This window comes from Brumimicrobium oceani (genome assembly GCF_003143775.1).
Lineage (GTDB): Bacteria > Bacteroidota > Bacteroidia > Flavobacteriales_D > Crocinitomicaceae > Brumimicrobium > Brumimicrobium oceani.
This window is the reverse complement of record NZ_QFRJ01000006.1, coordinates 1-115,343: the sequence shown is the minus strand read 5'-3', so window position 1 is coordinate 115,343 and position 115,343 is coordinate 1. Positions and strand designations below refer to the sequence as shown.

Annotated in this window: 83 protein-coding genes, 1 tRNA gene, 1 pseudogene and 1 riboswitch (1 of these 86 running past the window's edge); of the genes and pseudogenes, 41 read left to right on the top strand and 44 right to left on the bottom strand. The window is 35.2% G+C overall.

The features are described 5' to 3' along the window. Nucleotides 1–851, bottom strand: partial view of an aminopeptidase P family protein gene (locus tag DIT68_RS09310; protein WP_109359526.1) — the 5' portion only. Its footprint begins 442 nt before the window's first position; only the first 851 of its 1,293 coding nucleotides appear in the window; its start codon is at nt 849–851; its stop codon lies beyond the left edge, outside the window. Nucleotides 852–1,180: 329 nt separating this feature from the next. On the opposite strand from DIT68_RS09310, the gene DIT68_RS09305 reads away from it, so the two are divergent. Further along, a complete protein-coding gene (locus DIT68_RS09305) occupies nt 1,181–1,498 on the top strand; it encodes a hypothetical protein (RefSeq protein WP_109359525.1) in 318 nt (105 codons plus the stop codon). Nucleotides 1,499–1,552: 54 nt separating this feature from the next. Here the strand turns inward: DIT68_RS09305 and DIT68_RS09300 are convergent, their stop codons facing one another. Then, on the bottom strand, nt 1,553–2,998 hold the full coding sequence (locus DIT68_RS09300) for an oligosaccharide flippase family protein (RefSeq protein WP_109359524.1): 1,446 nt from the start codon (nt 2,996–2,998) through the stop codon (nt 1,553–1,555). Nucleotides 2,999–3,228: 230 nt separating this feature from the next. On the opposite strand from DIT68_RS09300, the gene DIT68_RS09295 reads away from it, so the two are divergent. After that, nucleotides 3,229–4,605 (top strand): aldehyde dehydrogenase, encoded by a 1,377-nt coding sequence (locus tag DIT68_RS09295; protein ID WP_109359523.1) that lies wholly within the window; start codon nt 3,229–3,231, stop codon nt 4,603–4,605. Nucleotides 4,606–4,880: 275 nt separating this feature from the next. Here DIT68_RS09295 and DIT68_RS09290 read toward each other — a convergent pair whose 3' ends face one another. From DIT68_RS09290 to DIT68_RS09265, 6 genes are all read right to left on the bottom strand, one after another. After that, complete coding sequence (locus DIT68_RS09290; protein WP_109359522.1) at nt 4,881–5,288, bottom strand: PaaI family thioesterase; 408 nt, start codon at nt 5,286–5,288, stop codon at nt 4,881–4,883. Between the two features lie 17 nt (nt 5,289–5,305). Further along, nucleotides 5,306–5,788: a hypothetical protein gene (locus DIT68_RS09285; RefSeq protein WP_109359521.1), complete on the bottom strand. Its 483-nt coding sequence runs from the start codon at nt 5,786–5,788 to the stop codon at nt 5,306–5,308. Nucleotides 5,789–5,804: 16 nt separating this feature from the next. Then, on the bottom strand, nt 5,805–6,644 hold the full coding sequence (gene nadC / locus DIT68_RS09280) for a carboxylating nicotinate-nucleotide diphosphorylase (RefSeq protein ID WP_109359520.1): 840 nt from the start codon (nt 6,642–6,644) through the stop codon (nt 5,805–5,807). 44 nt (nt 6,645–6,688) lie between these two features. After that, nucleotides 6,689–7,519 carry a hypothetical protein gene (locus DIT68_RS09275; protein ID WP_109359519.1) on the bottom strand — a complete coding sequence of 277 codons (831 nt, stop codon included), beginning with the start codon at nt 7,517–7,519 and terminating at the stop codon, nt 6,689–6,691. 22 nt (nt 7,520–7,541) lie between these two features. After that, on the bottom strand, nt 7,542–9,719 hold the full coding sequence (locus DIT68_RS09270; protein WP_109359518.1) for a hypothetical protein: 2,178 nt from the start codon (nt 9,717–9,719) through the stop codon (nt 7,542–7,544). Between the two features lie 80 nt (nt 9,720–9,799). Then, nucleotides 9,800–10,384: a ribonuclease HII gene (locus tag DIT68_RS09265; RefSeq protein ID WP_109359517.1), complete on the bottom strand. Its 585-nt coding sequence runs from the start codon at nt 10,382–10,384 to the stop codon at nt 9,800–9,802. 184 nt (nt 10,385–10,568) lie between these two features. Between DIT68_RS09265 and DIT68_RS09255 the strand changes: the two genes are divergently transcribed. Further along, complete coding sequence (locus DIT68_RS09255; RefSeq protein ID WP_109359515.1) at nt 10,569–10,931, top strand: hypothetical protein; 363 nt, start codon at nt 10,569–10,571, stop codon at nt 10,929–10,931. A 166-nt stretch (nt 10,932–11,097) separates the two neighbouring features. On the opposite strand, the gene DIT68_RS09250 is transcribed toward DIT68_RS09255, so the two are convergent. The 3 genes from DIT68_RS09250 to DIT68_RS09240 are packed head-to-tail and all read right to left on the bottom strand — an operon-like array spanning nt 11,098 to nt 15,016. Then, on the bottom strand, nt 11,098–13,119 hold the full coding sequence (locus DIT68_RS09250; protein ID WP_109359514.1) for a thioredoxin domain-containing protein: 2,022 nt from the start codon (nt 13,117–13,119) through the stop codon (nt 11,098–11,100). A 23-nt stretch (nt 13,120–13,142) separates the two neighbouring features. Next, nucleotides 13,143–13,625 carry an NDR1/HIN1-like protein gene (locus DIT68_RS09245; RefSeq protein ID WP_109359513.1) on the bottom strand — a complete coding sequence of 161 codons (483 nt, stop codon included), beginning with the start codon at nt 13,623–13,625 and terminating at the stop codon, nt 13,143–13,145. Then, a complete protein-coding gene (locus DIT68_RS09240; protein WP_109359512.1) occupies nt 13,625–15,016 on the bottom strand; it encodes a dipeptidase in 1,392 nt (463 codons plus the stop codon). Before DIT68_RS09240 ends, DIT68_RS09245 begins: the two co-directional genes overlap by 1 nt. 465 nt (nt 15,017–15,481) lie before the next feature. Here DIT68_RS09240 and DIT68_RS09235 point away from each other — a divergent pair, with 465 nt between their 5' ends. Next, nucleotides 15,482–17,728 carry a choice-of-anchor L domain-containing protein gene (locus tag DIT68_RS09235; RefSeq protein WP_109359511.1) on the top strand — a complete coding sequence of 749 codons (2,247 nt, stop codon included), beginning with the start codon at nt 15,482–15,484 and terminating at the stop codon, nt 17,726–17,728. A 605-nt stretch (nt 17,729–18,333) separates the two neighbouring features. Here the strand turns inward: DIT68_RS09235 and gpmI are convergent. Genes gpmI through DIT68_RS09220 form a run of 3 tightly spaced genes read right to left on the bottom strand, consistent with a single transcriptional unit; the run spans nt 18,334 to nt 22,648 of the window. Continuing rightward, a complete protein-coding gene (gene gpmI / locus DIT68_RS09230; RefSeq protein ID WP_109359510.1) occupies nt 18,334–19,854 on the bottom strand; it encodes a 2,3-bisphosphoglycerate-independent phosphoglycerate mutase in 1,521 nt (506 codons plus the stop codon). Further along, a complete protein-coding gene (locus DIT68_RS09225; protein WP_109359509.1) occupies nt 19,841–20,737 on the bottom strand; it encodes a sensor histidine kinase in 897 nt (298 codons plus the stop codon). The genes gpmI and DIT68_RS09225 overlap by 14 nt, the downstream gene beginning before the upstream one ends. A 9-nt stretch (nt 20,738–20,746) precedes the next feature. Continuing rightward, a complete protein-coding gene (locus DIT68_RS09220; RefSeq protein WP_109359508.1) occupies nt 20,747–22,648 on the bottom strand; it encodes an amidophosphoribosyltransferase in 1,902 nt (633 codons plus the stop codon). 189 nt (nt 22,649–22,837) lie between these two features. Here DIT68_RS09220 and DIT68_RS16640 point away from each other — a divergent pair, with 189 nt between their 5' ends. From DIT68_RS16640 to DIT68_RS09200, 4 genes are all read left to right on the top strand, one after another. Continuing rightward, nucleotides 22,838–26,719, top strand: coding sequence for a DUF7948 domain-containing protein (locus DIT68_RS16640; protein WP_304529282.1), 3,882 nt, complete (start codon nt 22,838–22,840; stop codon nt 26,717–26,719). Nucleotides 26,720–26,834: 115 nt separating this feature from the next. Next, nucleotides 26,835–28,025, top strand: a complete 1,191-nt coding sequence (gene kbl, locus DIT68_RS09210) for a glycine C-acetyltransferase (protein WP_109359506.1) — start codon at nt 26,835–26,837, stop codon at nt 28,023–28,025. Between the two features lie 267 nt (nt 28,026–28,292). Beyond that, nucleotides 28,293–29,642, top strand: coding sequence for a sensor histidine kinase (locus tag DIT68_RS09205; RefSeq protein WP_109359505.1), 1,350 nt, complete (start codon nt 28,293–28,295; stop codon nt 29,640–29,642). Nucleotides 29,643–29,647: 5 nt separating this feature from the next. Then, the gene (locus DIT68_RS09200; RefSeq protein WP_109359607.1) at nt 29,648–30,343 is read left to right on the top strand and encodes a response regulator transcription factor; all 696 of its coding nucleotides are present in this window, start codon (nt 29,648–29,650) and stop codon (nt 30,341–30,343) included. Between the two features lie 12 nt (nt 30,344–30,355). Here DIT68_RS09200 and DIT68_RS09195 read toward each other — a convergent pair whose 3' ends face one another. From DIT68_RS09195 to DIT68_RS09160, 8 genes are all read right to left on the bottom strand, one after another. Next, a complete protein-coding gene (locus tag DIT68_RS09195) occupies nt 30,356–31,954 on the bottom strand; it encodes a helix-turn-helix domain-containing protein (protein WP_109359504.1) in 1,599 nt (532 codons plus the stop codon). A gap of 105 nt (nt 31,955–32,059) precedes the next feature. After that, complete coding sequence (locus tag DIT68_RS09190; protein ID WP_109359503.1) at nt 32,060–33,628, bottom strand: helix-turn-helix domain-containing protein; 1,569 nt, start codon at nt 33,626–33,628, stop codon at nt 32,060–32,062. A gap of 383 nt (nt 33,629–34,011) precedes the next feature. Continuing rightward, entirely contained in the window at nt 34,012–34,533 is a 522-nt protein-coding gene (locus tag DIT68_RS09185; RefSeq protein ID WP_109359502.1) for a DUF1573 domain-containing protein, read from the bottom strand. A 5-nt stretch (nt 34,534–34,538) separates the two neighbouring features. After that, a complete protein-coding gene (locus tag DIT68_RS09180) occupies nt 34,539–36,638 on the bottom strand; it encodes a DUF4838 domain-containing protein (RefSeq protein WP_158276156.1) in 2,100 nt (699 codons plus the stop codon). A gap of 28 nt (nt 36,639–36,666) precedes the next feature. Continuing rightward, a complete protein-coding gene (locus tag DIT68_RS09175) occupies nt 36,667–39,468 on the bottom strand; it encodes a tetratricopeptide repeat protein (RefSeq protein WP_233244181.1) in 2,802 nt (933 codons plus the stop codon). A gap of 29 nt (nt 39,469–39,497) precedes the next feature. Continuing rightward, nucleotides 39,498–40,949 (bottom strand): glycosyltransferase family 2 protein, encoded by a 1,452-nt coding sequence (locus tag DIT68_RS09170; protein ID WP_109359499.1) that lies wholly within the window; start codon nt 40,947–40,949, stop codon nt 39,498–39,500. A gap of 31 nt (nt 40,950–40,980) precedes the next feature. Next, the gene (locus tag DIT68_RS09165; RefSeq protein WP_233244180.1) at nt 40,981–42,006 is read right to left on the bottom strand and encodes a HEAT repeat domain-containing protein; all 1,026 of its coding nucleotides are present in this window, start codon (nt 42,004–42,006) and stop codon (nt 40,981–40,983) included. 216 nt (nt 42,007–42,222) lie between these two features. Then, a complete protein-coding gene (locus DIT68_RS09160; RefSeq protein ID WP_109359498.1) occupies nt 42,223–42,588 on the bottom strand; it encodes a hypothetical protein in 366 nt (121 codons plus the stop codon). 781 nt (nt 42,589–43,369) lie between these two features. On the opposite strand from DIT68_RS09160, the gene DIT68_RS09155 reads away from it, so the two are divergent. The 4 genes from DIT68_RS09155 (at nt 43,370) to DIT68_RS09140 (ending at nt 49,514) form a co-directional block, all read left to right on the top strand. After that, nucleotides 43,370–43,443, top strand: a tRNA-Arg gene (locus tag DIT68_RS09155). 576 nt (nt 43,444–44,019) lie between these two features. After that, a complete protein-coding gene (locus tag DIT68_RS09150) occupies nt 44,020–46,515 on the top strand; it encodes a hypothetical protein (protein ID WP_199223401.1) in 2,496 nt (831 codons plus the stop codon). A 10-nt stretch (nt 46,516–46,525) separates the two neighbouring features. After that, nucleotides 46,526–48,280, top strand: a complete 1,755-nt coding sequence (locus tag DIT68_RS09145) for an AAA family ATPase (RefSeq protein WP_146194174.1) — start codon at nt 46,526–46,528, stop codon at nt 48,278–48,280. Further along, nucleotides 48,264–49,514 (top strand): HNH endonuclease, encoded by a 1,251-nt coding sequence (locus tag DIT68_RS09140; RefSeq protein WP_109359496.1) that lies wholly within the window; start codon nt 48,264–48,266, stop codon nt 49,512–49,514. Before DIT68_RS09145 ends, DIT68_RS09140 begins: the two co-directional genes overlap by 17 nt. Before the next feature lie 77 nt (nt 49,515–49,591). Here the strand turns inward: DIT68_RS09140 and DIT68_RS09135 are convergent, their stop codons facing one another. The 3 genes from DIT68_RS09135 to DIT68_RS09125 are packed head-to-tail and all read right to left on the bottom strand — an operon-like array spanning nt 49,592 to nt 54,801. Beyond that, nucleotides 49,592–50,734 (bottom strand): phosphoadenosine phosphosulfate reductase family protein, encoded by a 1,143-nt coding sequence (locus DIT68_RS09135; RefSeq protein ID WP_109359495.1) that lies wholly within the window; start codon nt 50,732–50,734, stop codon nt 49,592–49,594. Then, nucleotides 50,727–53,951 carry a hypothetical protein gene (locus DIT68_RS09130; RefSeq protein WP_109359494.1) on the bottom strand — a complete coding sequence of 1,075 codons (3,225 nt, stop codon included), beginning with the start codon at nt 53,949–53,951 and terminating at the stop codon, nt 50,727–50,729. The genes DIT68_RS09135 and DIT68_RS09130 overlap by 8 nt, the downstream gene beginning before the upstream one ends. Beyond that, entirely contained in the window at nt 53,941–54,801 is an 861-nt protein-coding gene (locus DIT68_RS09125) for a DUF4007 family protein (RefSeq protein WP_109359493.1), read from the bottom strand. Before DIT68_RS09125 ends, DIT68_RS09130 begins: the two co-directional genes overlap by 11 nt. Nucleotides 54,802–55,217: 416 nt before the next feature. Between DIT68_RS09125 and DIT68_RS09120 the strand changes: the two genes are divergently transcribed. After that, nucleotides 55,218–56,633, top strand: coding sequence for a hypothetical protein (locus DIT68_RS09120; protein ID WP_109359492.1), 1,416 nt, complete (start codon nt 55,218–55,220; stop codon nt 56,631–56,633). A gap of 139 nt (nt 56,634–56,772) precedes the next feature. On the opposite strand, the gene DIT68_RS09115 is transcribed toward DIT68_RS09120, so the two are convergent. The 6 genes from DIT68_RS09115 to guaB all read right to left on the bottom strand — a co-directional run bounded on the left by DIT68_RS09115 (nt 56,773) and on the right by guaB (nt 66,179). Continuing rightward, nucleotides 56,773–59,418 carry a TonB-dependent receptor gene (locus tag DIT68_RS09115; RefSeq protein ID WP_109359491.1) on the bottom strand — a complete coding sequence of 882 codons (2,646 nt, stop codon included), beginning with the start codon at nt 59,416–59,418 and terminating at the stop codon, nt 56,773–56,775. 63 nt (nt 59,419–59,481) lie between these two features. Continuing rightward, on the bottom strand, nt 59,482–60,435 hold the full coding sequence (locus tag DIT68_RS09110; RefSeq protein ID WP_109359490.1) for an AAA family ATPase: 954 nt from the start codon (nt 60,433–60,435) through the stop codon (nt 59,482–59,484). Between the two features lie 21 nt (nt 60,436–60,456). Further along, a complete protein-coding gene (locus DIT68_RS09105) occupies nt 60,457–61,830 on the bottom strand; it encodes a peptidylprolyl isomerase (RefSeq protein ID WP_109359489.1) in 1,374 nt (457 codons plus the stop codon). Next, nucleotides 61,796–62,653, bottom strand: a complete 858-nt coding sequence (locus tag DIT68_RS09100; protein WP_109359488.1) for a hypothetical protein — start codon at nt 62,651–62,653, stop codon at nt 61,796–61,798. The genes DIT68_RS09105 and DIT68_RS09100 overlap by 35 nt, the downstream gene beginning before the upstream one ends. Next, nucleotides 62,646–64,613, bottom strand: coding sequence for a peptidylprolyl isomerase (locus tag DIT68_RS09095; protein WP_109359487.1), 1,968 nt, complete (start codon nt 64,611–64,613; stop codon nt 62,646–62,648). Before DIT68_RS09095 ends, DIT68_RS09100 begins: the two co-directional genes overlap by 8 nt. 93 nt (nt 64,614–64,706) lie before the next feature. Next, nucleotides 64,707–66,179 (bottom strand): IMP dehydrogenase, encoded by a 1,473-nt coding sequence (gene guaB / locus DIT68_RS09090; protein WP_109359486.1) that lies wholly within the window; start codon nt 66,177–66,179, stop codon nt 64,707–64,709. 140 nt (nt 66,180–66,319) lie between these two features. On the opposite strand from guaB, the gene DIT68_RS09085 reads away from it, so the two are divergent. The 6 genes from DIT68_RS09085 (at nt 66,320) to DIT68_RS09060 (ending at nt 75,838) form a co-directional block, all read left to right on the top strand. Beyond that, nucleotides 66,320–68,251, top strand: coding sequence for a Na+/H+ antiporter NhaC family protein (locus DIT68_RS09085; protein WP_109359485.1), 1,932 nt, complete (start codon nt 66,320–66,322; stop codon nt 68,249–68,251). Between the two features lie 737 nt (nt 68,252–68,988). Next, nucleotides 68,989–70,992 (top strand): alpha-ketoacid dehydrogenase subunit alpha/beta, encoded by a 2,004-nt coding sequence (locus tag DIT68_RS09080; protein WP_109359484.1) that lies wholly within the window; start codon nt 68,989–68,991, stop codon nt 70,990–70,992. 9 nt (nt 70,993–71,001) lie between these two features. Continuing rightward, nucleotides 71,002–72,399 (top strand): MFS transporter, encoded by a 1,398-nt coding sequence (locus DIT68_RS09075; protein ID WP_109359483.1) that lies wholly within the window; start codon nt 71,002–71,004, stop codon nt 72,397–72,399. A gap of 647 nt (nt 72,400–73,046) precedes the next feature. After that, the gene (locus DIT68_RS09070) at nt 73,047–74,255 is read left to right on the top strand and encodes a glycosyltransferase (RefSeq protein WP_317133896.1); all 1,209 of its coding nucleotides are present in this window, start codon (nt 73,047–73,049) and stop codon (nt 74,253–74,255) included. A gap of 100 nt (nt 74,256–74,355) precedes the next feature. Next, nucleotides 74,356–74,775: a DUF3010 family protein gene (locus DIT68_RS09065; RefSeq protein ID WP_109359481.1), complete on the top strand. Its 420-nt coding sequence runs from the start codon at nt 74,356–74,358 to the stop codon at nt 74,773–74,775. Between the two features lie 352 nt (nt 74,776–75,127). Next, nucleotides 75,128–75,838: an AAA family ATPase gene (locus tag DIT68_RS09060; RefSeq protein ID WP_109359480.1), complete on the top strand. Its 711-nt coding sequence runs from the start codon at nt 75,128–75,130 to the stop codon at nt 75,836–75,838. Between the two features lie 480 nt (nt 75,839–76,318). Here the strand turns inward: DIT68_RS09060 and DIT68_RS09055 are convergent, their stop codons facing one another. Beyond that, complete coding sequence (locus DIT68_RS09055; RefSeq protein WP_109359479.1) at nt 76,319–77,035, bottom strand: head GIN domain-containing protein; 717 nt, start codon at nt 77,033–77,035, stop codon at nt 76,319–76,321. An 80-nt stretch (nt 77,036–77,115) separates the two neighbouring features. Between DIT68_RS09055 and DIT68_RS09050 the strand changes: the two genes are divergently transcribed. From DIT68_RS09050 to DIT68_RS09020, 7 genes and pseudogenes are all read left to right on the top strand, one after another. Beyond that, a complete protein-coding gene (locus DIT68_RS09050; protein WP_146194173.1) occupies nt 77,116–77,916 on the top strand; it encodes a DUF6567 family protein in 801 nt (266 codons plus the stop codon). Between the two features lie 434 nt (nt 77,917–78,350). Then, complete coding sequence (locus tag DIT68_RS09045; RefSeq protein ID WP_233244179.1) at nt 78,351–79,202, top strand: DsbA family oxidoreductase; 852 nt, start codon at nt 78,351–78,353, stop codon at nt 79,200–79,202. Between the two features lie 344 nt (nt 79,203–79,546). Continuing rightward, nucleotides 79,547–79,777 (top strand): annotated as a pseudogene (locus DIT68_RS16555) (VF530 family protein); the annotation flags it as partial. Nucleotides 79,778–80,017: 240 nt separating this feature from the next. Next, nucleotides 80,018–80,836, top strand: coding sequence for an AraC family transcriptional regulator (locus DIT68_RS09035; RefSeq protein WP_109359476.1), 819 nt, complete (start codon nt 80,018–80,020; stop codon nt 80,834–80,836). A gap of 87 nt (nt 80,837–80,923) precedes the next feature. Continuing rightward, nucleotides 80,924–82,033: a chromate efflux transporter gene (chrA, locus tag DIT68_RS09030; RefSeq protein ID WP_109359475.1), complete on the top strand. Its 1,110-nt coding sequence runs from the start codon at nt 80,924–80,926 to the stop codon at nt 82,031–82,033. 94 nt (nt 82,034–82,127) lie between these two features. Then, nucleotides 82,128–83,210, top strand: a complete 1,083-nt coding sequence (locus DIT68_RS09025) for an NADH:flavin oxidoreductase (RefSeq protein ID WP_109359474.1) — start codon at nt 82,128–82,130, stop codon at nt 83,208–83,210. Nucleotides 83,211–83,316: 106 nt separating this feature from the next. Next, nucleotides 83,317–83,892: a DJ-1/PfpI family protein gene (locus DIT68_RS09020; RefSeq protein ID WP_109359473.1), complete on the top strand. Its 576-nt coding sequence runs from the start codon at nt 83,317–83,319 to the stop codon at nt 83,890–83,892. Between the two features lie 268 nt (nt 83,893–84,160). Here the strand turns inward: DIT68_RS09020 and rocD are convergent, their stop codons facing one another. Both rocD and yaaA read right to left on the bottom strand, forming a co-directional pair. Then, nucleotides 84,161–85,444, bottom strand: coding sequence for an ornithine--oxo-acid transaminase (gene rocD, locus DIT68_RS09015; RefSeq protein ID WP_109359472.1), 1,284 nt, complete (start codon nt 85,442–85,444; stop codon nt 84,161–84,163). Nucleotides 85,445–85,942: 498 nt separating this feature from the next. Further along, nucleotides 85,943–86,707, bottom strand: a complete 765-nt coding sequence (yaaA, locus tag DIT68_RS09010) for a peroxide stress protein YaaA (protein WP_109359471.1) — start codon at nt 86,705–86,707, stop codon at nt 85,943–85,945. Between the two features lie 484 nt (nt 86,708–87,191). Here yaaA and DIT68_RS09005 point away from each other — a divergent pair, with 484 nt between their 5' ends. The 5 genes from DIT68_RS09005 (at nt 87,192) to DIT68_RS08985 (ending at nt 91,754) form a co-directional block, all read left to right on the top strand. Then, nucleotides 87,192–87,764 carry a nucleotide exchange factor GrpE gene (locus tag DIT68_RS09005; RefSeq protein WP_109359470.1) on the top strand — a complete coding sequence of 191 codons (573 nt, stop codon included), beginning with the start codon at nt 87,192–87,194 and terminating at the stop codon, nt 87,762–87,764. Nucleotides 87,765–87,772: 8 nt separating this feature from the next. Continuing rightward, on the top strand, nt 87,773–88,900 hold the full coding sequence (gene dnaJ, locus DIT68_RS09000) for a molecular chaperone DnaJ (RefSeq protein ID WP_109359469.1): 1,128 nt from the start codon (nt 87,773–87,775) through the stop codon (nt 88,898–88,900). A gap of 353 nt (nt 88,901–89,253) precedes the next feature. Further along, nucleotides 89,254–89,727, top strand: a complete 474-nt coding sequence (locus DIT68_RS08995) for a nucleoside deaminase (RefSeq protein WP_109359468.1) — start codon at nt 89,254–89,256, stop codon at nt 89,725–89,727. Nucleotides 89,728–89,946: 219 nt separating this feature from the next. After that, nucleotides 89,947–91,227 (top strand): Glu/Leu/Phe/Val family dehydrogenase, encoded by a 1,281-nt coding sequence (locus DIT68_RS08990; RefSeq protein ID WP_233244178.1) that lies wholly within the window; start codon nt 89,947–89,949, stop codon nt 91,225–91,227. A gap of 23 nt (nt 91,228–91,250) precedes the next feature. Next, nucleotides 91,251–91,754 carry a hypothetical protein gene (locus DIT68_RS08985; RefSeq protein ID WP_109359467.1) on the top strand — a complete coding sequence of 168 codons (504 nt, stop codon included), beginning with the start codon at nt 91,251–91,253 and terminating at the stop codon, nt 91,752–91,754. A 421-nt stretch (nt 91,755–92,175) separates the two neighbouring features. Here DIT68_RS08985 and DIT68_RS08980 read toward each other — a convergent pair whose 3' ends face one another. Next, nucleotides 92,176–92,457 carry a septum formation initiator family protein gene (locus tag DIT68_RS08980; RefSeq protein ID WP_146194172.1) on the bottom strand — a complete coding sequence of 94 codons (282 nt, stop codon included), beginning with the start codon at nt 92,455–92,457 and terminating at the stop codon, nt 92,176–92,178. A 139-nt stretch (nt 92,458–92,596) separates the two neighbouring features. Continuing rightward, entirely contained in the window at nt 92,597–94,225 is a 1,629-nt protein-coding gene (gene pruA, locus DIT68_RS08975; RefSeq protein WP_109359465.1) for an L-glutamate gamma-semialdehyde dehydrogenase, read from the bottom strand. Between the two features lie 209 nt (nt 94,226–94,434). Here pruA and DIT68_RS08970 point away from each other — a divergent pair, with 209 nt between their 5' ends. Beyond that, the gene (locus DIT68_RS08970; protein ID WP_109359464.1) at nt 94,435–95,712 is read left to right on the top strand and encodes a tetratricopeptide repeat protein; all 1,278 of its coding nucleotides are present in this window, start codon (nt 94,435–94,437) and stop codon (nt 95,710–95,712) included. Nucleotides 95,713–96,381: 669 nt separating this feature from the next. Beyond that, nucleotides 96,382–96,915, top strand: coding sequence for a peptide-methionine (S)-S-oxide reductase MsrA (msrA, locus tag DIT68_RS08965; protein ID WP_109359602.1), 534 nt, complete (start codon nt 96,382–96,384; stop codon nt 96,913–96,915). A 179-nt stretch (nt 96,916–97,094) separates the two neighbouring features. Here msrA and DIT68_RS08960 read toward each other — a convergent pair whose 3' ends face one another. Next, the gene (locus DIT68_RS08960) at nt 97,095–97,646 is read right to left on the bottom strand and encodes a CPBP family intramembrane glutamic endopeptidase (protein WP_109359463.1); all 552 of its coding nucleotides are present in this window, start codon (nt 97,644–97,646) and stop codon (nt 97,095–97,097) included. Nucleotides 97,647–97,681: 35 nt separating this feature from the next. On the opposite strand from DIT68_RS08960, the gene DIT68_RS08955 reads away from it, so the two are divergent. After that, the gene (locus DIT68_RS08955; RefSeq protein WP_109359462.1) at nt 97,682–98,980 is read left to right on the top strand and encodes a mechanosensitive ion channel family protein; all 1,299 of its coding nucleotides are present in this window, start codon (nt 97,682–97,684) and stop codon (nt 98,978–98,980) included. Between the two features lie 66 nt (nt 98,981–99,046). On the opposite strand, the gene DIT68_RS08950 is transcribed toward DIT68_RS08955, so the two are convergent. The 6 genes from DIT68_RS08950 to DIT68_RS08925 all read right to left on the bottom strand — a co-directional run bounded on the left by DIT68_RS08950 (nt 99,047) and on the right by DIT68_RS08925 (nt 107,300). Beyond that, nucleotides 99,047–101,089, bottom strand: a complete 2,043-nt coding sequence (locus DIT68_RS08950; protein ID WP_158276155.1) for an OmpA family protein — start codon at nt 101,087–101,089, stop codon at nt 99,047–99,049. Between the two features lie 370 nt (nt 101,090–101,459). Further along, the gene (locus DIT68_RS08945; RefSeq protein ID WP_109359460.1) at nt 101,460–102,446 is read right to left on the bottom strand and encodes a T9SS type A sorting domain-containing protein; all 987 of its coding nucleotides are present in this window, start codon (nt 102,444–102,446) and stop codon (nt 101,460–101,462) included. Next, nucleotides 102,439–103,491: a YncE family protein gene (locus DIT68_RS08940; protein ID WP_109359459.1), complete on the bottom strand. Its 1,053-nt coding sequence runs from the start codon at nt 103,489–103,491 to the stop codon at nt 102,439–102,441. The genes DIT68_RS08945 and DIT68_RS08940 overlap by 8 nt, the downstream gene beginning before the upstream one ends. Further along, on the bottom strand, nt 103,478–105,400 hold the full coding sequence (locus DIT68_RS08935) for a TonB-dependent receptor (protein WP_158276154.1): 1,923 nt from the start codon (nt 105,398–105,400) through the stop codon (nt 103,478–103,480). Before DIT68_RS08935 ends, DIT68_RS08940 begins: the two co-directional genes overlap by 14 nt. A 64-nt stretch (nt 105,401–105,464) precedes the next feature. Further along, on the bottom strand, nt 105,465–106,430 hold the full coding sequence (locus tag DIT68_RS08930; protein ID WP_109359457.1) for a T9SS type A sorting domain-containing protein: 966 nt from the start codon (nt 106,428–106,430) through the stop codon (nt 105,465–105,467). Between the two features lie 130 nt (nt 106,431–106,560). Then, nucleotides 106,561–106,754: riboswitch (cobalamin riboswitch) on the bottom strand. Between the two features lie 105 nt (nt 106,755–106,859). Continuing rightward, nucleotides 106,860–107,300, bottom strand: coding sequence for a hypothetical protein (locus DIT68_RS08925; protein WP_146194170.1), 441 nt, complete (start codon nt 107,298–107,300; stop codon nt 106,860–106,862). Between the two features lie 518 nt (nt 107,301–107,818). Between DIT68_RS08925 and DIT68_RS08920 the strand changes: the two genes are divergently transcribed. From DIT68_RS08920 to DIT68_RS08890, 7 genes are all read left to right on the top strand, one after another. Further along, nucleotides 107,819–108,931: an ABC transporter substrate-binding protein gene (locus DIT68_RS08920; protein ID WP_158276153.1), complete on the top strand. Its 1,113-nt coding sequence runs from the start codon at nt 107,819–107,821 to the stop codon at nt 108,929–108,931. Between the two features lie 84 nt (nt 108,932–109,015). Further along, nucleotides 109,016–110,005: a FecCD family ABC transporter permease gene (locus tag DIT68_RS08915; protein ID WP_158276152.1), complete on the top strand. Its 990-nt coding sequence runs from the start codon at nt 109,016–109,018 to the stop codon at nt 110,003–110,005. Continuing rightward, nucleotides 110,005–110,733 (top strand): ABC transporter ATP-binding protein, encoded by a 729-nt coding sequence (locus DIT68_RS08910; RefSeq protein ID WP_109359453.1) that lies wholly within the window; start codon nt 110,005–110,007, stop codon nt 110,731–110,733. Before DIT68_RS08915 ends, DIT68_RS08910 begins: the two co-directional genes overlap by 1 nt. Before the next feature lie 261 nt (nt 110,734–110,994). Further along, on the top strand, nt 110,995–111,582 hold the full coding sequence (locus DIT68_RS08905) for a nitroreductase family protein (RefSeq protein ID WP_109359452.1): 588 nt from the start codon (nt 110,995–110,997) through the stop codon (nt 111,580–111,582). Beyond that, nucleotides 111,567–111,968, top strand: a complete 402-nt coding sequence (locus DIT68_RS08900) for a hypothetical protein (protein WP_109359451.1) — start codon at nt 111,567–111,569, stop codon at nt 111,966–111,968. Before DIT68_RS08905 ends, DIT68_RS08900 begins: the two co-directional genes overlap by 16 nt. Continuing rightward, nucleotides 111,965–112,735, top strand: coding sequence for an outer membrane beta-barrel protein (locus DIT68_RS08895; RefSeq protein WP_109359450.1), 771 nt, complete (start codon nt 111,965–111,967; stop codon nt 112,733–112,735). The genes DIT68_RS08900 and DIT68_RS08895 overlap by 4 nt, the downstream gene beginning before the upstream one ends. A 159-nt stretch (nt 112,736–112,894) precedes the next feature. Beyond that, a complete protein-coding gene (locus DIT68_RS08890) occupies nt 112,895–113,602 on the top strand; it encodes an outer membrane beta-barrel protein (RefSeq protein WP_158276151.1) in 708 nt (235 codons plus the stop codon). Nucleotides 113,603–113,615: 13 nt separating this feature from the next. Here the strand turns inward: DIT68_RS08890 and mtaB are convergent, their stop codons facing one another. Then, on the bottom strand, nt 113,616–114,935 hold the full coding sequence (mtaB, locus tag DIT68_RS08885) for a tRNA (N(6)-L-threonylcarbamoyladenosine(37)-C(2))-methylthiotransferase MtaB (RefSeq protein ID WP_109359448.1): 1,320 nt from the start codon (nt 114,933–114,935) through the stop codon (nt 113,616–113,618). Nucleotides 114,936–115,343: the final 408 nt, after the last annotated feature.

Here is a 115,343-nt window from a genome sequence, read left to right as displayed (position 1 = left end):
CGACCGCTTACAGGAACAGAACGTGTTTGATCAGAAGCATAATTTGCATATTTGGCTCCAAAATCCATCAAAATTACGTCTCCATCTTTACACTCTTGGTTGTTTTCCACGTAATGTAAAACGCAGGCATTTTTACCAGAGGCAATAATTGGAGTGTATGCGAATCCGTTTGAGCGATTACGAATAAATTCGTGAATAATTTCAGCTTCTATTTCGTGTTCCCAAACTCCTGGCTCAATAAACTTTAAAACTCGTTTATATGCTTTTTCCGTGATGTCACACGCTTTTTGCATTAAGTCCAGCTCGATGTCTTCTTTTACACTTCTGATGCGGTGTAAAATTGGTGCACTTTTGTGAACCTGATGTGCTGGATATATTTTTTTGTACTTTTTAATGAATCGGTCTTCTCTTGTTTGCGTTTCCGTATTCGCTCTTAAATGCTCGTTGGTGTTGAAGTAAACTCCCTCAGCCTCTGCCATCATTTGCTTGAAAATCGTATCAAATTCTTGCAACCAATACACTGTTTTTACACCAGTACTTTCAAAAGCAGCTTCTTTTGTTAGTTTTTCACCTTCCCAAACTGCAATGTGGTCATTTGTTTCTTTCAAGAATAAAACCTCTCTGTGCTTTGGATCCGAAGCATCAGGAAATAAAACCAATATACTCTCTTCTTGGTCAACTCCAGATAAATAAAAAATATCTCTGTGTTGCTCAAATGGCATAGAACTGTCTGCACTAATTGGATAAATATCGTTGGAATTGAAAACCGCAACAGTGTTTTCTTTCATCTGCTGCATGAATTTAGTTCGGTTTCTTTCAAATAATCTTTTGTCTATTCTTTCGTATTTCATCGGTTTGTATTTTTCTGTTTTAAGCTAGAAAAACACCCTTTTTCTAGCGTTTGGGCAAGATAGGAATTCTATAGGTTTTTATAAAGCAATTAACGGGAATTTAATGATACGTTGAATGGAATTCGGAAAATGATTGATCGAAGTTGAATGTAGGGACGATTTGAAAATCGTCTGCTCTGTGGGATTCGAGCATTTGCAAATCGTCCTAAAGATTGGTGCAAATTGATATTTCTATAATTCCATAATCGACTCATTGAATTAAATTTTCACAACGTAAATAGATTACGTTCTTCCGTATTAGATTTGTACCGTAATTAAAAACAAAAGATATGAAAAGCGTATTTAACAAGATGACAATTCAGCATATACAAATCGAAGAGCGTACACAATTGGCTGAGGTAGAGGTTCAGTTTATTCAAGGAAAAATTCTTATTGAAACTGTTTTGATGTTAGGACCAACGGACTTAAATCAATTATTGGCAAAATTGAATGCAAAGGGACTTTCCTTATCATTAACAGAAGATTTTGAGTATTACCCAACGGAGGAAGGAATGTTGTACACTTTGAATTTTGAGAAAAAAGGATGGGATAATGTGGTAATAAATGAATTTACACCACTTCAACGCATTAAACAAATTAGAGCTTAATTTGACTTTATGAGATCACTTTTTAAATTAAAAAACAAACAGTTTTCTTTAAAGTTAATTACTGTTTTTTGATTTAACTAAATCTAAAAGGTCTTTAAAATGCAGTAGTTTTAATACAATCAATAAAGAAAATCCTACTCCTATAGTTGCCAGTAAACTCCACAGTTGATTGAAGTTTTGATGCAATAGGAATGCCGTTGGAACGTAAATCGCAATAAATACTGCGAGTCTTGAAACACTGTTCCAATGAATAGAAAATTTGAAAACCCGCATAACCAGAATTAACTGGAATAAAGCCGTTACGGACTGCGTAATTATCGTTGCAATTGCTGCACCTTGGGCTTCCATTCTAGGAATTAAGACTAGGTTTAACCCAACATTTAAAGCGACTCCAAAAATTGCCATTTGATTCAGCAGTCTTAAATTGTTGTTCGCGGTGAGTAAGGTTCCAAAAACATGCGAAAATGATAATGGAATAAAACTTAAAATTAACCAAAAGAATACCGAAGATGCGATTTCAATGTTGTTTGTGTATATCGTGGAAATCGTTAATTCTGAATTGATGGCTAAACCAAATCCCACTATAATAGAAACTCCAATTAAGAATTTCCCAGCTACTTGTAAAATGGGTTTCACAGGACTTTTTTCTCCTATGAGTCTTGCAAACATTGGTAGAAGCAATCCGGCAACCAAAAAAGCAAACATATTTACGGCGTCCAATAATCTAAATCCTTGGGCATAAATTCCCGCTTGTTCTTTACCGTTGGGTAGCATTCTTTCCAACATTACTGCATCCATTCTGGTGTACAGCATCATCAAAAGTATTAAAATAGCGAATGGTGTACTTTTCTTTAAAATGGCCATAGAAAGCACTTTATTGGCTTTAATTTTAATTTTCCCAATTTTGGATCTTGTTAAAATTACGCCTATAATAAATGTTGTTCCGTAGGCGAAAGTTTGGGCATAAATAAACCATTCGATTTGGAAACCTTGCTGAAACCAATATCCATAAATGAGAAACAGAGAAATGATGATGAGCAGTAATCGATCAAGAACTGAGAGTATGGCATCGAGTTTAAACAGGTGCAAACCCGCGAAATTACTTCGGAGGTAAAGAATAAGTCCTAAAAATATTTGATTGAGAATAAAGAAGCTCAATAAATACATTTCCCGATCAGAATAGCCCAAAATCAAAGCAAATCCGATGGAAATAACAGCGTAAAGAAGGCCTAGCATTATTTTTAAACCAAAAAAAGAACCGATGTACTTGGTTAATGTATTCGGATTCTGAGCGGTGTTTTTGGTGTTGTAATTCGTTACTCCAATGTCCAAAAACATATTGAGTAAAAACGAAAAGTTGAGTAAAGAAAAGTATAAACCGTAATCTTCTGCGCCCACAATATTCTGCACTTGCACATCAATACCAAAAATATAAAATGGCTTGATCAGCAGATTAAGCAGAATGATAAAAAATAGATTACTGAAAAATTTCTTTTGCATGAAAGACACCTTAGTATAAGGTCGTAAATATAATAAAAGGAATGGTTAAGCTAAGATGTTGGACGAGAAGTGAATTGTTCAACTTCTAATGTTGGTTCGTTATATCTATTAAGCGCCTGAGAATTTTCCAAAAGCTTTTAAAATCAAAAATGATTTATTTGCAATAAGTCACTATCCACAACAAATCATAATTCTGACTTGTTATTCAACTATAATTGATATTTTTAAGCATGGAAAAAGATGATTTAAAGGCACTCATAAAGGAACAAAATGTACTTTTTAATACCAATTCAACCAAAGAAATTGGCTATAGAGTTCAGAAATTAAAGAAATTAAAATCAATTTTAAAATCGAAGGAAGATGAATTGTATGAAGCAATTTATAAGGATTTTAAGAAATCAAAATTTGATACTTTTACTACTGAATTAGCACTTTTGTACACTGATATTGACGAAGCGGTTTCTAAAGTTCAAAAATGGTCGAAGCGAAAAAGGGTGGGAACCAATCTTCTAAATTTTCCGGCCAAAAGTTATATCTATCCAGAACCATTGGGAACATGTTTGGTGATTGGTGCTTGGAATTATCCAATTCAACTTTCTTTTGCCCCTGTAATTGCTGCCATTGCTGCAGGAAATACGGTTGTTTTAAAACCCAGTGAAATTCCTTCTGCGACCAGTAATAGTATTGCTGAAATTGTAAATTCTAATTTCGAGAAATCATTTTTCCACGTCGTAGAAGGTGGAGTGGAAGTGACCACAAATCTGCTCGAGTTAAAATGGGATAAAATATTTTTTACTGGAAGTGTAAATGTCGGTCGAATTGTTTACAAAGCGGCAGCTGAACATTTAACTCCCGTTACTCTTGAGTTGGGCGGGAAAAGTCCTGCTTTTGTTACTGCAAGTTGCAGTTTGGATGTCACCGTAAATAGAATTGTTTGGGGGAAATTCTTAAATGCTGGACAAACCTGTATTGCGCCAGATTATGTAATGGTAGAATCTTCAATTAAAGATAAATTCCTTCAAAAACTGAAAGAAAGAATTCTGGAAATGGACTTTTCGTTTAAAAACGATAATTATGTTCAAATCATTGACGATAAAAATTACCAACGTTTAAAGGGAATGATTTCGGAAGAAAAAATCTATTATTCTGGAGACTTTGATGTAACATCTCGCTATTTTCCACCAACGATAATGAGTGATGTAGACTTTTCAGACAAAATAATGGAAGAGGAAATCTTTGGTCCTATCTTACCTGTGCTGACTTTTGATAATTTATCTGAAGCAATAGGAGCAGTCAAAAAGCTAGCTAAACCGTTATCGTGCTATATTTTTACAGGAGAAAGTGCTGTAAAGACGCGCATTTTGGATGAAATTTCTTTTGGAGGTGGAGCAGTAAACGATGCTGTAATGCACATTGCAAATCCTAAGTTGCCATTTGGTGGAGTAGGGAATAGCGGAATGGGAAATTACCACGGAAAAGCCGGTTTCGATGCTTTTACTCATCAGAAAAGTGTCTTAGATAAAGCAACATGGCTGGATCCAAGTGTGAAATATCCGCCATATTCGATGAAGAAGTTGAAGATTGTCCGCTGGATTATGGGAGCATAATTTTGTTGGATATAAAATCCGCTTTCTGCGTTGCACGTGAATAAATAAACATTCCTTTACCAATCTTAGATGCCAAAACTGTAATTTTACCTTTATTCCCACCCCACCATCAAAACAAAAAAACATTGATCGAAGAGATAATGTAGGGACGATTTGTAAATCGTCCGTACTAGATCATCAAAGAGAGATCATTATCCGAAGAGATAATGTAAGGACGATTTACAAATCGCCCTTGTCATTATTAAAACACAATGTAATTCAAAAAATTCATTTTTTCACTCCCATTCCTTCTCGGAAACATGAACAATCCCTTTAAAAAGCGCAATTTTCTTTTCCTGTTGATTCGTAACTACAACTTGGTAAATTCCAATTGTTCTTCCGCGGTTCATTTCGGTGCAAATGGCAGTTAAAACGTCGCCGATTTTGGCTGGTCTTGTGTGAGAAATAGAAGTTTCAATGCTCACACATTGTTTTCCATGGGCATTGGCTGCAAAAGCGAGTGCTGAATCCGAAAGACTGTAAGAAATTCCACCGTGTGCAATGTTGAATCCATTGACCATTTCTGGTGCAACAACGGTTTTTAGTTTACAAAATCCGGGTTTTATCTCAAGCACTTCGATGTTCAGCCATTGAGAAAAGGCATCCTTTTCCATCATTTTTTGAACAATCGCTTTTGCTTCCATTGCTTTTTTATAAAATTCTAATCTCTAACGATAGCACGATTCATTAGCGCAATTAAAGCCACTCCAACGATAAATACGTGCGATGCTAAATCTTCTTCCATTACTTCACCTGTTTCGTCTTCGCCAGTAATTTCATGCAACAAGAAAGAAACCATCATAGGTTGATTACATAAACTTCCGATTAAATCCTCGTCATCGGTTTCCATGTATTCATCCAAAGTTTGAATGTATTCTTCTTGAAATTCGTCAATCATGGCTTCATCAATCTTGTTCATTTTTACACCTTGTAAGGCGAAAGCTTCAGAAAAGATGTTGAAGTAATAAATTAGATAATCTAATAAAGCGTCGTTTTCATATTCAACGGCAGAAGATAATATATAGCCTACAAAAGCTTCTTGTGCAAGTACATGTGCTTCTGATAATTTTTCTAAACTATCTTCGGTTAATCCGTCTATTTTTAGCGTTGCTTCGGTAATGTATTTCTCTGTAATTTGAGTCATTTCTATAATTGTAAATTTATTTTTCGTAAACTGCTTTTAAGCTTAAATCCATTGATTTTACTGAATGTGTAAGTGCTCCAGAGGAAATGAAGTTAATTCCTGTTTCTGCATATCCTACAATGTTTTCTTGGGTAATTCCTCCAGAAGCTTCCGTTTCTATGTGCGAAGGAATTTTCGCTAATACTTCTTTAATCTTTGCTGGAGTAAAATTGTCGAGCATTACTCTGTCTACATTTCCAATGGCCAAAACTTCATCGAGTTCTTGCTCATCGCGAACTTCAATTTCAATTTTTATATCCAGATTTTTTTCTTTGATGTATGCATTGGCTTTTGTAATCGCCGCTTCTATACCACCAGAGTAATCAATGTGATTATCTTTAATCATAATCATATCATACAAACCAAATCTGTGATTGTGACCACCGCCAATTTTCACGGCCCATTTTTCTATCGCTCTTATTCCCGGAGTAGTTTTTCTTGTGTCTAATAATTTTGCATCTGTGTGATCAATGCTGTCAGCAATTTTTCTGGTCTGCGTTGCAATGGCACTCATTCTCTGCATAAAGTTCAACACGATTCGCTCTGTGGCTAAAATAGATTGAGATTTCCCTTCAATTTCGAAAGCAATATCACCTATTTTTATTTTCTCACCATCGTTGATGAATTTCGTGATTTTTAAATCAGCATCGTAATAGTTGAAGATGCGTTCGGCCAATTCTATTCCAGCGAGAATTCCATCTTCTTTTACTAGTAATTTGGCTTTTCCTTTTGCGTTTGCGGGTACACAAGACAATGAGGTGTGGTCTCCATCTTGAATATCTTCTTCGAATGCGAATTTTATTATTTGATCAATCATTTTGTAAAATTAATGAGAATAATGGATTGCTTTCTAACTTCTGTCTACTCTTTCCAAGCAATATTGGTTAAAACGCGATATTCTGGCGTGTTATTTCCTCCTACAACCTCAAATGCGATTTCAACGGGTCTAAATTTATATTTGTCTAAATTTTCAAGTAAATCCTTTATGAATGGGGTCATTTCATCTACACGAACAGCCGTGGTGTAGCGTTCTTCTGTTTGTGGTTTTGCTTCACCCAAAAGCAAGAAGAGCTGATCCGTCTTTATTACGCTTATGAAATGCGGCTGAAATTCTTCCACACCAGAAAGGATTTTATTTACTTTCTTTAATGAATGGTGTTCGGCTCTAATGTTTTTCCATTGTACATCTTCAATTTCGTCATAACTGTCTGCATAACGAACCTGAGAAATCACAGGTTCTGCTGCGTTATAAATTGTTCTTTTTTCAGAGTAATTAGTGTTCAATGAGTCAATCCATTGATTAGATTCTTCTGAAAAAGCAATAAGTTTATTCTCGTCTAAATAGTAATGCCTTCTCCCTTCGGGTTGATAATTACCATCCACGAAGTGTTCCGTGATTTTCATTGGTAATCCATCTTCATTGAGGTAAGCCACTACTTGAGTGAATTCCGAACCGTTTTTGCTTTGTTTTTCCCAATACAAAGATTCAACTCGATTTTCGGGATCAATGCGCATATCTATTTCTTTCATTTTTTTTGCATTCGGGTATTCTTCCAAAAATGAGTGATTTTCTTCCGTTTCTTGAATTGTTTCAAGACTTTCACTTGAAGTATCTTGAACCTCTTTTTGATCGCAAGAGCCTATGATGGTTCCCAATAAAAGCGCGCTAAAAATAGTTATTGTTCTTTTCATTTCGATTTCAGTGTTTTAAGAATTATATTTTACTTTTAAAGCAAATGATGGATTTTGATATGATGGTATATGTATACAACGTTTTATCGTATTTGTTATACGCTGTAAAAGATTGATTTCGTCCTTCCTTTGGATATGCCTCTAATTCTTCGCCAGTTTTGTCGTAGGCATGAATTTTATTTTGAAGATAATCTAAAACGGTAACCAAAGACTTTTCATCTATATAAATAAAGCTTCCCACTTCGTTAAATGGCAACTGTTTACTGTAAATAATGTCATGATTGTGATTCATCACCTTAAAGTAATTGTCACTTGCAATTACAAGGTGCTGGTCATTAACATGGAAAAGTTTTCCTTCATCTAACATTTTTACGTCTTCATTTTTCCCGTCAGATTTTAAAAGCTGACTGTAAATTTTGCCCTCTTTTTCAAAGTAGGAAATCACTTTTCCTCTGTGCTTTATGGAGTGTTGAGCGCTGGTTTTTCCGAGTACAGAAGCTTTGGCAGGAGTTTCTAGGTAGCCCAGAAGTTCTTGTAAACCTGAATTAACTGCCCAAACACGCAGATTTCCTCTTATGTTTAAAGCATAAGGAGTGGAGATGATTGCTTCTTTTCCTAATTGAATAATGTTCAATTCCATCCCTGCGCTGTTCAGCATGATGATTTCCCCCTTTTCATTTCCAATTAAAAATCGTTTTGTTCCGTTCCAAACAAAATCGCTGATGTTTGAAGTTAATAGGTGCTCAGATTGATATGGGAATCCTCCAACGGTATTTCCATTCAAATCCAATAAGTGAATTTGTTTATCTGTCCTGATCAAGAATTGGTGTTTTTTATTGTCGAAAACATCAATTACTTGAACTTCTCCTTTAATGGGCGCTTTTAAATCTCCTTTCCAAATGGTTTTACCGTTTGGACTAATGAGTTCGTATTTTCCTGAACTGCTGTAACTCAAAACAGAAGTTCCTTTTCTTAAATGATCTGTGATAGGCGCTAAGTTGAAAGGCTCATGGTCAACCGAGGTAGACCAAGTAGTTTTATCTTGAACGCTTAATTGTTCGTTTGGTGGTTTCGTATTTACTTCAAATAAAAGCTGGTCTTTCCATGTTAAACTGGCTTTTTTATCTACAGAAATATCTCTCAAATTCACATGGGAAGGTAGGCCTCCAAAAAACTGTTCTTGTCTTTCTGGACTTAATGCCAGTGTTTTTCCGAGTTGATAGTCCACAAGTATTTTTCTTGCAGTACTTTTGGAATCTACGAATAAAACTTTGTCTTCAATCTCTATCACATAAATCCTGGAGTTTTTCTTTTTAGGGAAATCTTGCGTTAATTGAAAGCCGCTAAAAGAATGCATATCCTCCATAACCATTACAGAGTCTTCATTATTTGATTGTTCAATAAGGATTAAACTTGGCTTTTGTTGAGAGCGGTAATCACTAACGATAAGGTGTTGCCCTTCATAATCTATGCTTACAAACCCCTTGTCTACCCATAGATTCATTGGTCCATTTTTGAAAACAGAATCTGTTGAAGCGGCATAAAAACGTTCTTTGAAGAGGTAGGAAGAGCTGGTGTAAGGAATAACAGAAACAAACATGGGGATATCTTGAATAGCGTTTCCATAAATTGATCTTGGATCACTAGATCTGTACTCAAAAAAACCTTTGTTCAGATTATAGACATCTGTTCTTTTCCATTGGGTTTCTTCTTGGGTCCAGAAATTAGCTGATGCTTTTTTATCTCCTTCAATAAGAAAGTCGATTTTGTTTTTATCGCTTTCTTTTTGACAAGGCTGGTAATTTTGAGAAATCATTAAATGTCCAGCTTCGACTTTAAAATCTAAATTATTGAGCTTAAAAAAAGACTTTATGTGATCAATTTCTTCTGTTTTCCATTTGGTGTCTTTCTCAAAAATGACAATCGCACGATTTCCACTGGCATAAATTTTTGCATTGAGGTAAGCTAATTCTTCTAGATTGTTTAGGGACAGCGCCAAAGGATTTTTGTCTATGGCTGAAAAATAGTTTGCGTTTTTTGTTTCGCTGTATTTATGAATAAGCAATATAGATTCATCTTCTTCACAGAAAACTTGTTCTGGATGAATAGAATTATCGGTGTTTAACCACAGCTCATAGCTAGAATAGCCAATCCAGAGAACAGCACTTAAAACAATGCAAATAAGAAGGAAACGTTTCATTCGTCTATTTTTTTCAAAACTAAAGCTTAAAAATAAACATTCATCATGCTTTGACTATAATTATTAAAGATTTATTGTTTTTACTTTGTCTTTGTAAAAAGTGTAAACGATTTTCTGTGGTATTCCGTAACTCCGTGCTCTATCAGTGCTTGCTTATGTTCCTTTGTAGGGTAACCTTTATTTTTTTGCCAATTATAGACGGGTCTTTTCATGTGTAATTCCCTCATGAAATCATCACGAGCTTCTTTTGCTAGAATTGAAGCAGCCGCAATACTTTGGTATAAACTATCTCCTTTAATAATGCATTCATGCGCAATGTTAGGGTAGGGGGTGAATCGGTTGCCGTCTATGAGTAATAATTCTGGACGAACATTCAACGCGTCAATAGCTTGATGCATGGCCAGAAAACTGGCATTGAGAATGTTGATTTCGTCAATTTTTGCTTGGTCAATAAAAGATATCCCGTAAGCAATTGCCTTTTCTTTAATAATAGGAACAAGTTCTTGTCTTTTTTTCTCGCTGATTTGTTTGGAATCGTTGAGGGCTTTAATTCCATGTTTTTTTGGGAGAATTACTGCAGCTGCAACTACGGGGCCTGCTAGACAGCCTCTGCCAGCTTCGTCGCATCCAGCTTCTATTTTATCTGGTGAAAAAAAAGGATTCATTGATTTGAGTTTTTGCAAAAATGACTATTTTATTTGGCATAAGCTTTGTAAAGTAAGTGGAAACAGGATGTTCAGATACAAACATTCTTGTTTTTGAACTGATGAATAATAAAAAAAGACAAGTAATTTGTTGTAAAGGCAACTTTTTATTTGCAATTTTAGTCTTTATATTAAACATGGAACTATGAAAAAATTAATATTACTATTCGCCATAATGATTTTTACGGGAGTTGGATTCGCTCAAACAGCTTATGTTGAAGGGACTGCAGCGACGCTAAAGGAAAATCTGGATAAAAATTTTGTAACCTTTAAAATGCCAAGTGAAGTTACTTCCGAAGTGGTTGATAAATCTGCACAGTATTACACGGACTATTTTACAGTAGATTTTTCACCTGAAAGTAAGCTTGCAAAAATTAATATTTTGCCTCAGGCCGATCAGCCGCGAAGAGTAATTTCAAGATTTTTACTTTCTACTGGTGTGAGAACTGTAAACTTCGAAGGAAAAGATTTCACCATTATGGAGTTCTACGCCAATTACTTGGAATAAAATTCAAAACAATATTTATATCAAAGCTCACTTTAATAGGTGAGCTTTTTTTATGGTTTACTCTTAATATTTTTGACACTAAATTGTGATCACGAGACGTGATAACTGTTGGAGGCCTTAATCTTTACACTACAAATTATTTTCTTCAATCTTTAAATAGCAGTCATCAAATCCTAGCTTTTAGTTTTAAAACGGTCTCTTCTAAAGATTGAGTAGGTGCTTGGCAACTAAAATTCTCACATACGTAGATTGTACTTTCTTGGGTGAAAGATTTATCCTCCAAAAAAGGAATGTTCATTTCCTTTCCTCCTGCAAATAGCGCATTGGGAATGTAATAATTCCCTAATTCAAAACGTTTTTCGGTTGAATTTTCGCCAGTAATGGCTACTTCGTAAAATTTCTCGGTAAAGGACAAGGCCAACATTGCCCAATTGGAGTAGCCAGAACCATAAGCAGGCATTAAGTCATAGATGTTGGAAAGCATCTGTTGTGACATTTCCCTATATTTTGTCAGATGATTGAGCTTACTTAATCGAAATAAATTCCTTGCCATAATACTGTTTGATGCAGGAATTACATTGTCATTTACTTCTAGCTTTCTTGTGAGTAGGTCTGTGTCTTTATCAGTAAAAAAGAACATTTTTGATTGGTCATCAAAGAAATGTGCTATCGTGAAATCCATGATTTGATTCGCTTTTTCTATCCAAATGACTTCAAATGTAGCTTCGTATAATGCAATAAAAGTATCGATAACATTGGCGTAATCCTCTAGAAATCCATTTATTTTTGAAACACCATCTTTCCTTGTGCGAAACAATTGCCCTGTTTCTTCATTCATTTGGTGCTCCAAAATCCAGTTGGCGGTATTTTTTGCTTCTTGAATGTAAGTTTCGTTTTGCAAAGCCAAACCTGCGTCTACCAGTCCTTTTACAGTCATCGCATTCCACGCAGTCAGTTGTTTGTCGTCTAATCCCGGTCGAATTCGTTTATTTCTAGCTTTATTTAGTTTTTCGTGAACTTCTGAAATTTGTTTTTCAAAATCTTCAAGGTTGATCTTTTTCAATTCACACCATTCTTTTTTAGTGAAAGAACGCAAAAGAATATAAACTCCCTCTTCCCAATATCCTTTTGGGTTAATATTATAAAATTCAGCAAACCATTCAAAATCGTCACCTAAAATAGCTTTCAACTCTTCTTTTTTCCAAGTGTAGTACTTTCCTTCAATACCTTCTGAGTCGGCATCTAATGCAGAGTAGAAACCGTTATCAGAATGTCTCATTTCTCTCAATAACCAGGCGATCGTTTGGTCCAGAACATCTTTATAAAGCGCGTTGCCAGAATGTTGGTATGCTTTCGCGTATAAAGACAAGAGTTGACCATTGTCATAAAGCATTTTTTCGAAATGTGGAACTTTCCATAAATCATCAACAGAATAGCGCGAGAACCCTCCTCCTAATTGATCGTAAATTCCACCCAAGGCCATTTTTCTTATGGTTTTGTGCGCGTGATTAAGGATGGTTTTGTCATTTTTTATGACACCGTAATTTAAAAGGAATTCCCAATTATTTGGCATGGGAAATTTCGGTGCTCTGTTGTTTCCTCCTTCATCAAAATCAAAATTCTGCTTCCATTTTTGTACCAATTCTTCAAGGCGGGCAGGCTCAAATTCTTCTTTTGATTCAACCGCCTCAATCAACTCTGAATTGATCACTCCATCGGTTAATTGCTTCGCATACTCTAGAACTCGTTTTCTGTCTTTTTTGTAGGTACTCCAAAGTTGTTCAATAATGGACATCCACTGGTCTTTTTTGAAGTACGTTCCTCCGTATATAGGCCTTCCATCGGGCAGAGCAAAACAATTTAATGGCCAGCCACCCTGTTGGGTCATCAGCTGAACTGCATTCATGTAAATTTGATCAACATCTGGTCGCTCCTCTCTATCCACTTTTATACAAACGAGGTATTCATTCATCAACGCTGCAACCTCTTCGTTTTCGAAACTTTCGCGCTCCATGACATGACACCAATGACAAGCGGAATATCCAACGCTAATTAAGATTAGTTTGTTTTCGTTTTTTGCCTTTTCGAAAGCAACGTCACTCCATTCAACCCAATTTACAGGATTGTGAGCGTGTTGCAGTAAATAAGGACTACTGGAATTGATGAGTTCGTTGGTATGCTTTGCCATTTTAACTGTTTTAAAACTATTTTTTAAAAACCAAGTAATTGTCTAAAGTTGATATTTAAGTCGGATAGATTAACTTCTCTTGTTTGGTCGATTTGTTTTCTCACAGGAATTCCAAGTGCAGAAGCTTTTAATGTTCCTTCCATTCTCAGTTTTACTGTTCCGCCCATGGCTATTTTCATTAGCTTCATGAAAACTCCTTTTTCAAGTAGAATTTCGACGGGTACGTTGTCTAAAGTTGTGGTCTTTCTTTTCATCTTATACTTTTGAAGTAAAAAAGCTTGACCAACATATAAATCATTGAGGTACAAATTGAAGTCAGACTTTCGTACTTTCAAACTGTATCCATTCGGATTAAAAGCAGAAACATCCACATTAAATGAAACCTTTTCTCTATTGACTTCATCAATTTTGAAGTTGGAAACTCCTTTAAATTGTGGATTCTCCATGCAGCCCGTTGCGATAAATAAAATCGCAAACAGGGCTGAAATGAATTGTATACTTCTCATTATTTTTGGCTTAATTTCGTGAATTCTTCAAAAAAGTAAGGAATCGTCTCAATTCCCTTGTAGAAATTAAATAATCCATAATGCTCATTTGGCGAGTGAATAGCATCACTGTTTAATCCGAAGCCCATTAAAACTGTTTTCAATCCAAGTACTTGTTCAAATAGTGCTACAATTGGAATACTTCCTCCACTTCTTAATGGAACTGGTTTTTTACCGAATGTTTTTTCCATCGCATTGCTCGCTGCCATATATCCGTCTGAATCAATTGGCGTTACAGCGGGTAAACCTCCGTGATGTGGATTTACCTTTACGGTAACAGAATCTGGTGCAATGCTTTCAAAATAGTCTTTAAATTGAGCTGTAATTTCCTCTGGTTCTTGATGAGGGACCAAACGCATAGAAATTTTAGCAAACGCTTTTGAAGGAAGAACTGTTTTTGCTCCTTCTCCAATATAACCACCCCAAATTCCATTCACATCTAAAGTTGGTCGAATAGAAGCTCTTTCGCGTGTTGAATATCCTTCTTCACCTTGCACATTTTTAATGTCGATTGAAGATTTATACTCTTCCTCGTCATAAGGTGCTTTGGCCATTTCAGCTCTTTCTTCTTCAGAGATTACTTCCACTTTATCATAGAAACCTGGAATTGTAATTTTATGTTTATCGTCTTGTAGTTGCGAAATCATATCTGATAGCACATTGATTGGGTTAGCCACCGCTCCACCATATAGTCCAGAATGTAAATCGCGGTTTGGACCCGTAACCTCAACTTCAACGTAACTTAATCCTCGTAAACCCGTTGTTATTGATGGATTGTCATTGGAAATAATTCCAGTATCAGAGACCAGAATTATGTCTGCAGCAAGTCTCTCAGTATGTTCTTTAATAAACACACCCAAGTTTTCACTCCCTACTTCTTCTTCACCCTCGATCATGAATTTCACATTACATGGCAATTCTCCGCTTTTACTCATGGCTTCAAAAGCTTTGATATGCATGAAAACTTGTCCTTTATCATCACAAGCTCCACGTGCAAATATTGCTCCGTCTGGGTGAATATCTGTTTTTTTAATAACCGGTTCGAATGCAGGTGAATCCCATAATTCAATTGGGTCTGCTGGTTGCACATCATAATGTCCGTAAACCAAAACTGTGGGTAAGCTAGGGTCTATAATTTTTTCTCCATAGACAATAGGGTGTCCTGCAGTATCACAAACTTCCACTTTATCTGCTCCGGCTTCTGTTAGGTGTTGAGCCACCAATTCAGCTCCTTTTCTTACATCTCCATTGTGCGCAGGATCAGCAGATACTGATGGAATTCTTAAAAGTTCAAATAATTCGTCTAAAAATCGTTGTTGATTATTTTGTATAAAGTCTTGTGTCTTTTTCATGAATTTTCTTTTTTCGTAAAGTTATGAAATTATCACAATTTATGAGAAGCGAACTGCTTTAGATTCTGTCAAAGGCTAACGTTTCCAGTGTTTTTTTTGGCGTGCTTCCTTAAACATTGATGGTGCTATTGGTCTAATAAGTAGTTAAAACTATCCACTTTAGCGTGCTCAGCTTTAGGCTTCAAAAAAATCAGATAACAGACATTGGATAAAAGTGGAAAGTCAAATTCCTGAATGCTTAAGGGATTTTTTCTGGCCTGAGGCTTAGTTGTTTTTAATCTAAAGTGGTTTATTTGGAGGTGTTTTCGATCAACGATAATCCATGAAATAGAATCATTTCTCTTCTGGTAAGAACTGGTGAAGTTCGGGGGATTTCATTTTAAATCAATTTATTAAGTTGTTTTTTCGTTTTTGAGATTCCAATATAAGCAATATATTTTGGTCTCTTTTAAATAAAAGCTCAGCATGCTTAAGCAACTATTTTCTGCATATTTGCGTCTTTGCTATGAATATCCACATAAAGACATGACTATGAAGAAGCACATTCTACTTTTACTTTCGATTTTCCTTTTTCCTATTTCTGGATTAATTGCCCAACAGATGAATTTAATTCAGCCATCAATGACACCTCAACAGGCTGTTCAGGATGTCCTTTTGGGAGCGGGGATTAACGCTTTTAATATTACCTATAACGGTTCTGCAGCAAACGCAAATCAGGTGCAACAGGGTGTTAAGCGCTTTAACAATACTGACCCTAACTTTCCTATTTCAGGCGGGGTTTTGATGCATACTGAGGGAGCACCAGTAGTTACAGGGGATCCGGATTTAACCGTCATTGGAGGTAATATCACGAATGGTTCTATTATTGAATTCGATTTTGTTCCATCGGGAGATACACTTTCATTTAACTATATCTTTTCATCAATGGAGTATTCAGGTTTTACCTGTTCCAATTATAATGATGTATTCGGATTCTTTATTTCAGGTCCAGGAATCAATGGTCCTTTCTCTAATAATGCTGTGAATATTGCGACCATACCTGGATCTACTACTCCAGTGGGAATTAATTCCGTAAATTCAGGAAATAATGCAGATATTGGTGGGAATTGTTTTAACGCAAATCCAAACTGGGTGGCAGATGCTATTTATTTTACAACTTCTTATACTCCAATATATACTGCGGCGGGTCAACCAATGGCGGCTTACAACGGAAGTACAGTATTGTTGCCTGCTAATTCTAACTTGAGTTGTAATGATACATTCCATATTAAATTAGCAATTTCAAATGTATTTGACCAAGGTCTAAACTCAGGTGTTTTTTTAGAAGCGAATTCATTTTCTTCTAACATTGTAGATATTAGTATAGAAACGAATGCAGATTATTCAGATACCTTATTAATCGAAGGATGTATGGAGGCTACTGTTGCTTTTACGCGACCAATTAACCAAATTTCAGATTCTTTAATCATTGACATTCAAGTAGGCGGAACGGCAATTCCAGATGTAGATTACCCTATTTTTGCGCCAGGTGATTCACTCATATTTGTACCAGGACAAGATACCTTGATCGTTACAATTACTCCGTTTGCGGATGGATTAGTTGAGGGTCCAGAAAGTATAATTATTTCTGCGTATTCGGTCACCGTCTGTGGTGATACCGTTTATTCTTACGGAACGATTTGGATTGATGATGAGCCCGTCTCCACAACTATAGCTTCCGACACAACAACACTTTGTGCAAATGATAGTGTGCCGGTTTGGGCAACCACAGATAACGGATTTCCACCTTATACCTATAATTGGAGTAACGGAACAACAGGAGCTAATTCCTTTGCTTCCGCGACAACTAATGGACCAACGACTTATATTGTAACCGCTACGGATGATTGTGGATTTACGAGTTCAGACACCACAACCATTACATTGAATCAGACATTAAAAATAGATTCCTTAATCCAAAATCCTGCAGATTGTGGAGCAGAAAATGGATATGTAGTTGGATATGGTCACGTGCCAGGATATACGGGAACGCCTTTGTTTAAATGGACAGGCCCTGGAACAAACACCAATGATTTTACAAACGCATCGGTTTGGCCAAACAAGCCTTCAGGATGGTATTATTATTCTATTACCGACGATGTTTGTACAGTGATTGATAGTATATTTTTGGAGCAAGATCCGCCACCAAATGCAGATTTCGAAGCAAGTCCAGATTTTGGGTATGCGCCTCTTGATGTTACATTTATTAATAATTCAGATCCAGCAACAACTTATTATTGGGATTTCGGAAATGGACAAACTGCTGTTGTTAACAATACAGATGATCAGTACACAACTTACTTCGAGGAAGGCGTCTACACTGTGACTTTAATCACCGAGAAAGGAGAGTGTAGTGATGAAACTGCGCGTAATGTTGTTGTAACACTACCATTGGGTTATAACTTGCCAAACGTATTTACACCAAACGGTGATGGTCAAAATGACTTCTTCACAATGAATGTGGAAAATGCACAAAGCGTTGAGATTGTTATTGTAAATCGTTGGGGGAATGTTGTATTTGAAAGCACCGACTTAAACTTCCTTTGGAATGGTAAAGTGAATAATTCAGGAACAGAATGTGCTGATGGAACTTACTTTTATACATTTACGATTGTAGATCTATCAGGTCAAGAAAAGAAAGAACACGGTTTTGTTCAATTGGTGAATGACTAGAAATCATAAAATTTATATTACGAAAAAAGAGGAGTTATTGACTCCTCTTTTTTTGTTGAACACTATTAAGCTTGTCGTCCCTCGGAAAATAAAAAAAATTGGGTTACCAAGTTAGGTCGTTTATGGAAGGAGATTTTTCTGTGCTGTAATCCTAGCTAAGCCCACAGAGTGGGTGATATGTCAATAAAAAACGGCTTGCGTTTTTTATCAAGCCACAGGAGTGGTGACACAAACCAGAATTAATACTTTCATTAACCTATACTAGTTCTTTTTTTAGAAAAGAAAGGGTACTAATAACTTGACTTGTAACCATGTGTCGCCACTCCTGGCAATTATAAATTTCAAAACAAATTAATGATAAGTCGAATCCAAATAATTCATTTTTTTTTAAAACTTCTCAATTGGCTGAAAAAAAGCTTGACGGTGACGATAAGATTTTCTTCAAATAAACTTTAGCTAACGATTTATCTTGGTAACCCAATACTATAAAATACAGCTCATGTAGGTTACAGTTAAATACGTAGCAGAACTATTCATTTTTCAAAGGATTAAAATTGATTACCCACAGTATTTCATATACAGCCTATTTGTTTCTTACTGTTTATCTAACTCAATAAACATTTTCCTGTCATTTCAACAGGTTTTTCTATCCCCATTCTATTCAGTATTGTTGGTGCTACATCTGCAAGAATTCCACTTTTCAACGTTAAAGAATCATCTGTAACATACACTACGGGCACTGGATTTAGTGAATGAGCTGTATTGGGTGAACCATCAGGGTTAATTGCCATATCCGCATTCCCATGGTCTGCAATTACGATAAATTCGTATCCTTTAGTTTTCCCCGCATCAATCACATTTCCTAAACAATGGTCTACCGTTTCAACGGCTTTTATAATCGCCTCATAAACTCCAGTGTGTCCAACCATATCTGGATTTGCAAAGTTTAGGCAAAAGAAATCTGGTGATTCTTGAATGATGTCTGCGCTTATTTTTTGTGTTACTTCCAGAGCACTCATTTCTGGTTGTAAATCATAGGTAGCCACTTTAGGAGAGTTGACCAAGATTCTTTTTTCACCTTTAAAAGGCAGTTCTCTCCCGCCAGAAAAGAAAAATGTTACATGGGGGTATTTCTCTGTTTCTGCGATTCGAACTTGTGTTTTTGAATGCGATTCAAGAACTTCACCCAAGGTATTTTCTAAATTGTCCTTGTTAAAAATAACTTCTACATTTTGGAATGTATCATCATAGGAGGTCATTGTTAAAAGGTCTATGCTTAGCGGTTTCATTTCATAGCCTTCAATCGCTTTTTGATTGAGTACCGTAACAATTTCTCTTGGTCTATCTGTTCTGAAATTAAAACTAATCACCAAATCTCCTTCTTCAATTCTTGTGTTTTCATCTCCATGATTGATTACCGAAGGCGTGATGAATTCGTCTGTTATTTCTTCAGTATAACAGTGGTCAAAAACGTTTTCAACGGAATTGAAACGTTTTCCTTTCAATTGTGTCATCAAATTATAGGATTCTTCAACCCTTTCCCAGCGTTGATCTCTGTCCATGGCGTAATAACGACCAATAATGGAAGCTATTTTGATTGGGCTTTCAGCAATATGGTTTTCTAAATTTTCAAAAAATAGCTTTCCACTTTTAGGATCGCAATCTCTTCCATCTGTAAATCCGTGGATATATACTTTTTCTAATGCATGCTGATTGGCCATATCGCATAGTGCATGTAGATGTTGTTGTGAACTGTGCACCCCACCTTCAGAAACTAATCCAATAAAGTGAACTTTCTGATTAGTTTCTTTCGCTTTTTCAAAAGCTTTTGTTAATGTGTCTAATTTAAAAAAATCACCATCACGAATAGATTTATTGATGCGGGTGAGTTCTTGATAAACTATTCTTCCCGCGCCAATATTCAAATGCCCAACCTCAGAGTTTCCCATTTGTCCTTTAGGTAAACCAACTTGTTCGCCAAAAGTAGTGAGATGAGCGTTAGGATATTGTTTCAATAAATTATCCATAATTGGAGTATTAGCATTATAAATCGCGTCTGATTTACTTTTGTCTCCAATTCCCCAACCATCTAAAATTATTAATCCAACTTTCTTATTTTCTTTCATGTCTAGTGATTTTAAAATGCGCTCCTTCTGGTTTGTTAGGGAGGTAAACTATTGTATCTCCATGAAATTGAAGGAGGCTTTTTACGATATAGAGTCCTAATCCCGTCCCCTTTTGCGCTCTGGTTTCTTCGTTTCCGATGCGAACAAATTTGCTAAAAACCTCTCCGATATATTCAGGAGGAACTCCTTTTCCATCATCTTTTACACCCCAAGTGATCACATTCTTTTTTCTGTTTAAATAAACTTCAATTTTGGGTTGATCTCCTGCGTATTTTAAGGCGTTTTCTAGAAGGTTATGCAATACGGTTTCAATGATGAATAAATCAACTTTTGAGATGATGTTTTCCTCGATTGAAAGTTTTACGGGAATTCTGTTTTTGGCCCATTTTTGGACTATTTGGGTGATCTGCTCGCTCAAATTATACTCTTCAATGTTTAATTGTAGTCGGTGGTTTTCGATGCGCGTAGCCGTGAGGATATTTTCTATCATATCTTCTAAACGCTTGTTTTCTACAATGGCTTGATTTAGCATATCTTCCTGTTGTTCTCTTTCCAAGCTTTTTCTTTTTAACAAGGTTTGGAGGTACAGTTTGTTGGAAGTTAGTGGTGTTTTGAGTTCATGTGTTACCGAAAGTAGGAAGTTATTCTGACGCCTAGAAAGTTTCATCTCCTTTTGTATAGAGTTTCTAATTTTCCATAAGCCCAGCATAAGAATGAAGAAGAAAACTAATCCTTCTCCAATGATCATTATCATTCTCTTATTTGCTGAATCCTTCGTATTTATTTCTGAGGAAAGCTCTATGAGGTGGTAGCCCCACCAAACAAACTGCATGACTACATACACTCCTAGAATATAGAAAAATATAGCTGTTTGCTTCTTCATTTTAGTTTTCTAATAAGCGCGACCGCCAATTCCTTCGATGTAATTCATAAATGCTCTGTTGACTACCTTGTTTCCTCCAGGTGTTGGGTAATTTCCTGTAAAGTACCAATCACCTGTGTTGTCTGGGCAAGCCTTATGAAGATTTTCAATGGTTTGATAAACAATGACCACTTCAGACTTCATATCTACAGGTGTTAAAAGTTCTGCAATTTTGGCTGAGATTTCGTTGGCGGTAAACGGTTCGTAAATTTCTTTTACGTAGTTCTTAATTTGTTCTTTTGGATAATTTTGTTGCTCAACACATTTTTTGTAAACCTCGTCAATTATATAAGCTTTTCCTTTGTCTTTTAGGAGTTCAATAGCTGCTTCGAAAGCAATAAACTCACTCATTTTTGCCATGTCAATTCCATAACAATCAGGATAGCGAATTTGCGGTGCAGAGGAAACAACAACAATTCTCTTAGGTTCTAAACGATCTAAAATGCGAAGGATACTTTGTTTTAATGTTGTACCACGTACAATAGAATCATCGATTACCACTAAATTATCGACATTTCTCTTCACTGTTCCGTAGGTAATGTCATAAACGTGCGCAACCATATCGTCTCGCGCCTCCTCTTGGGTAATGAAAGTTCTTAGTTTGGCATCCTTAATCGCAATTTTTTCAAAGCGGGTTTTTCTAGTCAGGATTTTACTCAGATTTTCATCTGTCATATCACTTCCTAAAGCTTTGATGGCTTCCATTTTTTCCACATTCAAGAAATCCTCTAAGCCTTTCATCATTCCGTAAAATGACATTTCTGCCGTGTTTGGAATAAAAGAGAATACAGCATTATCAAGCTCATTGTCGATACTTTCAATTATCTGAGGAATTAAATATTGACCTAATAGTTTTCTCTCTTTATAAATGTCGTAGTCATTCCCTCTAGAGAAGTAAATTCTTTCAAAAGAACAGGCAGCTCTTTGTGTTGGTTCGTTAATTTTCACTTCGCTTAATTCACCAGATTTTTTGATGATTAATGCGTGTCCTGGTGTTAATTCTTTAATGTCGTCCTTCTTTAAATCGAAAGCTGTTTGAATAACAGGTCGCTCCGAGGCAACTACACATATCTCTTCATCTTCATACCAAAAAGCTGGACGAATTCCTGCTGGATCTCTCAAAACAAAAGCGTCTCCATGACCAAAAAGTCCTGACATGGTATATCCACCATCCCAATCTTCTGAGGCACGTTTCAATATGTTTTGAATATCTAAGTGCTCTGCAATTTTAGAAGTGATTTCTTTATTGTTGTATCCTTGTGTTTTGTATTGCTTAAAAAGGCCTTCGTTCTCAACATCCAAGAAATGTCCGATTTTTTCTAAAACCGTAACGGTATCCGACTTTTCTTTAGGATGCTGTCCCAAATTAGAAAGCACTTCAAACAATTCATCAACGTTTGTTAAATTGAAGTTACCTGCAACCACAAGGTTTCTTGTCATCCAATTATTTTGGCGTAAGAAGGGGTGACAACTTTCAATTCCATTTTTTCCTGAAGTTCCATAACGTAAATGCCCTAAGAATAATTCACCAGTAAAACCAACGTTTTTCTTTAAATAATCGATGTCCCTCAATAAATCGGGGTTTTGTTTTGAGATTTCTTCAAATCGACTATTAATGGTCGTAAAGATGTCCTGAATTGGTTTAGGATCAACAGATCTACTTCTTGAAATATAGCGTTCACCCGGTTTCATGTCTAGCTTAATATTGGCTAAACCAGCACCATCCTGACCGCGATTGTGTTGTTTTTCCATTAATAAATACATCTTGTTTAAGCCGTAAAAGGCTGTTCCGTATTTATCTACGTAGTATTCTAAAGGTTTTTTTAAACGAAGAAGTGCTATTCCGCACTCATGCTTGATTGCATCACTCATGGACTTGATATTTTTCTTCTACAAAAATAGTTTTATTATCTCTTTTAACCATATAAAAATGCGTGAGTGTTGTTTATTTACTCCTAAAAGCAACTAAAGTGTTTGGAGAAGAGTTTTATTATAGGTTGTGTTAAAGACATTTAGCCTTTAGAATTATATGGATAAAATTACATTTTGTATATTTGAATGATGGCACGATTTATTTCATTTTTACTGCTGGTTTTATGCTTTGTTCCAAGTATTCTTGGACAGAGTGGAGAAGCATGGTTTGAACCTAATCGAGGTCAGTGGGACAATCAAATACTTTATAAAGTAGCTTTACAAAAAGGAAATTTCTTTATTGAGAGAGATAAGTTTACCTATGCTTTAAGCAATATCGGAGAGCTCCATGATGCAGCTCATGGTGATAAAGATTTTGATTTGGTTAAGCTCCACACCATTCACAGCCATTTTATAAATTCATCTTGGAAAGGTAAGGTTGTAGAATCAGAAAACTCCAAATTTTATAAAAACTATTTCCTAGGAAAAGATACCTCTAAATGGAAGTCGAAAGTAGTTTCTTTTAAAATGCTTCGTTTTGTTGAGTTTTATCCGGGAATTGATATGCTTTTACAAATAGATTCCGACAACATCAAATATTCTTTTGAAGTTGCTCCAGGGATAGACCCTTCTATTATTCAAATTTTTCATGAAGGAATGGGAGCTTTGAACGTAGGGAAAAAAAGAGTTGAAATTCATTCGCGTTTTGGAGCAATAATCGAAGATGGGTTACACGTTTGGAGCGAATCAGAAGAAAATCCTCACCAAGAGGTAGAAGCTGAATTTAAGGTAAATCAAGATACGGTGAGCTACTATTTTCCTGATGCTTACGACACAACTGCCACCTTAATAATTGATCCCAGTTTGACCTTTTCTACATTCACTGGTTCAACAGCAGATAATTGGGGCTTTACAGCAGCTCCCGATTTAGATGCTAATTTATATGCTGGAGGAATTGTGTTTGGAACGGGGTATCCTACTTCAACTGGCGCTTATGATGCTAGTTTTAATGGAGGATTTGGCGCATTTCAAATTGACATGGGGATCAGTAAATTTTCTAGTGATGGAACAGCCTTAATTTACTCCACATATATTGGTGGCTCAGGAAATGAAACGCCTAATTCTATCGTAACCAATGACCAAGGTGAGCTCTATATCTTAGGAGGAACAACTTCTACAGATTTTCCAATTACTGGGAACGCTTACCAGTCAACGCACAATGGTGGAACGATGACTACACAAATTGCAATAACTTTTAACGGAACAGATATAGTCGTAGCCAAATTAAGTTCAGATGGATCAGCTTTGTTGGGAAGTACATTTTTAGGTGGTTCAGGGAATGATGGATTAAATGTAAGTAATTTGAATTATAACTATGGAGATGTATTTAGAGGAGAGATTATTTTGGACAACAATGGCGATGTTTTAATTACAAGTTCAACTCAATCCGCTGATTTTCCTATTTTTAATGGTTCAGACAATTCTTTGGGAGGAGCCCAAGACGCTATCGTAGCGAAGTTTAATCCAGCTTTGTCCAGTTTATATTGGTCTACTTATCTTGGGGGCTCCAATGATGAAGCGGGATATTCGATTCAGGTTTCATCTTCCAATAGTATTTATATCAGCGGAGGAACAAATTCAAGCAATTTTCCTGCAACTGGCGGACACCAATCAAGTTACCAAGGCGGATCTGCAGATGGATTTTTGGTTGAAATGAATGGTTTAAATTCAAACTTAGTAGGAGGAACATATATTGGAACAAACCTTTATGACCAATCCTTTTTTGTTCAACTGGATCAACTGGATCGTGTTTATGTTTTTGGACAAACTTCTGGACCTATGGTGATTAGTCCAGGGGTTTACAATAACGCCAATTCGGGTCAATTTATACGCCAATATAATACTGACTTATCCACTTTAAATTGGTCTACACGAGTAGGAGGAGGAAACAATACTGTAGAGATTTCACCGACTGCTTTTTTGGTCTCCAATTGTAATGAAATTTATTATACGGGGTGGGGAGGACAGGTTAACCAATCGGTGCAAGCTACAGGAAGTACTTCGCAAGGTTTCCCTACTACAGCAAATGCTTATCAAACCGTTACAAATGGCAATAACTTTTATATAGGAGTGCTATCTGAAAATGCCGCTGCACTCAATTACGGAACTTTTATGGGAGGAGTAGCCAGTAGTTCTAATCATGTAGATGGAGGCACGAGTAGATTCGATAAGCAAGGAAGAATTTATCATGCCGTATGTGCAGCTTGTCAAGGAAATCCGAATGGCTTTACAACAACACCAGGAGTATATTCAGAGACCAACAATAGTTCAAATTGTAATCTAGCAGCATGGAAATTTGATTTAGGTGCAATGTACTCTGCGATGTCTGGTCCGACAGGAACACAATGTTTGAATGATACAACTTTCTTCGATAATCAGTCTTTAAACGGAAACGAATTTTACTGGGATTTTGGCGATGGAAGTACAAGCACAGCAGTAAATCCGTTCCATGTTTATACATCACCAGGGATTTACGATGTAATGTTAGTAGTAAGCGACAACCAAGGTTGTTTCGATGCAGATACTAGTTTTTTAACAGTAGAAATAGGTGATTTTAATGGAGCTGTTGTTCAACCTACTGGAGAGATTTGTCCAGGTGATAGCTTTCCGTTGGAGGCCTCTGGAGGAGTAAATTACGAATGGTCGCCAGCCTTGTTTTTAGATGATCCAAATATTCCAAATCCAATTGCGACAATAGATTCGACCACAACCTTTACAGTAATTGTTTCTGATTCTTGTGGTGCAGATACTTTAACTGTAGTCTTAGAAACTTTTGAAACTACTGCTAGTTCTATAAGCAACCAGGAAATTTGTCAGGGAGATTCCGTTTACATTTGGGCTAGTGGAGGTGTTGATTATTTGTGGTCATCCTCCGATCTGACCTCTGTAATTGGTCCCTTAAATGATGATTCTTTATTGATCTCACCGAATATAGATGCATCTTATACTGTGGAAGTGATTACGGTTGACGGCTGCTCGGTTTCGGAAGAAGTTGAAGTTAGTGTTTTCTCAGGACCACCGCAACCTGAACTCAGAGATACAGCTTATGTGTGCGAAGGAGATAAAGCCTACTTATCCGTGAATTTTGCACCTGAGATTATTTGGTCTCCAAATATGGATATCAATACGACCACAGGTCAAAATGTTATTATTTCATCGCCGGTGGATCGGTGGTATTATGTAGACTTTACAAATCCTTGCGGAACGGTTCGGGACAGTGTTTTTATAAAAGTTATTGGGGTTAGTCCAATGGCAGGAAATGATACGATTGTTTGTTCAGGTCAACCTGTGAATCTTTGGGCCAGTGGAGGAGTCGCTTATGAGTGGGTTCCTTCATCGCTTGTGGATTCACCCAGCTCTTCTGTGACAATGGCTACACCAAATAACCCAACGATTTTCACTGTGTATATTACCGATAAATATGGTTGTGGTGCAAGTGCCACTGTTGAAATTGATCATTTTCCAACACCTTTTGTAAGTGCAAGTGCAGACTATTATGGTTTTGTAGGAGATGAGGTTGATTTAAGCGCTAGTAGCAATAATCCTGGAGGAAATTATGTTTGGTCTCCGCCACAGTTCTTGTCTTGCGTAGAGTGTAAAAGCACCACTGCTAAACCGGATCAGTCTATGACTTATACCGTTAACTTTACAGATGAAAACGGTTGTTTGGCAACAGATGAGGTGGAGATTATTTATGAGGGAATAATCTATGTTCCGAATTCTTTTACACCTGACGGAGATGGGATTAATGACAATTTCTTTGTGGAAGGAGGAAATATTAAAGAATTTCATCTTTTAATTTTCGACCGATGGGGAGAAGTTTTATTTGAAAGTTTCGATATGAATGCCGGTTGGAATGGGACCTATGGGAACAAGGTTTGTCAAGATGGTACTTACGTTTGGAAAATCGTTTATGAAGATTTAGAAAACAATAAAAAAGAATTGGTAGGGCATGTTAATTTGTTGAGGTAAAAAACTGTACCTTAAATAAACTTTATCATATCCCTTTTGTGATTTCAATTATCCATTATTTCCCACTCAATTATCCCTAAAATGTTTAGCTTTGTTAGAAACAAAAACAAAGCAGATGTACGGAAATTTAAAAGCTCATTTAGCAAAAGAATTAGAAGAAATAAAGGATGATGGCGTTTATAAAAGAGAGCGTATAATCATCACCCCACAAGGTTCAGCGGTAAAAGTGGATAATGGAGAAGAGGTTGTGATCATGTGTGCCAATAACTATTTAGGTTTGTCATCCCATCCGGATGTCGTTCAAGCATCCAAAGATACGCTAGATTCTCACGGTTTTGGAATGTCATCAGTACGTTTTATTTGTGGAACACAAGATATTCACAAGGATTTGGAACGTAAAATAGCAGATTTCTACGGAAAAGAGGATACCATTTTATACGCTGCAGCCTTTGATGCCAATGGTGGGCTTTTTGAGCCTTTGTTTGGAAAAGAAGATGCAATAATATCTGATGAATTAAATCATGCTTCTATTATTGATGGAGTGCGTTTGTGTAAAGCACAACGTTACCGCTACAAACACAGCGATATGGCCGACCTTGAAGAGCAATTGAAAAAAGCACAAGATCAGCGACACAGAATCATCGTTACAGATGGCGTGTTCTCTATGGATGGTGATTTTGCAAAAATGAATGAAATTTGTGATTTAGCAGATAAATATGATGCGCTTGTAATGAGTGATGAGTGTCACTCTGCTGGATTTATTGGAAAGACAGGACGTGGTGTTCCGGAATTCTACAACTGTATGGACAGAGTAGATATTATTACAGGAACCTTAGGAAAAGCTTTAGGTGGGGCAATGGGAGGTTATACTGTTGCAAACCAAGAAGTAATTGATATGTTACGTCAGCGTTCTCGTCCATATTTATTCTCAAATTCTCTAGCGCCAGCAATTGTTGGAGCGTCATTAAAAGTGTTTGATATTTTAAATTCTTCAACAGAATTAAGAGATACTTTAGAAGAAAATACTGCTTATTTCAAAAAAGCCATTCTGGAGGCTGGGTTTGACATTGTAAAAGGAGATTCTCCAATTGTTCCTATCATGTTGTATGATGCAGCTTTATCTCAAAAGTTTGCAGATCGACTATTAGATGAAGGAGTTTATGCTATTGGATTCTTCTATCCTGTAGTTCCTAAAGAAAAGGCAAGAATTCGTACTCAAATTTCTGCTGGACATACAAAAGCACAGCTAGACAAAGCAATTGCAGCCTTCATTAAAGTGGGGAAAGAATTAAAAGTTATTGATTAATAGTTTTATGCCTTCGCTGCCTTCGGACAGGTTCAGTCACCGAAGGCAACGAAGTCACTGAAGACATCTAAGAGCAATCCGTTGACTGAGCTTGTCGAAGGCAACATTCAGAGGTAGGCGGATTTCTTGATGCGTGAATTTAACTTTTGGAAAGAAAACACCTCTGTTAGTAAAATTCATAATTTTGATAGCAGAGGTTTCTTTTTTGATTTACGATTTAATCGGAGAATAGCACATTTTTAATACAAATCTCAGTATTTTTAGACCATGAATAGAAGGACCATTAATGCTGTTATAATAATCGGAGTTTTATCGATTATCAGTATTTTGATGGTACAAGTTTTTTGGATCAACAGAACCATCAAAGCCCAAAAAGACGCGGTAACAATTCAAGAGCGTCAAGACAGTTTAAATATTCGCCAATTTGAAGAGTCTGTTCGTGTTGCATTGAGGAATACAGTTGAAGAGATTGGTTCTCAGCATGTGGATAGCTCTTTCTTATATGGAGCTGTGAAACAGAAGAGTTCAAACTATTTTTTGGTGGACATCAACGAGGATTTACATCCCTATTACCTCGAGCAACTCCTAAAACGTACGTTTTATGAACACAATATTACACAAGATTTTCAATACGGAATTTATGATTGTTTCAACGACAGTATAGTTTATGGAAATTTAATACGTTTTTCAATTGATTCCTTATACGCACCTGTCTCTGATAGCGCTATTGGAGTAACTTCTCCAGAATTGTTATGGAAGAGAGATGGACATTATTTTACTGTTTTCTTCCCCGAATTATTATCACAACCCAGTAATGACTTAAATGTAGCCAGTTCTCCTTGGTTGTATGTAGCAATTATAGTTGGGGTGCTTCTTATTTTCTTTGCTTTCTCAGTCTCTGTAATCATCCGACAAAAGAGAATTTCTGAGGTGAAAGCTGATTTTGTAAATAACATGACTCACGAATTAAAAACACCTATTTCAACCATAGGTTTATCGAGTGAGATGTTAATGATGAATGATTTTACTCAGGAACCAGAGAAATTAAAAAGATATGCTGAGGTAATTTATAAGGAGAATAAACGTTTAGAAGAGCAGGTTGAGCGTGTATTAAACATGGCTAAATTGGATAGAAATAAGCTCGAATTGCGCTTGGAGCATGTAGATATGCATGAACTGATTGAGGAAACAGCAGACAATTACAGGTTCAACCAAACTTTTTCAGGGGGAGAAATAGAGTTGGATTTGACAGCGCAAGATTTCGTTGTAAACGTAGATTTAGTTCATATTACAAACGTAATTTTAAATCTTTTAGACAACGCGGTGAAATATTCTGAACAAGCTGCAAAAATTAAAGTAAGTTCAAAAAATAGAAGTAAAGGAATTGAAGTGAGCATAGAAGACAAGGGAATTGGAATTGAAAAAGAACAGTTAAAACAAGTGTTTGAAAAGTTTTATCGTGTTCCTACGGGAGATCGTCACGATGTGAAAGGATTCGGTTTAGGCTTGTACTATGTGAAATTAATTATAGATAAACATGGTGGTAAAATGAATGTGAAAAGTAGAGTAGGATACGGAAGTACCTTTTCTTTTTGGATTCCCACAATTACAAATTAAGAGATATGAAACCTAAGATATTATTAGTAGAAGACGACACAAATTTGGGATTTATAATTTCCGATCAGTTGAAAATGCAAGGCTATGAAGTCGCACTTTCGTCCGATGGAATGGAAGGTTTTAAGCGCTTTAATGAAGAGCATTTTGATATGTGTATTTTTGATGTCATGATGCCCAAAAAGGACGGCTTTAGCTTGGCCGAAGATGTTCGAAAAATTAATAAGAATATCCCTATTTTATTTCTTACTGCAAAAGCCATGACAGAAGATAAGGTTAAAGGGTTTAATGTTGGAGGAGATGATTATTTAACTAAACCGTTTAGCACCGAAGAACTAAAAGTTAGGGTGCGTGCCTTGATGAAGCGAGTTGATATACACATTGGGAAAGAAAACGAAAATGAAGTGCAGATTGGACATTTTGTTTTTGATATTTCTAATTTCACGCTAACTGGACCTGATTCTGAAAAAAAGCTCACAAAGAAAGAAGCACAAATTTTGAAAATCCTAGCTAAGTTTCAAAACCAAGTGGTCGCAAGGGAAATGGTGCTCAACGCTGTTTGGGGGAAAGATGATTATTTTGTAGGCCGAAGTTTGGATGTTTTTATAACTAAATTAAGAAAATATATTGCCAGCGATCCCACAGTTGTTATTGAAAATATTCATGGAATTGGATTTAAACTTAACCTTGAACAAAATAACTAAAAACACACGGTATTAAGCGGATTTATTATTGTTATCAGCCATTTCTTCTTTCACGAAATTAATAAAGGCAGAAGGGGTTGTTCCTGTAACTTTCTTGAAGTTTATTGAAAACCTGCTGTGCGAAGAAAACCCGCATTCTGAGGCCAAATAGCTTATCTTGTAATTTAGATATTGAGGATCTGTTTTAATGCAATTAACAATGTAATCGATTCTTAATTTATTGACATAGGATGCGAAGTCTGCGTCCAGTTTCTTTTTTATGACATAGGTCAGGTAACGTTGGTTAACGCCTACTTGAGAAGATAAATTAGTTAAAGAAATATTCTGATCCAAGTAGAATTGTTTTTCTTCCAGCTCCTTTAATGCATCAATAATACTCTTTTCTTTTTCCTTCGAGATGTAACTCTTCTTGCTTTCTGGTTCTAGTGTAATCTCTTTCCTTTCTTGTTGGAGGGGATTATTCATACTGTTGATATAGGCTTCAAACTTCTTTTTGTTTTGCTTTTTGTTGTATATGTACCAAGACAGTACCGCAGCGAGGAAAAAAGAAAGTAATGTTAAATAGAGTATGGTTTTTGACTTGCTTTTTACGTTTTTATCGGCAATTAATTGTTGGGCATAAAGAGAGCTAAGTAGCTTTTCTGCCACCTGCTCGCGGGACTCCTTGTCTTGATTTATCATGTAGAGGTATTCTTCATTGATTGTCATGAACTTTTCATTCGCTCCTAGTTCTTTATAGAATGCAGAAAGCGATTCGTAGACCTCTTGCTTTAGAGAGAAAAAATTGGTTTCATCTGCTATTTCTTTTGCTTGTAGAAAAAAATGTTCTGCTTTGTCATAGTTTTTGATTACCCTATTGGCTTGACCATATCCGTTGAAAATAGAGCCTTGCATCGTTGGATCCGCTCCATTTGATTTGTCATAGCTTTTTTGGGCTTGCTCCAGATAGTAAAAGGAAGAATCGATTTCGTTCAACGCTAAATAGTTTCTGAATATAATTCCGTTACTAATGACAGAATGATAGTTTTTATCAAAAAGTTTATTGGCAGATAATCGAGATAAGTAATCGAGTGATTTTCGGGCATGTTTAATCGATTCAAGATGCTTAGCCTTTTCAAAAAAAACATTGGCTTTCTCTTGTTCTAGATTGGCCTTAAACCTAAAACCTACATCTTTGTCTTCAATCTTTCCGCTTGCGAGGCTGGCTTTTTCCAGGTACTTTAAGGCTGACGTAAACAATTCAGATTCGCGATGTATAGATGAAATGTAGCCATAAATTCTTGTAAGAGAAATATAGTCCTCATTTTTTTGCGCTATTTTTTCAGCCGCTAAGAAAATGGGATAGGCCTCTTCGTTTAATCCATAGTAATTTAGAAATCCTGCCTTTAGAATCAGTGACCTTATCTTTTCTTGATCATTTTTAGAAATACTGTAAAGGAAGTCTACATTTTTAAGAGATTCTTCAGGTTCTGTTTGGGGAAGTTTTCTTGTTATGGATAAATACAAACTGTCATAGTTTGCTTTTTGAGATGTAACAGGAAAGACTATCGTGAAGGATAGTAGAAGGATCATTACGGATTTCATAAAGAATGAAATTCTATTAATGTGCATTGAATCTAAAAGTTATAGTTTTTGTTTGTAGCGAAATATAACATTCACTACTTGAGGTCAATTCAATTGATGCTCAATGCAAAACTACACAAATTATTTAGGAAATTAATTTATTTTTTCGTTTTCGTTCTTGACATAGGCAATGAAAGCCGAAGGAGTAGTACCTGTAACTTTCTTAAAGTTAATTGAAAACCTGCTGTGAGAAGCAAACCCACAAAGCTCTGCGAGGTAACTTATTTTATACATTAGAAATTTGGGGTCACTTTTTATGCAATCTACGATATAGTTTATTCTCAAGGCGTTAATATAGGATGAGAAATCGGATTTTTTGTGTGTTTTAATCACGTGGGTTAAATACCTTTGGTTGACACCTAATTTACCTGACAAAGTGCTTAGAGAGATATTCTCGTCTAAGTAAAAATTGGTTTTCTCAATTTCAAGTAACTTTTTAAGAATTTCAGTCTCTTTTTCTTCCGACATATAGCTTTTGCTCTTCGTTTCAGGAGCAGCAGTTGGCTTTTCTGGGCTCGGATCTTTTGCTTTGTTTTCGTAATTGTTTTTATTTTCAATATAGGCTAAAAACTTCTTTTTACTTTGCCTTTTGCTGTAAATATACCAGCCCAATAGAATGATCAATAGAAACACAGAGCTTGTTAATAGCGTAATTTTTTTTGAACTAGAACGCTGTTTAGTTATTGAGTTTTGTTCTTTTTCATAAAGACTTTCAATAAGTAAATTGGATATGCGTTTCTTTTCTTCTTGATCATCATTAATTAGTTTAAGGTATTGCTCATTGCTTTGAATGAACTTATCATGGTCTCCAGTTTTCTTGTAAAAGTTACTCAGCTTGAAGTAGGTCTCTTTCTTTAACTCAAAATAATTTGATTTTTCAGCAATACTCTTGGATTTGTGAAGGTAATCTTCGGCTAATTCTAAAGAGTCAATTTTTATATAGGCTTCGGCAAGCCCTGTATATATAAACCCTTTTTTGGGGCTGTTTGCCGCTTGTGCCTTTGTTAATTCATTCAGTGCCCTATTGAGGTAAAAGAAGGTGGAATCAATCTCATCAAGCAGTAAGTAAACTGTGCCTATTTGTCCGTAGTTAGAGGATAAATGAAAGGGGATATCAGCTGTTTCTCCTGCCAAGAGAAAATATTCATTCGATTGATTTATGTGCTTAATTGTTTTTAAGTAATTTTCTTTTTTGAGTTCGATTTGAGCTGATTCTTGCTCAATGCTGCCTCTAAATCGATTTTTTAGATTTTCATTTTCTATTTTTTCTATTGCCTCTTTGGTCTTTTTGAAATAAATCGTGGCTGCTGCATTAAGCTGCGACTCGCGATATATGGTCGCTATTAAACCATTTATTCTTGTTATAGAAACATAGTCTTTCTCGAGATGAGCAATACTATCTGTCTTAAATAAAATGTCTAAGGCCTCATTGTTTATACCATAAGTTCTTAGTAAGGCAGCTTTTAAAAGCAAAGACTTTAACTGTTCTGCTCTGTTTGTTGAAATGGAGGAAAGTTGCTCAACATTTTTTAGGGCTTGTTTTGGATCAGATGCAATTAATTCTTGAGCCGTAACTCTATAAATACTGTCATAGTATGGATTTTGAGCAATAGAGCGAAAACTGAAAAGGGTTAATAATAGTACGAAAATAGTTTTTATCATTCAGTTTATCTTGTTTTGTTAGACAGGCATCAAGCACTAAGATAGATATTATTTAAATGGATGCCACTTAAAGTTCAGAATAATCCCAATTTAATCCTTTACTAAAACCAGTGAGGTTAATTTGAATATGAGCTGCCAATCATTTTTCCATCCAAGAAAAGAAGGGCTCAGTTGGATGAGGGAGAACTCTTCGATACTGTATGTTCTCGAAATAATCATCAACTTTCCCAAATTAATACTATAAATTATCTCTTATTCTATGGAATGCAGTAACTGAGGTAACTCTTTTAGATTATTACAAATTATTTAAACCTTAAAAAATTTCAGAATTTCAGTTGATTAGATATAAAGCATAACTGGTAGGATTGCGCTTGTTCAAAATTCTAAAAATCTTCATCCATATAAAACCCTTTATTGTTTTCCTCTCCATCTACCATTCCTTCAAAGTCAACACCTGCTTTTTCTCGTTCTTCTTTGTGAAGTTCTTCATAATCCTTTGTGTAAAGCCCTTCAGGTACAACATTCACATCGAAAACAAGGGTTACTTTATCTTTGTCTTTTAAATTTCCATAAATATCTACATGGTGCTCCACGAAGCCAATGTTTTTATTGCTGTTGTAAATAAGATGTAACTTTCCCTCTTTTCCCGCAGGAATCGACCGAATTGAAGATTTTTTTGGCACAATACACCCACAAGTGATCAGCATGTCGTTGAGTACAAAAGGCTTTGATCCTGTGTTTCTAATTGTGAAAACGACATCTAAATCCTGACCTCTTAAAATCGGGTAATAGTGTCTTCCATTGTCAACAATCTCCAAGGTAGTGTTACTTTCAGAAAGGTCATCACAGCCACTCAAAGATACAATCAACACAATTGCAATAAGGATATTAATAAAACTGTTCATGAAAATTAATTTAATACGCGTACTTCGTCTATGGCGATTTTGCTATTGCTGAGTGATTTTCTAAAGAATAGAACTTTCACTTTATCTGTATTAGTTAAGTCTAAAGTTAAATTAAATTCTACAGACTCCAAAGCAGATGAGCTATCAAAATTGTTAATTGTTTTAAGGAGTATGTCCTTGGACCATATTTCAATCTTCTCTGGTGGATAAAAACCGTGTCTTTCATTATTTAGAAAACGAAATTTCATCTTTTTTGTACCACTTATTTTGTTTGTTGGGAATTCTATTTTTAGGTCTTTACTGCTAATATACCAACCTTGATGATAGTCTTTTGAATAGCCAGGTAAACCATTGTTTAGTTTTTTTGAATTTTCAAATTCTGAATCTGGTGCAGATAAAATTGTGATTTTTTCCTGTATAATTTCGTTTTCAAGCTTCTGATTGATGATTTCGTTTTTCCAAAAATCAATATACTGTTGTATTTCGCCATGGGCTTCCTTATACTTATTCAAATCAGAATAGCGTGATGAATTGTTTAGTATTTCAATTGTTTGGTTTATTGCGGGATTTAATTTTAATTCAAATTCATCAATAGTCATGCACCCATTTTTTCCTGTAACTTGGTGATAGGCGATTTGTAATTTGGTATAGGATAGAGCGGTGTATAACATTAAAAGTCTTTCCTTTTCTGCTCCCGTTGTTTGTCGTAAAACTTTCTCTAGCGCGTTGTAAAACTCTAAAAAAGCCTCTGTATCCAAATAGGTATTTGTTATTTCATCGAAGCCTCCATATAAATTATAGCTTTGGTTTTTTAGGGCAAAACTTTTTTCTAATGACAAATAGTAATTACTTAAAAGTTGGTGGTTCTTTGGGTAATATTTCTGAAAGAAGCTCGTACACAGTTGATCTATATCAGCATTTGTATTTTTTAATAGGGCACCAGAAACAAAGGATTTTAAATCTCCAAATGTGGAGTAGTCATATCCACTAGCGTTAAGAAATACTCCTTTTACTTCTTGACTTTTATAAAACTGAAGTTGTTTTTGCAAACTGTACAATACGGGAATAGGAGTGAGGTAGTCATCGAAGTTTGCCGAGTAATCCCAAACGTAAATATTAGGTGTAATGTCTCGCCAGGCTTTTAGTTCCTCAACAAATTTTGCGGTTTTCGCTTGCTTTAAATTTAATTCTACACCCTTTTTTAAGAGTATTGTACTTAAAAAAGCTCCAGTATTTTCTCTCAGTGTATCCTTCGGAATTGCTTTTGTGGAATTGTAAGAAGAGGTGAAAAACTGGTGTTTTGGGAATCTAGCCGCCATTTTTTGAATGAAATAAGTGACTGCTGGTGTTGCGTTGTTTTTTGTATTGCCTAATTTTTTACATTCTTCGCACAGGCAAACCAGATTATTATCTCTTGGCATAATCATGAAGTGGTATGCTTTTTCATCACCATTCCCGAAATAGTTTAAAATATATTGTGTTAGGTGTTCTAACAACACAGGCGAACTAAAAGAAAATTGTTCTTTCACACGTTTTTCATCTATAAGAGCAAATATTGTAGAATCATTTATTTCACCAATCACCTTCTTGATGTTATGCCCCCAAATTCCCCAATCAAGATCTACATTGTTGTTTCCTAAAATGAGTGCATTACCTGGGATAAGGTTGTTTGAATAATGGGGGTCTCTATAGTCAAAATCAAAATTTTCACATTGAGTGATGAATTTGATTGTTGATGGAGGTAAGTCGATCGTGCTAAATCTGTTGTCAGTTTTGCCTATTTCTTCTATTAGTTGATGAATCATCCATATTCCATCGGCTTTTTTTCTAACCGTAATTATAAGTTTATCGGAGTCATGAACAATGCAATAATCGTCTTTGGCACTCTGTTCAACTAAGAATTGGATGTATTTCTGCTTATTGTTTTTTATTTCGTTATCATTAATTAAGCTAATGATGTCTTTTTGGTTTGTATGCTTCTGTAATTGATCAAGGGCGATTTGCGCTAAATACTTACTGTCTTGATTTGCGCTGGCATAGATAACATATTTTTCAGCTTTTAAACCCAAATTGTTTTTTGCAGAGCAACTAAAAGTCGACGTCATCAAAATTAAAAATAGAATGATATGTTTGTTAAAAAGCAACATTTAAGTTCAAGAATATATTGTGATGATTTCTGTAAATTCCGTCATTGTTTCTATAATTGTACCAAGTTCCTAATACTCCGAAAGAAACATTTTTTGCAAACATGTAGGTGAATCCAGCGCCTACCATTGTGTTTAGTGCCGAGAAGCCATCGTAAACTTGATAATCTAGAAGCTCAACATCTGGTGAGGAACCAACACCTGCCATTGCGGTGACATAGTGCTTAGGAGACCAAAGTGTGTATCTTCCGTTTACTGTCAGATTATAAAGGTAGCGCCCATCTAAAATAAAATTGTTCAACCTGGCGTTAATTCTAAAATCATCAATTACTTTAGTAGCTCCAACAACGAAATTAAACATATTTCTATTGCCTAAATTGGCATTACTGCTCACCGTATCAAGGATTCTGTATCCAATTCCCAATTCAAGATTCACCTCTTTTAGCTTGGTAATATCTCTAAAAATAGATGCATTTATACTTATTGTAGGGAAAAATTGATTTGCCCAAGCAGCATCAATTAATGTTGTGGTTTTGTAGTTCCATTCCCGCATCCAAGCCGCTTGAATTTGGTATCCTTTTCCTGGTGGTCGTCCCGCATAATTTATTCTTCCAGAATACGTGTTATTATTGTCGATGTGACTATAGCTAATGGCTGATATGGGATTGATGACATCAATGTCTCCTGGTCGACTTCGCAAATGATGTAGTCCAATTTCGTTGTCTAAACTTTTGTAATATAAATAGTATAAATAGTGATTAAACTGCTTTTCTTCTTGTGGTGATGGCACATAAAATGATTGATAATAATAGGCCGAATCATAATTTTTAATTTTCTCGTAGGCTATTCCTTTTGTGTACTTGAGTGTATTGTTATTTGGGGCATAACGCAAAGCATTATCCAAATTTTCAATGGCATCAGGACTTCTTTCACCACGAATAAGTTGGTGACTATAATCTTCTGTAATTTGCGCATAAGCATTTATTAAATCTTGATTATAGGGGTCAGCACTTACTTTTTCTAGCAGTAAATTGTATACTTCTTCGTAGTTTTCTGGGTTTTCAGCCGTAATTTCCGCCATTTTTACAATGAAGAAAGTACTATTTGGATGCGCACGGTTTCCACTTTCTGCGTATAAATAAGCTTTTTCAAGGCTATTTGTTTGGTAGGATAAGTTAATAGCATATCGCAAAGCCAATTCATTTTTAGGGTCCTGTTCTAGCCATCTTTCTGCATATTGCAGTGCTTGATCATATCGGAATACTTCAACTAAATCTTTAATGATGAGTGTTGATAAATTTCCATAACCAGATAGAAATCTATTTCGCTGATTCCCTTCAGTTTGATCTAAAATGTTTTCGTAAGCAGAAAGTGCCATATTGAAGTTCTTTTGCCTGTAGTATAAGTCTGCTCTTTTCAAATAGAAGTCCTTGTTGTCCTTGTCGTTTGCAATCAGCTCATTAAGCACGTTAAGTGCATCCAGGTATTCTCCGAGTTCCACGTGCGCATTAAAAATCGAATTTCTTGCAACGTAAACATAGTCTTCATCACCATACTGAATTACTTTATACCAATCGTCAATAGCTTCAGCATACCTCTTTTCAGACATTTTGTATTTTGCTTCTTCAAAGATCACTTTCACATAGGCATTTTGAACATCATAATCGTTAGGGTAACGCTCAAATAGTCTTTTCGTTAATGCAATGCTTTTCGAATCATTTCCCATCATTTCATACACAGCAAGTTCCTTAAGATAGAGCTCTTTTGAGTCTCCATTGACCCTTCTCTGAACCTTAATCAGACGCAGTGCTTCATCATATTGTTGAACCGCTACTGTATAGTTATAGATATTGTCAAAAGCTTCTTCATTACCCGGGTTTTCTTCAAATATCTTACCATATAAAATGTGGGTTTGTTGATTTTTTGAATAGCGGGCAGCCTCCATCAAATAGTAGCTGTACTGTTGAGCATATCCTTTTTTCTGAAGGAAAGGAAGTAATTCATCATACTTTTTTTGCTGTGCTAAAACTCCTGCCTTTTTATTAATTAATTCACTGTTTTCTGGAAAGCTATTTAAACCACGATCAAGATAACTTAAGGCTGTGTTTAGATCACCAGCTTTAAGATAATCATTTGCCATAAGAATGTAGTTTTCTACCTTTTCTGGATTTTCCTTTAGTAGTTTTTTACTGATTTCAATCGCGCCATCAATGTCACCTTCTTTTCTTTTAGCAGCAGCATCGAGTTCCATAGCGTAAATGTAGTCCTCTTTTAGCTTTTTATCGTCAGGATAAATTTGGCTGATACGCTCCTGCAGTCGGTTCGCTTCAACAAAATTCCCTTGTAGTTTGTATAGTTCAATTTTCTTTCGCCACAAACCTCTCCAATAGGGATTAACCTCCAGGAGCTCGTTTACATAGCAAATAGCACTGGAGTAGCGCTCTGTTTCTAGTTCTACGTTGACTAATATTTGTTTTGCATCAACATTGTCAGGGTTGATTTGTAATGCTTTTACAAGGTCATATCTTGCCTTTTCGTTTTGGCCTTTGTGGTGGTGATATTTACCAGATAGCATTTTAAGATCTGAATCAAAAGGATATCTTTTTAGCCCTAGATCAACAGTTTTTTTTCCCTCGTCCCAGTTTCCGCGATCAAATTGTGTCATCGCTTTTTCTATATAGCTATCCCTACCATCCAGATTTATTTCCGTTTGAGCAAATGAAAACTGATGGCAAAACAAAACAATCATGACTAAGGATGTGTTTCGCTTTAGCGATGCTATTATTTCCACTCTAGATGTTAATATTTTAATATTAAATGTCATTCTGGGTTTGCTGGTTGTGTAACAGTTGGGGTTTCAGACTGCTTAAATCCTTGTCTTGTCATAGCTCCCCAGCTAAAGTCTTTTCTTGTTAAAAACTGAAAATATCCATTTATACTGAAGACAACAATAAGTGGATGGTAAAGCACTGCTTCCAAGGAAGAAAAAATGACGAGTCTAATATATTCTGTGTAGCTTTGATAATGTTTTTTGGTAAGTATGTCGAATGAAATAGCCACTAATGAAATAGTTACTCCGAGCAAATAAACAAAGAATAACATTAACCAAAAAGTGTCGAAGTTGATCTGGTTAGTAAATAAAAGGAAAATCATAAAGGCTAAACCAATCACCTCAATTAGTGGCGCTAGGAACTCAAAAATTAATGCATAAGGCATAACCCACAGCCCCATTCTTCCGTACTTTCTGTTGAAAAGCAATTTCCTGTGAACAACGAAAATTTGTAATAAACCTCGTCCCCATCTAGACCTTTGTCTTTGCAGAACCTTCATGTTAGGAGGTCCTTCTGTCCAACATAAAGTATCAGGGATTTGAACAATTTTATACTTTTTCTTATTGTCTTTCATGTTGGCTATTATTCTCAAAGTCATGTCCATGTCTTCGGCGTGTGATAAGGGATCATAACCTCCTGCGTCAATAATTAAAGGCCTGTAGAAGAGACCAAATCCGCCCGAAACGTTTGGAATAAGATTAAACATTGACCATCCCATCTTTGCTAGTAAGTAAGAGCGAAGGTATTCTGTTTCCTGGAAAGTAGGTATAAATGCTTTTGGAGGTTTAACCCTAGTTATTTCACCATCTTTTACTTCGCAATTGTTAACCATTCTTAGCGTTGCACCCACGGCAATAACCCTTATTTTTGAATCCAGTACGGGCAAAATACATTTGGTAAGCGTATCACGGGCAAGCAAGCAATCTACATCTGTATTAATGAAGTAGTCATATTGCGCCACATTAATTCCAGCGTTCATGGCATCTGCCTTTGTACCTCCATTCACTTTATCTACAACAGTAAGTCTGCTAAATCTACTGTTTGAGGATCGATATATCTTTTTTACTGGTTTACATATTACTTTTTGAATATAAGGAAAGGGAATCGGAATTAAATCAAACTCCTCAATTAGTAAGTCTAATGTTTTATCTTTACTACCATCATTAACAATGACTATTTCAAAGTTTGGATAATCTAGATTAAGTAAAGACCTTACATTTTCAATAATAATGACCTCTTCATTATATGCAGGTGCAACCACCGAGATGCCGGGAGCAATTTCTGGAAGTAGAAGTAAATCCTCTTCTTCCTTAGTGGTATATTTTCTTTTGTTTCTAACAATGTTTACATAACCTAGAATAGCTAGACTAATATAAATAACTGTCATTAGAAATGAGTAGAAAAATATCAGGTATTGATATAAGTAAATTGTACCTTCCATTTAATTTTTTTATGTTCCCTATTAAGTAAAATTACCTAACCGAGAATCCTTGGTCAATATAGTCGAATATCGATTTTTCAAACTCTGTTGTACTGGCTTCTTTAAGCTTATTAAATACAACTTTACTGTCATCTACTAAATAAATATTCTGTAATACTTTGATTAATGTTTCTTTGTTATGCGTTTCGTGATATATTTTTTCTAGAAAGTCTAATGTTTCAGGATTTTTTATTTCACCCATTGCATATATTATATTTTCCTGCACCTCTTGAACACTTGTTCCGTAATTTTCAATTAGATAAGGGATAGCTGGAGCATATTTTAATGTGCCCAATGTTTTTGCTACTTGTGCTTTTACTCTGTGTGTTGTGTTTGGATCTTTGAAAATTTCGACCAATTGATCCGCTGAATCAATTTGGTTAAAGTAACCTATTTCCTGTATAAGGAATGATTTGAAAAATTCATTTTCTGCTGTACTTACCCATCTTATGAGAGGAGGCAGAGGTCTTTCCTTAGATTTGTCCTTTAATGCGTCATGAATTCGTACTTCATCCAAGGCGTTGAAATCCTTGTCAAAATCATCATCTAAAAACTTAAAAGCATCATTTGAATCAAATTTCATGAAAATACTTTTAGCATGCTTTCGAAGATTGTTGTTCTGTGATGTTGCTTTATTTGAAATTGCATTACTTGAGGCATCTTCACTCATGTCATCAAGAATTCTTAACGCTGTACCTTCATCTTCAATGTTTTTGTTCTTCAGTTGGTTTTCCCAATATTCATGAAGTTCAAAAGCTTTTAATGTTTCTCTATAGTTGTTAACGTTTAATTTCATTTCTTGATTAGTTAAAGTTAAAATTAACTTAGATAGGTAAGGTTTACTCCATTCTAAAACCGGGTTTTTATCGTTTATTAATTTATTACTAATTTCTTGCTGTGATAAATCTTTTTCGGCGAACAGTATATCTTCCAGCTTGTCTTCATATTGATCTTTAATCTGTTTTTTTCTCGTTTCTGTTTTCTTTCTGTTTTTTGCAATAAAGAAAATCCTTATCATAGAGCCTAAGTAGATTATGACTAGCAGCACTATAAGAAACAGCGTTACTCTTATCACGAAAGGGTAGCCGATAAACTTTGACTCGAAATAATAGAAATAATATTTTATTGAACTCACTTAATATATATTGATCTAAGCATAAAGAAATAGACAAGTAATTTGTTTTTTAGAATTTACTCTTAGCATAGAGCAAACGCTACTTTACCAAAGATACGATTAATTTGAATTCATTTCAACTTTTTCATTCTGTCTTATCAATTTTATCATGAGTTTTGAAACATAGGCTTTCTCCCAATCTTTAAGTGTTTCATTATTCATTCCTAGCTTAGTTCTAATTTCTTCTGGTGTTATGTTCTCATTAGAGAACAGAATGGTTTTTAGCTTTTTCTCGTATTTCTTTTGAATTTCCTTTTCTCGATTATCCATTTTTGTTCTATTACGTGCCAAAAAGAATATTCTTAGAAGGGATACCAAGTATATAATTGCTAAAATGGTAATTAAAAAAACTGTTACTCGAATCACTACTGGATAACCAACAAATTGTGACTCTAAATAGTACAGGTTATATTTTAATGTGTTCATAATAATTGGTATTTTAATTCGCTGCTAAATTACTTATAAAGTTTTGAAAAACAATATGTCATCTGCCTTGAAATAGCCTGTAAGCCCTTTAACTGTGTTGTTTTTACGTAATACGTAAAGCATTTTTATCTTCATTTTTGATATATTTAAAGTTTTTGAACGGAAGCACTTTTTGCTTTTCCTTCCCGGCTTAATGCTTGATATTATTGGCTTCAGGTAGTTCATAAGCTTCTCTAAAGAGATCATTTTTACTTATTCATTACCTAGTTTTTAAAAAAAAATGACAGTTCAATGTTTTCTTTCAAAAAAACTGAATTTTTATCAAATTAATTTCATTAAAAACGATTGGTATGAGTTTTTGGTGCATTCGTCGATAAAAAACATATGTTCGTCGTAAGTTGTATTTATTTTATCGTTTGGGGAACGGGCTGGATTTAAATGATGCCTTTTCATAATTACGCTATTTATAAAGTCAAAGTTGTGTGATTCTAAAATTGAGCTTTTAAATGGTATGGTTGCATAGCTGTTTAGTTGTTTTTTCTTTAAATAGCTTGCCTGAATTTCCGTTTTTAGCTTCGAAATCTAATGCTAACTTGATATTTCGTTCTTGGAAATGTACGTTTGACTTTCTTTTTAAGTAGTAAAGCAAAAAAATAAATCAATATGCCATTAAATTAGGTGGGGTTTTGATAATTCTTCTAATTTTGTACCACCTAAAAAAGGCATGTGGCGCAACTGAATGCTAAAAAAATATTTAGTTGCCCCACGTGTCCAAAAAAAAGGCCCCGTGGCGCAACTGAATAGCGCACTGGATTTCGGCTCCAGCGGTTACAGGTTTGAATCCTGTCGGGGTCACTAAGAATAAAAGCTTTCCCTTCAGGGAAGGCTTTTTTTAGTTTTAAATCATCTGAGAGCTCCATAGAGCTTTCAAGGGGATTAGAACTAAAAAAGGCCTTTCGTTCCTTAAGAACGAAAAGGTTTTATTCGGAATTCGGAGCCATGCAGCGATCTTTACTCCTGTCGGGGTCACTAAGAGTAAAAGCTTTCCCTTTTTGGGAAGGCTGAGTGTTTGAAGGACTTTCAAGCTTTGGCAAAATAGAAAAGGGCTATAGTTTTGGAAGAACGTACGGCTTTCATTCTATAATTCTGAAATGCCCATCAAATTATCATTGATCTTATAACTGAATTCTATGATGTTGTTCCATAAGATTGATTTGAAAAACGCATTAGATGTTCAAATAAATTATTAAATTTATTAATTGGTATTTTTTAAATGGTCTCATTCTTAATAGAGAATGTTTCCAATTGAAAATCCTCAAATGAAAAATAAATAATCAAATATTTGATTATGAGTGTATTTACTTGTGATAAGTGTTGTTTGAATTTTCGAAAAAATGAAAATTATGAAATCAATTTAAATTTTTAGCCACTATGGATTTATTTAAAAATAATGATTTAAGTGTAACAGAGGAGTTATTTAATGATTTATACTTTGCAAAAGATGAAGACGAAGTTCAAACTGTTGTCGATAACAATCAATCCATTTTTGAGGATGCTAATTGGAAACCATTAGGACAAAACCCCAGTAATTATGGTGTTGTGAAAAACCAACAGTCAAACCCTATTGCAGCACTCATAGAAAAAGTAACAAATTCTATTGATGCCATATTAACAAAACAATGTGTTGAATTTGGTGATGATCCGAAATCTAAAGAAGCCCCTAGAACCATGGATGAAGCCATTCTTAAATACTTTCCTGATTCTAAAAACTGGGACATTCCTTCATTTAGAAAGAAACAAGCAGAAGAAATACAAATTATCGCAGATGGAAAAGGTCCACGAAATCAAAAAAGAGCTTTTCCAACATCTGTAATTATTTACGATAACGGAGAAGGTCAACATCCTAAAGATTTTGAAGATTCATTCTTGTCCCTTTTACGTGGTAATAAAAACGACATTCACTTTGTTCAGGGAAAATATAACATGGGAGGAAGTGGTGCAATTGTTTTTTGTGGAAAGAAGCGTTATCAATTAATAGCATCCAAACGTTACGATAAAAAAGGTGAATTTGGTTTCACATTAATTAGAGAGCATCCTAAAAGAGAAACCGATAATGCTAAGGAAACATGGTATGAATATTTACTAATTGATGGTATCATTCCTTCGTTTCCAATTGAAAAGTTAGATTTAGGTTTAGAAAATAGACTTTTTGAAACTGGTACAATTATAAAAATGTATTCCTACCAATTTCCTAAAGGCTACTCTGGTTTTGCTCAAGATTTAAATCAAAGTATCAATGAATTTTTGTTTAGCCCTGCTTTACCAATTTTAACTAAGGACACGAAATTACGTTACCCCAATAACAAGGTGTTAGAAAATGATTTATTTGGTCTTAAAAGGAGATTAGACAAGGAAAAAGAAAACTATATTTCAGACAATTTTACAGAAACCTACACCGATGATGTTTTCGGAAAAATGAAAGTCTCATGTTTTGTATTCAATGTAAAAGTAAAAGATTTTGACTTGAAAAAATCTAAAGATGAAATACAAAGAAGATATTTTAAAAACGGGATGAACGTTATGTTTTCCATGAATGGACAGGTACATGGTTATTATACATCCGAATTTATCACACGTTCACTAAAACTAAACTTATTAAAGAATCATTTATTGATTCATGTAGATTGCACTGAGATGAAATACGGGTTCAGAAAAGAGCTTTTTATGGCCTCCAGAGACCGATTGAAAGAAGGCGAAGAAACACAACAGTTAAGACATTATTTGGCTTCTAAACTGAGCGACAAGGACGGACGTTTGCAAGAAATTCAAAAACTAAGGAAGCAAGCCGTAAATATCGATGTATCTAGCAATACTGATCAGCTAATTCGAAGTTTCACTAAAAACTTACCACTTAATTCAGATTTACTGAAATTACTAGGTGATACTTTTAAGCTTGATTTAAAGAAAGAAAAAAAGGATAAAAAGAAAGAAAAACAAACGAATCAATATAAAGAAGAAATACCTTTTAAACCACAAAGATTTCCGAGCCAATTTAAGTTAGATTCTAAAGTAGAGGGAGATACGGAAGTAGCCAAAATCCCTTTAAATGGAGATAAAACTATCAAGTTTAGTACAGACTGCGAAAATGAATATTTTGATAGAATAGATGAGCCTGGAGAATTAAAAATTGGAGTGTTAAAAATAAAATCTAATGAAACAAAAGGCGGCAACGAGGCTGGATCACCGAAGGAAATAACCGAGGTTTTTAACGTTAATACGAGTAGTCCAAATAAAGGGACAATTAGGATTAATTTAAATCCGAAAGATGAGTTAAAAGTTGGTGATGCCGTTCAAATGAAAGTAACGCTAACTTCGCCCAATGGTGATTTTGATGAAATATTTTGGGTGAAAATTGCTGATCCAGAAAAACCAAAAGAAAAAGCACCAAAACCAGAAAAAGATAATGAACCCCTTGGATTACCTCAAATGAAATTTGCATACAAGGATAAAGATGGAAGAGATGAGGGAACAGTTTCTTGGGACGATGTAGAGCAAGCCACAGGCCTAGAAATGGAATACAAAACTGTTATGGTTCCTGAAGCTGAAGGTGAGAGCTTGAATAGTATTTTCATTAACATGGATTGTACTGTGCTTAAAAACTTTATGTCAAAATACAAAAACCCAAATTCAGAACAAATTACCATAGCAAATCGCAAGTTTTACACGGCAGTATATTTTCATACCTTGTTCCTTTATACCATTACAAAAAACAGAGGTTACGAAATAAGACAAAAACAACTTGATTCCGACAGAGTAGAAGATATTGATGTTGGCCAATACCTAAAAGACTTATTTGATAATTATTATTCTACTTTTATTCTCAATTTTGGAGGTATGGATGAGATGATGCAAGGGGTTGGGGATTAAAAATATTATTATGGAATTATTATACATATGGATTGATAAGTTTAGAAACATAGACGATAAGGGGTATAACTTCTCAAATCAATATGATGTTTCTTATAACAAAACAAATAATGAGTTAATCGTAAACGATATCCAAGGAGAATCTGCAGTTTCAGTAACAGAAAATAGATTAGAGCTTAATTCTACGACAAACTATCTAGCTGGTTTTTTCCCTGGTAACATTTCAAACATAACAGCTATTATTGGTAAAAACTCTACTGGTAAGAGTAATGTTTTGGACTTCCTGCTTACGGCATTACACACTGGTAACAGAATCAAACTAACAAGCGACTATTTTTTACTGTTTAAGGATGATGGAGAGTTAAAATTTTCTGGTAGGATTGGACGAGAAAGTATTCGAAACTCTGAAATAAATTGCTTAGAGATTAAGGTGGGAAAAACTGAACCGAATAGCAATTGGCATACTGTATTTTACTCGAATGTAGCAGATAATCGAAATTATATATTTGAGGATAAAATCACCTTTAATTATTCCTTCAGTGAAATTCAAAGGTCTCAATCCAATAAGCTAGAATATGTATCTTCAAATGATTTTGAACAAACGTGGAATAGAATTACAAATAATACTGAGAATTCTCAAATGATCAGGTTTAAGTTAGAGCCTGTTGTATTTAATAAGGTGCGAAACAACAATAAAGATTCTATTATCAATGGAGTGTATCAGAGATATTACAAGGCTATTTTTCAGGAATCAAAGTCTAACTCTAATCGATACAAATATACTCTGACAATTGCGCTATTTAGTTATTTAGTTGAAAATGAGCATATTTCAAAGGGGGGCTTGACAGATATTAGATTACTCAATAATGGATTTGCTGAAGAAATTGCAGTTTTGCAACCAAAAATAAGGGAAGTCTTATCAAATATTGAAATAGAAGATTTTAATTCGAATGAGGTATGTTTTACTAGTCTAGAGCAATTTAAACTTTTTTTAGATTTTATCGATGCTTTTGATACAACGAATTATAGATTAGGAGAATTTAAAAAAGACAACCAGTTTATTGAAGTAGACTTCGACAACGATTTTAAATCTTTAATCCAACCATTTATTTCCTTATTTAATTTAACAGATATTATTCATCATGATTGGTCAGGACTTAGCTCTGGCATGAAAGCTTATCTAAATCTTTATTCACAGCTTTTTAATACGAAAGAAACAATTAATCAAACAATTTCAAAATCGTTACTAATATGTATAGATGAAGGAGATTTATATATGCATCCTGAATGGCAAAGGAGTTTTTTAAATGATTTAATTAAGTTTATCAATACCAATTTTGACAATAAACATATACAAATATTACTTACCTCACATTCACCTTTCTTAATTTCTGACTTGCCAAAGGAGAATGTATTATTATTGGACAAGAATGGTATTGTGAATAGGCAATTAGGCGAAGAATCCTCATTTGGCGCAAATATTCATCAACTTTTTGCTAATCAATTTTTTCTTGCCAATAAAGGAACCACGGGGGCATTTGCGAAGGAAAAAATCATAGAATTAAGTAATAGAATTTCAAGTATAAAAACATCAGAGTTAAGCGAGATTGAACATTTAATAGAAATGATTGGAGAGCCGATTTTAAGATATAGATTACAAGACAAACTAAAGGAATATATTAGCGAAAACTTTGCGGATGAGGATAAAATTAATTGGCATAAAAGACAAATAGAAAAACTTGAATCAAATGATAAAACTAACTAATATTCCAGATCTAATCCTCAATAAACATTGGAACTATTTTATACAGACTAATGGATATAAGAAAATTACAACTTTTTCGGAAGACCATACACTTCGCCCAAAAGAGATGAACTTATACACAGAGTTGAAATTGAATTCATTATTTTTAAAGAAATTAGTTTGCGGCACTCCAGACGAACTCTCGAGATGTATTGATAAGTTTATGAAATTAGTAAATGGCCTTCCAGAATTGCGATTTGCACAATTACCAAATTATAAAGTAATTTATCAGAGTATTAATACCAAAAATGGTCTAAAACCCGAAGAGAGGCTAAATAACAAAAAATCAATACTACAGAGGTTAGTTGATATTGATAAACTGTGTGTTATTGAAAATGTATATGATAATGCAATATTTAATGAGGACCCCTCATCCATGGATGACAATCAATTTACTATTTCTAAAATAAAAAGTCTTTATAAAGAGCTTAAAAACAAATTGGCCAGTTTATATTCAGAGTCAAGTTCGAGACTATGTGAAGTTTTTAATTACGATGCATTCGCAAGTTCATTTGACAATTGGGGAGCTTACCATCTAACTACTTCCTTAGGCGTGTCAGTTTGTCCCTACTGCAACCTAAATTATGTCCACACTATTGAAACAGAAAATGGAAAAACTAGACCTGAATTAGATCATTTTTATCCAAAATCAAAATTTCCTTTTTTAGCACTATCTATTTACAACCTTATTCCATCCTGTCATATTTGTAATTCAAATTTTAAAGGAAGTATTGATTTTCACACTAAAATACATATCAACCCTTATGGAAACGAATTGCTAAAGAAGTTTGAATTTTTTGTTGATGTGAATGATTCAGATATGGCTGAAGCGGTTCCAGAAATTGAGGACTTTAAAATTATTATGAAAACAATGACTGAAAATGAAAGCGAAATATTAAGAATAAAAAATAGTATACAAACATTCAAATTAATTGAATTATACAATAATCATAAAGAAATTGCAAAAGAGATTTTGGAGAAAGCGCTTTATTATAATGAGACTCGAATTATTGAACTTTCAGAATTCTTTGATGATGAATTAGCTGATAAAAAGTCTAAAGATATTAAACTGGATGAGTCAACTAAAAGGTTTATACTTGGGAACTTCGTTGAAGATTCCAAGATTGGAAAAAGAACTTTATCAAAGTTCATGAGAGATGTTGCGATGGGTACTGACCTAAAGAAGTATTTATAGTTTGTTAATTAGAAACCTTGTTAAATTTATAGGGGAGTTAGAATTACTTAATTAACTACTTTCAACCATTTCCTAATTTATACAAAACAAGCAGTACAACCATCACCTTCAGTATCATCCAATATATCTAAAAGATATGGTGAATCATCTGATTTTTGTTTGTTTGTGCGCTTTAAGTGATCTAATTTAATTTGTCTTATTCTATCTGGATGTATTAACTCTTCCAAAGATTCATGCTGGTTCCATGTAAAAGATTCTTTTAAGTTTTCATAGGCCATAGCTTCTTTAAACTTTTCAGGATGTTGTTCATACAACCAAACCCATTCTATTTTTTGTTGGAAAAAACAGAAGAAACAGCCTGAACGACTTCTGGCGTATTCTCCTTTTTGTCCATCTACTTCGTATTCAATTTTATTATAGTACGCTGGTACTCCAACACCACTTTCTCTTAAAATTCTAAAAACATCATCTCGTACTAGAACGTCTTCATTATCTAATAATGCATAATCCTCTTCAAACGATAATGGATATTCAGTTCCTTTTAGGAATTGGAAAGTAGCATGGTTAAAGTCTACAACACCAAGGTCCATTAAACCGTTTAGCTTATATTTTATTTGACGGTCAGTAGCTAATCGTTGGTGACGCTTAAAAGTAATCTCTGAATGTAATAATTCAGCCACTTTATCTAATTTTTCTCCTTTGAAAACGGAATTGTAATAATCTAATACAACTTCTTGGTTTTCGGGATTAAACAATTTATGTAACACATCTTCACTCCACATATTTTTTCTGAATGGAAAAATGGATTGAATATTGTTTTTTTTAGAAATATAACCTTCTCTATTTTCGTCTCCCCTAATTCCAACATAGGATAATGTGGGAATGGTTTCTCCAACGAATTTTTCAAAGGGCTGTAACTTCATCATGTTTGTGCACCATCTTGCAGTGGCAGAAGGTATATAACCTTTAAAAGATTTATAGAAAAAATCAAATGGATTTTCAGAAGATTCAGCAGCGTCATTCGCTACTAAATGTAGAATCTTCTTACCTAAATAGATTTCAATGTTCTCTAATAACTGATATGTTTCATCTAGTTCTTTACCTGTATCCGTGTAATAGTAGGTGAAGTCTATTTGTGGATATTTCTCATGCAGATAGATTGCCAAGGCGGCACTATCCTTTCCTCCAGAAATTCCTAATACATGTTTTACCTTACTCATTATCTAATTCTTGTTTTAACAATTTTGTTAAAATTGCGATTCGCATTTGTTTGTCAGATCCTAACTCTTTATCAATAATATCGATGTTATTTTGTGCTTTTTTAAGTTTACTTTTAGGTATTCTAACAATATGCGGGATTAATCCTGTTTTTTTAGATGTAAAATCTAATTTAAAAACTTCTTCCTTTTCACTATCAAAGCTAAGCTTTTCTAGCACAGATAAGTTATCAAGTTCTGTTATAATGGATTTTAAATTATCTTTTAGTGTTTTTTCATCTTTATCTTCAATGGAAGTCAGTGGTTTACCAATTAATGCTTGCGAAATTGACGCTAACCAACTATCTCTGTCGTTTAAAGGAGAGTTTACTCGTTGAATGAATGTTTTTTGTTTATTTAATAATTGATGTTCCTTTAGGGCAGTAAACCTTTTCGAAAGTTCAGATTTATAGGTTTCGAAATCACATTTTCTTCCAATTATTTCTGTGATGATAAATTTTTCAAACCTATTCAGTAATTCATTATATGAATTTTTTATCTCATCTAAAGTTATTTGAAATTTATATATATAATCGTCAAATTTTTGGTTAGACTCCAGTAAATCAGAAGAATTAAATCCAAGAGCCTGAGGGAACTCATCAAAGAACACTTTTTCTGGATCTTGTGCAAACTCAATTGCTTTTCTTAATTCAATTGCTTCTTTTGACAATCGATTTGTTTTCTGAGAGTAAGGAATTAATCCTCTAAATGTTAATAATATTGGACGGATACTCTCAATAAATGAATCTAAATTAAGCTTATTACTGTCTTCCTGACTTAGCAACTCTCTATATTTATTGAAAAAAGATAATCGTAAATCATTCAATTCAAACGATTTTACAGAATAAAGCTCAGGAGTTCGTGTAATTAAATATAGTTCTTGCTTATTAATGTAAGGTTTAAACTTCCCTTCTGAGTATAAGGCATAATCGCCTCTTCTTAAGAATAAGAATGTTGGAATCCAAAAATCTATAACACCTTGTTTTAATTTGTAAGGTGCCGCTGTTAAGGTATCTATTAAATCAGTAACTTTTTTAGGTTCTTTCTTTGCAGATGATAAAAACTCTTCAGAAACTTCCCATATTTTATAAATATCTGAATTCTCATTTGGTCTCGTTAAAGTAAAGCCAGTTTCTGTTTTTATATGAATATCATTTTTTCGTAGAAGTGTATGATAAATTGTTTTCTCCGGCGGAAATTTATCTGAATCAAAAGCTAAGTCTTCTTTGACAAAATTATTTGTAAGAGCATCAAAGTAGCTTTTCCTAGCTGAGGCTATCGCACCTGAAGGTTTATGTTTATTAAATAACTCATTTCTGATAATTGGGGTCAGGTGATAAACCTCTTCACAAATTACAGATAGTTGTTTATTTAAGTCTTTTTTATTTTTAAGGTTTAACTTTTCACCTTTATAAATCCATTCAACATCCTTTTTATTATATAATGAATCAAGAACATAATGATTCAATAAAACCTGATTACTTCTAAGGATTTTATGAAGTTCGCGAATTGCTACCTTATCATTATCGTCTTCAATATTTTTTAGTACTTGATTTGTTTTTTCAATTTCGAAAAGAGCAGATGATATCTTCTCTGTGTTCTTAAAGAAACAATAAATAGTTGCATTAGGCTCTCCTTTGGTTTGTGCTTTAATCTTGTCAACACTCAATTTAGTGTTAAAAACTAAGTTGATAAAGCCATCTATTTCACCTTTTGGAACTTCTGAAATGGGTTTATTACTTAATTTATATTCGAATAGTCGTGGTGTACCAGTTTTATATGAATTTGCTTTTGCTGTTACAACTGGAAATTCAAAATAGGTTTCTAGTTTATAAACTAAGTCTACTACCTCCGGAACTTGGTTCTCAACCTTTGCTAATTCATCTTCGATATCTAAATCAGTTCCTTCAAATAATTCATAAGAAAATTTGAACCTATAGTACTTAATGATTTTATGTTTTTCAAGTAACTCTATAGTCTCTCTAATTTCATTTACTTCAAAGGAATCAGATAAATAATTAACGATAAACTCTTCATCTATTTTCGCTCCTTTTGATGAGAACATTCCTAAAAGACCTATAGTTTTCAAAAAGTCCTCTGCTATTGAAAGATTAACACTTTCTATAGCTTCTGCTCTTTGGATAGAGTATCTTATTGAGCTCCATTTTGAAAAATCTGATACCGCTCTTGTTGTTAGAAGTTGATAAAAATTATTTAGTAAATAATCATAAACCGCTGAAATACTAAAATGATTGTTTTTTCTTTTCGGATCATTTAGCCCTAAATCATCAGATGCTTGTAAAAATGAAAACAAAGACCTCTCATTTTGTCCATATCTCTGAAGAGCATGTGTCAATATATAGGCAGAGAATATGTCTAAAGGAAATAATGTGTTTTTTAACGTAGAAAAATAATTTCCTTGAGTTGAAAAAATCTTCTTTTTTTCTTGAAGTTCAATTAACGATTTTGAATATTCAGTTTCTTTTGTTTCTCCAAGTGAATTTACAAAGTGTTTTGATGCAAGTGCTAATAATTGCTCAACAGGTTCATTAAAAGTGATTTCTTGTAATCTTCCCCGAACTTTTCGCCATTCATTCTTTTGACTATCACTTAATTTAAAAGCATAAGTATCTAACCCCTGATGCAATGTAGTTAGAAGTAGTATTCTTCTTAAAGGATCATTAACAAATTCAGCTAATTGCTGAATAAAATACATCTCTTTTTCAGGATTGTTATTTGCAGCAAACTCTAAAAACTTACCAAATTCATCAATTTGAATGATTAACATTCCATTATCACCAATCTTTTTGTAACGTTGGAAAATTGCATCAAACAATTTCTGATTACTTGAAAAATCCTTTTCAACAAAGAACTCAGTATTGAACGATTCAATTATTGAGGTGTAATCACCAACTATATTAATTACTTCAATTTTGTCAACACTTTTTGGTGCTTCTATATTAAATACTTTAGTATTGTTCGTTAATGTTTGTTGGAACGCCCACAAAAAAGAGGATTTTCCCGTTCCATACGATCCAATAATACTAAACGAGTGAAATCCTTTATTGAAATCATTTAATATCCTAATTGCAGACTTTTCAGCATTTTCCGTAACAATATAGTCTAATTCTTTTTCAGAATCACGAATGATATTTACAGAAGGAGAATAATTACTTTTCATTATAGTATTTATTTAATATTGCTAAACCACTAGGTTTATCAGCTTTAAATTGAAACTCTTTAACACCAGCATCATTCTTATAAATGATGTCCTTTTCATTTTCGCTTATCTCAATCAATTTATTTTCAAGCTCTTGTTGGTTGAAGGCGAAAATATTTCCAATTCCATTGACTTCAGAATACAAAGAATTAAAACTTATTGAATTACCGTAGTTATTATTATCTAAAATACAAAATAAAATGATTTGCCATGGAATTGAAGCTTGCTTATTATTATAAATGTGATACAGAGTATTGTCTTGGCTGTCCTTACCAACTTCAGTTAACAACCCTAAATCAGTAAATAGTCCTGAAAAGCTTTCTTCTTTATCTTTGGATGGCTTAGCAAAATATGTTCTTGTAAAAGCGGAGAAATCTTTAGCGACAATATTATCTGATTGTTTGGAATCAATCTCATTTACCAAAGCTAAAAAATGGTTTTTTGTAAATTCAGGTCTTATTTTTCTTAATTCAGAAAATATAAGATGATAGATTGTTGAGTATTGTTTTGCGTTCAGTTGATAATGAAGTAACCACAAAGTTGCTTCATCTTCTAAAAACGGATCCCAACCATTTTTATTATCAAAAATCTTAATTGCCAACTCAGTTAATTCATTATTATCATTTACAATGTCAAATGCTTTAAGCCAAAAACGAATAGAACCTACCATGTTTTTACCTACTCCTAACTCAATTCCTGATTTTTCAGTAAATTGTTGGTCACTTTTAATAAAATCATATCCCTTTTTCAACCAAAAAGGTCTACAATGAAAGGATTCGTGTCCAGAAAATTTTAAGCCAATAGTTTCCATTATTTTTGAATTTCATTAAATCTTTTCAGTATTTGTTTAGATAAAATTTAATAAATTCAAATATAAACAATGACTTTGTGTTTAGGGATAAAACTGTGAACTATATTATTTAGAATTGTTTCAAGTTTAAAGTTAATTTGGCGTTATTGGAATCCACTATGTTTGTTACAGTCCCCTTTTCACTAACAATGAACAGTTTGAAATTGTGAAAACGAAGTTTATTTTTTATTGAAGTCTTTTTTCGATTATAGAACAAAAAGAACTCAAGCTTTGATAGCTTCATCATATTTAGGGTGATGAAGTTTTTTTATTTTATATTGTCTATTATATTAATTTGCGTATATTTATGATTGTCATGTGTTTATGTTGGCTTGAAGAGTTTTATTATTACCTAGATTATTCCAAAAACTATAATTATGAAAAAAGCATCAACTATCCTAACATTTTTATTCATTTCTGTGTTTATTTACAGTCAAACAGATACAACAAGAATTGAAAAACTAGAGCAAAAGCTTGAAAAACTAGAGAATGAATTATCAGTTCAAAAAGGTGATAAAATAAAATCAGATTCAATTCGCTTAGCGGAAATAGACAGTATCAGTAATGAAAAACTAGGAGTGATTTTAAAAGTCTTAAAAGATGATTTAGATACAAGTATTATAATTGGTCAGATCTTTCTAACTAATGAAGCAAAGCAAGATTCAATACGTGTTTCGGGGAGGTATATAGATGCTTTTGAAAAATCGATATCTCGTGAAAGGAAGAGGGAATATGAAGATGATGAAAATTATATTTCTTTTTCTAAAATTCGTAGGAAAAATAGACATCTATATAAAAAAGTAAATGATAGCGTTAAAATTGAAACTGTAAAAATTTCTATATCAAATAACGCTATTAATTCAATTACTATTTATTCAACCGAGGGCCATGAGTTTAAAAATGGATTTTCTCCAATAAACTTAAACAGAATTAATAATGGTGGTGATATTTTGAGGTGTAGAAAAGATAGAGTAACTTACTCAATAGATTTAAGTGATATTATTCAGTTTGATGAAACGGTTAGATATTTTCCAGAAGACATCAGTTTTTTATTGACTTCAATTGATAGTTCTAAACCATTAACTAAAGCTGTAGGTTTAAATAGTCTGGTAAATTTAAGACTATTTACAGATGCTTTAGGTTTGTTGGGTGAGGAGTCAAATGGTCTGGCTCAAACAGAATTGGATTTTACAATACCTTTGCATAGAAGGAATGTGAGTAATCATTATGCTTATTGGTTTAGTGATGTTCGCATGAAATCAACCTTCTCTAGACTTGATTCGAAATATAAATATACAGCAGTTGATACATTAACAAATTCACTGCAAAGAAGTATCCTTAATCAAAGAAAATGGTTTAATGCTGAAATCGGCTTAGTGTTTTTTAAAGGTAATTTTACCAAGAGATCCGAAAATTATTTTAGGTTAGATTTAGTCGCAGGTCTTAATTTGTCAAGAATTGCTAATAATGGAGATTCTTTGAATTATATTCTACCTTATTTTGGACTTAGTCCTAAACTGCATTTAGCTTCAAGTTCTAACTTTGGAATTGACATGTACCTCCCAATTTATTCAGAATTATTTCCTGCAAAGCAAACTGAGTCTTATGGTGAACCACGTTGGCTTTTTAGTCCAAATTTTGAGCTTTACTATAATACATTTGGGAATAAAAGTAGCAGAATCTTCGCTAGGCTTGGCTATACAACTCTTTTGCAAACAAGGGGAGATTATTTTACTTTGCAATTCGGATATAACATATCAATATCCGAAAAAATTAAAGAAAAACTCAAGTAGTAAACTAAATAAAAATGAACTTTCATATTACTAAATTAGAAAGTTTCACTATTCTAAAAACTTGTATTATGTTTTTCTAGATAGTATATTGAACTATACTGCTTTTTGGGCTACTCAAAACTCAACACTCTCTACTGATTTAAAACCTCAGTATTAGTTTCAGATTGAGACGCCTTTGAGTAAGATAATTCGGTACCGCCAGGTAGTTTCCTTGCGTGTCTTGTACCCATTGTTGTGATAATACGTTGTTTATTCCAAGCAAATTAAATATTTCTAGGTTAAGTCTAATGTCGCTAAATGGTCGGAATATTTTCTTTCTGTTTTCTGGCTTATCCTTATTGTAAAGGAAGTCATAGCCAAATCCTATATCTACCCTAAAGTATGATTTTTGCCTCAAAGTATCTTTGCGTCGTTCGGCGTCTGGCGGTCCATAAGGCAATTTAGACCCAAAATGAAATCCTAGTTGTGCTGTAAATTGCTCAATTCCAGGCATTCGATCTTGAATAAGGGTAGCGAATGTAAACCATTGGTCTGTTGGTTTAGGAATAAAACCTGGAGAAACAATCGAACTATCTACAGGGGTGTCATTAAAAGTGTAGCCAGGAATAATTTCATCACCTTCAGAGTTGGTGTAAATCATATAATCATCATTATTTAAGTCTTCTACACTTCTCAGTAAACCAATTTTGAAAAATGTATAAGAGCCTTCAATAAATTCTCCATGCAAATTTAAATCTAGTCCATAGGCATGTCCTATTGCATTATTCTCTGCCAAATATCGTGTTCTTACATTATCAATCCCGTAAGGGTTAACATCCCACATGTATTTATAGAAGACTTCACCAGTAAGTTTGAAGGGTGAATTCCGTTGCCACATCTCAAACGCATAGTCAATTCCTGTTACAAAATGGAAAGACTTTTGACTTTTGACTTCTGTATTAACGGTTCCATCCATTCTGCGCAATTCTCTATAAAACGGCGGCTGATAATACAGGCCTGAACTGGCGTGTAGGCGAACAAAGCGTTTGCGTAAATTTCCTTCACTATTTATGTAATAAACTCTAGGGAAATAACTCATTGTTGCACGTGGAGTTACATAGAATTCTTGATTGAAGGCAGTATACCCTGCTCTTAGTCCTGTGTTGAAGGTAAATTGCGACCGCGATCTTTCAACAGTGTCATAGTGAATACGTTTTACTTTGTTACCTAATGAATCAAATGACTTTACTTTAATTTCGACAGGATATTGTTCTTTGTATTTGTCAAAAGATTGGCTGTATTGGAAGAATCCGCTCGTCCTGAATGTTTGAAGTACATTGTTGGCTTTAATAACTTCTTGTAATCCAATTTCGTCAGAATTGTTTTGTGGCAAACTATAGCCTGCAGAATCCACCAAACTCCACTCACTCATCACATCATAGAAGTCTTCATATTGTGCAGACCAACCCCAGCTTAACTTTCCTTTTTTATCGTAGTCTAAACCATCTGCTGTAAGTTGCATGAATTGATGGTTACCTTGATGTCTTAACGAATAAATTGTGGCTTGGAGTCTATTTCTAGAATGGTCTAAAAATGCTCCGACACCTAAGGTATTCACAGAATCTCCAAACTCTTCTTTTGCGGGATCATTTTCTAATTCATTGATGAAGTATTCTCCTAAAATATCAAATGTTTCTCTTTCATCTGTGTTAAATATTTTAGCGTAAATCGCCAGATCAGTCCTTTTGTTTACGTCCCATTTTAAAGATGTAGCACCAGTAATAGTTTGGAAACGAGTGACCTCTTGACCTTCAAAGTATACTTTAAAGCTTAAAGGTGTATTGATTGTTCCCAATTTTGTTTCCTGGGTTTGAGGTGCGAAGAGATAGTCATTAGATGAAAAATGGCCTAAAACACTCCAAACTAAATTTTCTTTGATGTTGTAATTAGAAACGAATTGAAAATCGAAAAATTTAGGTTGGTAAGCACCTTTTACGGGTAAAGCGTTCAATAGATAACCTTGATCTTGGTAACGCCCCGCAACCATGTAATTGAATCTTGGGCTTACCTTGTCTTCTGCGTGAAGAGAAACACCTAAAAGAGAAGCGTCCAATGAACCTCTGAATTCTGTTGGCGTTCTGTAAGTGATGTCTAAGACAGAGCTTAAGCGATCTCCGTAATTAGATGAAAATCCACCAGCGCTAAATGAAATGTTATCGACAAGATTAGGGTTTATAAAACTCATGCCTTCCTGCTGTCCACTTCTTGTGAGGAAAGGTCGGTAAATCTCGAATCCGTTAACATAAACAAGGTTTTCGTCGTAACTACCCCCCCTCACATTATAATTGTTGGTTAATTCATTATTCGAAGAGGCAGCAGTAGTCAATGTTAGGTATTTTTCAACGCTTCCATTTGGAGAGGGAATACTTCCCATATCAATCACTGGTAAGTCATCAATGGTATTGTCTTTGGCCCTTGCAGTTACGCTTATCCCTGTAAAATATTGAACATTGAGCTTAACCTTGTCTATTTCCGTGGTTTTATCTGTGATGACCTGAACAATTCTTTCTTGTACTTCATCGTCAAATTGAATAATAATTGTTTGTCTCCCTGTCGGAGCTGTTAGCTCGAAATAACCGTCTAAATTGGTTTCGGTTCGTACTTTTTGATCTTCTTTAAGGAAAATTCGAATCTCCGGAAAACCTTTGTTTGTTTTATCAACAACTTTCCCAGTAATGGTACCAGTTTGAGACAATCCATTCAAAGAAATTATTATCAGTAAAAGAAAAATGGAAAAAATCCTCATGAAATCACCGTGTTTAGTGCAATTAACGTTTTGAAATTGCAAATGGTATAATTACTTTAATATTTATAGTAATTCAGTTATAATTTTATCCATTGAATAACCCTCTGCTTCAGCTTTATAGTTGCGTACCAAACGGTGACGAAGTATGGGCTTTGCTACGGCTTGAACATCTTCAATGTCTGGTGCATATTTTCCTTTCAGTACAGCGTGACATTTTGCTCCTATGATTAAGTATTGTGAAGCCCGAGGACCAGCACCCCAAGTAATAAAGTCCTTGGTTAATTGAGGAGCATTAGGATCTGTTATTCTGGTCTTGCCAACTAATTTTACGGCATATTCCAATACATTTTCAGCTACAGGAATCTCACGAATTAATGCTTGTAAACGCATTATTTCTTCGCTGCTCATAATTTGTTGAATGTTGATCTCCGTATCTTGGGTGGTAGCTCTTACAATAGACATTTCTTCTTCAAATGTTGGGTAATCTACCCAGATGTTAAACATGAAACGGTCTAATTGTGCCTCAGGTAGAGGATAGGTTCCTTCTTGTTCAATTGGATTTTGGGTTGCCAAAACAAAAAATGGTTTGGGCAAGGGGTATGTTTTTCCAGCTGCTGTAACGTGGCGCTCCTGCATGGCTTCCAATAATGCAGATTGAGTTTTTGGTGGGGTTCTATTGATCTCATCAGCCAAAACGATATTATTAAAAAGAGGACCTTTTACAAATTGAAAGTTTCGGTTTTCATTCAAAATTTCGGCACCTACGATGTCAGATGGCATTAAATCTGGGGTAAACTGAACCCTATTGAAGCTTAGTCCTAAAGACTGTGCAATGGTGTTTACCAATAATGTTTTAGCCAAGCCAGGCACTCCAACCAAAAGGCAGTGACCACGAGAAAACATAGAAATGAGTACTTGGTCAACAACTTCCTCTTGACCAACAATTACTTTATGAATTTCTTTTTTGAGGACCTTGTATTTTGCAACAAGTTGGTCTAGCTCTTTTACATTTGACATAGTGATAAGTGTTTTATGGGGTTATTTCCAAGAATAGCGGAATTCACAAGGTGCATATTTTTCATCAAAACGCACGTAGGTTTTTCCAACTTTGCTTTCTACCCAATCCTTTATTATTTCTTCTTTTTTATTGTTTTTGGCCGCCTTTTTAATGAAGTTGTAATCCTCTTTTAAATTTGCCGTATGGGGCTCTGTTCTGTCGTTTATTCGTACCACACGAACTCCTTCTTTGCGCGATCGCATATCGGTGTACAAACCTGGACTTGATATTTCACCAGTTTCTAAACCATTGACTAATCCGAAAATCTGAGGGTCAATTTGGTTGATGTTTGCTACGTCCCAATATTGCTCTCCACTATAGGGGTTAGACAAATTTCCCATATTTTGGCGGGTGTCGTCATCTTCAGAATATTCTTTTACTGCTTGTGCCCAAGTAATTTCATTTCTTTTTAATCGGGTATGACATTCATCCATTAATGTTGCTGCATCTCTTAACTCTTTTCGCCCAACTTCTGGCGATAATAATATATGTCTAACTGTATAATCGTCTCCTTTTCGTGAAATTAATTCAATAATATGATAGCCATATTGCGTTTCTACAACATCAGATACCTCACCCACCTCAAGAGAGAACGCGGCTGCCTCAAAAGGTTTAACCATCATTCCTCGAGTAGCTTCAATTCTTCCACCTTCTTTTGCACTTCCTTGGTCTTCAGAGTGAATTGTTGCAACTGCGGAAAATGAGCGGTTGCCTGCTTTGAAGTCTTCTTTCCAAGCGTTGAGTTTTTCAATTACAGCATTTCTACTTTCCTGCGTGATTTTTGGGTAAATAACAATTTGTTGAATAGAAATTTTTTCATTGATGTATGGAAGACTGTCCTCAGGTATAGAATTAAAGAATGATTTTACCTCGTTTGGACTCACCTCAAGATCTGAAACTATTTGACGTTCCATTTCTTGCGAAAGTAATCTGTCTCGAATGATTTCACGAAACTCTTCCTTAATTTGAGTATAGGTTTTACCATAAAATTGCTCCAGCTTTTCACGGCTACCTATCTGCTGCTCTAGCGTTCGCAAACGATTTTCCATTTCTGCATTCACCTGTCCGTCAGACATTTCAATACTATCAATTTTCGCTTGATTCAATAGGAGGTTTTGATATAGCAACTCTTCTAGCAGTAAACAGTTGGTTTGCTCGTTAACTTCACGACCTTCGCTCTTCAGTTGAATGCGTTGTGCTTCAACATCGGAAAGTAAGATTGGATTGTCGCCCACTTGTGCAACTATTTCATCAATTACTTTTTCTGATGAATTACTATTAGAGATGATTTGTGAGTTTCCAATGAAGGTAAAACCAATACTAATAATAAGTGATAGGATACTTTTCTTTAACATTTTCTAATATTGTTTCTTTTGCTTTGTTTCGTAAATTATTCACCCTTCTTTTTAGGATATGCCTGCGGATACCTGCCCTTTCAATCTCCATCGGTGAAGATATAGATTTTGTTCTAAAATCGAGTACATTTATATAATGTGTCTCTCCGTTTTCTTTAAAAATTGCTTTTCCACGGTTGCGCACTAACTCTTCTTTTTTGTTTGCTGAAATACTTATTTCTCGAACTAAATCATCAAAGTATATCCATCTTTCCTCTTCAAAATAGAAATTAGTGGCGTAAAGATTTGCAATTTTTTTAACTTCCTTCAGGTCTTTATCATTCTTTAACAAGAAGTGCTCATCAATGTTGAGGGCAGAAGCTAAGGTGTCCGGGATTTTGATGTAAAGCGCTCTTACAATATACGATTCTGCTTTATAATTTTCTCGATGTGAATCGTAATATGCCTGGATTTCACTGTCGCTAATTGTGGAGTCTAAGTTCTTGGTGATAAAGGTGTTTTCCAATTCAAAAAGGTTCAATTGCATGAGTTCATCTTGAATTCTGATTTCGTTTGCTGTTTTAACTTTTGGGGAAACTTCTTTTATTTCTAATGCAACTTGCTGCTGATTCATCCATTCTTCAATGACTTTTTCCTTGGCTTGCTCGTAGGAAAGTTCATCATTTAAGTAATCAATTCTATTGTTTAGTTCCGTCTCGTATAATATGTGATTGCCGACCTTACAGATCTTTGCATCTCCATTTTCAGAACAGGAAAATAAAAACAGAAGAAGGCTGCTCCAAAGAACAACCTTCTCAAAATGATATGTTTTTGGCTTACTCACCAATAGTGTATAATGCTTCTTTGTTCACTGTAATTGTGTGTTTACCACGCAATTCGTTCAACCATTTGTTTTCTAAATGTTCTTGGTAAGCCTGAATTACGGCACCTCTTGCTTCTCTTAATGATTTTGGGCCAGCAGGTAGTTTTTCTTCTACAACGACTAAATAGTATTTATCTCCTTCTTTGAAAATTTCATTTGCTCCAAGTTTCAATTCCTTGTTGGCAATTAATTCTTTTTCGGAAGCTATGTATTTACCAGTTTCAGCTTCTAGATTTAACTGTGAATCTGAATTTACTTTGTTTAAGATGTCATACATAGTCAAAGTATCCAAATCGTTTAAAAGTTTTGCCTCCATTAGCATTTGTTTTTTACTTGAAGAGTAGATTACCGCGTGCGTTCTGTTTGGCCATTGGTATTTGTCTAGATTGGCTTCAAAGAATTCTTGCAATCCTACGGTGTCTTTTATTGCTTTGTCCCAAACTTGGTCTTTCATAATTTCGTACAACAAAACACCATCATGGTATTCTTGCAACAATGCTTTGTATGCCGGATATTTAATGACCAAACGATTTTTTTCATCCTTCATGATTTCAGCATCTTGCCACTCAGTGTACTTTTCATCGATAAAATTGCGCACTGGCATTTGCTTCCCTTTTTTGCTTTCTGCAATATAGTTCATGAAGCCTATCATGTCATATTTTCTGTTGTTGTATTTGAACATCCATTTATTTTTCTTCAAGCGAGGAGATTCCCAGTTTTTCTTGAATACTGCACTGTCGATGTTTTCATAGAACCAAGGCAGTCTTTTAGCTCCTTTATCTTTAAAATCATTTTCCTCTTTCAACTTAGCGATGAATGCTTTTTCTGATTGATTTGCTCTATCGCCTCTGTTCAGCTTTTGCTGTAATTGAGTTTTTAAATCATCAAAAGACCCTAGGGCTTTGTATTCAATTCTTTTTACGATGTGAAAACCATAGTCCGTTTTGAAAGGTTTAGAGTAGTCGCCATTGTTTTGTAAAGCAAAAGCAGCATCTTCAAATTCTGTTACCATTCTTTGGTTTGTACCAGATCCAAATGGAGGAAGCTGCCCACCTTTTGCTTTTGATCCTTGGTCGTCTGAATAGAGTCTGGCTAACTTTTCAAACGACTCGCCATCTTGCAATTCTTGATAGATTTCACCAATTTTTTTCTCCGCTTTCGTGATTTCAGAGCGATCTGCATCTTTATTCAGCGCAACCATGATGTGTGCCGCTGTAATTGTACCGCGCGCTTTTCTTTTGTCGGCTAATTTAATGATGTGGTATCCAAAGCTAGATCTTATAGGCATTGAAACTTCTCCAACTTCTAATTTATATGCGGCACTTTCGAAAGGATAGACCATTTGGAAAGCCGTGAAATAACCTAAATCTCCTTTATTCATTTTTGCAGAAGGATCTTGCGAACCATCTTTTCCGCTAGCTACAGTTCCGAAGTCCTCACCAGAATCGATGCGTTTTTTTAGTGCTAAAGCTTTGTTATAGGCTAAAAGAGTGTCGGATGGTGAAGCGTCAGGCTTTACGGTAATTAGAATGTGAGAAGCTCTTATTTCATGCTTCATTCGGTCATAAGCCTCCTCTAGTAATTCCTTAGTTTTACTAGAATCTACTAAGTAAGGAAGTGCCAATTGTTCTTTGTATCCTTGCAATTCCTTTTTTAATGAAGGAATTGTGTCGTAACCAAGTGCTTCCGCCTCTGCGACTTTTAGCTTAAACTTTTTGTAAAGTTCCATGTATTCATCCAAGCTTTCCTTGTCATATTTTGGATTGTCATTATTCTTCAAATAAACCTGGAGAAATTCACTTTTAGTAACTTCCTCGTCATTTACCTTCATTATAACTTCATCTCCACCTTTTTGACTCCATCCAGAAATGGTGAATGCAAAAAGAGCAGTAACTAACAATAAAAATTTATTCAAACACATAATACTAAATACTTTTATTTTTTAAACGGTTACGAAAATAATAATCTAATCAGATGTTAAACCCCAAACTTCAGAATTTATTGTGTTTAGGAATTACTTGAAGCTATAATTTGGAGCTTCTCTTGTAATAGCAACGTCATGCGGATGAGACTCTGTCATACCTGCATTGGTTATTCTCACAAATTCTGCACCTTGCAATGCCTCAATTGTTGGGGCGCCACAATAACCCATTCCAGCACGTAAACCACCTACTATTTGATAAACTACCTCTTCTAAGTGTCCTTTATAAGGAACTCTTCCAGCAATTCCTTCCGGAACCAGTTTCTTACTGTCATCTTCTGTGTCTTGGAAATAGCGATCTTTAGAGCCTTTTTCCATCGCTTCAATTGAACCCATTCCGCGGTAAGCTTTGAATTTTCTTCCTTGATAAATGATCGTGTCCCCTGGAGATTCATCTGTTCCAGCAAACATAGATCCTACCATTACAACATCCGCTCCAGCTGCAATTGCTTTTACGATATCTCCCGTGTAACGAATTCCTCCATCTGCAATTACAGGTATTCCAGTTCCTTGCAATGCACCAGCAACTTCATTGATGGCTGTGATTTGCGGAACACCAACTCCTGCAATAATTCGTGTAGTACAAATTGATCCAGGTCCTATACCTACTTTTACAGCATCTGCTCCTGCTTCTACCAAGAATTTAGCCGCCTCAGCTGTAGCTATGTTTCCTACAACAACATCAATTTCCTTGTGTTTTGCTTTTACAGCTTTTAATTTCTCTACAACTCCTTGTGTATGTCCGTGGGCGGTGTCTATAATAATTGCATCCACTCCAGCAGCAACCAAAGCGTCAACTCTGTCCATAGTGTCTTCTGTTACACCAACTGCTGCTGCAACACGTAAACGTCCAAATTCGTCCTTACATGAATTAGGGTGTTGTTTTACTTTTATAATATCTCGGTAAGTAATTAAACCAATTAATTTATTGTTTTTGTCAACTACAGGCAGCTTTTCAATTTTATGTTCTTGTAAAATATCTTCGGCCGTCATCAAGTCTGTTGATTCCGTAGTAACTACCAAATTTTCTTGGGTCATTACTTCTTGAATAGGTCTATCTTTGATTTTTTCAAAACGGAGGTCTCGATTGGTCACAATTCCTTTTAAGATTCTGTTTTTATCCACAACAGGAATACCCCCAATCTTATTCTCTTTCATTAAAGCTAAGGCATCCTTCACCATTGCATCTTCTCCCAATGTGATTGGGTCGATAATCATTCCACTTTCAGAACGTTTAACCTTCCTCACTTCGAGCGCTTGCATTTCAATGCTCATGTTTTTGTGAATCACTCCTATACCACCAGATTGCGCCATCGCAATTGCCATGCTCGACTCTGTAACAGTGTCCATAGCTGCAGAAACAACGGGCGTGTTTACAGTTATGTTTTTTGTGATTTTACTTTTAAGAATTACGTTTCGGGGAAGCACTTCAGAAAATGCTGGGACAAGCAGGATGTCATCGAATGTTAATCCTTCTCTAATTTTGTTTATATCTCGGAATGCCATATGAACCTATTTTTTGTAAATAAATTCGCACAAATGTACTAATAATTAAAAAGTATCAAGATTTTTTGGCATTTTTCTGATGATAAAATCTGTTAAACTGTCATTATTCTTATATTCGGTGACTAAATTCATAAAAACACATGCTTAGAAAGGTTTTAATATTTCTTTTTATCACACTTTTTTGCACCGGACAAACCGGGTTTAGCCAAAACGTAATTTTTCCAGAGGTAGTTTTGAAGAATGTACCCACAGACGTTCAGGTTCAGTCGGATGTAGAGCTGGAATATTTAATTTTGAACAAAGATACACTGGAATTACATCAAGCAGGAGACAGTTATGTGATGAATGTAAAATTGGAAAATGACATTATTAAATTTAGTAATCCAACCATAGAATATGAGAAGCCATTAGTAATTCCTGGATGGCTATCCTTGTTACCTCCTTTGGTTGCCATAGTTCTTGCGTTGATATTCAAAGAAGTTCTTTCGTCACTTTTTATTGGGATTTTTATTGGTGCAGCTACAATTGGGTTTTACGGCGGGGGATTTACTGGGATTTTTGCTGCGTTTTTCACGGTTTTAGATCATTATATTTTAAATGCATTACTCGATTCTGGTCATGCTTCGGTGATTTTGTTTTCTGTAATTATTGGTTCCATCGTCGCTATAATTTCCAAGAATGGCGGAATGCAAGGAGTTGTGAACCGATTAATAAAATACGCCACCAATAGAAAATCGGGAATGTTAACGGCCTACTTCTTAGGTCTAGCCATCTTTTTTGATGATTATGCAAATACTTTGGTAGTGGGAAATACCATGCGACCAATTACAGACAAATTAAAAATTTCAAGAGAAAAGTTAGCCTATATTGTTGATTCTACAGCCGCTCCAATTGCTGCGGTTGCATTTATTACCACTTGGATAGGTGCGGAATTGACTTACATTAGTGATGGAATTTCGAAAATTGAAATACAGCAAGGTGTAGTAATTTCTGAAAGTGCTTACGGAATTTTCATCAACTCTTTGGCTTATTCTTTTTATCCTGTTTTCACTTTGTTTTTTGTGTTTTTCATGCTTTATAAACAAAGAGATTTCGGTCCAATGTATAAAGCTGAAATCAAAACGTTAAAAGATGGAATTACAGCAGATACGGTTACAAATCGTGAATTGGAGGAATTTAATCCTGTGAAAAACGCTAAAATTAAAGCCTACAATGCGATAATCCCTGTATTTATTGTGATTTCTGGGACTTTCTTAGGTCTGTTGGTGACAGGAATTTCTGCTTCAAATACTGAATTATTGGCTCAAGGAATAGATTTAAGCAATGGAACTTGGGCAGCGATTGGAACAGAAGGAGGAGAGGCGGTTGGATTCTTTAGAAAGTTAGGAATCGTGATTGGAAATGCAGATTCTTATGTGGCGCTACTTTGGTCGTCTATGGCTGGATTAGCAGCGGCAATCATCATGACTGTTTCTCAAAGAATTATGACTTTAAAAGAATCGATGGACGCCATGCTGGTTGGAATAAACACCATGATGCCAGCAGTGGTGATTCTAATTTTGGCGTGGTCATTGGCTGGAGTTACAGAAAGTTTGAGTACTGCCGAATACCTCAAAGCATTCTTTGGTTCTGACTTTTCACATGTTTGGGTTATTCCTGCATTAACATTCGTATTGTCTGCATTTATCGCCTTTTCAACCGGTTCTTCTTGGAGCACAATGGCGTTAATGTACCCACTTGTGATTCCATTATCCTTTGCAGTTGCAGCGGGAGATCCAAATTTCTCTGAAATGGCAATTATGTACAATACAATTGCATCGGTGTTGGCTGGTTCTGTGCTTGGCGATCATTGCTCACCGATTTCTGATACTACCATTTTGAGTAGTTTAGCTACTTCATGTGACCATATTCAGCACGTGAGAACTCAGATGCCCTATGCCTTAACCGTAGGTTCTGTGGCTTTATTTATTGGTGTAATCCCTACAGCTTTTGGAGTACCAAGTTTGATTGCCTTCGCCGTTGGGATAGCTATTTTGTTTTTGGTGGTCCATTTTGTGGGAAAGAAAGTTTAGAATGCTGCTTTTAAGGGGGAGAATAGGTTTTATACAACCAAGAGAGAAATCTCGCAGTGGCAGAGAAAGTAAGGAGAAAACTCCGGAGTAGAGATGAAAAACTGAATTTTTCGCTGTATTGGCACGCGGATGACACGGATTTTCAAACGCGGATTTTCACGGATTTTGGTGTTATAAAAAGGGTTAAATGAAAAATCTCAAAATTCCTGCATATTTCACTCTTTATTCATTTTCTTCTCTGCGAATCTTTGCACCTTTGCGAATCTCCGCGTAATTCTCCCAAAATTCTTCTTTTCTTCCCCATGAATCTCCGTGAAAAACCTCCCTTTTATCTCCGTGAAATTAATAAGTGCCGCAGGCGCTCCCTACTCAACTCTTTTTACTCCTCTGTAAATTCTCTGCGTCATTCCACCTCATTCCCCTCTGTTTTTCCTTCTCTTCCTTTTTTCTCCTCTGCAAATCTCTGCACCTCCTGCGCATCTCTGTACCTTTGCGAATCTCCGCGTAATTCTCCCAAAACCCTTCTTTTTTCCCCATGAATCTCCGTGAAAAACCTCCCTTTTATCTCCGCGAAATTAATAATTGCCGTAGGCGCTCCCTACTCAACTCTTTTCACTCCTCTGTAAAATCTCCGTCTCATTCTTTCATGTTCCTCATTTTTTTATCCCTTTCCATCTCCATAACTCCCATATTGTTCTTATGTTTGTTCATCAATTTTTAGAAGTTAAATTCATACCATGGAAACGTTAACGCAACGACACATAGATTACGACCGTTCAAAGTTCTCAGACAGCGAACTTGTTGATATATACAAACGCATACTTAAGCCCCGCCTAATTGAAGAGAAGATGCTGATTCTTCTGCGTCAAGGAAAGATTTCCAAGTGGTTTTCTGGTTGGGGACAAGAGGCCATTAGTGTCGGGACAACCCTCGCAATGGAAAAAGATGAAGTCATTCTTCCTATGCACAGAAATCTTGGAGTTTTCACAACACGTGATATTCCTTTGGAAAGACTTTTTGCTCAATTTCAAGGAAAAATGACAGGTTTTACAAAAGGTCGTGACCGTTCTTTCCACTTTGGAACAATGGATTATAATATCGTGGGAATGATTTCTCACCTAGGTCCACAGTTGGGAATTGCCGATGGAATAGCGCTCTCTTCTTTATTGAAGAACGAGAAAAAAGCGACATTGGTTTTTTCTGGAGATGGTGGAGCAAGTGAAGGAGATTTTCATGAAGCGTTGAACGTTGCCGCAGTTTGGCAATTACCAACAATTTTCACAATCGAAAACAACGAATGGGGGTTGTCAACGCCAAGTAATGAGCAATTCAGATTCAAACAATTTATAGACAAAGGAATTGGATATGGAATGGATGCTTACCAGATTGATGGAAACAACATTTTGGAAGTGATTACTTCTGTTCAACAAATCGCTGAATCTATTCGTGAACGTCCAAGACCATTTTTATTGGAATGTTTGACTTTTAGAATGCGTGGACACGAAGAAGCTTCTGGAACCAAATATTATCCAGAAGGGATTCAAGATGAATGGAATAAGAAAGATCCTGTTGTAAATTACGAGCTTTTCCTTAAAGAAGAAGGCTTGCTGACAGATGAAATGATTGCTAAGTTTTCTAAAGAAATCAAAGCTGAAATTCAAAATGGATTAGATGTAGCAGGAGCAGAGCCTAAAATTGTTCCAGATACGGAAATAGAAATTAAAGATTTATTCAAGGAGCACAATCAAGTGGTTGTGGCACCTGAATCACAAAATAAAAGCGAAAAACGATTGGTTGATGCTGTTTCTGACGGTTTGAGACAATCCATGGAACGCTATCCAGAATTGGTTTTGATGGGACAAGACATTGGCGATTATGGCGGTGTTTTTAAAGTTACAGAAGGATTTGTTGAACAATTCGGAAAAGACAGAGTGCGAAACACACCTTTGTGTGAATCTGCAATTATAGGAGCAGGACTTGGTTTGTCTATCGCTGGAATGAAAGCAATGGTAGAAATGCAATTCTCTGATTTCGTAACGGTTGGGTTTAACCAAATCGTGAATAATTTAGCGAAATTACATTGGCGTTGGGGACAAAATGCTGATGTGGTAGTCAGAATGCCTACGGGTGCTGGAGTAGCTGCAGGGCCTTTCCATTCACAAAGTACAGAAGCTTGGTTTTTCCATACACCAGGATTAAAAATTGTTTATCCGGCATTCCCAGGAGATGCAAAAGGATTATTGGCAGCAGCTATTGAAGATCCAAATCCTGTTTTATTCTTTGAACACAAATTTCTTTACCGCAGCTTGAAAGAGGAAATCTATGATGATTACTACACAACTGAAATCGGGAAAGCGGCTGTTTTAAAAGAAGGGAACGATGTTACGATTGTAACTTACGGCTTGGGAGTTCACTGGGCTTTGGAAACTTTAGAAAACGACACTTCGATTTCTGCAGATTTGATTGATTTAAGAACTCTAGCGCCATTGGATATGGAAACAGTGATTGAATCGGTTAAAAAGACGGGAAAAGTAATTGTTTTACATGAAGATGTTGAAATCGGTGGAATAGGAGCAGAGATTGTAACTCAAATCAACGAAGCTTGTTTTGAGTATTTAGATGCACCAGTTCGCAGAGTAGCCTCTTTAAATACACCCATTCCATTTGATGCAGATTTAGAGAAAAACTTCCTAGCGAATGCTCGTTTTGAAACAGTGTTAAAAGAGCTATTAGCTTACTAAAAATACCCGATGGATAAAGGAACGGCGCAGACCTCGACGAAATCAGATCAACGTGTGATAAAAGGATGGATCTTTTATGACTGGGCAAATTCAGTCTATAATTTAGTGATATCCTCCGCTATATTTCCAGTTTTCTATGCAAATGTTACAGAAAGCCACTATTTAAAAACAGTAGGAAGAAATGAATTGCTGCCAGACGAAAATGTGATGGTAGACTTTTTTGGAATTACATTGTCCAATTCTGTTTTGTTTTCTTATGTCCTGGCGGCGTCATTTTTAGTGGTTAGTATTCTGTCTCCTTTATTATCAGGAATAGCCGATGTAACAGGAAGTAAGAAGCGTTTTCTGCAGTTTTTCTGTTATTTAGGAGCGCTTTCTAGTATTTCTTTGTTTTGGTTTAATCCCGCCAATATCGAATGGGGAATGTTATCTATCTTCCTTGCCAGTATTGGTTTCTGGAATAGTTTGGTGTTCTACAATGCCTACCTTCCAGAAATTGCAGAACCAAAATACCATGATAATATTTCAGCGAGAGGATTCTCAATGGGCTATTTCGGAAGTATGATTTTATTGGTGATTTGTTTGTCCATCATCATGTTTATCGATCCTGCTTACACCAAATATAGTTTCATATTAGTAGGTTTATGGTGGATGGGATTTGCCCAAGTTACTTTTCGAAGATTACCTTATAACATCCATAAACGTGATGTAAAAACAGGATATATTTTTAAAGGAGTTCAAGAATTAAAGTCAGTCTTTAAGGAATTTCGTCAAACCAAAAGACTTCAGCGCTATTTACTTTCGTTTTTCTTTTTCAATACAGGAGTTCAAACCGTAATGTTGATGGCAGTTGTTTTCGCCAAAAAAGAAATTGACTGGGGAGCAGCTGGAGGAGATACAGGATTAATCATTGCCATTTTGTTAATTCAAATTTTAGGGGCGGGAGGAGCTTATTTGATGTCTTTCATTTCAAGTTTAATAGGAAACCTAAAAACCTTAATTTTCGTAGTGATGGGCTGGATGACTTTATGTATTTGGGCCTATTGGTTAGAATCTCCAACTGAATTTTACTTTTTAGCCGCCGGAATAGGAATAGTGATGGGAGGAGTTCAAGCGCTTTCTCGTTCAACTTATTCCAAGTTTTTGCCAACGACAGAAGACACGACTTCTTATTTTTCATTCTATGATGTAGCAGAAAAAATCGGAATTGTTCTTGGTTTATTTTTCTTCGGATTAATGGAATACCTAACTGGAGATTTAAGAGCGTCCGTTCTTTCAATTGTCGCATTTTTCGCTGTAGGATTGGTGTTGTTGATCTTTGTTCCCAGAAAGGAAAGTGAGAAAGGAAGGAAGGTTTTGAGCGCTAGTCGATTGAGGAAGTTGGCGGAGAAGGAAAATGCGGATTAAAATCGGTAGGAGAGGGGAGGAAACTTCGATATCGCTTAGTTTCCAAATGGAGCGTTGGGTTAAATTACAAATTTTGTGATTCTTTTGAGTTTTCACTTTTAGAAGATTAATTGGTGTTTTTCGTTTTAACTTTAGCCAAACCAATTCTCAATTTCTTCAAACGTATATGTTGGATTTTCACCAAAAGAACCCTATCATTTTCCCAAAACACAATTCTTAATTTATGTTATCAAAATTCTTTTGTTTTCGCCGTTTTACCTTTATGTTTTTCTATTCATACTCCTTGTAAACAAGTCTTTTGAGTGATAAAAATATTGAGGTTTTTATGCGTTTTCTTAAAAGTTAACGAATGTTACCAGAGGCCAAAATTTGTTATAGACCACGGCATGAGTGAGATATATGATTTATGTTAGCATAGGTTTTTAGTTGAACCAAGTACTACACAAATTTATATTATTCACTTTTCAACACTTTAAGTTATGGTCGTAAGAAAAATAAACAAATTAAAAACGAAGACAGTTTTCTCGTTTTTAGATTACAGTATTTTAATTAATACTTTATTAATAATTGTGGGATCTGGATTTATTTTATTTCATTTCCAAGATCAGTTCTCAGAAATAAGAAAGCTTCGATTTAATTCGACATTCGTGAGCGTACTTTTTTATTTCACGGTTTCAATTTTGACTTTCAAAATTTTGTTTTTCATTTTCTTATTGGTGAACTTTTTAAAATATAAGCCAGTTCAATCTGTTAGAGATAAAGAACTGCCAAATCTAACAATTATCGTTCCTGCATATAACGAGGGAGCTTTCGTTTTTGATACCTTAAAAAGTATTGCCAAGAGCAACTATCCTAAAGATAAAATTCAGCTGATTGCTATTGATGATGGAAGTAAAGACGATACTTGGGAATGGATGCAAAAAGCAAATTCGGAACTAGGAGAGTTCTTGTCTATCTATCAACAACCAGAAAACAAAGGTAAAAGACATGCGCTTTACAGAGGATTCAAAATCGCAACTGGAGATGTGATGGTAACAATCGATAGTGATTCTTTAATTTATGGGAATACATTAAGGAACTTGGTTTCTCCTTTTGTTGTGAACCCGAAATGTGGAGCAGTAGCAGGAAATGTCAAAATTCAAAATGCGAAAAAAGCAATTATTCCAAAAATGCTGAATGTAAGTTTTGCGTATAGTTTTGGGTTTATTCGTGCGGCTCAAGGAAACATGAAAAGCGTTTTATGCACTCCAGGAGCACTGTCTGCTTATAAAAAAGAGGCTGTAATGAGTTGTCTGGAAGAATGGATAAACCAGACTTTTATGGGAGTCAATACGGATATTGGAGAAGATAGAGCGATGACAAATATGATTTTGAAACAAGGATATGATACTATGTTCCAAAGTAATGCCAGCGTAGCAACCAATATTCCAGAAAATTACAGTGTTTTAAGGAAAATGTTTACAAGGTGGGAAAGAAGTAATGTACGCGAGAATATCATGATGACAAAATTTGCATTTAAAGACTTCAGGAGTGGGAATAAAACAAGCCCAAGAATTTTGTTAACCAATCAGTGGTTGTCGATTTTAACAGCTTATCCTTCTTTAATCATCATGCTCATTAGTCTGGTAATGTACCCTCTCTTATTCATCAGTTCTACGATAATTAGTATTGCATTATTCTCTCTGATTCCAGCGATGTATTATGCGATAAAATATAGTAAAAGGCATTCATTATGGATTTTTACTTACAATATTTTTTACCTGTTTACGCTTTTCTGGATAACTCCTTATGCTATTCTAACAGCCAGTAGAAGAGGATGGTTGACAAGGAGTCCGGCGGAAACTGTGATTACGTAAAACATAAAGTTGCATTCCACGGTCACTATCAATATTGAATAGTGCCGTGGTTTGAAAAATACAATGCTTATATTGTGAATTCAAATTAGAATAACATTAAATGAAAGCATTAGGAATATCAATAGAAGGAAGCACAGCAATTTTTAGCGGACTGGAAAAAACGGAGTCTGGAATTTTCGAGATCTCAGATAAATTGAAGAAAGTTCAATTAAAAGATCATTTGGATTCCAAAGAAGTTCAGAATGTCTTTGAAACTATACACGCTTTTCTGGAGAGAAACTCTTTTGATGAAATAGGAATAATTAAAAGAGGAACTAAAGGTAATTTTGCTGCTTCACCTATTTCTTTTAAAATCGAAGGATTGATTCAAATGTACACCAAGGTGGATATTCAGTTTGTGGCTCCTCCAACATTGCGCGCTTTTTATAAGAAGAATGAGAATTCGTTTAGTCCAAAATATGCGTACCAAAAGGCGTCGAACGATTTAGCTTTTTACCTTTTGGAAAGAGAAAAAAAGTAATTACGAACGGCTTTAGTTCTCAACGCAGTTAATCTTCAATTATAATTTACGATTGGTGCGACTCAAACGGGTTGATTCGGTTGGGATAACGGAACGCGGATGACGCAGGTGCTTCAAGAAGCAACGCTGATACTCGCAGATTTTTTTATTACTATTTTTAGAAAAACAAAATCCGTCAAAATCCGCGTTCCATTACAGCGCAAACCACGTTAATAATTAAACCTTAAACATTAATCATTATTCCGCGTTCCATTACAGCGCAACCCCCGAAAAAAACCACGTTAATAATTAGACCTTAACCATTAATCATTATTCCTCTAATTCGTATCTTTGCACTCAAATTTATTTCACCATGGATATTCATGACCTTGTAATTCGAGACAAAGAAATCGTTGCTTTAGCAGATGTTTTCCTCAATCCAGAGAGTCAAAGCCAGATTCAACAACTGATTAGAGAGTATAAATATGTAGATGAACTCACAAAATACAATTTACCTGTCAACAATAAAGTACTGCTTCAAGGAAGTTCTGGATGTGGAAAGACGACGACGGCAAAAGCCATTGCTCATGCGCTAGGAAAGAAAATCTTGATTCTTAATTTGAGTAATATTGTTTGTTCAAGAATTGGAGAAACTTCTCAAAATATAAAATTGGTTTTCGATAAAGCAGGTAGAGATAAATCTGTTCTATTTTTGGATGAATTTGATCAAATCGGAAAAGCCCGTGAGGACAGTGATAAAGATGTTGGTGAAATGAGAAGATTGGTGAACACCATTATTCAGTTGATGGATTATTACCCCAAGGATGCAGTATTGATTTGTGCAACCAATCATCCAGAAATTATAGATTCTGCTTTGATGAGAAGATTTCAATTACACATAGATTTTGAAATGCCTAATCAAGAAACCTTGGACTCATACTATGATCAATTACTTTCTGCTTTTCCAGAGGAATTGCGAAACATCAAAAGAGTCTACGGAATTTCATTTGCCGAGGCAAAGGACTATGTCAACACAGAGGTAAAGTCGCTTTTGATAAAAAACTTAGAGAAAGAAAAAGTCTAAAATACAAAGAAACAAAAAGACCAACTTTTTTGAGTTGGTCTTTCCATGTTAAATCTAATTGACTCCACCTAAAGTTACCACTAATTTCAATTTAAAATCTTTGAGTTTAGCTTAAGATGACTTATTGAAGATTTTCTAAACAACAAAATAGATTCCCCAATACTAGGTATTTTCGGAATGACAATCGATAGCATAGTTAGGTGGGGAAATTTGCTGAAGCTTCGCTTCGGGAAATTTCCCCAATCTATAATATAAAACACCTGTCATTCAGAAGGAGTTTAACGACTGAGGAAACTCTTTTTGATTATCGTTAAAAATTAATTTGGCTTCAAAGTCATAGTTTATAGCTAGTTATTACTATTATATATAACTGGTGTGATAGCGGGTAACCACAAAATCTAATTATTGGTTGCTCGGAAACAAACGAGTTTTATAAAAAGAACTGTTTTTAATTTTGCTGTGTTTCCGTTCAAACACTAATTACTTATCCATATTCTTCGCTTTCCCTAAACCCGAAATATTAGTGGTTACATCTGAAGGGTTCCCATAAAAATCAACATTCCCAACTCCAGAAATTGAAATATCTATGCTTTCAGAAGCATGAACCTTTAGGTTTCCAATTCCGTCGCATTCTACAACTGCCTTTTTAGATTTAAGGTCTCTGCTGTCAATTTCTCCAACTCCATTTGAACTAACAAAAGCATTCACAGCTGTTCCTTTGGCTTCAATGGTTCCAACCGCCTTCGAAATTAAATTTATGGTCGTTACATGGGCATCATTTATTTTAATTTCGCCCACTCCATTATTTTCAACATTCAGTTCGTCTCCTTTAAAGTTCTTTTCAATGTATAAAGAACCCACACTATTAAAAATAACATTTGAAAGATGAGGTGAGCCCACTATAATTTTTAGTTCGTTTTTCTTTTCGGTGTATTTATCCTTGTTTCGTAATTCTATTTCAAGCTCATCATCACCGCTTGAAACCTTTAAATCTTCAATGAGATTTGCACCGCCTTCAACATGCATGTAAAAACTATCCGATTGTTCGAAATAAATCTCACCAACCACTTCTAACTCCAGCGTTGAAAATTCAGAAACTGGAAAAGATTTTGAGGTTTTTGGGCCGGAATCATAATTTCCACAAGAGCTTAAAAGGAAAATCGTAAGTACACTTAAATATAAAATTGAATTTTTCATGCCATGAAGATAGTAAGAAGATTTAGAATTAGTATATTCACAAGGAATAAGAACAGATCAAAAAGCAAAGTAATCCTACTATGAAAAACTTAATTCGTTTATTATCCTTCTGCGTTTTCGCTACATTTCTAAACTCTTGTGCTTTTCATTCTGGTGTAATGACAGGAAATGCAGCATTAAGCGATGCCAATTTCAAGGTTGTAGATTATGCCGTTGGAACATCGGAAACATTTAAGGTCTTTGGTCTCGGTGGAGTTGCCACAGACGCCTTAGTTCTTGAAGCCAAAAGAAATTTGTACAAAAACTATCCATTGAAAGCGGGACAGGCGTTGGCCAATGTTTCGGTAGATTTTAAGCGTTCTTTTTTTCCAGTGGTTTCAAAAAATAAAGTTGTTGTCTCAGCAGATATTATTGACTTTAATACCAGTGCAATTGCAAAATCAGAATCACAGAGTTTTCCTTTAGGATCTACAATGGTAGCTAAGGAAGGGTATAATGATTACAACGAGGTGGTTTATTTTAAATACCAAGGGGAATATAAGTTGGGGAAAATAGTGGGTTATGGCCGTACTCAGGCAAAAGTATTGGTAACAAGTGTCCGCGATCGAATGCTCATTAGACGTGTGCCCAAAAGAAAGTTATTTTTTAGAACAAAAAGCAAATCCGGAGTAGAAACAAAATTCAATATTGGCTCAGAAGTTTTTTATGAAGACGATATTGTAGATGACAATGGTGTGGATAGAACAGTTAAACGCTTCGGAAAAATTTTCGCCTTTGGGCAAAAAGGGGCTTTGGTAGAATATAATATTGATGATGTTCCCATATTCTTCTTTGTTACCTATGATAGATTAACGCTAAGACCTCATTCTGAAACGAAGTGAAATGTTGGATAATTGATTAAAATAAATGCTTATCGGGGACTTTACCAGCTATTTAATATGCTACCATAAAAAGTACTCTCTTTAACTTGGTCAGACCCTTCCAGATTTGAAAATCTTAATTTTCAGCTCTTGTAAGGATGACAGTTGTGGTGCGCTGCTGATCTTTCTGTGTGTTTATCTCCAGAAGTAAGATTAAAAAATCAAAACACCTAGCTCTTTTTTGCTTATACCTTGGTCTTACATGTCGTTCGCAAATAAAATCAGAAACCAAGGAGGCCATTTATAAGAATGCTTTATTTGAGAATTTTATTAGACTAAAGATTTCAAAGTGTCTAGGTAGTTTCCAACATGAAAGTCATGAGGTGAAATCAATTTATTTGCCGTAGGTTTGAAGTTGATTAATTTTAATTAAAACAATCTGAAAATATATTTATATGAATAAGATATCAATACAGTCTGCTTTTTGGTTTCTGGCTTTATTCGGCTTTAGCTTTCTATCATGTGCTCAGTCCGAAGAAAATAAGCCACAAAAACTGGAAGAGACAAAACAAATTAAAGCAACGAATATGGAAAATAAAATGAAAGTAGAGATTTGGAGTGATGTGATGTGTCCTTTTTGCTATATCGGAAAAAGAAATTTTGAAACTGCTTTAGCACAGTTTGCAGATAAAGAATACATCGATGTGGTTTGGAAAAGTTTTCAATTAGATTCAAGCATTCCCGAAGTAGCTAAAGAGAGTTACGCAGAATATCTTGTGATAAACAAGGGGATGGCCAAGGAACAGGTGAAAGGGATGTTGGACAATGTTACTGCATCGGCAAAACAAGTGGGCTTGGAGTACAATTTTGATAAATCGGTAATGGTAAATTCCTTAAATGCCCATAAATTATTGCAATTTGCCAAAGCCAAAGGCTTGGGAAGTGAGGCAGAGGAGGTTTTGTTTCGTGCGTTTTTTACTGATGGAGAGAATATTGCAGACCAAGCAACTCTTGTCGCTTTAGGAAAAGAAATCGGGTTAGAAAAGTCTGAAGTTCAAACGGCTTTAAGCGATAAAAAATACGAAGATCTTGTAAAAGCAGATATTCAAGAAGCGCGCCAGGTTGGAGTTCAAGGTGTTCCATTTTTTGTGATGGACAGAAAATATGCCGTTTCTGGTGCACAACCTGCTCAAGCCTTCACGCAAAACTTGGAAAAAGCATATACAGAATGGAGAAAGCTTAACCCCGTTTCTAAATTAGAAATAACACAAGGTCAAAGCTGCACACCAGATGGAATTTGTGACTAAATAGCGCTTTGTGCTTAATCCTTAATCAGGATTTGAAAACAATATTAACCTGAAGACGAGAATTTCGTTTTCAGGTTTTTTTGTTTAAGATTTATGTATTACAACTCCTTCAGACATTTAAGCAAAGTTTTAAGTTTGATATGATTTTCTTACTTTAGCAAAGTAGCTTTCTTAGGAGTAGCTGAAAGGAAACAGGCGGTTAAAAATTAAGAGGATGAGCGCAAAAAAGTAATTTAAACCCGATGCTATTCTTGATATATTTTCGTCCTGTAGCGAAATAGCTAAGAAAATTAATAGATTTGAGAAAGGGTATTTTACTTTAAAATTATTCATTTACTAAATACATGGAAGAAGAAAATAAAACTCAAGAGCAACCCAATAATCCGCTTCATGGCGTTAAGTTAGCCACGATTTTAGATACTCTAGTTGACCATTACGGTTGGGAAGCTTTGGGAGATCGAATCAAAATCAATTGCTTTCAGAATAATCCAACGAAAAAGTCAAGTTTAAACTTTCTAAGGAAAACGCCTTGGGCAAGAGATAAGGTAGAACAACTTTATCTGAAAAATTTAAAAAGATTCAATGGTGGAGAAGGAATGGTGAGAGGAGAAAATGTTAAGGCCGTAAAAAAGAAGATTTCAAAGCCTAAGACAAACCCTAAGCCAAAAGAATCAGCTCCAGCGCAGAATAACACTAAGTACGTTTACAAAAAATAAGCTTGCTTGCCTTCTGCTTTCAGGGTATTGATGGAAGTAAGATTGTTTTGAATGAAAGAAATAGGTGCTTTTTGATAATGCAATTGAAATTTCAATGAAATGAGAATCGAACTTGAGGTTAAAGATAGATCCAATACAGCTGAAGGAATTAAACTTGCTCCGTTCAGAAAGCACATTCGTAAAACAACACCGCACAAACACAATAGTTATTTCGAAATTATTTACCTCACAAAAGGTGCGGGATTTCATACGATTGATACTAAGCAATACGCAATAAAACCACCTATTGTGTTTACCATTCGCAAAGAACAAGTTCATTTTTGGGACATCACTAAAGAGCCGGAAGGATTTGTTTTGATCATTAAAAAGTCATTCATCGAGAATTGCTTAGATAAGGACGTAAAAAGATTGATTTCTAATCTCAGTTTCCATAACTGCTTGTTTCCCCAAGACGATTCAGCTATGGAGATTTACACGCTTTTATTAAAAGAGTTTTCCAGAAATAAAGATTCAAATCGACTAATAAGCGATGGATTACTCAAAGCGCTACTGGCCAAACTACTAGAATCGGTAGTGTATAAAGTTCCTAAAAATGGGAATAATTCTATTTTTCAGGCTTATATTGATTTATTAAACCAAGAAAATAAATTAACCAATAAAGTCAGTTATTTTGCTGCTCTTTTGAATACTACACCTCAAAATTTAAATGCGATTTGTAGAAAGGAAAAAGGGCAATCCGCTTCCGAAATTTTGTCAGAACACATAATTAGCGAAGCAAAACGGCTGCTGCTTTACACAGATTTTACAGTGAATGAAATATCTCTCCAACTGGATTTTAAGGATAATTCTCATTTCTCAAAATACTTCAAGCGGCACGTAACTAAAACACCGCTCGCATTCCGTAAAGAAAACAACTGACCGTACCATTGTATTTTCATATAGACCATCTTTTTGGAGTGTTATTGTATAGTTTTGCTGTATCACATTAAAAAATAGCACATCAAAATGAATAGTCGGTTAAAGGAAGTGGCACAATTGTTTTTCAAATTGGGAAGTATAGCCTTTGGTGGGCCTGCTGCTCATATTGCGATGATGGAGGATGAAGTAGTGAAAAAACGGAAATGGATGACGCAACAGCATTTTTTGGATATGGTAGGAGCAACTAACCTAATTCCAGGCCCAAACTCCACAGAGATGACAATGCATTGTGGTCATGAAAGAGCAGGGTGGAAGGGTTTGATCGTTGCCGGAGTTTGTTTCGTATTTCCCGCAGTTGTAATTACAATGGTTCTGGCTTATTTGTATCAGCAATACGGCCAAATGCCGAAAGTTGAACCTTTTATTTATGGAATAAAACCTGCTGTTATTGCCATTATTTTAGGTGCTGTTTACCGATTAGGAAAAAAAGCCTTGAAGAACATTGAACTGGGGATTTTAGGAGGACTTACATTAATAGCTTGTTTGCTCGGACTTAACGAAATTATAGCCTTATTTGCTTGTGGATTTCTGGGGTTGGCATTGTATTTTGTTCGAAAACCAAAGGATAAGCTGTACAGTATTGCACCGCTTATTTTGCTGCAAGTAGCTTTTTCGACTGGCGTTTTTAAAATGCTATGGATATTCCTAAAGGTCGGCGCTTTGCTCTATGGGAGTGGTTATGTATTGTTTGCTTTTTTAGATGCTGAGTTAGTGAACACAGGAATGCTCACCCGTCAACAGTTGATTGACGCCGTTGCGGTGGGCCAATTTACTCCTGGTCCAGTTTTATCGACAGCCACATTTATTGGTTGGCAAATGGGCGGTTTTTGGGGTGCAGTGGCCGCCACTGTTGGAATTTTTCTTCCGTCTTTTGTCTTCGTAAGTATTCTCAATCCGCTTATTCCTCGTATGCGTAAATCTAAAATGATGGCTGCGTTTTTGAATGCCGTAAATATTGCCGCAGTAGCGGTTATTGTTGCTGTTTGCGTGGAAATGGGGAAAGATACGCTTACAGATTGGAAAACGATTTTAATCGCTGTTTCAAGCATAGTTAGTGTTTTCGTTTTTAAGAAAATGAACAGTGCTTTTATCGTAATAGGGGGCGCTTTACTCGGATTTGTCTTGAGTCTTATCTAAAAGCTTAATTCTTCAATTTGAAGTATTGTTGAGATTAAACAAAAGATTTTTAGCTTTGTTATTCTTACCTTATTAAAGCTCAAATAAATTTCAAATGAAAAATTCTCCAGAAACTCCAGTTCAATTTAAAAATGGTTCAATAATGAAAAATAGATTCATGTTGGCACCTATGACCAATACGCAAAGTCATGAAGACGGAACGCTTTCTGATGACGAATTTAATTGGTTGTCTATGCGAGCAAAAGGACAGTTTGGTCTAGTTATGACTTGTGCTTCTCATGTTCAAAAAATTGGACAAGGTTTTCCAGGACAATTGGGAATATTCTCAGATAAGCATATTGAAGGTCATAGAAAATTGGCAGCTGAAATAAAATCGCATGGAAGTTTAGCTGTGGTTCAGCTTCATCATGCAGGAATGCGAACGCCTAAGGAGTTAATCGGTGAAGCTCCTGTTTGTCCTTCTGTCAATGAAAAAACGGGTGCGAGAGCATTAAGTGCCAAAGAAGTTGAGCAATTAAAAATAGATTTCATAGATGCTGCCATTCGTGCAAAGAAAGCAGGTTATGATGGAGTGGAGGTTCATGGCGCACATGGTTATATTCTTACACAGTTTTTAAGTGCTGAAATCAACTACAGAACGGATGAATATGGTGGGAGCCTAGAAAATCGATCTCGCCTTTTATTTGAAATTGTTGAAGGAATAAGGAAGTCATGCGGAGAAGAGTTTTTGTTGGGTGTCAGACTTTCTCCAGAAAGATTTGGAATGGATTTATTAGAAGTGAAAGAAGTTTGTCAACGTTTTATTAAAGAAGATAAAATTGATTTTTTAGATATTTCTTTGTGGGATGTTTTCAAAATGCCCGAAGTGGAAGAGTATCAAGATCAATCTTTAATGGATCATTTTATAGAGCTTGATTATGGGAATATCAAATTAACAGTTGCTGGAAAAATCAAAAATGGTCAAGATGTTCATCAAGCGCTATCTTCAGGAATCGACTTCGTTTCCATTGGTCAATCGGCTATTTTACACCATGATTTTGCGAAGAAAGTTATAGAAAATCCGAATTTTGAACCCGTAAAAACTCCAGTATCGGAGGATTACTTAAAACAAGAAGGACTAGGGGAAGATTTTATACATTACATGAAGCGTTGGGATGGATTTGTGGAAGAGAAATAATTACTAAGAATGTGTAGTTTCAAATTGATTCTTCCAGATTGATTAAATTCGTAATTGTTTAATACATTGATCTTTTGATCCTTGAATTTTTAAATGTGTCTAAAATATGAAAAAAGTACTCCTCGTTTTAGCAGAAGGATTTGAACTTCTAGAAGCCAGCGCCTTTATTGATGTCATTGGATGGAACCTTGAAGAAGGAAACGGAAGGACTCAATTATTTACCTGTGGACTAAAAAAAGAAATTAAAAGTACTTTCAATCAAACTTTCATTGCTGATTTTTTGATCGATGAAATTGATGTCAACGCTTACGATGCGCTTGCTATTCCAGGTGGATTCGAGCAATATGGATTCTACAAAGACGCTTATGGGGAAAAAATTCAAAATTTAATTCGATCTTTTCATTCTAAAGATAAAATCATTGCTTCGATTTGTGTTGGTGCTCTTCCTTTAGGCAAAAGCGGAATTTTAAAAGGTAAAAATGCGACAACATACGGTAATCCAGACAGGAGGAAATCGTTAGAAGATTTTGGGGCGCATGTGGTAAACGAGCAAATTGTTGCTGACAATAGAATCATTACCTCTCACGGACCCTCCACAGCCTTGGAGGTAGCTTTTCTTCTTTTAGAAAATCTGACTACAAAGCAAAATACAAATCAGGTAAAGAAATTAATGGGGTTTTAAGATGATTTGTTTGTGGCCGTTAAAGGTGTTGCTCTATTCTTTTTATTAGAGCACCCTTTACTTTCAAAAAAGTAGAAATTCATAAGTTGGTTCTACCCTGATTTTAATGGCTTATTCTCAATTGCACGTGAAATTCCATTGAAATCAGGGTAGCACCCATAAGTCTATCCAAAAAAAAGGCTGATTCCGAATAATCGAAATCAGCTTTCTGAAATATATAAAACCTTCTATAAAATCAGAATTTGATATTTTGTTTTATATGCAAATTCTACTTTTTAAATTCAGTAATTGTCTTTTCTATTATCGCAACACAATCCATCAATTGCTCTTCGGTAATTACCAATGGTGGAGCAAAACGAATAATATTTCCGTGTGTTGGTTTTGCGATCAAACCGTTTTCTTTCATTGCCATACATAAATCCCAAGCAGTTGTACTTTCTTCTGTATCGTTGATTAAAATTGCGTTTAATAAACCTCTACCACGTACTTTGTTAACTAAGTTAGTTCCTTCTATGATGCGGTTCATTTCCTTGCGGAACAATTTCCCCATTTTATCAGCATTTGCCGCTAAGTTTTCATTTTTGATTACTTCTAAAGCAGCAACCGCAACCGCAGCTGCTAAAGGATTTCCTCCAAAAGTAGAACCGTGTTGACCTGGCTGAATAACGCCCATAATGTGATCATCCGCTAAAACAGCTGATACAGGATAAACTCCACCAGAAATTGCTTTTCCTAAAACAACCATATCTGGACGAACATAAGTTGGTGCTTTTTGCTCACATTTAGAACCACATGAACAATCTCCACAAACAGCTAAAAGACTACCTGTTCTTGCAATACCTGTTTGTACTTCGTCAGCAATAAACAAAACATCAGCTTCTGTACATAGTCTTCTTACTTCAGCCAAATAACCTTCGTCTGGAACAAAAACTCCCGCTTCACCTTGAATTGGTTCAACCAAGAATCCTGCAACATTATCTTGTTTTAATGCTTCTGCTAAAGCCGCTGTATCGTTGTAAGGAATTTTTATAAATCCAGGAGTGTAAGGACCAAAATTATCGCGTGCATTATCGTCATTTGAGAAAGAGATAATTGTTGTTGTTCTTCCATGGAAGTTATTTTCACAAACAATAATTTTCGCATGATCTTCTGGAATACCTTTCTTTTCGTAGGCGTATTTTCTACAAATTTTAATCGCTGTTTCTACCGCCTCAGCACCAGAATTCATTGCTAAAATTTTATCAAAACCGAAAGTCTCAGTTGCATATTTCTCAAAAGGACCCAATACGTCATTATAGAACGCACGAGAAGTTAAAGTTAATGTTTCAGCTTGCTCTTTTAAAGCTCCAATAATGTGCGGATGACAATGACCTTGATTTACAGCAGAATAAGCAGAAAGAAAATCGTAATAATGTTTCCCCTCAATATCCCAAACGTGAACACCTTCACCTTTGGCTAAAACAACTGGTAACGGATGATAATTGTGCGCTCCGTACTTTTCTTCCATTTTGATTATGTCTTCCGAGGATAACTTTTCTGTTGTTGTATTCATATAATTTGTTTTTTATAATTTATAAAATGTGTTATGTCTGTCAAAACACCAAGGCTCCCGCAAATATAGGGATTTGGTAGGGAAATAAAAAATTCGGTAGATTAGTAAAGAGGTTTGAGTAGGGAATAGTGGCGACTTTGTTTCGTAGCTCTACATCGAAAGCTATTCATTGTTTAAAAACATCCATTGATCGTTGCTTTTTTAACAAGAATTAGATTTTTAGCTTAAAATTATTTGCTTTTAACTTAACCTAACTTCAGCGAAATTAAACACTAATTCTTATGGAATATTCATAGGTTGTTAGTCGAAAAAGTTGAGTAACTAACACTTTACATTTTTGAACTGGAGGAACGACTTGCAAAGACGGAGTCAACCGATGAAAAAGAAGCTGTATTGCAAAAGCGAATTACTCGCCTTGAAAAAATAATTCTAGAATTCTCAAAATAATAAGTAAATTGAATTTTATAATCTGAGAGTGATTGAATTCGTAATTAATATTTATCTCACAAACACCCATTCATCCTCACCCGACATCTCCTCACTATAACTATATCCATCCACATTATATCCTTTCAAATCTTCCACATCTTTGTATTGATTTTGAATAATATCTCTCGTCATAGCACCACGTGCGTGTTTTGCGTACATCATTATCACCTTAAATTCATCGCCTTTTAAATCTTTAAAGACTGGAGTGATAATTCTCGGTTTTAGAACTTTTTTGTCTACTGCTTTAAAGTATTCATTGGAAGCTAAGTTGATGATTACTTCATCTTTTTCGGTTTCTTCATTGATGAATTTCGCTAATTTACTTCCCCAATATTCATAAAGGTTCTTTGTTTTTGAAGTTACATTCCATCGTGTTCCCATTTCTAATCTGTATGGAAACATTAAATCCAATGGTTTTAAAATTCCATATAACCCAGATAAAATCATCAAGTCTTTTTGAGCATTTTCAAAATCTTTCTTAGAAAATGTTGAAACATCAAGTCCTTTATAGGCCTCTCCTGTAAAAACTGTTACTGCGGGTTTTGCATTATCATTTAAAGAAGTCGGTTTTTCCCAATCTTGGTAACGTTGGTGATTCAAATCACTTAGGTTTTCTGAAATTTTCATGAGTTCTCCTATCTGCTTTTTTGACATTTTTTGAAGCTTTTTCGCCAAATAATCAGCCTCTTCTAAAAAATGCGCTTTTTCAGTAAAAGGAGTTTCAATATTCTGGTCGTAATCCAAAGACTTTGCTGGAGATAATAATATTTTCATGAGTTTTATTTTGAATTTCAAAAATACGAAATTAAAGACGGATATTACTGTCTCTATCTTAACGAGTTTTGATTTTGAATAAGCTTTCAGTTTTCTCCCTTTTTGTTGGTCTCAGAAATAATTGAAAACGCACTCCCGCTGAACAATCTAGATTAAAACACCTGTTCAGATAGTTATCAGAATTAGCTTCTAAAAAATTATTATTCGGAAAGTAAAGCGTTTTTTGTCTAAGGTCTAATATTCTAAACTCTCTCTAACGACTAATTGGCTAAAATCTATTTTTCTATTCGGCCTTATATATTATCATTTCCTTCTAATATTAAACAGCTTTTTTTGAGATGTCTAGAAAAGGCTATTTGTCATGGTTTTTTGTCTGCAAATGCTGACAGTTTTTCAATATAAATAGACAAGCGCTGACAGATTGTCCCGATAAGCACAATGGCAATGAATTTGAGTGTTGCTTTCCGGTTTAAAAAAGATAAAAATGGGAAAACAAGATAGAGACGAAGCGGCTGAGCAAGAAAAGCAAGCGGCTACTGATACACAAAATAAGGCTGAAGAGACTGAGGGAACTCAGAATGAAAGTACTGAAGAGGCTGCTCAGGAGTTAACAGTTGAACAGCAACTAGAGAATAAAATCGCAGGTTTAAACGATAAGTATTTGCGTTTGTATTCTGATTTTGAAAACTTTAGAAAGAGAACGATCAAAGAAAAAGGAGACCTAATTTCTAATGCTAGTGAAGGTGTTGTCAAAGACATGTTAGCTATTTTGGATGACTTTGAGAGAGCAATCGAAAATAATCAAACTTCGGATGATGCAGATGCAATTAAGCAAGGCTTCCAGTTGATTTATAACAAGTTTAGCAACATTCTAACGGCCAAAGGTTTGAAAGCAATGGATAGCAAAGGGGAAACTTTTGATATCGATCACCATGAAGCCATCACAAATATTCCTGCCGACAAAAAAATGAAAGGAAAAGTGGTGGATGTAGTAGAAAAAGGATATTTCTTAAATGACAAAGTTTTGCGATACGCGAAGGTCGTAGTAGGTCAATAAAATATATTATGAGCGAGAAAAGAGATTATTATGAAGTGTTGGGTGTAAGTCGTTCTGCGACTGCTCCTGAAATTAAGAAAGCATACCGTAAACTCGCCTTAAAGTACCACCCTGATAAAAATCCTGATGATGCTGAGGCGGAGAATAAATTTAAAGAAGCAGCAGAAGCATACGAGGTTTTAGCAGATGCTCAGAAAAAACAACGCTACGATCAATTTGGTCATGCAGGTGTTGATGGATCTGGCGGAGGCGGAGGCTTCGGTGGGATGGATATGGATGACATATTCTCTCAATTCGGTGACATCTTCGGTGGCGGAGGTGGTGGTTTTGGAGGTCGAAGAGGCGGCGGTGGCGCTCGTCAAAGAACTGCCAAAGGAACCAATCTTCGTGTGAAAATTAAGCTAACGCTAGATGAGGTAGCCGATGGCGTGAAAAAGAAAATTCGCGTAAACAAGTTGGTCAATGCCGCTGGTGTTACTTTCAAAGAATGTTCTACTTGTAACGGAGCAGGTAGGGTAAATCGTGTAACGCAAACCTTCCTCGGAGCAATGCAAACGGCTTCAACTTGTCCGAATTGCCAAGGAACAGGGAAAATAATTGACAAAAAGCCATCTGGAGCAGACAGTCAAGGACTAGAGCGAAAAGAAGAGGTGATCGAATTGGATATTCCATCAGGAGTAGAAGATGGAATGCAACTTTCGGTAAGTGGAAAAGGAAACGCTGGACCATTTGACGGAATCGCAGGAGATTTATTGGTGGTGATCGAAGTAAAAGAGCATGAAGAATTACGTCGTGATGGACAAAACGTTCATTATGAAGCCTTCATTAACTTTGCTGATGCCGCTTTAGGAGCTTCTATTGAAGTGCCAACAATTAAAAGTAGAGCGCGTATTAAGATAGAACCAGGAACTCAAAGTGGTAAAATGTTGCGCTTAAAGGGAAAAGGTTTGCCAAGTGTTCAGAATTACGGAACAGGAGATCAGTTTGTTCATATTAATATTTGGACACCGCAATCACTTTCGAAAGAGGAGCAAGATATGATGGAAAAGTTGAGAGAAAGCGAAAACTTTCAACCTAATCCGGATGGTAAAGAGAAAGGTTTCTTTCAACGTGTAAAAGATATGTTTAGTAATTAGTGTCTGGACGGAAACACATCAAAATTAAAAATATTTCTTTTTACGATAGTTCCCTTTATTTTTAATCGCCTGATACTAAGGCATTACCTCATAAAAATAAATTCAACTCTCATCAAAAATAATCTATTTTATAAAATTCGTCTGTTTCCGACCAACGACTAATTAAACTTAAGAACTCATATTTAAGTTGTGGGTAATCATAACATTAAAGCACTCATTCTGATTTCGGAATGGGTGCTTTGTTTTTTACAGTAGGTCACGCCTAATTTTGATTTGGGTCATATTCAAAAGACGATTGCACAAAACTTTTGAATTGTCTTTTGTTTTTCTACATTTATAAAAAATAGAATTAAATGAAGGACTTACAAAAAGAGTATATGAGAAGGGCAATTGAGCTCTCCAAAGAAAGTGTAGCCAATGGAGGCGGCCCTTTTGGTGCTGTCATAGTGAAAGATGGAAAAATAATTGCTGAAAGCTCAAATAGTGTTACCATAGACAATGACCCAACCGCGCATGCAGAAGTAAATACAATCAGGAAGGCTTGTAAAGCATTAAATACTTTCGAATTAGTAGGCTGCGAAATTTATTCTTCTTGTGAACCTTGTCCTATGTGTTTAGGTGCTATTTACTGGTCCAGATTGGATGAGTTGTATTTTGCTAATACAAAAAAGGATGCGGCAGATATTGGCTTTGATGATTCATTTATTTATGATGAGTTAAATGTTTCTGTTGAGAAAAGGCGTGTGAAAACAAGTCAGTTTATGAGAGAAGAAGCTATTGTTGCTTTTCAGAACTGGGAAGAAAAAGTGGATAAAACTGAGTACTAGTTTAACCCTTTTAGTTTTTACCAAAAAGCTTGAACTCTCCTGTTTAAACTGTTTTTTTTGTCCCACAAAATACAGAATAGATTGGCTTTGAGAGTTCTTAAACTAAAAAGTTAAAATAAATGAGCACTTAGAAATATCAAAATATTATATTTGATATTGAAAGAAATAGAAATGGAGCCTAAATGAACTAAGCTCCTTGAATCAAGCAAAAAATCAAAAATGGAAGACGCTAAGAAAAAGAAAAAACCGGAAATGTACGATAACGTTATGCGGCAGTTTAATCATGCTGCAGATATAATGAGGTTAGATAAAGGAATCCGCAAGATTTTAGCTTCTACAAACAGTGAGATAAGTGTTCATTTTCCAGTAAAAATGGATGATGGTAGAATTGAAGTTTTTAACGGATATCGTGTTCAGCACAACAATTCTCTTGGTCCTTATAAGGGTGGTTTAAGATTTCACCCAACTGTAGATATTAACGCAGCGAGAGCGCTCGCGATATGGATGACGTGGAAGTCATCACTAGTTGGTTTGCCTTACGGAGGTGGTAAAGGTGGTGTATCCATTGACCCGAAGCTCTATTCGATAGGAGAGTTGGAAAGAATTACAAGACGGTTCACTTATTCTCTTGGAGAAAATATTGGTCCTGATGTCGATATTCCTGCACCAGATGTAAATACTAATCCACAAATAATGGCTTGGATTGCCGATACATTTGCTTCTACAAAATCACCTTCAACGAGAATGTTGAATTTACACGTGGTAACTGGAAAACCTGTAGGTTCGGGTGGATTAAACGGTAGAGACAGAGCAACGGGTTATGGAGTCGTGGCCTCTATAAAATCTTGGGCAAAACTAAAAGGTATAGAGTTGGCCGGAAAGAAATACATCGTTCAAGGTTTCGGAAATGTGGGCTTTTGGGCTTCTCATTTTATGGAAGAACTGGGTGCGAAATTAGTTGCTGTACAAGACGCCAGTGGAACTATCTTTAATGAAGAGGGGATAGATACTGAAAAGCTACATAATCACGTTGGAAACAATAGTGGTTTGATTAGTGGATATGATGACGCTGACAAAATGGACAATGACAAGTTCTTTTCCTTAGATTGTGATATTATTATCCCTGCAGCTTTAGGAAATCAAATTACTGAGGCCAATGCGCACCTGATCAAAGCAAAATTAATTGCTGAGGGAGCAAATGGACCAACGGATGTGGATGGAGAAAAGATTCTTCTTTCAAGAGGAATTGACGTAATTCCTGATATTCTTTGTAATGCAGGAGGTGTAACAGGAAGTTATTATGAGTGGCTGCAAAACAAAAGAAGTGAAAACTATCACATAGACACTGTTCTGAAAATGATTAGCGAGAAGTTGAATGAAGCATTTGAAAGAACTGTGAATACTGCTAAAAAATACGATACAGATTGGAGAACAGGTGCATATATTGCAGCATTAGAAAGAATACAACAAACCTATATGGAAAGAGGGGTATTCCCTTAGGTTTCTCATCAAAACTATGAATTATGAATAATATTGGAATAGTAAAAGGAGATGTTTGTAGTACCGTGGCAATGCCTTCACCAGAAGACATGCGAGCGTTGACTAAGTTTGTTGATGTTTTTATTCAATCAGACGCAGGAACAGAATGTGGCTATAGCGACAATGAGTATGCTTTAGAAGGATGTTTTATCAGAGATAATAGTGAAGACGTTATTCAATCTTCTGATTTAATTCTTTTTCAAAACCCAATTTCTGCTCCTTTAATTCCTTCCGGAAGAAAAGTGATCATTGCAAACATTGATTTTGTTAATGACAAGGAGCAGTTAAAACTGTTTATGCATAAAAATATAGATTTGTATAGTTTCGATGCCATTACAGATTCTGAGGAGACAGGTGTTTTTAAAGATAAATTCGTCAATTTTGTACGTTTTCATTTAGGAGATCCTATCCAGTCAGAGTACGTATCCCTTTTTTCGAAGTCAAAGATTTTGACCAAAGGACAAATTGTTCATAAAGAATTGCTTTAACAGTAATCAAGTTTTATACATCATACAGCGCAGCATTTTAAATGTTGCGCTTTTTTATTGGTCTAAATTTTTAAGTAAAAATAGAGGGGGCTAAAACGCTAGTCACCGATAAATTCTATAAAATAAAATGCTTAACGGGAGCTTTACCTTCTGATTAATATACTACATTAAAAAGCTCTCGCTTGAAATATTACCCTAGCCTAATCTCATCCTAATGTGAATTTCTTTTTTCAACTGGTTGGAAATAGAAATTTGCGAAGGATATGGTCAGGTAATCGCCAACTCACATTATTGATATGTTAGGTATTTTTACTGTTAAAGAATCGCACAGGCATTTAAAATATTATTGAGCTAAATATTTTAAGGAATACCAAACACAATTCTAGAATTTATAAGTGGAGATGATGAGTTGAAAGAACTTTTACTCTTTCACAATTACGAAAATATCCTCGTTGTCACGTTTAAAGAGTTTTTCCTCTCTTGCAAAACGTTCTAGGGCATCCGTATGATCAAGCTGATCAAGCGTCAATTTTGTTTCCGTGAATTTTTCAAGAAGAATTTCTCTCTCGTTTTCAAGTTTGTTTAACTTAAGCTCTTGTCTAATTATATTGAAAACATCAACGTCATCTAAAAACAACATGTACACTACAAACACTAGGGCCGTAATGATGTATTTATTCTTGAAATGCTTTAATCGTTTCATCACTCACAAAGGTAAAGATAAATAGCAGATGTCCCGAATAAGAGAAAGTATATTTATAAATGATTATTTGTTGATAAGGGGTCTGATGAAAAAAGCCCCGAACTTTCATTCGAGGCTTCATTTAATTTTATACTACTGATTATCCCATAAATGGATATCTGTGATCCGTTGCAGGAACAAAGGTTTCTTTAATGGTACGTGCAGAAACCCAACGTAAAAGGTTAAGTTTAGCTCCAGCCTTATCATTTGTACCAGAACCACGTGCTCCACCAAATGGTTGTTGACCTACAACAGCTCCAGTTGGTTTGTCATTAATATAGAAGTTACCCGCAGAATTTTCTAATTTGCGCAAAGCAGTAGAAATAGCATAACGGTCTTGAGATATAATAGATCCTGTCAATGCGTATTCTGATGTTTCATCCAACAAGGTTAATGTTTCTTCAAATTTATTTTCATCATAAACATAAATCGTGATTACAGGACCAAAGATTTCTTCAACCATTGTCTTGAACTTTGGATCAGTTGTTACGATAATCGTAGGGTCAATAAAGTAACCTTCAGATTTGTCATAATTTCCACCAACGATGATTTCAGCATCTTTGCTTTCTTTTGCGTAATCGATGTATTCTGTAATGCTGTCAAAAGCTTTTTCATTAATTACAGCAGTAATAAAGTTCGTTGTATCTTCTGGCGAACCAATTTTGAAAGAATTAACTTGCTCAATTACGTTTTCCTTAACATCTTCCCATAAATTACTTGGAATGTATGCACGAGATGCAGCAGAACATTTTTGACCTTGGAATTCGAATGCACCACGAGCAATTGCTGTGGCAACCATGTCAGCTTTAGAAGACGGGTGAACCATGATGAAGTCTTTACCACCTGTTTCTCCAACAATTCTAGGATAAGATTTGTAGTTTTCAATGTTTTCTGCAATAGTTTTCCATAATGTACGGAATACTCCTGTAGAACCTGTGAAGTGCAATCCTGCGAATTCTTTGTGCTTAAATACAACATCGCTAATATTTGCTCCTCCCGTGGTAACCATGTTGATTACGCCGTCTGGAACACCTGCTTCTTTAAAAACTTCCATGATCACATTTGCAGAATAAATTTGAGATTCTGCTGGTTTCCATACAACAACGTTACCTAACATTGCTGGTGCAGATGGAAGGTTAGCCGCAATTGCAGTAAAGTTAAATGGAGTAATGGCTAAAACAAACCCTTCTAAAGAACGCCATTCTAGTCTATTCCAAACTCCTGGTGAAGATTCTGGTTGTTCTGAATATATTTCAGACATGTATTGAACATTGAATCTGAAGAAATCTGCTGTTTCACAAGCGGCATCAATCTCTGTTTGGTAAACATTTTTAGACTGACCCAACATTGTTGCTGCGTTAATCTTATCGCGGTAAGGTCCAGAAATTAAATCTGCAGCTTTCAAGAAAATACTTGCTCTTTCTTCCCATGGAAGGTTAGACCATTTTTCTTTTGCAGCCATAGCAGCCTCAATTGCTTGAGAAACGTGCTCTTTATCACCATAGTTATAGTGACCTAACACTTTTTGGTGTTCTTGTGGCGAAGTTAAAGCTCTTTTGTTTGAAGTGGTTACTTCTTTTCCACCTATATACATCGGAACATCAATTGGTTCCTGATCGTACATCTCTTTATATTTACCAAGTAAAGATTTTACCTCCTTAGAATTTGGTTCGTATGAGTTTACTGGTTCATTGACCGCTACCGGTACTTTGAAATGTGCATTTGCCATAATTAGATTCTTTTTTTTATTCTTACAAAAATAGCCATTCATAAACTGAAATCAAAACAAATGCATTCGCATATTTCTTGTTTTCCGAGTGTGTCTCAAATCTTTAAAATATGGGAAGAGTTTCTAAACAACAGTTTTAAAATTATCGAGCCTATATGCTCTAAAGACTCATTTTTTTCTATTTTTGTCTCAATGCTATACTTACTGTTATGAAGCAAATCAAAATTTGGATATCTTTTAGTTTTCTCATCCTTTTCAATCTTTCTTATGCCCAAGAAAGTATCAGCGATAAATTAGAGGAATATGAAACTTCCTCCTTAGATAGGAAAATGGAATTGTTCTATTACTTTTTCTACAAATTCGAATCTGACCAAAAAGACAGTGTCCTTTACTATGTTAACGATTTAATTAGCGAAGGAATCCGAAACAAAAATCAGAATGCTATTGCTTTGGCTAATTTAGGGATTGGCCCTTATTTGCTGAGCAATTCTCTTTTCGAAGAAGCGGAAGCAAAGCTGAAGAAAGCAAAGAAACATTACCACAAAGTGGAAAACGATACCATGCTTGCCGAAGTTTATATTAACCTCGGAAATTCATCTTACCTCCAAGGGAAATTTACGGAAGCAGAAATGCTCTATAATAAATCTGCTGAATTTGCACAGGCTTCTGGTGATAAGCGTTTCCAAATGCTTTCTGTTTTCAATTTGAGTCGTATTTATTTAAATCAAGGCAGGGTTGAAGAGGCTAAACGCATGATTCAAGAATACATTGATTTCAATTTGTCTAATGGAGCCATGCGTAAACTTGCCGCAGCTTATGGATTAATGGGACAGTTGTATTTAAATCAAAGCGATAACGCACAGGCCATAGATTATTTTACTAGAAGTATGGAGAGTGGTCTAACTGCTGGGTACATGCCTGCTGTAGCGAATGGTTATACTAATTTGGCAATCGTAGAGTATGTTTCTGGAAATATGCGAAAAGCAGAACAGTATTTTCAACTCGCTTTGGCCTACCGTCAAAAAGCGGCTGATAAATTTTACATTGCTGAAGGGTATTATAATTTAGGAGACTTCTTTTATGGTGTTGCGAAGTTTGATTCCTCCATTGTAAACTATGCATATTCTTTAAAAGTAGCCGAAGAATCGAACAATTTACAAGGTCAAATAGATGCTTTGTATGCGCTTGATGCAGTCTATGACACCTTAAACGAAAAGGATAACCAAATTGCTATATTGAAGAAACTTTTAGTGACAGAAAAAAAGCAAGCCACTCACCAAAGCTATAAAGAAATTAATGCTTTAAAACTAAGTTACGCACAGTCGGAGAAAGAGGCGATAAATAACGGAGGAATTAGAGAAGATCAACTGCAAAGTAAAGTCGTCGAGTATCAATCTATTTTTAGCAACTGGGTTTGGGTGGTGTTTTGCTGTGTAGCATTATTGTTTGTGTTTGTTTTCTTTTTTAAACGATCTACTTCAAAATAGTTTTTTAATCAAAATGCCTATCGTCTTCTTTACCCCTAAATTATTTAAACCCCTAATTTTAGGTTTGCTTTGCGAATTGTCAGTTTAATTTTATTGGAAAACTAAAGATTTATGACTTCAATATGAAATCCCAAATAGTTATTAGGGTGGAAATTCTTCGTTTTTAGGACGCGCTTTATCTCTTTTTGAAGGTGGAGCGTGCTAGAAGTCGCTAATAATTGTGGAGAAAAAGCACGGCTTTTGAAGACCAAACGTTAGAGCAGGGACCATAGCTTGCGGCGGAGATCACCGACATTATCGATTTTTAGGAGTGGAGACTAGAACCGCAGCGCAGCGAGCTCATGAAAACAAATGAAAAACTTTAAGGAATTGAATAAAAAATATTAGGCGCTAGACCTTTTTTCTCCTTGTAGCTTCGGCACTATCGCTTCTCGCTACTTCGTCTTCAAAAGCGTTGCTTTTTCTCTTTTTGGGGCAACCGACCAAAGGGAGCTCATGAATACCTTTTAAAAATAGACGAGAATGAATAATGCCAAAAAGAAAAATACCAATTAATAATGCTAATTTTATTCATAAAGCAGATTGGGGTAAAGTATCCGATAGGCGTTTTAATCAATTGAAATACTGCATCAAGTCATGGGGCGGAATACAAGCTAAATGAGGAACAAAATGACAGAGAGGCAAGCAACATTTGGCGCTGGATGTTTTTGGTGTATCGAAGCCATCTTTTCTGAAGTGAAAGGAGTAATAGATGTTACTCCAGGTTTTGCGGGTGGTCACATTAAAAATCCACCTTACAGAGAAGTCCGAGAAGGAAGGACTGGCCATGCAGAGGTAATCAGAATTGTTTACGATTCAGAGAAGGTCAGCTTTTCTGAATTACTGGAGGTTTTCTGGTTTTCACACAATCCTACAACTCTAAACAGACAAGGGAATGATGTGGGAGATCAATACAGGTCTGCTGTTTTTTATCATGACGATGAACAAAAGACCTTAGCAGAGGAATACAAAAAGAAATTGGAGACTTCATCTATTTACGAGGAGAAAGTTGTAACGGAGATCACTCCGCTAAGCAATTTTTTTAATGCTGAAAGTGAACATAAGGATTACTTCTCAAGAAATCCTGAACAAGGATATTGTAGGTTGGTGATAAAGCCAAAACTTGAACGCTTTAAGGCTGCATTTCCATCTAAATTAAAATAAACAAACTGAAGTTTTCGTCAATAGTATGTTAATCTTTACCTGCTTTTCAATTCTGTATTTTCGCATTGCATCTTTCCTTCTTAAATTCCAATCTTTCAGCTATAGTCACCAAAGGTAATCTTTAGTTGTTAAGTTAATTTCTTTATGAAACTGAAGCAATGCTAAAGAGGATGTTTTCCCTAATCTTTCTTTAAAACTCCCATAAACATTAATAAATCATAGGAGAAATGAGCAGCTACACAAAACCACAAACCAAATACTTCGTATGCATAAGAAAGGATTAAAATAAAGGGGAAAAGTAAAACGCCCAACATACTTTTTTTCCACGATTTTGGGTTGAAGTAACCATGTATGGCAATAAAAATAAAAGTGGTTAACCAAGGTCCTAGCCATGTTTGCAGACCTGCTCTAAATAATACTTCTTCTCCAAATCCTGCACAAAAGGACATAAAGAGAATATCTCCCCAATTCAATTTTAAGTTTTTGAGCATGCGCATTTGTGGACCATTCATTTCCTCGAAAATGGGGAACTGTGAAACTCCGATCACGATAAAACCATACAGAAATCCAAATTCTAAACCCAATAGTGTTAGCGGACTGAAAAATCGATCTAATTCCAAAACTGAAATAATGGATACATCTTCAAATAACCACAATAAACTCAAACCAATTGCGGGAAAGGCAATTAGGGTCAACCAGCTTAATAAATGGAATTGTACCTTCGGACGCATAGTTTTATTACTTTTGCTTAAAAATAATTAAAAGCATGAAAGAGTTAATTTTTAATTGGATAAAATCCTTTTATTCTGTTGGTAAATCAACCCCAATTGAAGAATTATTAGCCAATCCTTCATATCAAAGTCACAAGTATTTATGGATGCTAGCACTCCTGATTGGGATGGCTGTTATTTCTATTTTGGTGTGGTACTTGACACGACAAGTACTTTTGGCCATTATTAAAACCATTGCTTTAAGGAGTAAAACTAAATTGGATGATATTCTGATGGAGAGCAAGTTTTTTAGTGCAATTGCTCACATTTTGCCCTTGCTTTTTATGGATTATTTCTTTTCGATCGTATTCGTTTCTTTTCCAGATTTTCTTGAAATAGCGATTCGGCTGAATGATTTTCTAATCGTTTTGGTCATTTTAGTAAGTGTTCGCAGGTTCTTGAATGCCGTGAGAGAAGTTTTGGAAGATAAACCCTATTTTTCAGATAAACCTATTGGGGCTTATATTCAAACAGTGAAATTGGTAGTCACTATTGTATTTGTAATTATTTTACTCTCTGTACTTACGGATCAATCTCCTTTGTTTTTCCTGACTTCACTTGGAGCAATGACTGCTATTCTTTTATTAGTATTTAAGGATACAATACTTGGTTTTGTAGGTAGCATCCAAATTTCTGCAAATGATATGCTAAGGATTGGTGATTGGGTAACCATGGAGAAATATGGCGCTGATGGAGATGTAATTGAAATTAATTTGACCACCGTTAAAGTTCAAAATTTCGATAAAACAATTACCACAATTCCTACCTATAGTTTCATTGCCGATAGTTTTAAAAACTGGAGGGGAATGGCTGATTCGGGAGGACGAAGAATAAAGCGCTCCTTAAACATAAAAATTGATTCTATTAAATTTGCTGATGACGAGTTAATTGCTCGCCTTTCCAAAGTAAAGCTACTTTCTGAGTTCATTATTGAGCAACAAAATGAAGTAGAAAGATATAATAAAGAACATGGCTTAGTAGATGAATATCAGATTAATGCGCGCAGACCAACAAACGTAGGCTTGTTTAGAAATTATGTGCAATACTACCTGAAAAACAATGGTGAGTTAAACCAAGAAATGTCACTAATGGTAAGGCAACTGCAACCTAACTCAAAAGGTTTACCTATTGAGCTGTATTGTTTTTCGAATACTAAGGTTTGGGCAGAATACGAGGTGGTCATGGCAGATATTTTTGATCATTTGTTTGCAATTATCGACCGTTTTGAACTAAAAGTTCATCAAGAAGTGGCTGGCTCAGATCTGAGGAATTTAGAAATGTATAAAGGCAATTAGGACATTTAAAAGGAAACGAGATGTTTGTTAAATTCATCTCGTTTCCAAATGGGATTACATTAATTCTTACATCTTTTCAATCACGAAATCTGTTCTACGGTTCATGCGCTTATTGGCTTCGCTTGTATTGGGAACTTTAGGCTGCGATTGCCCATATCCTTTTGCCGATAAACGAGCCTTGTCAATACCATTCTGAATTAAGAAGTTTTTAACTCCCAAGGCTCTTCTTTCAGAAAGTTTAAGGTTTTTGTCAGCTATTCCTTCATTATCCGTGTGTCCTTGAATTAAGATGGTAAATTCTTTATTTTCTTTCAAGAAACGTGCAAACTGTTTTAAGATAAATTGTGCTCTATCCGACAGCTCGTCAGATGCCGTATTGTAAAGAATGTCATTGATGGTATAAGGCTCACCTACCTTAATTTCTCTAACTTCCATGTTTTTTGAACGAATCGTTTCTCCTTTGGCCAATTCTTCTTTAGTGATGATTTGGGAGTCGAAAGCATGCCCTTGTTTTTTAACGTTAATCATAACATCCTCTTGGTCTTCTGCTTTTACAACAGCAGCATATTTCCCATCATTTCCATTTACCTTTATTTTTTCAACTTTATCAGAATTGGAATATGCAATTTCAATCTCTACATCTTCCACCGGCGAGTTATCTTCTGTGTTTAGTTCTCCTTTTACAATAACCACCGCTTTCGGGCGGGCTTCCTCATATAGTTCAAAGGAGTAAATGTCCCAAACCCCTTTTTGACGAGAAGAGAAATAAGCATCTTGTCCATCAATAGACACAAATAATCCAATTTCATCGTCTTCTGTATTGATAGGAAAACCAATATTTTTTGGTTTCGACCATGATCCGTTCTCTTCTTTTCTCATGTAAAAGATATCTGTTCCGCCCAGTCCTTTTCTTTGATCACTTACACTAGAAACAAAATAGAATGTTTCACTGTCTTGGTGAAAAAATGGACTTTTATCTTTACCTGGCGTATTTACTTCTGTAAAGGGTTGTGCTGGACCCCAAGAACCATCAGCTAGTCTTTTAGAAAAATAAATGTCATCATTTTGAGTATTAGGTCGAATTGTTGCAAAATATAAGGTGTTTCCATCAGCCGACATTGTAGGTTGACCTTCCCATCCATCATTGGTGTTGATCCCTGTTCCCAGGTTTTTTAGCTCCGACCAAACATAGTCATTTCCACCTTCTCCTGTTCTTTCGTAGAATGTACTATAAAGGTCACAGTTTCTATAGTTTTGCCCTCTTACATTCTCATCCCTGCAAGCGCAAATAATCATTTCCTTGTTATCTACAGAAAGGGTTGCCGCACCATAACTGTCGAAATAACCGTCATTGAAAGGAACGTTTAGTGGTTTTCCTCCATCAAAGTCAGTATTTTTATTTCTTCTTTTAGACCATGTGAATTCCTCCTTAATTGTTGAAATAATATCTCCTTTTGCTGTTCTATCAACCCTTCGAGTATAAAAGATTAACTCATTATCTGGAGAAATCATCGGGAAATATTCGTCTTGACCAGTACTTACATTTTTTACTTTATTGGGAGCAAAAGGCACTTCCTTTTCATAAAACGATTGTTCTTCTTCAAATTTACCTAGTACTTCGGCAACATCTTTTAATCTTTTTTCGTGATCATTGGAGTACCTATCCATTTCCTTGCTGTCAAAATTCTGAAACTGCTGGAAATAGCTCATCGCCTTTTTCTGATTATCGAAGGTATAATTTATAATTCCTAAATAGTAGTAACAGTTAGAATGGTAGTCTGAACACCTTTCTATAGTTTGAGCAAAGAGTTTTTCTGCAACTTTCATGTAACTGTCCCCTCTTTTTGGATCAGGGTCGGACTCATAAATTTTAAGGGCGTTTTCGTAAGCATAAATAGCAAATTCATAGTAGGCCATTGCATTGTCAGGCTCTTCGCTAATGGCTTCTCGAAAAAGTGAAGAGGCTTCCGGAGGTGCTTCCTTTTTGGCTTTATCAATTAGTTTGGTTACTTTTTTGCCAGGTTCCAAACAAGATTCATCCTCAACTTGAGAAAAAATAACGCTGGGTAATAAAAATAGAAATGTGAAAAGTGGGTAAAGTTTATTCATCTTATAATTGTAAAAAAATGCCATGATATAAATATAGCTTTAATAACGATTTTAAGGACGAAATGTTACAGTTTTAAATGAAAAAAGGATTAACACCAAAATAAAATTTGGAATTGTAAACCACTAATCATTATTGCTTGATTTTATCCGGTGTTTGCTTGCGGACTATTTGAAGCTTAACATTTAGATGATGGGAGAGAATAATGGACTGTAACACTGCTTTTGTCTTCTCACTTTTTGTGCTATGTTCTTCTTTTCGTTATCAAGCTATTGAAAACACTGTGAAAATGCTTTTTGTGTTTCTCAAATATTGTTTTCTACAGAAACTACTAATCTCTGCAGAATGTGACAGCAGAGAGTCTAGAAGTCATTATTGGACAATAATTCTTTGGGAGTTAGATATGCCAGAATTTTTATCATGAATAAAGTAAACCCCCTTAGACAGTTGAACAGTAATTTTGTTCTGTCCATCGGAAATGTTGATTTCTTCTACAATTCGGCCTAAACTGTTGGTAATTATAAGAGAATTAGGGGCCAATCCGTTTGTTGCGATCGTAAAGACTCCGTTACTAGGATTAGGGTAAATATTAAAATTATAATCCTCCGAAGCTAAGCCTAAGCTAGATTGATGGATAACTCCAATTGCACTCAAATCAAATCCCCCAGAAGAAAAGGGAGTAGGGTAGGGATCGTTAATTTTATTGCCGTAGGAATCATTCGTGCCATAAGCGTCTATTGCTCCTACAACGTCAATAATTTTGACATGGGTAATGGCATTAACATTTAAGCCTGCACTATCTTTTAACTCTTCAAGATCAAAAGGAGTTCCCCATCCAGCGCGGTATTTTCCTGCTAAATTGTATAAGTGAGTAGGATCTAAATATCCAAATCCTCCTATTGATGTGTTGGTTTGTGTCTCTGAATGAGAAGGGAATCTTACATAATTGATGCCATCTGAACTCACCTCAACGTGTGCTAATTCCAGATAGTTATCATCAAATCCATTTTCGAAAACAGCAAAGTCAAATCCATTTCCATTTGTGATGGGGAAGGGGAAAGTTACAAGCGCAACACCACTGTCACCTAAAGAAACGGTGTTTGTTGTAATGGTGGTTGCAGGGCCAACAGCATCTACAGGACTTCCAAAGCTAGCCCTGTTAGAGCCAACTTGATATAAAGTAGTGTCGCTAATATCAAGAAAGCCCCTTTGAATTTCTACATTACTTGCCCAGTTCACAATACTTGGATCGTCATAGGGAATGGCTGTAGATCCTGGTTGACCTGCAGCCGGAGCATAGGATTGACCAAATGTAAAAGCGGAAACAGTGCTAATTAAAATAAAAATATACTTATTCATAATGTAAAATTGAATTGGGGTTTAAACCGACTTGAATGCTTTTTGTCTGATTCCCGAACTGATTAAAAAAACGTAAATATCCTGTGTTTGTAAAGCTCATAGCGTCTAAACAAATAATTTGGTTCTCCTTAAAAGCTTCCACACCATATAGAGTGGTGATTTCTTGATTGTCTATAAAGCTGGGATCGATCAAGGATTGGGTTGAACAATCAAAAATAGAAACCTCTGACGAAGCGGTGTTATGGTTGAAATAACTAAGGTACATTAGATTGCCTCTTTTTGAAAGAGTAGAAACAGGAATCCCTAAATTGCTAACGGTTTGGTCCATGGTATTGATACGAATTAATTCTGATGGATCGCTGGAATAGTTACCTCTTTTTACTACATAAACATTGTTGAAATCGTCTGATATCATATCACCTGGGTTTGCTCCAACAACAAAAGTATCAACAACACTCATAGAATTCAGGTCAATTTCAAAAACCGTGGTATCCACATTTTGGAAGTCTAGTCCTCCAGAATTTGCAACGTAAAGTGATTGATTTTGAATACACAGTCCTTCGGGGTTTCTACCAACCTTAATTCTTTGTTGTATTTTTAATGCAGTTGTATCAATTACACTAACATATCCATCAAAGCTTGAAACAAAAACATTGCCTTCATGAAAGCTAATATTGCGCGGTTCCTGTGACTGATTATTGTAATTAAATTGAATTTGTTTTATGCTTTGCAAGGTCTTTCTGTCGAGCACTTCAAGTGTGCTGGAACCAGTTACAGCAATATAGATTTTACCACCGTAGGCAATCATGTCATTTCCTGTATCGCCCAAAGGACGGCTGTTTTTGTTTAAGAAAACCTCGTGTTTTGCCTCGTTAGTGGCCAAGTTAACCCAAGATAAGGAGCTGTTGTTGTGCTGAAACAAGCCTTCATTCAATACCAAAATTCCATTTTCTAGTGAATTGGCCATGGGGATATCTTCTACTGTTTCCTTTTTACAAGAGACCAAAAAGAGTAATGTAATTAGAAAGTATTTAATTGAATTCATAGCTTAGTTTTATAAAGTAATTTCTTTCTGGCATCACATAGTACTTTATGAAATTATAAGAAACATTACCCAAGTTTTTAATCCCTGCCTGTAGTTTTAACTGTTGTTTTGATCTTATTTTTAACGAATAATTTGCTGAAAGGTCAAAGATTAAATAAGGATCCAAACGGTTGCCGGGGATGTTTTCATTTAAACTATAACGTTCACCAATATATAGGCTTGAAAAATTAAGTCCAATCTTTTTATATCGCACTCTAGCGATTGCATTTCCAGTTAATGCTGGCGTGTAAGCAATTTGGTCTCGGTAGGTTGGTCCGTTTTCGTCACTTATGTCAAGCGCTTGTTGATAGCTCGCTCCAGTTTGAAGTTGTAAAGCCCAGTCTTTATTGAGTGCTATGTTTACATTTAAATGAAGGTCTCCTCCAACGATGTCAACTTTACCTATGTTTTGAATTGACCAAACAAACAAGTTTTGGGTGGGAAGTGCGATTATTTTATTACTGACTAGGTTTTTAAAAATATTCCCTTGAATTGAAAGTTCTACTCTCTTGAATGACTTGACGTAGCGTGTACCCCAATTAATTTGAGATGATTCTTCAGGTGTCAACGAAGTGTTACCCAATTGAGAATAATATAATTCGTTAAATGAGGGCGCTCTGGATGATGGTTTGTACCAAATAAAAAACTGAAGTTGTTTAAAAAGTTCGTCAGATGTATACAAAGCCAATTGAGGGTGAACCTTGTTGTAATTTTTCCTGTGCTCCTGTATCTTATTTTGATCGATAAATGTTTGATTAAACGCACTAGCTTCAATACTAAAGTACTTTGCTTGATACCGGGTTTTTAACATTGAAATATTGGTTTCTCTGCTGGGTTCGCCTAAATTTCTTGTACTTTTAAGTGCATCGTAAGTAAAATCATTTCCTGCGTGAAAAGTAAAGTTATTCCATTTATATCTCAAGTGAAAACCTCCTGAGAATGAGTTGGTGGTATATTGATTGTCTAAATAACCAGCAGAATTCAGATAGGTAGGGTCGTTATAGTGTGTAAAGCGATGCGCATATTGTGCGAAAGCTTTCACCGCTAATGTTTGGTTGAACAAAGAATAATTGAAGCCGAGATTAGTGTTTTCTGTTTTTAGTGTTTCTTGTGCCATGTTATTGTATAAAATAACAGCGCCAGGAAGCTCTTGGTCGATCGCAATTCTTTTCCCAGAAAATTTTAATTGGTGACTGGTTTTTCTTTTGCGCCACTTTACCCCAGCTCCTAAAGAAATATTGTATTCGTCTAAAGCATTATTTCTTCGGTGCACTTTCTTTGTTTCATTTCCGAACTTCAACTCGTAGGGGTAATCTCCGTCATAGCTTCTATAGCCACCCGCTAAGCTCACAAAATTACGCTTACCTCCTTTTTTTAATCCAAGAAAACCCTCTTTTTGACCAAAACTCCCCAGAGTTAAGCTGCTTCGAATAGATAGTTTGTGCGGAGAGAATTGCTGGTCAAAGGTTTTAATTTGTACCGCGCTTCCTTTTACCAGACCAGAAATAGGAACTAGTTGTCCAGAATTCTGTTGGTTAAGTGCAACTTCCTCCACGTTGTTGAGTTGGATATTGGCTAAATTGGTTTGACCATTTTGTGGGTCGCTCATTGGTAACCCATCAATCATTAATTGTGAGTGTTCACCTCCTAAACCCCGATGTGAAAGTGTTTTCATTCCACCAATTCCACCATAACTTTTTATCGTTATTCCGTTGATGTACTGCAATAGACTGCCTAAATCGTTTGGGGCTAGCTGCTCAATTTGTTTTTGGTTTAAAGAAGTATGTTCCTCAATTTTTAAGTGATTGCCTCTAATGATTACCTCATTAAAAACAGTAGTATCTTTTTGACCAAACAAGAAATAAGGCATAAATAGAAGGCAACATGTTGAAACAACAGCTGAAAACCCACTATTTATGCCTTGCGTATACATGTTACCTAACAATCAGTTTTCTTGTACCAAATGTTGATGCAGTGGAAACTTTTACTAAATAAATACCAGGGGTTAAGTCAGAAATGTCTATCGTTGAAACATTGAAGTTGTTAAACTCTTTTACGATTGAACCATTTGAATTGAAAATTTTGTAATCACCAGTCACTCCTTCAACGTTTAAAGTTGATTCTGCAGGATTTGGATACATTGCAAAGTCTGCTCTTTCGTAGGTGTCTACACCAACTGTACTTTCATAAACAAAGTTGTCCATTGCGAAGTACTGAGGTGTGTTAACTCCGATTCCTCCAACATCAGAAGAGCTAAAAGAAAAAGTTAGGAAGTTTGTGTTGGTAAATCCTGAAAGGTCAACAGTCTCCCAAGTATCGACGATATAGTCATCGTTATTGTCTGGAAAGCGGTAGTCAGCCAAATAGAAATCTATAGAATCTGTTTTGTTACCTGCAGCATCATGGTTGAAAATTGTAACATAGAAAAAATCCTCACCATTTGTACCATCAGGATCTCCATTTGCGTCATTTGCTGAACCAAATTGTTTACCATAAGCATCACCATCCTTCATTGAAAAATAAGCATAAGCATTATTTGTTAAATTAACACTTACAAGATTGTTATCATTTCCTGGGAGGTAAAGTGTGTCAGCGTTGTAGTATACAGCGTAGTTTTCTGAACCGTTGCTTCCGCTTCCTGGAATAGCGCTGTATTGGTTAATATACCCTGGGGTAGTATTGTCAGTAATATTGGAGTAGGAAAAACCAGTCCAAGAGCCCCAAGCTGTTACGTATTCGTTACCAAAAGTTACACCACCACTAACAAACTCGCCTGCTTCGTCATCTCCGTTGTAAAAAGATTCTGCTGGAAGTGTTAAATCTTCAAAGTCTACTGTAGTTTGCGCATTTAGAGTTGTTGCAGCAAGAAGCGCGCTTGCTAGAAAATAAATTTTCTTCATTTTTAAAGATTAAATAATTAATAAAATGAAGACGTCAATTGAGGCAAAAGCCCGCAAATAAAAGAAATATCAAAACTGTATGTTCATTTTTGCACAGTCTATATGATAAGTCCGACTTTATTCTGAAGTCTCCTTAAACGCATTTTAGACAAGTCTTCTGACTTACTTTTTATTCTTTTCCACCTTCCCAACCGTCGAGAGACAAGTCAGTGGTGTTTTGGAAAAGAACTTATAAAGCTAACAGCTGCAGATACAGTTCTTGATTTTCACAAGATTCCTTAACGTATGATTTTCAACATACAATTCTAAAATGTAATGCAAAGTTAGATTGATTTTCGGATAAAACAAGTTCTGATTTAAGAAGAAATAAAAGTCCGCACAACAAAACTGCTGTGCGGACGCTAATTTTCCATTATCAAGAGCTTGACTTTACTCGAGAAGAATAACTCTACATGAGTCTGTATCTAGTGTGATAATCTCTCTCCAAAGTTCTAACCCTTCTTCGTCTGTAACTGAGTAATAAAAAGGTTCAGAATTAGATTCTTTAAGCTCTGTACTAAATTTTATTGATCCTGCACTCCCACATTCTGGTGCTTCCTCCCAAAAAACATCTGTTTTTGAAGTTCCAAAAGGCTCTCCGTTTAAAAGGTAAGTTAGCTTATTAATTTCGGCAGCCTGCAATGCAATAGAAACACTTTCTTTAAACCAGAAAACGGCATCTACGGTATAAACACAAGATAAATCACTTGTTTTTGCTTCAGCATCATAATTGTCAGCCACAGGGTTTGTGCACCCTTCTTTTTTACAGCTTGTCAGTAACATTGCACCGGCTACGAATAGGCCAAGAGAGAGTAGTTTTATTGTTTTCATAGAGTTTTTATATTTGAAATTATCCGTTTCGTTTAGTTGAATTACTTTTCAATGAAGTACTTCTGTTTTTTTATAACTCCGTAAATATCCATATTTTTTTTGTTTTATGAAATTATTTAGAGATGATATCTGTTTTTATTCCTACTCGTTTGAATTTAATGCAAATGAAATGATTGGAATTTTGTCAGATCTCGACTAAAAGGGCACGGTTGTGCTTTGACAATAATGTTGAGTTTGAAATCGGTTTTATGTGATACAAACCTTAGAACTTTAAACCAAAGTCCTAGCAACAAAAAAACACCCGAATTTTCGAGGTAAATTTTGATATTTTTTTCAAAAGTTACCAGGTCTTCCGGCACATAGAACAAAAAGCTTATTCCTTTTCATTTTGACATAAACAAAGCGTTGTTTTGCTTGTAGCACTTGTTTTTTAACGAATAATAGCAAAGCTAAATCAATTTTCATCCTATTTTTACGCACTTAAAAGCGTCACTTTATCCTTATTTATAACAATGAACATGAATAATTTATTGACTTTCGGTAAGTACTTTACCTTGATTTTCTTTGCTTTTTTTGTTGCAGTAGCTTGCGAGGGAGAGCAGAAGAAAGACTTTGCAATTGTAAAGGGCATTCAAGATATTGATACTCTAGAAAACGAATTTGCTAAAGCTTTTCAAATAATTCAGCACCGAGCATTCATAGAAATCAATATTATTGATCCCGACACAGATGTCGTACTTAATTCTTACAAGGTTTCAAAAACAGAGGAAAGTGAAGCCGATTTCTTCCCAAAGAATATGGATCGTGTTGTCGCGCTATCCGCAACTCAGGTAGGAATGCTCCGAAAGCTTAGCCTTGGAGACAAGATTGCTGGAGTATCAAAATACGATTACTTATGTAATCCAGTAAGTAAAGCTGTAGTCACGGAGGTAGGCGATATAGGAATGTCGGATGCGGAGGCCTTCGTAGCAGTAAATCCAGATATTATTCTTTATTCAGGTTTTAATGATGATGCACCAATTCTAAACAAACTGGCTCAGGCAAACTTAAAGACTTTTAAAATATTTGAGTGGAAAGAAACTCACCCTATGGGAAGGGCAGAGTGGATTTTGGTGTATGGTGCACTTTTCCAAAAGGAGAAAGAAGCAAAAGCAATTTTCGAAGAGATAAAAGCTAAGTATTACGCCATCACAGATAAACTAAAATTAGCCGATAAGGGACCTAGCGTTTTTGCAGGAACTTACTTTGGAGATGCATTTAATGTTCCTGCAGGTGAGAGTTTTATGGCCCAATTTTTCAAAGATGCAAATATCAATTATGTGTATAGCAGAACAAAAGGAACAGCTAGCTTAACTTTAAGTTTGGAAGATGTAATAACCAATAATCAAGAAACAGAATTTTGGTTAAATGCTGGTGCTTCATCAAAAGAAGAACTGCTAAAGCAAAGTCAAAAATTTGGAATGCTTAAAGCGGTAAAGACAGGAAAGCTATTTAGCTATTTCAACAATACCAATTGTTTTTGGGAAAACTCACCTATCGAACCACATAAAGTCTTAGAGGATTTAGGTAAAATATTTCATCCAGATCTTTTCGAAGACAAAGAATTAACCTTTTACGAGCTTTTACCTTAATGTCCTTTAGCGTATACTAAAAATAGTACACGCAAATGGGCCTATTTTAAATTCCGCTTGATACCTTTGCCAAACATGGATGTTGTGAATAAGAAATATTGGAGAACAAGTGGATTGTTGTTTCTGCTGCTCTTGGCTTTGGTGATTTTTGACCTTACTTTGGGTAGTTTTTCCATAGGTTTTAACGATATTTTTAATGGTATCTTTAACTATGACTCATCCTCCACAGCAGAGCTAACCGTTCGGGTATTTCGTTTTCCTAGAGTGCTCACTGCAATAATGTCTGGTGCAGCACTTTCCATTGCTGGTTTGTTGATGCAAACATTGTTTCAAAACCCCTTGGCAGGGCCCTATGTTCTCGGAATTAACTCAGGTTCTTCCCTCCTGGTAGCCATAAGTACAATGTCTACCTTTTCATTTTTTGGAAGTGACCTAGGATTGATTGCTGCTGCAGTGATTGGGGCGTCGGGCGCTGGGGTTTTTATTCTATTTTGCTCCATTTACGTAAAAAATAAAGTATCGCTTTTGTTGGTAGGAATCATGTTTGGAAGTTTCGCTGGAGCTTTGGTGAGTTTAATTCAAGCGTACGCAGATCCAAATAACCTCAAATCTTTTATGCTTTGGAGTTTTGGTTCATTACAAGGAGTTGAATTTAATCAATTGGGTATTTTGTCACTTGTTGTAATCATAGGAGCACTGCTTTCTTTAGCATTAGTGAAGCCATTGAATTTACTTTTACTTGGAGACAAAAGTGCATCCTTATTGGGGGTTAACGTTAAAACAATACGATTTTTAATTATTGTGGCTACGGCTATTCTAACGGGGGTGGTTACAGCTTTTTGTGGACCAATTGCGTTTGTTGGACTCGTTGTTCCTAACATGGTAAAAATGATTTATAAAACGACGAATCATTATCATTTGTTGATTGGGAGTTTGCTGGGAGGCGCACTTCTTATAGTAATTTGTGACATCACCATGCAACTGCTTTTACCTTACGTTAATTTGCCATTAAATGCATTAACAGCCTTAGTAGGAGCACCAGTTGTGATGTGGATAATAATGAAGAAGTTCTAATGTTAGTATTCAAAAATCTACATATCGGGTTCAGTAAGATAAAGCACAAAAAAGAAAGCTTGCTCTTTTCATCAGATGAGCTGCTATTTAATCCTGGAGAATTTGTAGCGGTTATTGGACCTAACGGATCAGGGAAAACCACCTTGTTCAACACTATTTTAGGTGAGCAAGAACCCTTGTCAGGTGCAATATCAATTGATCGTCAAAATTGGAAAGACCTTTCAAGAATGGACAAAGCAAAGCATTTAAGTTTTGTTCCATCAAAGTTCGGAGGAGTGGAGCACTTAACTGTTTACAACCTTGTTGCAATGGGAAGAGCACCCTATACCAACATGTTAAATAAACTAACTGAGAAAGATCAAGCGGTGGTGAAAAAAGTACTGAATCAATTAGGCTTGTCAGATTTTACGAATAAAAACACGGTGACCTTAAGTGACGGAGAACGCCAAATTGCAATGATAGGAAAAGCCTTGGCACAGGAAGCCAAAATTATGATACTCGACGAGCCCACAGCCTTTTTAGATTACAACAACCGAAGAAAGGTGTTACAATTATTAAAGGATATTGCAGTGAAAAATAACCAGCTTATTTTCATATCATCACACGATTTAGAGTTGTGCTTCGAATATTGTAGCAGAGTGATCGCTATAGACGCAGAATCTCAAATGCTTTTAGATTTTAAAACACCTTTTAACAAAGAAGAAATAGTTAAAAAAGTCTTCAAATAAAACCTGTTCTATTTGCTGTTGTTGAACTGTTATTCCTTCGGCGTGTCACGTTTCTCCCGCGAGATTGTCTCGTGGTTTGCATCGGGTTTGTATCTTAACGGAATACTCTTTTTATCTCAGCAGACTCTTCAAATCTCCGCTCATCTTTGCATGCAATAACGCTACCGCGAGATTATCGTGGTTTCAAAAATACTATCCTCTTTATAACGTTTACTCACAATATTCATAATATCTTTGCATTCGAAATTTAAGCTCAATAAGATGAAATACAATTTAAGTGAGATAACAGAGTTAATAAAAGACAGAAGGACCATCTACCCTGAGTTTTTTAGCGATAGAAAAGTACACAGAGAGCAGGTTGAGTTGTTAATGAATAATGCGATTTGGGCACCTTCCCACGGATTAACTCAGCCTTGGAGGTTTAAAGTTTTTATGGAAGAAGGCAAGACGCGTTTGGGCGAATTCATGCGCGACTTATATATCGATAAGGTTCCCTCGAAGGAAGTAAATGAAGTAAAATTGGCCCGTATGACCAACAGACCGGCAAAAGCATCTGCAGTAATCGCTATTTGTATGGAAAGACAAGCATCAGAAAAAATTCCAGAAATAGAAGAAATCGCCGCCGTTGCCTGTGCCGTCCAGAATATACACCTTACTTGTACCGCATACGGACTAGGAGGTTTCTGGGCAACTCCAAAATTGGTATATACCAATGAAATGAAAGAGTTTTTAGATATTGGTCCAAAAGACCTTTGTTTAGGCCTTTTTTATGTTGGGTATCCAGGAGAAGAATGGCCAAAAGGTCAGCGTAAACCAATAGAATATGTAACCGAATGGATTCAAAAGTAGAAAATATTATAGATTTAGGATTGGTGAATTATGTTCGCCATCCTTCAAATCCCAACTATGTCGTTTTTCGTTTTGCTGATAAAAAAAGAGCTGATGATTTTGAGCAAACTTTAAAAGCCAATAAAATTTGGTTTGAAAAGGGTCAAGAGGATACCCGTGGAAAAAATTATTTTCTTTTTGGAATTCATAACCGTGACCATTCAAAAGTGGAGAAGATTAATTTTCAAGTGGAAGGAAGAAACAGAAACTTCATTATAGGCAATAAAATTTTACGTTGGTCGTTAGTCTTATTCGGTTTGGGTGTTATGACTCTGGCTACAGTCGGGTATTGTTCACGACCAGATTTAATAGGAGAAAAGACAGAATTACATCAAATTAAAGAATGAATTTAAAAAGCCTACTTTTTTTACTTTTAGTGCTAATTTTTTTCAGTACAGAATTATTAGCTCAAAAATACAGGAATAAAGCAGAAAATTATTTCGGAATTCAAGTGAAGCCATTAATTCCAATTGGTCTGGTCGGTGATAAAGCATTTGATATAAAAGAAGACGGATTCGAAACAACAATAGCTCCATTGATGGGATATTCTTATGGTGGAGTTGTGAGAATTGGGTTAACAGAACTTCTAGCTATTGAAACAGGAATTAATTACACGCGACGAAATTATAAAGCCAGCTATGCCGTTGCAGATTCTAATGTTTATGCAGAAGATGAATTAGGTTATGTTAGTTTTGATATCCCACTAGATTTTCTTGTCTACGTTAAATTAGGAAAACAGATGTTTATGAACGTTAGTATTGGTGGATCAGGAAATTTTAATGCATCTAATATTCGCTCACTAATTAATCCAGAAGGCAAACACCTATTCATTTTTGAAGGCCGTAGACTAGGGTTTTTCGATTTTAATGCAAATGCAAATGTTGGATTCGAATACCGAACCCAAGACAATGGAACTATCTATCTTGGACTTTCTGGTCGTGTGCCTTTCTCACCAACTTTGTCCATTGCAACAGAATATCGACACGGAACCAATAAAACAATCTCATACGGAACAGTTGAAGGATCCACTTTCTCCTTAAACTTAAAGTATTTCTTCCACAATCAAAAAACTAAAAAAGGAATCCAATTCGAAGGTGGTCCTATTGAACAATAAGTTTTAAAATTATTTTATTCTTTTTGCTATTCGCTACCCCGTTATTTGTTAGTATCTAGAAAGTTACCGCACTGTGCCGCTAACGTGACCTTGTAGCTCGTGGTACCCCAACCATTCTATTAGATTCTGCGTTATTGATTTAAATAACAAATGGACCAAATGAAATTTCTAATCATATTCATGGCCTTGCTGCTTATAAATCCAAGCCTAAAGTCACAAACTTCAAAGAATAAACCTGAGAATTTTTTCGGAATTCAAGTAAGGACTATACTTCCTAACAGATTAGTTGGCGATCAAGCTTTTGTTTTAAATGAAAATGAGTTCGAATCTACAATTACTCCTTTAGTAGGATATTCTTACGGCGGAATTGTTAGAATTGGTCTAACAAAGCTCTTAGCTATCGAAACTGGAATTAATTATACGCGACGAAATTATAAAGTAAATTACAATCTAAAAAGTGTTGGTCTGATTGCTAAAGATGAGGTAGGCTATGTGAGCTGTGACATCCCAATAAACATGTTGGTTTACATAAAGCTAAGCAAACATATTTATATGAATGTTGGAATTGGAATCTCAACAAATTTCAATGCTTCAAACATCAGTTCAGAAATAAATCCGCAAGGAACACATCTTTTTAAAATAGAAGGAGGAAGGTTCGATTACTTTGACTTTAACACAAACGCCGATCTTGGATTCGAGTACAGGAGTTTAAATAGTGGAACTTTTTACCTGGGAATGTCTGGCCGAATTCCTTTTTCTCCCACTTTCGAAGTTGCAGCTGCTTATAGAAATGGAACAAATAAAACAGTAACTAATGGAATAATAGATGGTTCAGCGTTTTCTTTAAATCTCAAGTATTTCTTTTAAACTACCACGAGTTTTAGCTTGTGGTATTGATCTCTAATATCTCAGAAAACATTAACCCATCTCCATCAATAGCCAAATACTTTACCTCCATCATTTTATTCTCCAAACTTTCGTCATACGGGTGTTTAACTTTAATGTAATTCTCCGTAAAACCATTGATATAACCATTATCGTTTTGACTTTCCCATAAAACGATTCCTTTTTTTCCTATCTGAGACTCATAAAATGCACGCTTTTTCTTCTCTGAAAGTATTCTAAGCATTTTACTTCTCTCTTTTCTTGTGTGCATTGGAATAACATCATCCATTTTGTTAGCCGTAGTATTGGCCCTTTCAGAATAAGTAAAAACATGCAAGTAAGAAAAGTTTAACTCGTTTAAGTAATTATAAGTTTCCATAAACGCCTCCTCCGTTTCTCCAGGAAAACCAACAATAACATCAACACCTATGCAGGCGTCAGGAGAAATCCTTTTTATTTGCTCAACTCTATTGGTGTAGGTTTCTCGTAAATACTTCCTGCGCATTTTAATAAGCAATTCATCAGATCCAGATTGTAAAGGAATATGAAAGTGGGGAACAAAATGCTTTGAATCGTTTAAGCAAAAATCAATAATTTCATTGCTCAATAAATTCGGTTCGATAGAGGAAATTCTAAAACGTTCAATTCCAGATATCTGATCCAATTCCTTTATCAGTCCGAAGAAGTCTTCTTCATTACCTTGACCAAAGTCACCAATATTCACTCCAGTGAGCACTATTTCTTTTACTTCGGTATCCGCAATTTTTTCAGCTTCAACTACCGTTTGTGTAATAGTTGCATTTCGGCTTTTTCCTCTAGCCAATGGAATAGTGCAGAAAGTACAGAAGTAATCACAGCCATCTTGTATCTTAAGGAATGACCTCGTTCTATCTCCGTACGAAAAGGAAGGTTCGAAATCTTGGACTTCTTTGATTTTGCCATATTCTATTGTAACACCCTCATTTAATTCATTTTTCTCAATGTGTTTTACGATATCAAACTTTTCATTTGCTCCTAAAACCATATTAACTCCATAAATCTCAGCAATTTTCTCAGGTTTCAACTGTGCATAGCAACCTATTATGACAACAAAACTCTCAGGATTTACTTTTTTAGCCTTCTTCACCAATTGAACACACTTTTTGTCAGCATTCTCAGTTACCGAACATGTATTCACTACAAATATATCTGGTGTGTCATCGAAATCAACTTTTGCATACCCAGCTTCCTCGAAGCTTCTAGCTATAGTACTCGTCTCTGAAAAATTTAATTTACATCCTAATGTGTAAAACGCAACCTTTTTATATTGATTCATATTTAATGTAAAATGATTTATTGTCTTTATGCAGTGATGGAATCGCCAGAGTAGAGAGAAATAACCAGCGATACTCTACAAAACAACAAAATTAAGCAAAAGAATTTAATATCGAAGAAACTTCATTTACTATCATTTCCAATCCGGAAACAATTGTTATCCATACCTTATATATAGTCTATTATTTTATTAGCACTCCTGCAAGTTTGCAAATCCCGATAGCTCCTGCGAGACGGTGTCTCGTGGTTCTAAGTTTTTTTTTAAAAAAAAAACTTTTCAATTTAAATCAAACATTTTAAGAGAGTTAAGCATTAATTTAAAAATACTTCAATAATAGTTTCCGAAAAAGCTTGGATATGGAAAAAAGCTCAGTATCTTTGCACCCCGCAAACGAGCTGGGATTTTATT

What these genes read in the sequence shown, in the direction of transcription:
- DIT68_RS09305 (WP_109359525.1), top strand. Translation starts at nt 1,181, where the DNA reads ATGAAAAGCGTATTTAACAAGATGACAATTCAGCATATACAAATCGAA.
- DIT68_RS09300 (WP_109359524.1), bottom strand. Translation starts at nt 2,998, where the DNA reads ATGCAAAAGAAATTTTTCAGTAATCTATTTTTTATCATTCTGCTTAAT.
- DIT68_RS09295 (WP_109359523.1), top strand. Translation starts at nt 3,229, where the DNA reads ATGGAAAAAGATGATTTAAAGGCACTCATAAAGGAACAAAATGTACTT.
- DIT68_RS09290 (WP_109359522.1), bottom strand. Translation starts at nt 5,288, where the DNA reads ATGGAAGCAAAAGCGATTGTTCAAAAAATGATGGAAAAGGATGCCTTT.
- DIT68_RS09285 (WP_109359521.1), bottom strand. Translation starts at nt 5,788, where the DNA reads ATGACTCAAATTACAGAGAAATACATTACCGAAGCAACGCTAAAAATA.
- nadC (WP_109359520.1), bottom strand. Translation starts at nt 6,644, where the DNA reads ATGATTGATCAAATAATAAAATTCGCATTCGAAGAAGATATTCAAGAT.
- DIT68_RS09275 (WP_109359519.1), bottom strand. Translation starts at nt 7,519, where the DNA reads ATGAAAAGAACAATAACTATTTTTAGCGCGCTTTTATTGGGAACCATC.
- DIT68_RS09270 (WP_109359518.1), bottom strand. Translation starts at nt 9,719, where the DNA reads ATGAAACGTTTCCTTCTTATTTGCATTGTTTTAAGTGCTGTTCTCTGG.
- DIT68_RS09265 (WP_109359517.1), bottom strand. Translation starts at nt 10,384, where the DNA reads ATGAATCCTTTTTTTTCACCAGATAAAATAGAAGCTGGATGCGACGAA.
- DIT68_RS09255 (WP_109359515.1), top strand. Translation starts at nt 10,569, where the DNA reads ATGAAAAAATTAATATTACTATTCGCCATAATGATTTTTACGGGAGTT.
- DIT68_RS09250 (WP_109359514.1), bottom strand. Translation starts at nt 13,119, where the DNA reads ATGGCAAAGCATACCAACGAACTCATCAATTCCAGTAGTCCTTATTTA.
- DIT68_RS09245 (WP_109359513.1), bottom strand. Translation starts at nt 13,625, where the DNA reads ATGAGAAGTATACAATTCATTTCAGCCCTGTTTGCGATTTTATTTATC.
- DIT68_RS09240 (WP_109359512.1), bottom strand. Translation starts at nt 15,016, where the DNA reads ATGAAAAAGACACAAGACTTTATACAAAATAATCAACAACGATTTTTA.
- DIT68_RS09235 (WP_109359511.1), top strand. Translation starts at nt 15,482, where the DNA reads ATGCTTAAGCAACTATTTTCTGCATATTTGCGTCTTTGCTATGAATAT.
- gpmI (WP_109359510.1), bottom strand. Translation starts at nt 19,854, where the DNA reads ATGAAAGAAAATAAGAAAGTTGGATTAATAATTTTAGATGGTTGGGGA.
- DIT68_RS09225 (WP_109359509.1), bottom strand. Translation starts at nt 20,737, where the DNA reads ATGAAGAAGCAAACAGCTATATTTTTCTATATTCTAGGAGTGTATGTA.
- DIT68_RS09220 (WP_109359508.1), bottom strand. Translation starts at nt 22,648, where the DNA reads ATGAGTGATGCAATCAAGCATGAGTGCGGAATAGCACTTCTTCGTTTA.
- DIT68_RS16640 (WP_304529282.1), top strand. Translation starts at nt 22,838, where the DNA reads ATGGCACGATTTATTTCATTTTTACTGCTGGTTTTATGCTTTGTTCCA.
- kbl (WP_109359506.1), top strand. Translation starts at nt 26,835, where the DNA reads ATGTACGGAAATTTAAAAGCTCATTTAGCAAAAGAATTAGAAGAAATA.
- DIT68_RS09205 (WP_109359505.1), top strand. Translation starts at nt 28,293, where the DNA reads ATGAATAGAAGGACCATTAATGCTGTTATAATAATCGGAGTTTTATCG.
- DIT68_RS09200 (WP_109359607.1), top strand. Translation starts at nt 29,648, where the DNA reads ATGAAACCTAAGATATTATTAGTAGAAGACGACACAAATTTGGGATTT.
- DIT68_RS09195 (WP_109359504.1), bottom strand. Translation starts at nt 31,954, where the DNA reads ATGCACATTAATAGAATTTCATTCTTTATGAAATCCGTAATGATCCTT.
- DIT68_RS09190 (WP_109359503.1), bottom strand. Translation starts at nt 33,628, where the DNA reads ATGATAAAAACTATTTTCGTACTATTATTAACCCTTTTCAGTTTTCGC.
- DIT68_RS09185 (WP_109359502.1), bottom strand. Translation starts at nt 34,533, where the DNA reads ATGAACAGTTTTATTAATATCCTTATTGCAATTGTGTTGATTGTATCT.
- DIT68_RS09180 (WP_158276156.1), bottom strand. Translation starts at nt 36,638, where the DNA reads ATGACGTCGACTTTTAGTTGCTCTGCAAAAAACAATTTGGGTTTAAAA.
- DIT68_RS09170 (WP_109359499.1), bottom strand. Translation starts at nt 40,949, where the DNA reads ATGGAAGGTACAATTTACTTATATCAATACCTGATATTTTTCTACTCA.
- DIT68_RS09165 (WP_233244180.1), bottom strand. Translation starts at nt 42,006, where the DNA reads ATGATAAGGATTTTCTTTATTGCAAAAAACAGAAAGAAAACAGAAACG.
- DIT68_RS09160 (WP_109359498.1), bottom strand. Translation starts at nt 42,588, where the DNA reads ATGAACACATTAAAATATAACCTGTACTATTTAGAGTCACAATTTGTT.
- DIT68_RS09150 (WP_199223401.1), top strand. Translation starts at nt 44,020, where the DNA reads ATGGATTTATTTAAAAATAATGATTTAAGTGTAACAGAGGAGTTATTT.
- DIT68_RS09145 (WP_146194174.1), top strand. Translation starts at nt 46,526, where the DNA reads ATGGAATTATTATACATATGGATTGATAAGTTTAGAAACATAGACGAT.
- DIT68_RS09140 (WP_109359496.1), top strand. Translation starts at nt 48,264, where the DNA reads ATGATAAAACTAACTAATATTCCAGATCTAATCCTCAATAAACATTGG.
- DIT68_RS09135 (WP_109359495.1), bottom strand. Translation starts at nt 50,734, where the DNA reads ATGAGTAAGGTAAAACATGTATTAGGAATTTCTGGAGGAAAGGATAGT.
- DIT68_RS09130 (WP_109359494.1), bottom strand. Translation starts at nt 53,951, where the DNA reads ATGAAAAGTAATTATTCTCCTTCTGTAAATATCATTCGTGATTCTGAA.
- DIT68_RS09125 (WP_109359493.1), bottom strand. Translation starts at nt 54,801, where the DNA reads ATGGAAACTATTGGCTTAAAATTTTCTGGACACGAATCCTTTCATTGT.
- DIT68_RS09120 (WP_109359492.1), top strand. Translation starts at nt 55,218, where the DNA reads ATGAAAAAAGCATCAACTATCCTAACATTTTTATTCATTTCTGTGTTT.
- DIT68_RS09115 (WP_109359491.1), bottom strand. Translation starts at nt 59,418, where the DNA reads ATGAGGATTTTTTCCATTTTTCTTTTACTGATAATAATTTCTTTGAAT.
- DIT68_RS09110 (WP_109359490.1), bottom strand. Translation starts at nt 60,435, where the DNA reads ATGTCAAATGTAAAAGAGCTAGACCAACTTGTTGCAAAATACAAGGTC.
- DIT68_RS09105 (WP_109359489.1), bottom strand. Translation starts at nt 61,830, where the DNA reads ATGTTAAAGAAAAGTATCCTATCACTTATTATTAGTATTGGTTTTACC.
- DIT68_RS09095 (WP_109359487.1), bottom strand. Translation starts at nt 64,613, where the DNA reads ATGTGTTTGAATAAATTTTTATTGTTAGTTACTGCTCTTTTTGCATTC.
- guaB (WP_109359486.1), bottom strand. Translation starts at nt 66,179, where the DNA reads ATGGCATTCCGAGATATAAACAAAATTAGAGAAGGATTAACATTCGAT.
- DIT68_RS09085 (WP_109359485.1), top strand. Translation starts at nt 66,320, where the DNA reads ATGCTTAGAAAGGTTTTAATATTTCTTTTTATCACACTTTTTTGCACC.
- DIT68_RS09080 (WP_109359484.1), top strand. Translation starts at nt 68,989, where the DNA reads ATGGAAACGTTAACGCAACGACACATAGATTACGACCGTTCAAAGTTC.
- DIT68_RS09075 (WP_109359483.1), top strand. Translation starts at nt 71,002, where the DNA reads ATGGATAAAGGAACGGCGCAGACCTCGACGAAATCAGATCAACGTGTG.
- DIT68_RS09065 (WP_109359481.1), top strand. Translation starts at nt 74,356, where the DNA reads ATGAAAGCATTAGGAATATCAATAGAAGGAAGCACAGCAATTTTTAGC.
- DIT68_RS09060 (WP_109359480.1), top strand. Translation starts at nt 75,128, where the DNA reads ATGGATATTCATGACCTTGTAATTCGAGACAAAGAAATCGTTGCTTTA.
- DIT68_RS09055 (WP_109359479.1), bottom strand. Translation starts at nt 77,035, where the DNA reads ATGAAAAATTCAATTTTATATTTAAGTGTACTTACGATTTTCCTTTTA.
- DIT68_RS09050 (WP_146194173.1), top strand. Translation starts at nt 77,116, where the DNA reads ATGAAAAACTTAATTCGTTTATTATCCTTCTGCGTTTTCGCTACATTT.
- DIT68_RS09045 (WP_233244179.1), top strand. Translation starts at nt 78,351, where the DNA reads ATGAATAAGATATCAATACAGTCTGCTTTTTGGTTTCTGGCTTTATTC.
- DIT68_RS09035 (WP_109359476.1), top strand. Translation starts at nt 80,018, where the DNA reads ATGAGAATCGAACTTGAGGTTAAAGATAGATCCAATACAGCTGAAGGA.
- chrA (WP_109359475.1), top strand. Translation starts at nt 80,924, where the DNA reads ATGAATAGTCGGTTAAAGGAAGTGGCACAATTGTTTTTCAAATTGGGA.
- DIT68_RS09025 (WP_109359474.1), top strand. Translation starts at nt 82,128, where the DNA reads ATGAAAAATTCTCCAGAAACTCCAGTTCAATTTAAAAATGGTTCAATA.
- DIT68_RS09020 (WP_109359473.1), top strand. Translation starts at nt 83,317, where the DNA reads ATGAAAAAAGTACTCCTCGTTTTAGCAGAAGGATTTGAACTTCTAGAA.
- rocD (WP_109359472.1), bottom strand. Translation starts at nt 85,444, where the DNA reads ATGAATACAACAACAGAAAAGTTATCCTCGGAAGACATAATCAAAATG.
- yaaA (WP_109359471.1), bottom strand. Translation starts at nt 86,707, where the DNA reads ATGAAAATATTATTATCTCCAGCAAAGTCTTTGGATTACGACCAGAAT.
- DIT68_RS09005 (WP_109359470.1), top strand. Translation starts at nt 87,192, where the DNA reads ATGGGAAAACAAGATAGAGACGAAGCGGCTGAGCAAGAAAAGCAAGCG.
- dnaJ (WP_109359469.1), top strand. Translation starts at nt 87,773, where the DNA reads ATGAGCGAGAAAAGAGATTATTATGAAGTGTTGGGTGTAAGTCGTTCT.
- DIT68_RS08995 (WP_109359468.1), top strand. Translation starts at nt 89,254, where the DNA reads ATGAAGGACTTACAAAAAGAGTATATGAGAAGGGCAATTGAGCTCTCC.
- DIT68_RS08990 (WP_233244178.1), top strand. Translation starts at nt 89,947, where the DNA reads ATGGAAGACGCTAAGAAAAAGAAAAAACCGGAAATGTACGATAACGTT.
- DIT68_RS08985 (WP_109359467.1), top strand. Translation starts at nt 91,251, where the DNA reads ATGAATAATATTGGAATAGTAAAAGGAGATGTTTGTAGTACCGTGGCA.
- DIT68_RS08980 (WP_146194172.1), bottom strand. Translation starts at nt 92,457, where the DNA reads ATGAAACGATTAAAGCATTTCAAGAATAAATACATCATTACGGCCCTA.
- pruA (WP_109359465.1), bottom strand. Translation starts at nt 94,225, where the DNA reads ATGGCAAATGCACATTTCAAAGTACCGGTAGCGGTCAATGAACCAGTA.
- DIT68_RS08970 (WP_109359464.1), top strand. Translation starts at nt 94,435, where the DNA reads ATGAAGCAAATCAAAATTTGGATATCTTTTAGTTTTCTCATCCTTTTC.
- msrA (WP_109359602.1), top strand. Translation starts at nt 96,382, where the DNA reads ATGACAGAGAGGCAAGCAACATTTGGCGCTGGATGTTTTTGGTGTATC.
- DIT68_RS08960 (WP_109359463.1), bottom strand. Translation starts at nt 97,646, where the DNA reads ATGCGTCCGAAGGTACAATTCCATTTATTAAGCTGGTTGACCCTAATT.
- DIT68_RS08955 (WP_109359462.1), top strand. Translation starts at nt 97,682, where the DNA reads ATGAAAGAGTTAATTTTTAATTGGATAAAATCCTTTTATTCTGTTGGT.
- DIT68_RS08950 (WP_158276155.1), bottom strand. Translation starts at nt 101,089, where the DNA reads ATGAATAAACTTTACCCACTTTTCACATTTCTATTTTTATTACCCAGC.
- DIT68_RS08945 (WP_109359460.1), bottom strand. Translation starts at nt 102,446, where the DNA reads ATGAATAAGTATATTTTTATTTTAATTAGCACTGTTTCCGCTTTTACA.
- DIT68_RS08940 (WP_109359459.1), bottom strand. Translation starts at nt 103,491, where the DNA reads ATGAATTCAATTAAATACTTTCTAATTACATTACTCTTTTTGGTCTCT.
- DIT68_RS08935 (WP_158276154.1), bottom strand. Translation starts at nt 105,400, where the DNA reads ATGCCTTATTTCTTGTTTGGTCAAAAAGATACTACTGTTTTTAATGAG.
- DIT68_RS08930 (WP_109359457.1), bottom strand. Translation starts at nt 106,430, where the DNA reads ATGAAGAAAATTTATTTTCTAGCAAGCGCGCTTCTTGCTGCAACAACT.
- DIT68_RS08925 (WP_146194170.1), bottom strand. Translation starts at nt 107,300, where the DNA reads ATGAAAACAATAAAACTACTCTCTCTTGGCCTATTCGTAGCCGGTGCA.
- DIT68_RS08920 (WP_158276153.1), top strand. Translation starts at nt 107,819, where the DNA reads ATGAATAATTTATTGACTTTCGGTAAGTACTTTACCTTGATTTTCTTT.
- DIT68_RS08910 (WP_109359453.1), top strand. Translation starts at nt 110,005, where the DNA reads ATGTTAGTATTCAAAAATCTACATATCGGGTTCAGTAAGATAAAGCAC.
- DIT68_RS08905 (WP_109359452.1), top strand. Translation starts at nt 110,995, where the DNA reads ATGAAATACAATTTAAGTGAGATAACAGAGTTAATAAAAGACAGAAGG.
- DIT68_RS08900 (WP_109359451.1), top strand. Translation starts at nt 111,567, where the DNA reads ATGGATTCAAAAGTAGAAAATATTATAGATTTAGGATTGGTGAATTAT.
- DIT68_RS08895 (WP_109359450.1), top strand. Translation starts at nt 111,965, where the DNA reads ATGAATTTAAAAAGCCTACTTTTTTTACTTTTAGTGCTAATTTTTTTC.
- DIT68_RS08890 (WP_158276151.1), top strand. Translation starts at nt 112,895, where the DNA reads ATGAAATTTCTAATCATATTCATGGCCTTGCTGCTTATAAATCCAAGC.
- mtaB (WP_109359448.1), bottom strand. Translation starts at nt 114,935, where the DNA reads ATGAATCAATATAAAAAGGTTGCGTTTTACACATTAGGATGTAAATTA.